This is a genomic window from Pseudomyxococcus flavus (assembly GCF_050038885.1).
Taxonomy (GTDB): Bacteria; Myxococcota; Myxococcia; order Myxococcales; family Myxococcaceae; genus Myxococcus; species Myxococcus flavus.
Map to the genome: position 1 here is coordinate 2,119,963 of NZ_CP143624.1, position 114,913 is coordinate 2,234,875.

Genomic DNA, 114,913 nt, shown 5'->3' on the forward strand with positions numbered 1-114,913 from the left:
CCGTAGTAGATGCGCCCGTCCGGCGCCATGGCCTCCTTCACCGCGGCCAGCAGCGCCTCCACCGCGTCCAGGTTCACTGACTCGTCGGCGGTGCCGTAGGACATGGAGGTGGGCGTGATGAAGCGGATGTCCCGCCGGCCCGAGCGCCGCAGCTCCCGCGCCCAGTGCGCCACGTTGGCCACGGAGCGGTGGCGGAAGCGCGCCTTGCTCATGAACGGCGTCTGGCAGAAGCGGCACGCATAGATGCAGCCCCGCGTAATCTCGATGGCGCCGTACTGCCCGTTGCGCGCCGCGAAGGGCGGGAAGTCGTCGAGCTGCACGCCCTCGCCCCGGCCGTGCTGCACCAGCTTCCCGTCCTTCAGGTACGCGACGCCGTGCGTGTCCCGCGGCTCCTCGCCGCGCAGCACGCGTCCCAGCAGCGCCCGCAGCGTGACCTCGCCCTCCCCCACCGCCACCAGGTCGAAGCCGGCCTGGAGCGTCTGGAGCGTCTCCGCCGTGGCATGCACGCCGCCGGCGATGCACAGCACGCTCCGGCCCTCCAGCCGCTCACGCACCCACGCCAGCTCCTCCGCCGCGGGCGCGAAGCTGGCCGAATAGAAGGACCACGCCGCCACCACCGTGTCCCCGGCGTCCGCGCGCTCGCGGAGGGTGTCCAGGAGCGTCTCGCGGCTGCGCGGGAAGTGGAGCGTCACGTCCGCCAGGGCCGGGTCCGACTCCACGGCGCCCGCCAGCACGGTGAAGGCATACTTGCCCGGGTACTGGTAGCTCAGGACGAGCGAAACGCGGCGAGATGGCTGCATGCAGGACGGGCTTTATGCCACAGGCCCGCCCGCGCAAGCACACGGGCGGGCAGGCGGACTCACCGCCCGGTCCTGAGCGTCAGGGGCGCTCACGGAGACGGCACCAGCGACAAGGCTCGCTCGTTGAAGGTGGGGAACTCCATGACCTCCGGAGGCACCCGCCCGTCGGGCACCGCCATGCGAACCACGACGAGGTCCTGCTCCGGCACCACCAGCAGCAGCTGACCGAACGAGCCGCGCGCGGAGTACGCCTTCGGAGCCCCTTCCACCTGCGTGCGCAGCGGGATGCGAGCGCTCTTCTGCATGAGCTCCATCACGCCCTTCATCCCGCCCAGCCGCTCGGAGAGGCGCTGCATGAATTCGCCCGAGGGAATCGGCTGCCCCACGAGGTCCTTCAGGCGCGCCAGCGACGCCTCCGGCATCCCGTTGCGGCGCGCCTCGTTCACCAGGTCCTGGCCAAGCACCCGGAACGACTTCTCGTAGACGAGCCACCACAGCAGCCCCGCCGCCGGATTGTGGGCCTGCGACGGCGCGGCGGTGCACTCGCGAATCCACGCTTCACTGAGGATGCGCTGTCCCTGCCATACGCCCCGCTGGAGCATCAACTGGCCCACCTTGGCGAAGTCCACGGGGTGCAGGCGCAGGCCGGACATGCCCAGCGGATTGCCGGACGGGTCCTTCTGCCAGAACACGTCGCGGATGCCGAGCGGCTCGAAGAGGCGGCGCATGAGATACGCGTCCAGCTTCTCGCCCGAGGCGCGCTCCACCACGCCCGCCAGCAGGTTGGTGGCCTTGTTGTTGTAGAAGAACTGGCTGCCCGGCACGTCCACCACATGGCTGTCCAGCGCGTAGCGGACGAAGTCCCGCGACTCATAGATGTCCATCGCGTGGGCGTTCGCGGCCAGCCCCGAGGTGTGGCTGAGCAGGTGCCGCAACGTGACCTTCCCCTTCAGGCCGTCCTTCCACTCCGGGAAGAAGGTGGAGACAGGCGCGTCGGCGGAGGCAATCTTCCCTTCATCGATGAGCAGGCCAATGGCCAGCGCCACCACGCCCTTGGTGGCGGACATGGACTCGATGCGCTGCGTCTCGCCGCCGAAGTACCACTCGCCCACCAGCTTGCCGTGGCGGAGCACCACCAGGGCCGACGAGCCCGCGTCCTCGGCCGCCTTCACGAAGGCCGCGAGCGCGGCCTCCGACAGCCCCGCCTCGGCGGGCGTCGTCTTCTCCAGCCCCGCCCCCACGTTGCCCTCGACGCGAGCCTTCAGGGCGTTCTCCCGTGTACGCGCCACCAGTGCGTCGAAGCCCTCCATCTGGCGCAGCGGCTCCAACGACTTGTCATGCAGCAGGTCGCCCAGTGAGTTCATCCCCCGCTCGACGGCACGCTCCAGCCAGTTGAAGGCCGCGGCATTGTCTCCCGTGCCCAGCGCGGCATAGGCCGCGTACCAGGCCACCTCGTCCGTCTGGCGGCCCCCGTCCCAAAGCCGCTGCATCTCCGCGAGCGCGGCGTCGAACTGCCCCGCATTCATCGCCCTTCCGGCTCGTTGAAGCGCCTCGCGGAGCTGGGACTCCGGGTCCGCGGGCGCCGGCTGCGCCGGAGGAACTGGAGGAGAAGCGGGAGCGGCCACCGGCTGCGCGTGGGCACAGGCCAGCAGGGTGCAGAGAGGGAGGAAGAGGGTATGTCGCATAGGCGCTCCACGGGGTGGACTCGTTTGGACAACGTCTCCGGAGCGCCGCTATTGCATACCCCACGCAACAGGGCGAGGCGTTATCGCCCGTGGCCCGGGCCCTGGCGCCGGGCCGGAGAGGGACGAGGCGGGCAGCGCCAATTCGAGCACCCGGCTCGCCCCTCTTCCGCCTGCGTCTCGATGCACGTCACCCAGGCATGCCCCGGCGCACGACGCCGCGCGGCGGGCTCCTTTCGAGCACCACCGCCGACATCCGCGCGGGGACAGCGGCTGCGCTACGAGGCCGTGTACGCGTCCGCGATGCGCAGCAGGTCCACGATGGTGAAGTCGCCGTTCGTGCCGTACGTGGGCTTCCAACCCTTGTTATGTAGGAAGGACGTGGGGTCGTTCAGCAGGACGCTGAAGAAGGTCTCCCCCACGATGCGGCCGCCCACGGGCCCCAGGAAGCGCCCGTTGTTGGCGAGCTTCGCCTCCTTGAGGATGTAGTACCAGAGCGGCGCCACGGTGCTGCCCCAGCTCGCCGGCAACCCCAGCTGCGTGTTGGTGTACTGCGTCGCGCCCAGCGCCTTGGCGACCGTCTGTCCCGCCGGCAGCGTGAACTCGTTCTGCCGCAGCAGGTTGCGGCCCGGCAGCGACAGGTACAGCGGGTCCGGCTTCCCATTGTACTGGGGGTTGTCGAAGCCAGGGACGAGGACCGGGGGCAGTTGCAGCAGCTCCGACGCCACGTAGGTGTCGAACAGCTTGGCGCCTTGAGGCGTGACGCTGGGGTCCGTGTTGAAGAAGTACTTCCAGTCCACCCGCTTGTTCGGGCTCAGGAAGGTCCCACTGTTGTGCAGGTCGAATATCTGCACCTTCGAGTAGGTCGCGTTCACCTGGTAGTACTCGCGAACCGTCGCGTGGCCCATGCGATAGGCCGCCGCGGAGAACTCGATGGGAATCTGCTGGAGGCCGGGCGGGAAGTACCGTGGGCCGTTGTCCACCAGCTTCTCGTACAGCTCGTCGCCAATGAAGCGGCGGACGAAGTCGTGGTAGACGAGCCACTGGTAGTGCCAGCGCACGCGGCGCGCCGCCTCGGTGAAGAGGTCGCCGCCCGAGAAGCTGCTCGACAGGTCCTTGACCACCTGGTTGTGGAACTTGATGAAGGCCAGCTGGAGCTGGTTGACGAACATGTTGTCGTCATTGCGCGGGTCCCCGATGATGGCCGTGCCCTGCGAGTTGCGGAGCACGTCCCCATCCGGGTTGTCGGGACGGCCGAACAGCAGCGTGGCGCCGTCCTTCTGGTCGAACAGGAAGGCGTCCTGGACCGGCCCCCGGCCGTACACGTTGCCCAGGTCGAGCGTGGGCGTAATCGCGTCGCGCGTCTGGTTGGGCTGGGTGTCCTTGCTGTTGATGTCCGAGAAGACGTCGAAGGTCAGGTCGTGGTCCAGGAACTGCCCCAGGAAGGTGTACCCCGCGGGGATGGTGGGGTTCTCCTGGGGCACGTCGGGAGCCAGGTTGGCCACGTCCATGGGGCCTCCCGGCACCGTGAGCGCCCGGAGGTCCTCGACGTTGAAGACGGAGGGGGTCAGGTCCGGGAACATCCGGAAGTAGTCGGCGAAGACCGGGCCATTGTCTCCGTTCAGGACATTGGCGGACTTGCTGGAGATGACCGGGCCCACGACGCCGTGGGGCCGCACCAGGTTGCCGGAGGGCGACCTGGACAGCATCGCGTTCCCAGCGCCGCGGTGAAAGGGGCAGCCACTGCCCACGGGCGCGGAGACGCCCGGCGTTCGGCTCTTGTCGCTCATGATGGGTCTCTCTGTTCTTGGCGTGCGCGGCCTAGGACGTGATGGTGATGAACGGGTCCCAGGAGTAGGTCCCCACCTTGTTGCCCTTGTTGTCCGTCACCTGGACGTAGAGCTGGTACGTCACCTTCTGGCCCGGCACCGTGGCGGTCGGCTGCAAGGCCGTGGCCTGGAAGTAGAAGTCCTTGTAGGGCTGCGTGTTGAAGCCACCGGGCTGTCCGCCCACCACCTCGGGGACCGGCACCATGACGCTGGACACCAGCGGCTGGGGCTGGGTGATGCAGTCCGGGTTCTCGGAGACGGTCATCTTGTAGAGCACGGCGCTGTACCGGGTGTTGAGCGTCAGCGAGACCAGGCGCCACCGGAGGATGTCGTTGGTGCTCACGTCGACCGTCAGCTCCGGTATCGCCTCCGCTCCATCGGCATCGCTTCGCCGGACGATCATGTAGACACAGTCCGCGATCGCCACCCCTGGGTCATCCAGTGAGGCATTGGGGCCATACTCACTGATGACCTTGTCCACATCCACGACGGTGAGAATATCCACGTAGCCATTGTCCTGCGCCATGACGCACGAATCCTTTCAATAGAGAATCAAACCCAACCATCCCAGACGCACGGGCCGCTCAGGAGTTGATGGAGATCTGGGGGCCGCCCCACGAGAAGTACCCGAGGATGTCCCCGTCGTTGTCCGCCAGGGCGAACTCGAGCTTGTAGTAGACGGGGTCCGCCGAGGGATTCACCGCGGTCGCCTGGTAATAGGAGTCCGTGTACGTCTGCGTCTGGTTCACGTTCACCTGATAGCCATTCACCGACGGCACCGGGACGGTCACGATGGGCTCGATGAACGTGGGCTGGCTGAGGAGGTCGACGCCGCGGATGATGTCGCAGCCGCTGAGCGAGACGCTGAAGCGGGTGTTCCCGGTCAAGGAGGCGATTCGCCACCGGATGATGTTGTTGGTGTTGACCGTGAAGCTCAGGTTGTCCGCGGCCTGGCCGGAGAGCACGTCGTCCTGACGGACGAACATGTAGATGTAGGGCGTCTGGTCGCCCAGGTCGAGCGGCGAGTTGGAGTCCGTCGACAAGCTGCCCTGCTTGTCTTGGTAGAGGCTCTCGGCATCCACGATGACGAGGACATTGGCGGTTTTTTCCGTATCTGCCATGGAACGCTCCTTCGGGTGATGGGGGTGAAGCAGGCTCAGCGGGGCTTCAGGATTCCGGGCCGCTGGATGGAGAAGGGCTGGATGTTGAACTGGGTGACGCCGGTCAGCGCGAGCTCGGCGAGTATCTTCCCGAGCACCGGCGTGAACTTGAACGCCTGGCCGGTGTCGCCGGTGAACAGGAAGATGTCCTTGTGCCCCGGCAGGGCATCCAGGACGAAGTTCACGTCGGGCGTCATCGTATACAGACACCCCACGGCGTCATGCGCCAGGGATTGGAGTCCCTTGAAATGCGCGCGCATGAACGTGTTGAGCAGCGACACCATCTGCGGATCCGCCTGGGGCGGCGAGGTGGGTGGCGCGGAGGACTTCTTGAAGGTGAAGTCCGTTCCCACCTTGATGCGGCCGGGCGTCAGCAGCGGCGGCAGGCCGTAGTAGGTCGTGGTGTCGTCTCCGGGGAACTTGGGCGCGCCGAAGTAGAACCAGAGCGGATAGGAGTACTGCGACGACGCCACGGTGAAATAGGCGTACGTCATGGTCCAGATTTCCAGCGCGAGCTGGATGTTCAGGCTCTCGAGCACCTGGTTCGTCCACGCGGACGGCACCAGGATGAGCTTCTTCCCGGTGTAGCTCCCCTGCGCGGTCGTGACGGTGACTCCCGCTGGCGCCTCCTGGATGCGGCTCACGGTCCGGCGAGGGATGAACGTCACGCCCTGCTTCTGGCAAAGCTGGCGGAGGGCCAGGAGCGCCCGGTCCGCCGCGATGACGCCCGCCTGCGGCTGCTCCAGGCCCACGACGTCGTCGCTCAGTCCCTGGAGGACGGGGTAGCTGTCCGGGAAGTCCGCGGCGGTGAGGCGCCGGAAGGGCAGCCCCTGCTCCTCCAGAACGGTCTGGGCGCCCGCGAGGTTCCCCTCGGGCGTATTCACCCCGTTGGGGGGGCCGAAGAACAGGAGCGACGTGTCGTTGAGGATGCCCGTCAGCCCGCTGTCATCCTCCAGCTCCCGCCAGAGCGGGTACGCGGACTGCGCCAGCAAGGACAGGAGCGGGTCCGAGTACATCACCCGGAAGAAGCGCGACTCGCCCTTGGAGGAGAAGTAATCGTTGTCGATGTCGAACTGGTCCAGCAGCAGGACGTTCTTGCCCGCCTTCGAGCACCAGTAGGCAGCGGACAGACCAATGGCCCCCGCGCCCACGACCACCACGTCGTAGGTATCCATGTCGTGTTTGCCTTTGTTACCAGCCCAGGTAGTACTGGCTGTCCAGCCAGGAAGGCCACGCGAGGCCGAAGTGCGCCTGGAGCATCTTCTCCGCCTCGCAGAAGGCGCCCTCCACCCAGCCCTGCTGGTCCGAGTACGCCTCGCCGCAGATGTGGATGCTCTCGGCGGGGTCCGGGCGGCGCATGAAGGGCATCACGTCCCGCACGCTCACGCCGGCCCGCCATGCGTGGTAGCCGCCGCCGTAGGGGTCATCCGTCCAGTTGCGGAAGTAGGCGACGTACGGGTCGGGGATGGGGTTCTCGTTGCCGTGCAGCTCCTTGAGCTCGTTGAGCGCCTCCCGGACCATCACCGCCGGGGCCTGGAGGGGCTCCACCTCGGCCAGCGCCTCCGGCGACGCCAGGCGCGTGGCCCGGGGCTTGAAGCGCTCGAGGTTCTGATGGGGCGAATCCATCAGCGTGGACCAGAACGTCGTGGTCCGCATGTCGTTGTAGCTGGCCAGCAGGATGGAGTGGCTGTTCTGCGGGTCCGTGCCGAAGTAGTAGCACTGACGCATGGGCAGGTCGGTGATGGACTCGCCCGCGTGCGCGCCGAAGTCCGAGGTCCACCAGGGCGTCTCGAAGCCCATGAGCAGCTTGAACGCGGGCTCGGAGATGACGGAGTCGATGTTCTTCCGGACCTCCGCGCGCACCTCCGGGTTGGTGAAGAAGCGGTCCGCGCCAATCAACTCCAGGGAGCGGCGTGGCAGGGCGAGCACGACGGCATTGGCATACACCGTCCAGGACTTCCCGCTGAGACCGTTGCCGATGGTCAGGATGTACCGGTACCGGCTGCCGGGCGGTGCGGGGTCGAGCCGTTGAAGGCCGTTCTGCCCCCAGATGTGGGCGCGCTTGCCGCTGGGGTCCTGCGCCAGGTACTGCTGCGCAATGGTCTTGCCGAGCTGGTCATAGCCGCCCACCAGGGTCTGGTACTCCACCTCCGCGTTCGAGAAGTCCCCCACCATGTAGGGGAAGGCCTCCGCGGCGTTCCAGTTGATGGTGTTGGAATAGTAGCCCCCGGCCACCGCGAGGAACTCGTAGGCCTCCTGCCCCACCTGGTCCTTGATGAGATTCCAGAACCCCAGGTCGTTGACCTTCATGCCCTCGTAGGGCCCCGGCTTCAGGTAGGTGAGGTTGGGCTTGATGTCATCCCAGTCCCGGGCCGTCAGCTTGAAGGTGTAGTCATACGGCGGGGTGAACGTGACCTTGTCCGCGTAACGCTCCGTGAACCACGGGTCCGCGATGAGGACGTCGTAGATGACCTTGTTGAAGAGCTGGTCCGAGTCGAAGCCCACCACCTCGTCGGGTAGGAAGTAGCGCGTCTTGTACTGCCGGCGATTCTTCTGGGCCTCCGTCCACGCGTTGGCCTTGAAGCGCTGACCTCGCAGGTAGCGATAGTGATTGGCTTCGTCCCCCAGCGGGAAGTCCGTGGGTGTCAGCTCTTGCTTGAAGACCTTGGCGATGAGCGAATCGACAATCGCATGTGATTGCAAATATCGCATCCCACCAAGCTCCGCGGCCAGGGAGACTCCTGGCAGGAAGACAGACTCAATACGTCCTCCCAGCCGCTCGCCCAGCTCGAAGATGTGGACCGACCCGGGCCGGTTACCTCCGGGCGCGAGGTCGCCGGTGAGGAGCCTCCAGCCCGTATAGAGACCGGAGACGCCCGCTCCAATGATGGCCACGTCGAGCTGGAGCCCGTCGTCCATTCCCGTGTCCATGGGTGGGGGATTCACTCGCGACATGTCTGCCTCACAGGGAAAGCGTGGAGTGCGTTCTTGCGAACGTTCCCTGTGCAACCGCCACACCAAGGCTTCCAGCACGTCCCTTTTGTCTATCTTCAAGGACTTGCGCGCGGGGTGGTGCGTGGCATTGACGCGTCAAGCGTCAGGCTTTGCCCGGCCACCAAGAAGACAGACATCCGGAGCGCTGCTGACACGTCAGATGCTCCGCGGACGCGTCAGGAATTCTGGAGATGAAAGTCTCTCACTGCGGGGCGCCGTCATATGGAGACGGCGAAGCATGAGACGTATCACGTTGGGTCTTCAGCTCGAACGAGAGCGGCGCACCGCTTCGGAGCTGGACGGACCGTCCGTGTCGAGCCGACCTCGCCCGTGGGTACGAGCGCTCCGGATATGTGGAGCGCGCCGCGTCCCTCACGTTTTCCCACGAAGGCGCGCGAGCCTGGGGCCCACGCACCCCAGGAGGCTCAGCCCTTGCGGCGGCGGTAGCCGGCCAGGCCCATCAACCCCAGCAGCGCGAAGGCCGCCGCGGAGCCACCGGTGCTGCTGCACCCCGACTGCGCCGCGGTGCCATCTTCCGATGAGATGCCGCCGGGCGTGGGCACGTTCGGACCGGCGTCCGTGCCCGCGTCCACGGGCGACGTCGGCGTCCCCGCGTCGGCCTCGGGTTCGGGCTCCTGGGACGTGCCCGCATCCTCCGGGTCCGGGTCCACGGTGCCGGCGTCCTCCGGCGAGCCGGCATCCACCGGCGTCCCCGCGTCCACCGGCGTCCCCGCGTCCACGGGCGGCGGCTCCGGGTCCGGCTTCTGCTCGAGCACGTCCGCCAGCGCCGTCGCCTGCATGAAGCCGTCGTGGTAGACGACGCCCACCGGCCTCACCGTGTCGCTCCGGTAGAGGCCGACCTTCAGGTAGTTCCGCTGCCCCGAGTACATCGTCATCGCGCCGCGCTTGGGCAGCACCAGCTCCTTGTTGTGCCACAGCTCGACGAAGCCCACCTTCGGGTCGGGCGACCACTTCGCGTGCAGGATGAACTCGTGCCACACGCCCCGGGTGAGCTTCGTCCGCCACGGAATCTCGTTGGTGCCAGGGAGCGACAGGCGAATCTCCTCGCCCTTGACGTAGAACTCCACCGGCGGCGAGCCGCAGCACCCGTCGTGGTGCCACTGCGTGAAGAGCTGCCAGGTGTCCGCGCTGGGGAAGTCCTGCGCGAACATCACCTTCCAGCGGTAGTAGTACTCCGAGCCCACCGCCTCGTTGCTCATGTAGACCAGCTCGTTGCGGTTCCCGCTGGCGTTGATGGGGTCGTCGCCCTGGTACACCGTCGCCTTCAGCGCGTACTTGCCCTCGGCCACCGGGGACGTCACCACCTGCAGCCGGTTCGCGTTCACCATCTGCGTGCTGGAGTACTGCGAACGGTCACCCGTCTCGAAGTCTCCCCGCCACACGACGCCTGCCATCGCGAGCCCTGGGACACACCACATCACAAGCCAGCCGGGGACAAAGGCTTTCAAAAGACATCCTCGCAAAGGTTGGGAATGCGACGTCTGACACACCGTAGCGCAAACCATTCCCTGCTTCATTCCCGGGTCAAAACCTTCCCGCTGGCCTGGCAAGTGGACGGCCGGGCATGCAAGCCCTTGGATGTTTCAGTTGATGTTTCACGACGGGAGCGGGGCGGCTTGCACACTCCGACCGTCCTGGCAAGCCACCCACAACACGTCGCGTCATCAACAGGACGAGCAACCTTCAAGCTGACTGGCGGCAGGTGTGGGGTATGGTCACCCCTTTCCGGCGCTCCATCACAGGGGCGTCCCGAGTGTCCCCATGCTTGTCCTGCGTGACGTCCAGAAGACCGACCTGCCCGGGCTGAAGAGGCTCGCGGCTGTGCTGAACACGGTGAACCTGCCGAACAACGAGGAAACGCTCTCGGCCATCGTGGACACGTCGGTGAAGAGCTTCGCGGGCAAGGTGAAGAACCCCTTCGAGCGCGAGTACCTCTTCGTGCTCGAGGACGTGCGCAATAGCCTCATCATCGGAACGTCGATGATCATCGCGCAGCACGGTACCTTCGAGGCTCCGCACATCTACTATGAGGTGAGCGAGCGCGAGCACTACTCCGCGTCCCTCTCCCGTCACCTTCGCCACAAGGTCCTCTCCATCGCGTACAACTACGAAGGCCCCACGGAGGTGGGCGGCCTCGTCGTGGACCCGCCCTACCGCGCCACGCCGGACAAGCCCGGCAAGCAGCTGTCCTATGGGCGCTTCCTCTTCATCGCCATGCACCGGCGGCTGTTCCGGCCCCGCGTGCTGGCGGAGCTGCTCCCGCCGCTGCTGCCGGACGGCCGCAGCCTGCTATGGGAGGCCTGCGGGAAGAAGTTCACCGGCCTCACCTACCAGGAGGCGGACCGCCTCAGCCGGCAGAACAAGGAGTTCATCAAGGAGCTCTTCCCCGCCTCGGACATCTACGCGTCGCTCTTCCCGGCGCGCGTGCAGAAGGTGCTGGGCGAGGTGGGCCCGCAGACGCGCGGCGTGCAGCGCATGCTGGAGCGCATCGGCTTCAAGTACATGGAGCGCATCGACCCGTTCGACGGCGGCCCGCACTTCGAGGCCGACACCGCCGACATCACCCTGGTGCGCAAGTACCGCACGCTCAAGGTGGCGGAGGGGGACTTCGACCTGGAGGGCGATGACGTGCTCGTCGCGACGGAGAGCGACTCCGGCCGCAACCGCTTCCGCGCCGTGCGCTGCCAGGCCCGCCTGGAGAACACCCAGGCCTATCTGCCCGCGCGCGCCAAGGAGGTGCTGGGCGTCGAGGCCGGCGCGAAGGTGTCCATCATCCCCTTCGAGTAGCGCCCCACCTCACGGCTGGCGCACCACCCGGTGCGCCCCGCGCAGCAGCGACAGCCACCGCGCCCCCGCCTCCAGCGCCGGGCCCTGCGCATCCGCCAGGGCCACGGGCAGGTGGGTGGCAGGCGTCACCGCGTCCAGGGACGTCGGGTCCAGGTCCAGCGTGCCTCCGGACTGCAAGGCCACGCGCACCCAGGCGTGGGGCCGCGCGGGGCCGCCGTCCACGGCCAGGAGCCCGTGGACCAGCGCCACGCGGATGCCCTGGGCGCGGGCCCTCGCGGCGAAGCGCAGCGCATGCGCCAGGCACCCGCCCGCCTCGCCCTCCCCGTCCTCGTGCCAGTCCGCCGCGCCCGGCCCCTTCTCCGGGAAGGCCGCGTGGACCTCCGCCGCCAGGGCCCGGGCCGCCCCCGCCGTCCACGGCGTCATTCCCTCCAGGCGCGCCGGCACCGCGAGCGGGGGCTCCAGCGCGAGCGCCCCTCGCGTGCCCTCCACCGGCAGCCCGTCCGAGAAGAGCTCGGGCGGCGCGCGCAGCCGCTCCCCGGGCGCGGCCACGGTGAAGCGCGAGTCCCCCACCTCCAGCGCCTCCATCCGCCCGTCATCGCCGTAGCGTGCCCGGAAGGCTGCCCCCAGGAGCGTGCCCTCCACACGGCGTCCGTCCACGGCGGTGACGCAGTGCGGGCCCTCGCGGCCCGTCAGCTCCTCTCGCCCCACGACGCAGCCCACGGGGGGGATGCCCCGCCAGAGCCACAGCGCCTGCGGGACGGCCTGGGAGCCGCGCACCCGGCCCTGGGCGTCCACCGCCAGCGTCTGCTCCCGGCGGCGCTCCCCCGCCCTGCCGGCGCGCGTGTGCAGGTGCTGGCTGACGTAGGTGAAGCGGCCGGGCGCCTGCGTCAGCGTCACCATGCCCACCGGCACGCCCCTCCAGGCGAAGACGTAGCGCGTCGAGGCGCTCGGGGCCGCTGTTGGTCCGGGATTTTCGGACTTCACGGGGAGCGTCAGGAGCAGCAGGGTGAGCAGGGGGGCCACGGCCGCAGTGTGCGGCGTTTTGAGGACCGGCGCGAGAAGGCGGAGTAGCGTTCCAGTCCTTCATGGGCGCCAAACGGTACCTGTTCACGTTCGGCCTGGCGGCAGGGCTGGTCTCCGCGCTCCTCCTGGGGGGGCTGCTGCGAGCCGTATCGGGGGAGCCGCTGCCAGACGCCACCTGGGCGGTGGTGCTGCTCGCCACGCCCGCGCTCTACCTGCTGGGCGGCTACGTCGCGTGGTTCCGCTGGGCGGCCCAGCGGCGCCGGGTGCGCCGGAACGTCATGGCGCGGCTGGCGGAGGGCGACCTCACCACCACCGTGGGCCCGCGCTACGAGGGCCACGAGGACGTGCGCCGGCTCATCCTGTCCCTGCGCCGCGCGCTGTCCCAGGTGCAGCGGGTGACGGCCAACCTGCACCGCACCAGCACGGACGTGAGCGGGCAGGCCCGGATGCTGCTGGAGGCCGCGCGGCGGCAGGGCGGCGCCGTGGAGCGCACGCTGGAGGCCGTCAGCGGCATGGGCGGCAGCCTCCAGGTGGCGGGCAAGCGCGTGCACCAGCTGGAGGTCTTCGCCGTCGACACCACCGGCGCGCTGCTGGAGATGACCGAGCGGCTGGAGCAGGTCGTGGACTCGCTCGCGCAGGTCAACACGTTCGCCCACAACACCACGTCGCTGATGCAGGCCATGGCCGAGCGCATGGCCAACATCGCCGCGTCCGGTGACGAGCTGGGCCGCTTCGCCAGCGAGGCCGAGGACTTCGTGGCCGCGGTGGAGGGCGGCATCGACTCGGTGCGCCGCCGCGCCAACGAGACGAACCAGCTGGCCATCGCCGTGACGGCCACCGCCGAGCGCGGCGAGGTGCTGGTGGGCGACAGCGTCAAGGGCATGTACCGGGTCGAGGAGACGGTCCGGAAGGCCGCCGAGCTGATGGAGATGCTGGGCACGCGCTCGATGGAAATCGGGCGCATCGTCGACGTCATCCAGGAGATTGCGGACCAGACCAACCTGCTGGCCCTCAACGCCGCCATCATCGCCGCGCAGGCCGGCGTGCACGGGCGCCCCTTCGGCGTGGTGGCCAACGAGATTCGCAACCTGGCCGAGCGCACCACGCGCTCCACGCGCGAAATCGGCGCCATGGTCGCGGGCGTGCGCGACGCGGTGCAGACGGCCGTGACGCTGGTGCAGGAGGGCCGCGAGCAGGCCACCGCCGGCGTCGCGCTGGGCGACCGCGCCGCCGAGGCCCTGGTGGAGATTCGCACCATCACCCAGCGCACCTTCACCGCCGTGGAGGCCACGGTGGCGGAGACGCAGCGGCTGGAGGCCCAGGGCGCCACGGTGGTGGAGGCCAGCCGCCGCGTGGCCCTGCGGGTGGAGGACGTCACGCGCATGGCCATCGAGCAGTCCGGCCACGCGCGCGAGCTGCTGCGCCAGACGCAGGAGATGGCCCGCGTGGGCCAGGGCGCGTCGCAGAAGGCGGAGGCCCAGGCGCGCACGGGGCGGGACTTGTCCGAGTCGGTGGTGCGGCTGAGCGCGGCCATCGAGGAGCTGCGCTCCGCCAACGCGGTGCTCACCAAGGCCGACGCCGCCATCCGCGAGGAGGTCGCCCAGGTGCGCGAGGACGCGCGCCGGGTCATCCGCATCGGCGACGGGCTGACGCGCACCGTGGACCAGCTCGGCCACGAGGCCGAGGGCCTGGAAGCGGAGGTGTACCACTTCAAGCTCCCCACGCCCCGCGCCGGCGGCACGCTGCGCGTGGGCCTGCACCAGGCGGCCTCGCTGCGCCACCGCCAGGCGGTGGACCCGCTCTTCAGCGTCGAGAACCAGGTCTCCGAGCTCACCGCGTGCGTGTTCTCCACGCTCGTGCGGCGGGAGGACGGCGGGCTGGAGCCCGACCTGGCCGAGCGCTGGGAGGCCGACCCCTCCGCTCGCCGCTACCGCTTCTACCTGCGCCGCGGCGTCACCTTCCACGACGGGACGCTGCTGACGGCCCACGACGTGAAGCGGCACCTGGAGCGGCTGCTGGACCCGGCGCTCCGCTCGCCCGACCGCAGCCTGCTGGAGGACGTGGAGGGCGCTCCCGAGTACGCCGCCGGATTGGCGCGTGACGTATCCGGCCTGGAGGTGCTGGACGACCACACGCTGGAAATCCGCCTGCGCGAGCCCAAGGCGTTCTTCCTCCAGCTGATGGCGCTCACCGCCACGGCGGTGGCGCGGACGGACGCCAACGGGCGGCTGGTGGGCACCGGGCCCTTCCGGCTCATCTCCCTGGAGCCGGAGCGCGTGGTGCTGGAGCGCAACCCGTCCTACTGGCGCACGGGCGGGACGATGGTGGACCGGCTGGAGTTCCTGCACGCGGGCTCGCGGAAGGAAGCGGTGTCACTGCTGCGGCAGGGCGCGGTGGACCTGGTGTCGTTCCTGGACACCGAGCACGTGGAGCTGCCGGGGCTGGAGGCCTTCCAGGTCGCGGCCAGCACCACGCCGTCCACCGCCTTCCTGGTGCTCAACCAACGGCAGGCGCCCTTCGATGACGTGCGCGTGCGGCGCGCGCTGCGCGCGGGCATGGACATCCAGGCCATGGTGGCCCAGTTCCATCCGGGCGCCCGCGTGGCGCGCTCGCTGACGCCGCCGGAGCTGCTGGACGACGCGGACGTGGGGCCCGCGCCCTTGCCGGACGTGCCGCTGGCGGAGCAGCTCCTGCGCGAGGTGGGCCTGCGCAGGCTGCGGCTAACGCTGCACCGGCCCAGCGGGCACGACACCTCCGCGGAGGACGCAGTGCTCTTCCGGCCGCTGCTCCAGGCGGGGCTCCTGGAGCTGCGCTACGTGGAGATGTCGCGCGAGGAGTACACGGCCCAGGTGACGGAGGGGAAGCTCCCGGCCTTCCGCAACCGCTGGCTGGCCGACTACCCGGACCCGGACACGTTCCTCTACACCCTGCTCAACTCCAGCGCGCAGACGGTGTTCCCCATGGGCTACCGGAACCCGGAGCTGGACCGGCTCACCGCCGAGGCCCGCGTGTCCATCGACCCGGAGCTGCGGCGCCAGCTCTACCTGCGCGCGGAGCAGCTGTTCCAGGAGGACTGCCCGCTCATCCCGCTGTACCACGACCGCACCCACGCGGCCGCGACCCCGGCGGTGCAGAGCCTGCGGCTGCACCAGACACCGCCGCAGGTGCGCTTCGATGACCTCTGGGTGGACCCGAGCGTCACCACGTGAGGGCACTGCGGGTCCGGTTCCCCTGGCTACCGTGAGCATGGCCACCTGGACGTGGTGAGTCAGGGAGATTCACGACGTGCCCCCGCCGAGCCACCATGACGCTGCGGCCAGCCGCTCGCTTCTGCCTCCATGTCTGGCCCCAAGCCGTACGACTCCAGCATCCAGGCTCCGTCACGCACCAGGACGACGTACATGCGAGGGCCCACGAAGGCCGCGCCTGCCACGCGCGGATGCTCCGGCAACGGGCACATGCCTACGCGGGCCCCTCGTGCGAAGAACTGGAGCCAGGTCCGGTGGTCCCCGGGTGACTCCGCGTCCGCGAGCACACCCACCGTGTCCCCCTGGAGCACGGCGGCCTCGTACACCGTGCCCGGTAGTGATTCGTCTGGAAGGGCGTCTACCTCCCATGCCGTGTGCCCCGTGCCCGATTCCACCGCACGGAGCACCACGCGCTCCTCGGCGGGCGTACAGGGCAGGCCGTCCGTGCGCTCGCACGCGCGTGCGAAGAGGTACGCGACCGTTCCACTGGGGGACAGCAACGCGGGCTCCGCCAGGGGCACTCGCGTACCGGGGCCACTGTTCCAATCCACGACCGTCTGTACGCTTGCATCGGCTTGAACGAAGGCGCGCCCTCCCACCAGGAGCGTCTCCTCCGTGATGGCCAGTGATGCGCCGCCGTCCGGGACTCCGGCGTCAAGCAGCGGCGTCAACGACAGCTCGACAAGGGCACCTCCGTCCTGCCCCGCCCCGCCGTCCACAGCCTCCACGCGCCTCAGCCGGCCATCCACCGTGTAGAGATACGCGGTGCCCTCCGCGTCGATGCCCAGCCGAGCCTCACCGCTCCAGTCCTCCACCGGTGACGCCCCCATCACGGTGCCCGCGTCCTCCCGGCCCGCCAGCCACACCAGCCGCGCGGACTCTGGCACGCCGCCCCCTCCATCCGAGGCTCCTGCATCTTGCGCGGCGCCCCACGACACGTAGGCGAGCACGTCGCCCGACTCCGTCAGCGCCACGTGGCCCGTCCCTGAGCCACCCCGCCACGTTCCCGCATCCGCGCCGAGCGACGACCAGGAAGCCTGCCAGAGCCGCTCCCCCACGCCTCGTGGCGCATAGCCCTCCAATCCCTCCTCCGCGCGCACCACCACGCCCGCATCCGACGCCGCGATCAACGTCCGCGCGCCGCCCTCGGGATACGCCGACGCGTACCGCAGCAGCCCCGAGCCCGTGTACGCGACCAACTGGCAGCCTGCGTCCCCACCACACACGGAGGTAAACACGGCATCCCCATCGACGAGCAGCACCGGACCTCCCGCCTCGCTCACTGGCGCTCCCTCCAGCTCGAGCCGGAGCTCCGGCTCAAGCTCCGCGGGCTCCGGCCGCTCGCACACGCCGCCCTGACACGCGCCCTCCCCCTGGCACGCCGTGGCCGGCGCGCAGACGAAGCCCTCCGGCGGAGTCACCTGCCGGCACGTTCCGCTGACGCACAGGTGCGCCAGCTGGCAATCCACCGGCCCACACGGAACGAAGTCGTCCACGTCCACCGCCGTGCAGCCCTCGTCGCGGTCGCACACCCCTACCTGGCAGGGGTTCTCCGGCGTGGGACACGACACGCGCGTCGTCACGCACCCGCGCGTCGGCGAGCACGCATCCACCGTGCACGGGTTGTCGTCATCACACGTCCGGGGCGAGCCGACACACACGCCCGACTGACACCGCCCCTCCACCTCGCACCGGTTCTCCGACGTGCACGCGGCGCCCTCCTCCAGCGGCGTCTCCACGCACGCACCGGACACCACGTCGAAGTGGAACGTGAAGCAGGGCCGCTCCGGACACGGCGTGGGCCGGACGCCCGTCCCCGTCAGGCGCACGGATGCCGTCACCCCCGCGCCCACCAGCGCCAGCGTGCCCTCCGCCGGCCCATGGCCCGCGCTGAACACCACCTCCACCTCGGCCGCACCGCTCCCGGGCACGCGCACCTCTGGCGTCACCACGGCGAACGGCCCGTCCACGGAAGACGCCACCGTCACACCCGCGCGCCCCGTGGCCAGCACCGTCACCGCGCGACGCACCTGCGTGCCCTCCAGCACGCGGCCGAAGTCCACCACCGAATCCCGGGGCCGAAAGCCCTGACGCGAGCCGCCCGTGCCCGCGCCATCCGGCCCGCACGCCGCCACGGCGAGCACGAACATCACGAGCCAAGGCTTCCAGGTCCGCGCATGCGAAAGCATGGCGGCGACTCAACCGTGGGCACGCCAAGCATCACAATGCGACGCCAAGGCGCCGTCCTGCGACGAACTCAGGGCCCCGGCGCGGGGGCACGGCGGCGCGCCAGCATCCGGATGCCCACGCCGATGATGGCGATGACGACCAGCCCCACCACCGCGTACTGGTACCGCGCCACCAGCGTCGACAGGCGCTCCAGGTTGCCGCCCACCGCCGCGCCCAGTCCCAGCACCAGCCCGGTATGTGCCATGGCGGACACCGCGCCCAGCGCCAGCGCGTTGATGCGCGGCATGTGCGAGGCCCCCGCGGCGACGAAGATGAGCCCCCGGATGCCGGGCAGGAAGCGATTCACCAGCAGCAGCCACGGCCCGTTGACGCGCATGCGCGCCTGCACCTGCTCCAGCCGCGCGTGGGTGATGCCGAAGAAGGCCCGCTCGGGCTGGGCCTCGAAGCGCTTCGCCAGCCAGTGCCCCACCGCGTAGTTGATGGCCGCCCCCGCCACGCTGCCCGCCGTGACGATGAGGAAGACGAGCAGCCACGGCTGCGAGCCGCGCACCGCGTACACGCCCCCCAGCAGGGTGATGGTGTCCCCCGGAAAGGGCGGCACGACGTACTCCAGCATCGCGGCCACCCCGAGCACCAGCAGGCCCAAGGGCCCCAGGGCCATGATGAGCTGGTCGATGTATTCCACCATGCACCGTCTGATTTAGGGCGGACGCCTCCACGGGGAAAGCGGCTTCATCCCGGCCCTGCCAGCGGTGAACATCCCCTGGGCGCGCATCCAACGCGCCCCCGGCCATGCCCCGAGGCATGCCACCGAGTGAACGCCGCCTTACGCGGCCCAGGCAAGCGCGACGGCCAGCGGCCCGGGCCCGGGCGGGGCGCGCCCGCCATGACCAACGTTTGAAGAGCGCCCCTCAATGATGCGGGCCCACTCCCTCACCAAGGTCTCTCGACATGTCCTATCGCGTCACCATCGTCCCCGAGCTCGCGGAGGCGTACGAACGGCTCCCCCCTTCTGAACGGCTCCCCATCCAGGAACGGCTGGAAATGCTCGCCGAAGCCGCCGAGGACGCGGCCCGCACCCCGCCCAGGGTCCGGCGTCCCCATGCGAAGGAGCTCGCGGTCGTCTCGCCAGGAACGTACCGGGTATTCCTGGGCGACCAGTGGATTGCCTACCGCGTCCGTGCGGAAGACCGCACCCTCCAGTTGCTGGACTTCGGCAGCTGGAGCGTGAGCCCGCTGGCACGTCAGGCGCCCCCCGCGTCGGAATGGCACAGCTCGGGACACCGGGAGGACAGCTGGGACAACGAGGGCGGCGGGAGCCCGCCCTACACCCCCTGAGACCTCTCCACTCGGCCAGCCCTGGCCCGCCTTACGGCGTCGTCGAAGCGGGCGCCTCGGGAGGCCGCGGCAGCACCGTGCCGCCGTACTGCGTGGCCGCCAGCGTGCCACACGCCGCGCCAATCTCCTTGCCGCCCGAGTACCGGCGCGCCACGGGCGACTTGAGAATCTGGAGGTGGTCGCGGAACGCGCTCAGCTCCTCGGGCGTGGGCGGCAGGTACTTCCCGGTGGGGTCCGTCACGTCGATGAGGTCCACCTTGATGCGGATGCCCTCGAACGCCGCCTTCAGCGCCTCGGCGTCCTCGCGGCCCATGTTGAAGCCGCTGATGGCGACGTAGGCGATCATCGCTCGCTCGCGCCGCACCTCGCTGTACTCGCGGATGGCGGCGATGAGCTCCGGCAGCGGGTGCGTCTTCTCGATGGGCAGCACCTTCGCGCGCTTCTCCGCGATGGCGCTCGTCACCGAGAAGGCCAGCCGGTACGGATGCCCCTCGCGCACGTAGCGGCGGATGGCCGGCACGTGCCCGGCGGTGGAGAACGTAATCGCCTCCCCCGCGATGGAGAACCCCGCCGGGTGCCGCAGGATGTCCGCCGCGCGCAGCGTCTCCTTGTAGTTGAGGAGCGGCTCCCCCATCCCCATGAAGACGACGCCGCGCACCGGCCGGTCCGCCTCCGCGCGCACCTGGAGCACTTGGTCCAGGATTTCCCACGTCTGGAGATTCCTTTTGAAGCCCAACTTCCCCGTCATGCAGAAGTCGCACGCCAGCGCACAGCCGACCTGGCTGGACACACAGACGACGTACTTCTCGTCGAAGATGGGGATGCGGACCGCCTCGATGCGCCCGCCCAGCGGGGAGTCGAAGAGGTACTTCACGAAGCCGTCATCCGCGCGGCGGCGCTCGACGATGTCCAGCTTCGGCATCTGCGCGTGCGCGCGGAGGTGGTCTCCCACCCGGCGCGGCACCTGGCGGGCCGAGGCCACGTCTTCCACGGTCTGCGCACCGTGGGCGAACACGGCCGCGAACACCTTGCGGACGGCGGTGGGCGACGGGGAGAGCGGCGCGAGCGCGGCCTCCAGCTCCGGCAGCGACAGTGACTTCAGGTTCACGAGGCGGACTTGATTTTGGAGCGAAGGAATTCAGTGAGCTTGTCAGCGACTTCCTTCGGCATCTTCGCCGCCAGCGCCTTCTTGCACAGCCCGGGCGTGGCCCGGTAGGTGCGCAGGAACTCCACACAGGGGCTGCACCCTCGCAGGTGCTCCTTGAGATGCTGTGTGTCCTCCGGGGACATCTCCCCGTCGAGGTATTCCAGCAGGAGGTTGATGGAGTCTTTGCAGTTGTACATCCGAACCTCGGCTGGCTGCGGCGCGCCCTCGTTCCTCTCGATGATGCCGAGCGCTTCGTCGCGTTTCACAGCGCGCGACTGTCCCGGTTGTAGAAAGCGTCGATGGCTTCACGGAGCGCGAGCCGTGCCCGGTGCAACCGGCTCTTGATGGCGGGGACGGAGTCCCCCGTTACCTCTGCAATCTGTTCGTAACTGAGGCCCTCCACGTCTTTCAAGAGGAAGACCTCCCGGTACCCCTCGGGCAGGCGATCCGACGCCTGCTGGATGGCGGCCCCCAGCTCGGCGTCCAGGGCCTTCTCCTCGGCGTCCCGGCTCCAATCCGTCTGGGGATACTCCGCCAGGGAGCCCCGCTCGGTAAACTCCGGCCCCTGGAGCTCCTGCTCGGCCGCCTGGGCGACGCGGCGGTGGCGCAGGCGCATGAGCGCATGGTTGGCCGCGATGCGGTGCACCCAGGAGCCAAAGGCCGCATCCCCCCGGAAGTCCTTCAGATGTTGATAGGCGGACAGGAAGGTATCCTGGGTGATTTCAGCCGCGTCGGCCTCCGAACGGGTCATCCGGAGCGCCAGGCCGTACACCTTGTCCCGGTGGGCATCCACCAGGGCCTCGAAGGCGGAAACATCCCCATCCTGTGCGCGGGCGAGGAGCTGACGGTCCTCTTCCCTGACGGCCTCGTCGGACATGGCGGGGCGCACCCAACCAGCCAGAAAGCCCGGCGTCAAGCGGGCTTGCGGCGCCCGGGTGACGGCCCCTTGCTGACGTGTTGACTGTCCCTGACCCATAACCGGAAGGGTTCGGCGGCCCACGACCCGGCGTAGTCCACGCCAATCCGGGGGCCCCGGGACACCCTTGACTCGGGAACAGGCGTGCCGGGCCGCAGGTGCAGCGCGGGCGAGCAGAGGGCCCGACGGTTGTGGGCCCGGGTGAGGCCCAGGGCCTTGCACAGGCGCCCCGGTCCGTCCGTGCGCGTCCCCGGCGGCAGCCCCTCCACCGGCTCCACCGCCCGCACCAGCACCGCCGCCCCCACGCCGGCGGCATCTGTCACCACGTTGAAGCAATGGTGCATGCCGTAAATCAGATAGACGTACGCCACGCCGGCCGGTCCGAACATCACCTCGGTCCGGGGCGTCAGCCCCTTGGCCGCGTGGCACGCCAGGTCGTGCGCACCGATATAGGCCTCCGTCTCGACGATGCGGCCCACCCGGCGCTGCCCGGCCTCCTCCACCACCAGCAGGGTGCCGAGCAGCTCGCGGGCGACCACCAGCGCGGGACGGGCGTAGAAGGACTCCGGCAACCAGTTCACGCCTGGATGTTAACGGCCCTTCCGTCCGGAAGGCGAAGGACTGCACCACATTCGGAGAGCGACGGCAGTTCCCACCGGCGCGGGGCTGGGGCAGATTGCATCGCACCATGTCCACACCCGGCCGGCTCTCCGGTCTTCTGCTCCCGCTTTTCTCCCTCCGCTCGCAGTCGGACTTCGGCATCGGCGACTTCGGTGCCATGGAGGGCCTGTTCTCCTGGATGAAGGCCGCCCGCCAGCGGATGCTGATGGTGCTGCCGCTGCTGCCCACGGCGCCTGGCGACCCGAGCCCGTACGCCACGCGCTCGGCCTTCGGCCTCAATCCGCTGTTCATCGACCTGCAGCGGGTGCCGGAGTTCGCGGCGTCCGGCGGCGAGGCGGCCCTGTCCGACGCGCAGCGCGCCCAGCTCGCCGAGGCCCGCGGCGCCCCCCGCGTCCGCTACGACCTGGTCTTCCCCCTCAAGGACGCGGCCTTCGCGCGCGCCTTCGACGTCTTCGAAGCCCAGCACTGGGCACCCCAGTCCGAGCGCGCCCAGGCCTTCCGCCAGTGGCGCGACGCCCAGGGCGAGTGGCTGGAGAGCTACGCCCTGTTCACCGCCATCAGCGAGCAGGAGAACCGCCGCGCCTGGTGGGAGTGGCCCGAAGGGCTGCGCACCCGTCAGCCGGAGGCGCTGGCCAGCAAGTCCCGCGAGCTGGAGCGGCGCGTGCGCTACCACGCCTGGCTCCAGTGGGTGGCCGAGCAGCAGTGGAACGAGGTGCGGGCGCAGGCCCGCGCGCACGACGTGCTCCTGTGCGGCGACGAGCCCTTCATCATCGGCCAGGACAGCGCGGACGTCTGGGCCCACCCGGACATCCTGCGGCGCGACGCCCGCCTGGGCGTGCCCCCGGACGACTTCTCCGCCACGGGCCAGGACTGGGGGCTGCCCTACTTCGACTTCGCAGCCATGGAGAAGGACGACTTCGCCTGGCTGAAGATGCGCGCGAAGAAGGCGGCCAGCTACTACGACCTGCGCCGCGTGGACCACGCGGTGGGCTACTTCCGCCAGTGGATTCGCGACGAGCAGACGCCCACCGGGCGCTTCATCCCGCCAGACGAGGCGAGCCACCGCCGCCTGGGCGAGAAGACCTTCCGCCTGCTGTCGGAGGGCGCGGGAATCGTCGCCGAGGACCTGGGCGTGATTCCGCCCTTCGTGCGCCACATCCTCGCGGAGCTGCGGCTGCCCGGCTACCGGGTGATGCGCTGGGAGCGCGACGACAACCACTACCGCGACCCGCGCCAGTTCCCCACGGTGTCCCTGGTCACCACCGGCACCCATGACACGGACACGGTGGCCGAGTGGTGGGAGGGCGCGGGCGACCACGAGCGCCACGCGGCGGCCCGCTCGTGGCAGGAGCTGCACGGCGTGCACATCACCCGCGAGTTCACCCCGGACGTCCACCGCGCCATGCTGGCCTCGGCGCTCAACGCCGCCAGTGATTTGTGCGTGCTGCCCTGGCAGGACGTGCTCGGCACCCGGGACCGCATCAACCTGCCCGGCTCCATGAGCGACTCCAACTGGGCCTACCGCATCGAGCAGAACGTGAGCGACCTGCTGACGGATTCGCGCACGCGCGAGGCCGCCGAGCGGCTGGCCTGGCTCACCGCCTCCGCGCGGCGCTGAGGCGTGGGCCAGCGCGCCTGGGGGCCGCGAGGTCCCCGGGCGCGCGTGGCCGCCTCAGTCGATGCACTTCACCTGGGCCGGGAAGCCGTCGAACAGCGCGCAGGTCCGGTTGGACTTGACGCACTCCAGCCGCTCGCAGACATCGTCGAAGACGCAGATGGGCGGCGAGCGGCCGAACTCCAGGAAGACCTCCGTGCAGAACTGGTACGGGTTCACGCAGCCGAACGAGCCGCAATAGGGCGCGTCGGAGAAGCTCTCGCCTTCCCTGAGGCGCACCGCCTCGTCCTCGTCGACGCCACAGGAAGACACGCACACCGCGAGCACGGAGAACACCAGGCTTCTCATTCGCCGGGACAGGGCCATGATGCCCCATCTTGGGCCAGGTGGGGCCGGCTTGCACGTCCTCGCGCGAATGCAGCCCGGGCCGGCGGACACTGCGCGGCCACCGGAGAACCCGGTATGCGACAAAGCCGTGCGCTCCCGGCTGGAAGAAGTGTTGGGGCCCAGGCCTTCCGGCTATGAAACACCCCGTGGCCGCCGCCCCGCTCAGACATCTCTGCCTCGCCACCTTCGCCGCGCTCCTGCTCACCGCGGGCTGCGCCACCACCAACGCGCCGCCGCCTTCGGGGCCCAAGGTCACCTCCCTGGATATCCAGGGAACGGACCAGGTGAGCGAGGGCGCCATCAAGGACCGCATCCTCACCACCGAGACGCCCTGGTGGGGCTTCTGGCCCTTTGGGGGCCCCAGCTACTTCGACGCCAACGCGTGGCAGGCGGACCTGCGCCGCATCGAGCGGTACTACCAGGCCCAGGGCTACTACCAGGCGCAGGTCGTCAACGCCGAGGTGAAGCCGGACGGCAGTGACAAGGTGGCCATCGACATCCAGGTGCAGGAGGGCGAGCCCACCCGCATCAGCGACATCCAGGTGACGGGCCTGGACACCCTGCCGGAGGACGTGCGCGAGGAGCACCGCCAGTACGTGCTGGACGAGCTGCCCCTGCGCGAGGGCGACATCTTCCGGGAAGAGGCCTGGGAGGAGACGAAGACGCGGGTCCAGGAGCGCCTGCGCGAGCTGTCCTACGCCGAGGCGGAGGTCGACGGCGAGGTCCGGGTGGACGTGGACACGCGGCAGGCCGTGGTGGAGCTGCGCACCCGGCCGGGCATCCGCTACCGCTTCGGCAACACCTTCGTCGCCACGGACGCCAATCCCCAGGTGCCCCCGCGCCGCATCATCGAGCAGGTGAGCGGCGCGCTGAAGAAGGGGGACTGGTACAGCGAGACGGCGCTGGCCAACGCGCAGGCGCGCGTCTTCCGCATGGGCGTGTTCGGCGCGGTGAAGGTGAACCGCGGCGCGCCGGACCGCGAGACGGGCACGGTGCCGGTGGTGGTGGACGTGCGCGAGGCGCCCTTCCGCTCGGTGCGACTGGGCGGCGGTCTGGGTGTGGACGCGGCCCGGCAGGAGGTCCGCGCGGTGGGCGAGTGGACCCACCGCAACTTCGGCGGCGGCCTGCGCCGCTTCACCGTCCGCGGCCGACTGGGCTACGCCTTCATCCCCAACGTCCTCAACTTCAACAAGGAAGGCCCGGTCTTCGACATCACCGCCGAGTACGAGCAGCCCCGCTTCCTCTTCCGGGACCTGCGGGCGCAGAACTCGCTCACGGTGGAGAAGGGCCTGGAGCAGGCCTACGACTTCTGGGGCGGCAGGCTCCAGACGGGCGTCATCTGGCAGCCGCACCCCGACTTCTCCATCTTCCCGTCGTACAACCTCCAGATATACCGGCTCACCGGCCGCGTCAGCGCCGACGCCCGCGTGCCCCCCATCGTCCTGGGTTGCGGCGAGAGCCAGGGGCAGTGCAACACGGCCCTCAGCTTCCTGGAGCTGGCCTTCACCTGGGACCGGCGCGACGACGTCATCGAGCCCCGCGACGGCTACTATCTCTCCCTCTCCGTCCAGAAGGGCGGCGGTCTCCTCCAGGGCGACTTCGACTACGTCCGCCTGCTGCCCGACCTGCGCTTCTACCGCTCGTTCGGCGAGGACAAGCGGTTCGTCCTGGCGGCGAAGCTGCGCCTGGGCACGCTGAACCCCGCGGGCGGCTCGCAGAGCTCCATCGTCACCCGCTTCTTCTCCGGTGGCGGCACGTCCATGCGCGGCTTCAACGGCCAGCGGCTGTCCCCCCTGGCCGCCTTGCAGCGCACGGCGGACGTGGACGGCGACGGCACCCCGGACGTCGTCCAGGACGAGGAATGGGACACCGTGCCGGTGGGCGGCAACAGCCTCTTCGAGAGCTCGGTGGAGATGCGCTACCAGTTCACCGAGAGCCTGATGGTGGCGGCCTTCTATGACACGGGCATGGTGGGCATCGAGGACTTCACCCACGCGAACCGGCCCAAGCTCTTTGGCCCCGAGCACTACCATGCCGTGGGCCTGGGACTGCGCTATCTGACGGTCGTGGGCCCCATCCGGCTGGACATCGCGCGGCGGCTGAACATCGGCAGGGGATTGCCGGTCACCACCCCGGGATACATCTATCCCGAATCGGGAGGCTGCTTCGGCATCGGGAGCCGGTGGCGGCCCACCGGACCGACCACGCCCAGCGGCGCGTTCGCGGGTGCGCCGGACGGGCTGTGCGCGCTGCACCTGTCGATTGGAGAGGCGTTTTGACGGAATCCACTTCGACCGCGCCGCCTCCTTCGCCCCGCCGGCCCGCGCGGTGGGGGCGCCGCGTGCTGTGGGGCCTGCTGGGGCTGGTGGGCCTCGTCGTGCTGCTCGTCGCGGGCGTGCTCGTCTTCGCCACCACGCCGAGCGGAGAGGCCTGGCTCGTCGAGAAGGGGCTGGCCATCGCCAACGAGCAGTTCTCCGGCCGCCTGGAGCTGGGGCGCCTGGACCTGTCGCTGGGCGGCGTCGTCCTGGAGGACGTGAAGCTGTACGACCCCGAGGGCGAGCTGGTGGCGGAAATCGCCCGGGTGGACGTGCGCGCGCGGCTGGTGGGGCTGGCGCGCCAGCACGTGGACCTGCCGTCCGCGCGAATCGAGCGCCCGCGCCTGTACCTCGCGCAGGACGAGCGTGGCCTCAACCTGGCCCGCGCGCTGGAGCCCCGCAAGCCCAACCCCGAGCAACCGTCCTCGGGCCGCGGCGCGCTGGTGCTGGACCTGCGCGAGCTCGTCCTGGAGGACGGCCACGTCGACTTCCGCCAGGAGCTGCCCGAAGGGGGCGAGCGGCAGGTACGGCTGGAGGACCTGGACGCGCGGGGCTCGGCCCGCTACGCCGCCGCGACGCTGGGCGTGAGCGCGAACCTGGACGCCACCGCCCGCCTCGCCCTGCCCGTGGCGGGCCCGGTGAAGCTGAACGTGAAGGCGAGCGGTGAGGAGGGCGCGTTCCAGGGCGACGTGGGCCTGGAGGCCGCCGGCCTCGTGCTGGACGCGAGCGGCAGCGCGAAGCTGCCCCCGGAGACGCCTCCCGGCACGCCGGCAGGGCCGCTGCACGCCTCGCTGGAGCTGCGCCGCCTGTCCGCGCCGCCCGAGCTGCTGCGCGCCTTCGTGCCCACCTGGCCCCTGGTGGTGCCGGTGTCCGCGGAGGGCACCGCGGGACTGGACGGCGACGAGGCCCGCGTGGACCTCACCGCGAAGGCCGCCAGCGCCACGCTGACGGCGAAGGGCGACCTGAACCTGGAGCGGATGCAGACCCGCGGCCTCTCCGTGAAGGCGCGCGACGTGGACCTGTCGCAGCTGATGGCGCAGGGCCCCACGACGCGCATCTCCGCGGACCTGGACGCGAAGGGCGGCGGCACGAGCCTCGAGTCCCTCGAGGGCGAGGTGAAGCTCACGGTGTCCCCTTCCGAGTACCTGGGCCAGCCGCTGGGGCCGGTGGAGCTGGAGGCCAGCGCAAAGGAGGGCCGGTACTCGCTGATGCGGCTGCGCATGCTCGCGCCGGGCGTGGCGTTGCAGGCCCGGGGAGAAGGCACTTCCGAGTCCGTGCAGCTGGAAGGCGGGCTCACCGCCGGCAACCTCGCGCTGCTGTCGCAGATGCTCGCGAAGCTGCTGCCGGGCACGGTGGCGCCCATGGCGGGCAACGGCACGCTGGACTTCGCCGTGAAGGGCCCGCTGCGCACGCCCGCCGTGACGGTCGACGGCGGCTTCGCCACGCTTCGCTACGGCGACGTGGCCGCGCAGGACCTCACGGTGAAGCTGGAGATGCCCGACGTCACCCAGCCTCTCACCACCGACGCCACGCTGGTGGTGTCCCGGCTGCGCGCGGGCGGGCGCGACCTGCGCGACGTCGCCGTCACGCTGGCCACGCACGAGCGCGCGCTGGACGCCAGCGTACGCGTCCAGGGCGACGCCGAGCTGGCGCTCACGCTGCAAGGTGAAGTGGACGCCAACGGCCAGGGGCTGGGCATCCAGCAACTGGCGCTGTCCTGGCCGGAGGCGACCTGGACGCTCCAGCGCCCCACCCACGTGGCCTTCGGCGGGGGGAACGTCGAGGTGACGCCCCCGCTGGTGCTCGCGTCGCAGGGACAGACGCTGTCGCTGCAAGGCGCCCTGCGCGGCCAGCGGGTGACGGCGCGCGTGGAGCTGGGCGCGTTCGACCTGTCGCGGCTGCCGGCCGCCTTCGTCCCCCAGTCCCTGGGCCTGGGCGGCACGCTGACGGGCCACGTCGCCGCCAGCGGGAGGAGGTCCCGGCCCGACGCGGAGGCCGACCTCCGGCTGGAGGACGGCCGTGCGCGGGGATACGAGGGGCTCCAGGCGGAGCTGAAGGCGCGCTACGTGAAGGACCGCGCCACCGGCACGCTGACGGCCGGCCTGCCCGTGGCGCGGCTCGCCGCCGAGTTCGACGTGCCGGTGCAGGGCGTCCTCAAGCGCCGGCGCGACGCGATGTCCCTGCGGGTGAATCTGGAAGACCTGGACGTGGCCGGGACGATGAAGCTCGCGGGGCGGCCCGAGGGCGCCAGCGGCCGGCTGACAGGGACGCTGTCCGTGGAGGGCCCCGCGCGCGAGCCCCTGCTGGACTTCACCCTGCGCGGCCAGGACGTGCGCTACCAGACGCCGCCGCCGGGCTTCTCACTCGCGCAGGCCCTGGCCTTCGAGCTGCGTGCCGCCTCCAACCGCGAGGACCAGTCGCTGGCCGCGCGCCTGGACGTGCAGGGCCTGGGCCCGCGGACCTACGTGGCCCTGAAGACGCCCTTCACACTGGGCGGGCTGCTGGCGAAGCCCCCCACGCCCGACGAAATCTTCGCCACGACGCTCGGGGTGGAGGCGCGTGTGACGGAGCTGCCCCTCACGCTGCTGCAAGGCATGAGCGGGGTGCAGCAGCCGGGCGGCACGGTAACGGCGCAGCTCGACTTCGAGGGCTCCGTGCTGGTGCCGCAGGCGACGCTTCGCGTGAAGGCCAACGCGGTGACGGTGAATGACCTGCCGCCCATGAACGGGCAGCTCGACGTCGTGGGCGGCGAGCGCGACGTGAAGCTGACGCTGGCCGCGCAGCGCCAGAACGGCCCCCTGGCCCAGCTGACGGCCACGCTGGACGCACCGCTGGGCGCGCTTCAGGACCAGGAGGTGTACGGCCACATCCCGTTCGACATCACCGGCCGCGTGGGCCCGGTGCCGCTGCAGGAGCTGCCCGGCGTGGCCCCCCCGCCTTCGCCCGTGGCCCAGGGCACGCCGCCACCGCAAGGCGGTCGGCCCAAGGGCATCCAGGGCGTGCTGGCGATGGAGCTGGGCGCGCGGGGCACGCTGGACACGCCGCAGGTGGAGCTCACCGCGGGCGTGCAGGGCCTCGGCATGGGGAGCACCGGGCTGGGCCAGGTGCGCTTGAACTACGCGTACAAGGACACCCGCTCCCGCTTCGACCTGCTGCTCACCGAGCCCGGCGGCGGCACCCTGCTGGTGAACGGCGGCCTGGGCCTGGACGTGTCGCTGCCCGCCATCACCCGGGGCCTCCAGACGGACAACGCCCCGGTGGAGGTGGCGCTCAAGGCGCGCAACTTCAACCCGTCCTTCCTGTCGGGCACGGTGGAGATGCTGCGCAGCATCGGCGGCGTGCTCCAGGCGGACGCCAGCCTCGCCGGCACCCTGGGCGCCCCCAGCTTCAACGGGAGCCTGGAGTGGAAGGACGGAAACCTGGGGCTGATGGGCCTGGGCGAGTACCGCGACATCCAGCTCGCCCTGAAGGCCAGCCAGGAGTCCATCGCCCTCACCACGCTGGCCGCGAAGGCGGGCAACGGCTCGCTGAAGCTCGACTCGCCGCTGACCGCCGTCCGCAACCCCCGCGGCGAGTACGAGCTGTCCAGCCCGGGCTCATCGGCCCCGCCGCTGGTGATGCGCAACTTCCCCATCATCGTCGACGACCAGCTCATGGCGCTGGTGAGCCTGCGCGGCAAGGTGGAGGGAACGGTTTCCCAGCGGCTCATCAACCTGCGCAACATCGCCATCCCCGAGGCCACCATCGAGCTGCCGGAGGCCAAGCGCAAGGACCTGCAGGCGCTGGAGCGGCCCGGTGACGTGGTGCTGGTGCGCAATGGCGAGCCGCTGGACCGCAAGAAGCGCAAGGAAGCCCAGACGCCGCCCACGCCCAACCCCGATGCCGCGCCAGCGGACGGTGCGCCCCCCGCGGAAGGCGTGGCAGACGTGGGGAGCGAAGCGGAAACGCAGCCGCTCGTCGTCTGGATGAACGTGAACGCGCCGCGAAACCTCTGGGTGAAGGGCTCGGACATCAACGCGGAGCTGGGGCTGTCCGAGGACTTCCGCGTCGAGTACACCGACGTGGCGCGCCTGTTCGGCGAGGTGCGCGTGCTGCGCGGCCGCGTGGACGTGCTGGGCCGCCGCTTCGACATCCAGCGTGACAGCCAGGTGCGCTTCACGGGTCCGCCGATGACGCCGTACATCAACGTCACCGCCGAGCACCGCAACGAAAGCGCCAAGGTCACCGTGTTCGTCACCATCCGGGGACAGGGGCGTGAAATCACGCTCAAGCCCACCAGTGACCCGCCGCTGCCGGAGTCTGAAATCTACACGCTGCTGGCCACCGGTCGGCGCACGCTGGACCGGGGCTCGGGCGCGTCCATGAACGCCAGCGCCCAGGCGGCGTCCGTGGTGGGCTCGCTGGTGGCCAACGAGGCCCGCAAGGCCCTGGCGGCGAAGCTGCCGCTGGACGTCGTCTCCATCGAGGCCGGCGAGTCCGGCATCGCCGGCACCAAGCTGGAGGTCGGCACCTACGTGACGGACAAAATCTACGTCGGCTACACCGGCCGCGTGGGCGCCAACCTCCAGCAGGGCGAGAACGCCAACGCGGTGCGCTTCGAGTACCAGCTCGGCACGCGCTGGAGCCTGGAAGGCCAGTACGGCGACGCGCGCTCGGGCGGCCTGGACCTCATCTGGACCAACCAGTACTGAGCCGCGTCCCTGGCACGGCGGGCTCCCGTCCTTCGGGCGGGAGCCGCCGCTCGGACGCTCAGAGCCCGTACATCGCGAAGCAGGAACCCGCGGGGCCCGCGCCGGAGATGGGCGCGGACGGCGCGCTCAGCCACGCGCTGCTGGAGCCGCACTGGTGCCACTGCCCGTCCCCGGTGGACTGCACGCAGGTGCGCGGCGGCACCGAGCGGCCCAGCGTGGCCGAGGAGCACCAGCCGTAGGACACGGTGCAGTTGGTGGGCTTCGTGGTGCTGCCGGACGTGAAGGCCCCGGACTGGCACTGCCGCCACATGGCGTCCGACGAGCTCTGCACGCAGCCCAGCTCCGGCACGTCCCTGTCCGCCGTCTCGGAGTAGCAGCTGGAGGCCGCGCCCCAGTTATAGGCCGACTCGTAGCGGTGGTAGACGACGGCCACCAGCGACGAGCCACCCACGTTGGTGCGGCCGCACTGGAGGGCATACGCCCCCACCCAGGGCGTGTACGTGTAGAGCGCCGCCGTGGCCTTGTTCGCGGGCCGCACCGAGCACGGGTCCGACGTCGACTTCGTCACGCCCACGCGCCAGCCGGAGATGGTGGGCCGCCCCGCGTCCAGGTCCGTCAGGTAGCCCCGCAGCTTCTTCGCCGAGCACTCAATCTGCTTGCCGAAGCCCACGTATTGCGCGTCACAGCCGCTGGTGTCCGGGCAGCCACAGCCGGTGGCCTTGGCCAGGTTGTTGGACGTACCGCTCTGGATGAGGCTGGACTCCACCTGGATGCGGCTCAGCATGTACAGCGGGCTGATGCCGTAGGCCTTGGAGCGCTCGACGATGAGCGCCGCGGCCGTCTTGTTGCTGAAGGCCGGGTCCCGGTAGTTCGCCAGATACGAGCCATTCTGCTGGAGGAAGGCCTGCACCTGCGCGGTGGTAATCCACTGGCCGCCGGTGATGTCCGTGTCCTCCAGCAGCCGGTGCATGTCGTACTTCGTGGTGGCCTCGAGCAGCACCTGGCCGGTCAGCTCGTCGATGACGGGCTCTTCCTGCGCATCGATGGGACCACAGCCGGCCGCCACCAGCGCGGGCACCAGGAGCAACCACAATCGCGTCTTCATCGCGTCCTCGGGGGGATGGGCCGCGCCCCCGTGAAGCGGCCCGAGCCGCCCACCGGACGCGACCAGGGGGAAGCCGAGGCTCCAGCCGCGTGAAACATTATTCAAGATTTTCTTATATTAAATGTTTGGCGGATTATTGGTGTCCGGCTGCACCCGTTGCCTGGCCCACACAGACGGTGCGCGGGCCGGGGAGTAGCGTAGCGGCCCATGAGGCACATCCACGCTCCAATGAGGCCGAGGCGACTTCTTTCCCTGACGCTGGGACTGCTGCTGGTGACGGGTTGCTCCAGCTCCAGTTCGGACGATGACGGCCCTGGGCCCTCGGACGACGCGGGCACGAACAGGCCGGACGGGGGTGGCGCGGGGCCATCGGACTGTCTCAGCGAGTCCTTCCTGTCGTCGCTGGGGAAGGACCGGCTGCTCGTGGGCGCGCAGATGGCGGACGGCACCGCGGCCAGCGCGCCGTTCGACATCCACTACCTCTACATCGCGGGTGGCCTGTTCGACTCGCCCAACGCCTGCACGTCCTGCACGTCGGGGTGCAGCGCGTCGGGCACGTCGTGCCAGGGTGGCGGCTGCGCCTGGTGGGGCTGCTGGCAGGATGTGTCGCAGCCACCGGGCGACTACGTGCGAGGCTTCGTGTCCCGGACCCGGTCGCGCGGCCAGTTTCCGCTCATCACCTACTACCAGCAGTTGCTGGGCAGCGGGCGCGCGGAGGGCGAGCAGCAGCTCGAAGCGCTCAACGAGCTGTCCTTCATGCGGCGCTATCTGGCGGACTGGCGCTTCGTGGTGCAGCAGGTGGGCGACGCGCAGGCGATGCTCCACATCGAGCCGGACCTGTGGGGCTACCTCCAGTTCTTCCATGGCACCGCCAGCAGCGTGCCCGCGCAGGTGGCCAGCGCGAACCCGACGGACTGCGGAGGCATGGAGAACAATGCCGCGGGCCTGGGGCGCTGCATGATTGCCATGGCGCGCAAGTACGCGCCCAACGCGAAGGTGGGCCTGCACGCCAGCCCGTGGGCGACGCGCATCGACGTGTACCTCAACACGGACGCCTCCTTCGACGTGGCCGGCGAGGCGCGCAAGGTGGCCGACTTCCTCTCGCAGGTGGGCGCGAGCGAAACGGACTTCGTCGTGGTGGAGGCCTCGGACCGCGACGCGGGCTTCTACCAGTCGCAGGGCGAGGACGTGTGGTGGGACGCCACCAACGCCACCCGCCCGAACTTCCACCAGGCCTTCGCCTGGGCCAAGGCCGTCTCCGAGCAGCTGAACCTCCCGAACCTGTGGTGGCAGCTGCCCGTGGGCCACATGGCGCTGCCCAACACGGACATGCGCTGGCGGGACAACCGCGTGGACTACTTCTTCTCGCACCTGGATGAAGTCGCCGCGGCCCACTCGCTGGGCTTCTCGTTCGGCGCGGGCGAGGGCCGGCAGACGACGCCGGAGACGGACAATGGCAATCTGGTCAGCCGGGTGCGGGCCTACGCGAGCTCCGGCGGACAGGCTCCGTGCGTCCCCACGCTGGCGCCGTGAGCGGTTGGGCGCATGCGTCCATTTCCGCCACGTGAAGCCCTACGCGTGGACGTTCCCGGCACACCTTGGCGAAAGCGCACGGTAGGCAGGGCGAGCAGAGGGACCGCATCGCGGGCATCCGCGCCTGTGACAAGCGCTCAGGCGCGGCGCCCCGCCGGCTCTACCTGACCATGGAGCGCGTTCACGGGCGCATGAGGCGCCCGTGGGTGAAGGCGGAGAACTTCAGCAGCCATAATGCGGCAGGTGTTGCGTTGACCAGCCAGTGTGCCTCTTTGTCTGACCTCGACAGGTTCTGGTGGTGTCATGAGTACGTCCAGGTGGTTCCGGTTGTCGGATGTGTCCGCCCCTCATTCCCAGGTGTTCAGCCAGACGCAATCGCTTCGCGACGCTCACCGGTTCGCCCACAAGGAAATAGCGCGCCTCTATAGGGGAGATGCATCAGCCCCCCTTCGTGTCCTGGAAGAAAGTGTGCTGGACCTCCAAAGAGGGAGGGCGCCCCTGGACATCTCGGAGGGATGGGACGGCTTCGCGGTGTGCTACTTCGCCCGGAGCATCAAGGCCTTCGTCTATCTGCATTTCTGGCGGTTGGAGGAAGGCACGGGGGTGGGGCTGGAGATCGATGACCAGGTTCCCTATGTGGAGCCAGGAGGGATGGCCGAGGGCGAGTGGCTGGAGCGGTTCCTTTGTGCCTATGTGGCGGCATGCGGCTCGAGCGGCTGCATCAATGAGTCGAGCCGCCCCTACTCCCTTGGACCTTTCGATATGACGACCGTCATCGCCGCATGGCGGGAGCACGGCGCGCCCAGGGAACCGGCCCGCGGCTTCTTCATGTTCTCGAAGGACCTCGTGAGCGCCGACGAGGCGCACTCCTGGGCCATGAACCGGAGCGTGGGAGACCAGGAGTGGCTTCGGTACTTCCAGGTGCCTGGTTACCACGTGTTTTCGACCTTGAGCCGGCGCTGCTGGTGGGAGATGTAATCAAGAGCCCGAAGCTCCTGGTGCCCATCAGCATGCCGGACAGGCGCCGTGCGTCCCCACGCTGGCGCCGTGAGCGGTTAGGCTCGCGGCGTGCCCGCGAGCCCCCCTCTTCTGGATGACATGCTCCTCTTCACCGAAGTGGTGGCGGCGGGAGGCATCACCGCCGCGGCGGAGCGGCTGGGGCTGCGCAAGTCCACGGTGAGCCGCCGGCTCTCCGCGCTGGAGGAGCGGCTCGGCGTCCGGCTCCTGGAGCGCAACACGCGCCGGCTCCGGCTCACGGAGGTGGGCCGCGACTACCACGCCCAATGCGCGCGGCTCGTCGCGGAGGCCCGCGAGGTGAATCGCGCGCTCGGAGCGTCTCGCGTCACGCCGCAGGGCACGCTGCGCATCGCCACCCTCTCCCTGCTGGGCGAGCTGCTGACGCCCCTCATCGCGGAGCTGCTGTTGCGCCATCCCCTCCTCCGCGTGGAGGTCTCCCTCGCGGAGGCGCACGTGGACCTCATCGCCGAGGAGTACGACCTGGCGCTGCGCACCGGCCCGCTCGCGGACTCCTCCATGGTGGCCCGCAAGCTCGGGCGCCTCCGCACGGGCTACTACGCCAGCCCCGCCTACCTTTCGAGGCATGGGACGCCTCGGAGCGCCTCGGAGCTGCACGGCCACGCCTGCATCGTGCTCGCCGCGCCCGGCACCGACGAGGTCTGGTTCTTCGGCGAGGGCCGCGGCGCGAAGAGCCTTCCTGTCTCGGGACGGCTGCGCGTTCCCAGCGTGCGCGCGGGACAGGCCGCCGCACGCGCGGGCCTGGGCATCGTGCGGCTGCCCGCCTCGCTTGTCGCCGAGGACGTCCGAGGTGGACTGCTCGTCCCGGTGCTGCAGGCCGAGACGCCGCCGGGCATCCCCGTCTTCGCCGTCTACCCCAGCAGCCGTCAGCTTCCGCCCAAGGTGCGGGCCTTCCTGTCCCTGCTGGGAGAACGCGGCGCCGCGCTCCCCTGGGAGGACGCCACCGCGCCTGCGCTCCCACGGAGCCGTTAGGGGCGCTTCGCGCAACACTGCGTTCCCTCGCGGGCTCTCGTCCGCGCCCGCCCTGGCCACTACATCTGTGTCCGAACCCAGGCCCGGCCCCCGCGCCCCGCCGCATCACGAGGACACACCATGGCAACAGACGTCATCGCGCTGGACGACGCACGCTTCCAACAGGAGGTGCTGGAATCACCCGAGCCCGTGCTGGTGGACTTCACGGCGACGTGGTGCCCACCCTGCCGCGCCCTCGCGCCCGTCCTCGACGCGCTCGCCACCGACTACCGGGGACGGCTGAAGGTGACGAGCCTCGACGTGGATGCCAACCCGGAGACGGCGCAGCACTACGGCATCCGCTCCGTGCCGGCGCTGCTCCTCTTCAAGGAGGGAAAGGTCGTCCGGCAACTCCTGGGCGCCAGGCCCCGGGCGAAGCTGGAGCAGGAGCTGCTCACGCACCTCTGAGCTGCCGAGCCACGCAAGGCGGGCCCCTCCGTTGAATCGAGGCGCCATCGGGCCCCTGCCTCTCCCGAGTCAGGAGTCCGATGGCTTCGTCGTTCCCGGTCCGCGCTCAGCGCTTCGCGGCGACCCGCCACAGCGTGTTGCTGGCATCGTCGGCGACGAGCAGCGAGCCATCCGGCAGGACCGTGACCCCCACCGGCCGCCCGTGGACACGCGCCGAGGACGCGTCGGCGATGAAGCCCGTGAGGAAGTCCTCCGGCGGGCCGCTGGGCCGGCCGTCCTTGAACGGCACGAAGACGACCTTGTAGCCAGACAGCACCTGCCGGTTCCACGAGCCGTGCTGCCCGATGAAGGCGCCGCCGTGGTAACGGCTCGGGAACGCCTGGCCCTCGTAGAACGCCAGTCCCAGCGAGGCCGTATGCGCGCCCAGGGCCACATCTGGGACGCGCGTCTTCTTCACCAGGTCCGGCCGCTGGCCTGCCATGCGCGGGTCCTCGTTGGCCCCGAAGTAGGCGTAGGGCCAGCCGTAGAAGGCACCCTCCTCCACGTGCGTGAGGTAGTCCGGCACCAGGTCCTCGCCCAGGTTGTCGCGCTCGTTGACCACCGTCCACAGCGCTTGCGTTCCCGGCGCCCAGGCCATGCCCACCGGGTTGCGAAGGCCGCTGGCGTAGATGCGCTCACCGCTGCCGTCGGGATTGATTTCGAGGATGTTCGCGCGGCGCTCCTCTTCCTTCAGGCCGTACTCGGCGTTGTTGCTCGCCGAGCCCACGGACACGTACAGCTTCGAGCCATCCGCGTTGGCCAGCAGGTTGCGCGTCCAGTGGTTGTTGTAGCCACCGGCGGGCAGGTCGAGCACCTTCTGGCCCTGCGCACGCAGCACCGTGGCGCCCGCCTCATAAGGGAAGCGCCAGACGCCATCGGTGTTCGCCACGTAGAGCTGGTCGCCCAGCAGCGCCATGCCCAGAGGCTGGTTCAGGCCCTCCAGGAAGACTTCGCGCACCTCGGGGCGGCCGTCACCGTCCGCGTCCCGGAGCAAGGTGATGCGATTGGCGCTGTTGCCGATGTTCTGCGAGCGGACCTTCCCCGTCTCGATGGCCTTGGCACGGTCCTCCTCGCTCTTGAACAGCGAGCTGGCCTCCGCCACCAGCACGTCGCCGTTGGGCAGCACGTACATCCATCGGGGATTGCTCAGGCCGTCCGCGTACCGCGTCACCTCGAAGCCTTCGGGGGCCACCGGGGTGGTGCCCTCCGGCCAGCCGATGACGTGGCTGTAGCGCTTCACGTCGAAGCTCGGGTCTGGAGGAGGCAGCGCCAGGGCGGGCACAGACGGCTCCGGCGAAGACGACGGAGACCGGTGCGCACAGTCCACCAGGAACAGCATTGCCACCGCGCTGAAAGAGACTCGGGAGAGAACGTTCATGCGCTCTCTTTACGGAAGCCTCCGACAGGCGGCGGGACGCACGTTCCCCCGGGTACGTCCTGGATGTTGAGTGGTGAGAGACTCGAACGACGGCTGCTCGGTGCCCGACACTGCAGGGCCGCGCAGGGCCTGCGCCGTCACCCACATTTCATCCAGAGGTAATTTTAGACCTATGTTGCAAAGGATACACTCCTCGTGTATCCACTGCATCGCCCTGTGAGCTTCACGGGGCGCGGGTCGCCCCACATCTCAGATCCCCCCTTCCCGTTCGGGGCGGCTCGTCCCTTTCGCAGACAGCCGCCCGCACCGCGCCTGTCCCTTCCTGTCCGGGGGCGGCCCGCACTTCCCACCACGCCACGGCCGTCTCAATGCTCCGGTTGGCGACGGGCTCGTGCGCATGCGGTGCGGCGTCCATTTCACGTTCGAACCCGCGATAGCCCGGGCTCGCTCAGCGTCCGGTGCGGCCCCTCTGCCTGCGACGGGCAGGCACGCGCGGCCTCCAGCTTAAAGCCAATTCAGTTGGCCAACCGGCGAGGGACCCGCGCACGTACCGTTTCAGCGCGGAGTCCATTCAGCGGTCCAGCCGGAGATGGAACCGCGCACGTATCATTTCCAGCGCGGAGTCCATTCAACGGTCCAATCGGAGAAGAGCTCGCGCACGTACCGTTTCCAGCGCGGAGTCCATTCCAGCGGTTCAACCGGAGAGGGACCCGCGCACTTACCGTTTCCAGCGCGGAGTCCATTCAGCGGTCCAACCGGAGAGGAGCTCGCGCACGTACCGTTTCCAGCGCGGAGTCCATTCAGCGGTCCAACCGGCGACGAGCCCGGGCTCGGGCGGCTTCCAGCGCGGAGTCCATCCCTCCCTCGGCGGGCTTCGCCGCAGTCGTTTCCGCTCCTTCCGGCTGAGCGGGGCGCTCAGTGATTGGTGGTGCCCCTTGGGGCGACGACGCGGCTGAGGCGGCTCCCGTGTCCACGACAGTGGCCCCGGGCCGCGCACGAACCTGCGACGGACGCGCGCTCTTCAGCCGCGGCGCGGAGAGGAAGCGACGCACCGCCACTTCGGCCAGCAGCACCGCCAAAGCCAGGGCCACCAGCCACGGCGCCAGGGCCACGCGCCCCAGCGACTCGGGAGCCTCCATGAAGAGGCCCGTCATGGACAGCCGCTCCACGCCGCCGCCCACGGCCGCGATGGCTTGCAGCAACGCCTGCCCTTCCTTCGCGGAGCCGGGCTCGAACTCCGGCGCGTACGGAAGCGTGACGGGCGGCGCGCGCAACACCTTCGAGCCCAGGCGCACCACCGGGTGCCACGTACCACTGCCGTCCAGCGGGTACTCGGCGACGAGCCGATCCTCGTCCTCCCAGCGCATCGGGCGCTCCACGGGCGAACCGCGTCCATCACCGGGCAACAGCACCACCGTGGGCGCCGCGCCGGCGAGCGCCTCTCCCGGAGGCAGGTCCAGCGTCACGCGCAGCAGATGCCCGCGTCGCTCGGTGCGCACCACCGCGTCGCCGACGGGCGCAGCACCGGCCAGCGTCCAGCGCACCATGCCCTCCAAGGCCGCGCGCAGCGAGTTCCAGGTCCGCAGCCCCCCGGTGTACGGCCCATCCACCTCCGCGGTGAAGGCCACCGTGCGGCCCGCGCCACGCGGCCACATCGCCAGCACGGGCGCGCCGTTGGAGTCCAGGGTGCGGAGCGCCACGTTGGCGCGGGGCTTGAGGTACGTGAGGTTGTAGCCGCCTACCTGGGGCAGCCCCTCCGAGGACAACCGGCCGAGCAGTGGAAGGTCGGGCGCGCCTTCCAGCGACGCGGGCTCGTCCACGAAGGTGGCGCGCGCCACGGTGAGCGTCTCCTGGCTGAAGATGCGCGGCAGGCTCATCGCATCCTCCGCGAAGTAGACGCGCCCACCGCCTCTCGCGGCCACCTCGCGCAGCAGCTCCGCATCCGGGTCCGAGGGCAAGCCGAGCCCGATGACGGACACCGTCACGCCCTCCGCACGCAGTGTGGACAGCGTGCGCTGGTAGTCCTCGGGCTGCTCGGAGTCCGCCGCGTCGGAGAACAGGAGGACGTGCCGCGTGGGCTTCTGGCTTTGGAGGATTTCACCGCGCCCCGTGCGGAGCGCCTCCCCCACGTAGATGCCACCGCCTCCGCTGAAGCCTCGCGCGACGGCATCCAGCGGCAGCCCATCCTCCACCGGGCTGAGCGGAAAGACCTCATGGGCCTCCGTGTCCACCATGTGCACGGAGACCTCGTCCTTGGGATTGAGCAGCGTCAGCGCGGCCACCACGCCCTCGGCGGCCAGCTCCATCTTCGTGCGTCCGTCGGGAACGGTGACGCCCATGGAGCACGAGGCGTCCATCAGGACGCTGAGGGCCAGGGAAGCGCGGCGCTGCTCCTCGCGCATCTCCAGGGACACCGGCAGCAACGCCTCCACGGGCGAGCGACGGTAGCCGCCCTCGCCGAAGCTGCTGCGCCCGCCTGTCATCACCAGGCCGCCACCGGCCTCCTCGACGTATGCCGCCAGCGCATTGAGCCCTGGCTCGCCGAGCGCATTGGCGTCCACGTTCTCCAGCACCACGGAGCCCACGCCGTCCAGGTCGTCCAGCGTGAGCCGGAAGGGCTCGCGCACCTCGAGCTGCAACCCCGCGTCCGCGAGCGACTGCGCGAGCGTGCCCCGGGACTGGTTCGTGAGCAGCAGCACGCGCGGCGGGCCCTCCACGCGCAGCACCGCGACGCCTCGGTCGTTCTCCACCACGCCATCGCCGGGCGCGGCCACGGAGAGCTGATAGCGAACGAGGCCGGGTTCCTCGACCAGGTCGCGCAGCGGCAGCACGTTTGGGCCGGGCTGGAAGTCGAAAGGCCCCTGGAGCAGCACGCGGCCGTTGCGCTCCAGCCGGACGGTGCCGGTGACAGAGGCGCTGGCGTGCACCACGGCGGAGAACTGGAAGGGCTCGCGCACGGACACGGCGGCGGGCACGTCTACTGAGACGACGGCCACGTCGAGCGGCGGCTCGGGACGGGCCAGGTGCCTCCAGTCGACGGCGAGGCCGCGAGCCGCCAGACGCCGTGCCACACCGCGTGCATCCGCGCCCGTGGCGCGGCCATCGGACAGCACCAGCACACGGCCGGTGCGCTCGTCGGGGATGAGCGCGCCCGCGGCATCCAGCGCGGCGGACAGGTCGGAGGCCTCCGCGTCCACGGGATGCGTGAAGCCGCCGAAGCCGGCGCTGCCAGACAGGGGCTTCTCGACACGTGCCTCGCGGCCAAAGGTGACGACGCCCACCCGGTCCCCCGGACGGCGCTGAGCCTCCAGCAAGGTGATGAGCTCCTGGGCCGTGCGGTCCACGTCACGCGGCATGGACGCGGAGCGGTCCACGACCACGACCACGTCACTCCCGGCGCCAGTCAGCCGCAGCTCCGGGCCAGAGAGCGCGCCCACGATGAGCACCAGCAGCGCGGCGCGCAGCCACATGGGCAGGCCGGGACGCCGGCCATACTTCCAGAGGAAGAGGCCCAGCGGCAGCAGCAGCACCCATGCGTGGGGAAGGGTGAAGGTCATCGGCGGCCTCCACTTTCGTCAGCGACACCCATCACATGCGCAGAGGCAGTCCGCAGCTGCGCCACCCGCGCGCTCCGTGCATTGAAGCCTCGCACCGCCGTCATTCCCCTTCCGCGAGGATGCGGCCTTTCCCGTCGATGGCATAGACGGCACCACCATCGAGAAGGACGAGCCCAGGACCGCATGCACTCAGGTTGGGAGAGAACGTCACGTAGAACAGGTCGTCATTCGCCTGAACCACTCGCGCCTCGATGTACCTCCAGTCCGCGAGACACTTCTCCTCCACGGTGTCTTGAGCCTCCGGCTTCATCCAGGGCGGCCGGAAATCGTCCATCGCCACCTTGAGCGCCGCCATCATGGGCCCGGTGAGCTTCACGCCACCTTCAAGCTGGCTCGGAATCTCCACGGCCTCACCGGCGGGCGCCCGCTCCGGCTTGTCGAACCGATAGATGCCCAGTGTGGAGCAGCCGCAGAGCCCCAGAAGCGGTGCGCATGCCCACAGCCGCCACATCGAGGAATGTCTATCGAGAGAGCACTTCATGGCAGCCATCCCATTCCGTCGAGCATTTCGACGTTCCCCTCGTCATCGTAGACACGACCGATGGGCACCCATGCGCCGTCGCGAAGCGCGAATACACCCTTGGACGGAAGCTCATAGCGATAGACGCGACATTCCCCCGTCTTCTCTCGGAAAAGAAGCAGGATGGACTTCGCGAAGACCCTGCCCATGCCCTTCTCAGCCACGCGAGTCGGAAGCCAGCGCAAGTGGACCTGGAGGTCCACTCTCGAAAACTCCCGGTTGTGGGGATGCGTATGGGGTGCCCAGAAGACCACCGCGTCGCCATGCACCTCGTCTTCGAGCGCCGTTGGAATCAGACAACTCTTCCGCCCTGTATCCAGTCGTGCCTTCAGCTCGGACAGATAGCTCAGGAAGTATCCCTGCCCCTGGCTCGAGTAGTACCCAAGGGCGCAATCCTCGGTGCCATGCATCCCCGCGGATGCGCCGGGCTGACGGGTCATGATTTCACAAGCGTTCTGAGCCAACACCTCTTCGGTGGCGAATGGACCCGCGAGAGGCCCCTCCACCGCGATTCCGCCCGATGGCAGCCGATGCGCACGCACGTTCGGATTCGGGCTGGAGCACGCCACGGCCCCAGTACATCCTGTGAGCAGCACCAATGCCCAGAAGCAGGTTGCGTAGCCTCTTCCGGCGCCAAGCCGCGCCATCGACGCACGCATGACCGTCACCGTCCCGCCGGGTTCGCCGCGGGCGTGCCAGCCGGCTCCCGCCGCGTGAGGTAGAAGTCCGCTACCAGCGCGGCCAGCAGCAGGACCAGGGGCCAACGTGCCCGGCCCGGCCCTTCGCTCCGCGAGCCCTCCGCCCCTGTCTCCCGCGCCGGGACGTCCGCGCTCCCGCGTCCCCGCAGGTCCGACTCCCGGGCATCCAGCGCCAGCACCTGCGCCGTGTCCACCGCGTCGCCATCCCGCTCCAGCACATAGGTTCCAGGCGCGGAGGGCGGCGGCAGGTTCACCGCTCCCGCTCCGAACACGGGCCGACTTCCGCCCGGTCCCGCGAGCGTGTAGCGAGCCCCCGCCGAGGTCACCACCGGCAACGGCTCGCCCAGCAACACCTGCTGCCGGGGGAAGCCCTCACGCGCGCGCCGTGCCTGGCGCACCAGGTTGCTCAGCAACACCGGCCACGCGGACACGCGCTGCACATTCGAGCGCGACAGGTCCACGTTGAGGTGCACCCGTCCGCCCTCTTCCTCGGACACCAGCACCGCGTCACCCGCGGTCACCAGCGCCCGCCCAGGCGGATTGTCCCCCGCCGTCCACCGCACGCCCGCGAGCTGCACGTCGTCCAGCAGCGGATGCCCCTTCTCCGTGAAGAACGGCCCCAGGAACGTGCGCGGCTTGCCGCCCGCCCCTACCGTCACCCGTGCATCCGTTCCCGGCGGTCCCACGAGCAACTCCGCCTCCGCCGCGCCGTGCGCCACCTCCGGCGACACCGCGAGGAAGCGCTCCAGCGCGGCCCGCTCGGGCGCCCCCAGTCCCTCCGCCAGGGCCACCGGAATCGGCCGCGACGGCGCGGGAGGCAGCCGCACCCGGCCGTCTTCAGGCAGCGCGTCCTCCGGCAACGCCACCTCCACGTCCCCCGCGCCCTGGAAGGTCAGGCGGACCGTTGCCGTGCCCTCCTCCGGAAGCCGCACCCGCTCCACGCGCTCGGTGCCGTCCTTCGCGCCGGGTCCAGGGAGCGCGCGCACGCGGACGTCCACGTCCCGCGGCGCATCACCGAAGCGCGCCACCCGGAGCGTCACCGTGGCCGCCGCGCCCTCATCGCGCCGCTGCGCGGAGACGAACGCCACGTTGGGCCGCGCCGTCCCGAGCGCCGTCCACCGCACCGAGGCGGGCACCAGGGCCGCGTTCTCCGGCGGGACATCCGTGAAGAAGGCCACGCGGCGCTCCGCCCCTGCCAGCTCCTGCGCCCAGATGAGCGTGGGCATCGGGTCATGGTCCGCTCCCAGCGCCTGGAACGACTCCAGCGCTGCCAGGGCCCGCGAAGGCTCCGCCTCGGGCCCCGCGAGCATGCGCGGAGTCCCCCCGCTGGCCAGCACCGTCACCCGCGTGGCGTCCTCCGACTCCACGCGCTTCGCCGCCTCGCGCCGCACCTGCTCCAGCACCGTCACCCCATCCGGCCCGCGCGCGGACATGGACAGGCTGCCGTCCACCACCAGCACCAGGTGCCGCGACCGTGCCGCATCCCCACAGCGGACATCCGCCAGGAAGAGCGCGGCGGCCACCACCGCCAGCGCCTCCAGCAACAGCGACGCCTCGCGCGTGAAGCGCTCCCAGCGCGGCCCTGCCTCGGCGCGAGGGCTCGGCCGGCGCCACAGGAACAGCGCGCTCACCACCACCGGCTTCTGCCGTCGTCGCAGGAAGTAGGCCGCGACCAGGGGGACCAGCGCGCCCAGGGCCAGCAACCCCCACGGGAAGCCGAAGCTCACGCGTCACCTCCGGGAGTGTGAGCCCCGCGCGACGCCGCGCCTGCCACCTGGCCGCCCATCATGAGCTCCCCGCCGCGACGAAGAGCGGCCGAAGTGGCCCCGCGACCAGCGCGGCCAGGGACTCCTGCGCCGGAGCGACGAGCAGCGCTCCCCGCGCACGATGGGCCGCGCCCCTCAAGGCCCGCTGGTGCTCCGCGAACCTCCGCGCATACGCGGCCAGCACGTCGTCCGTCAGCAATTCCTCCAGCGCCGCGCCGCTCTCCGAGTCCACCAGCCGCGCGCCCTCACCACCGGAGGGGTCCAGGTCCTCCGCGTCCAGCACCTGCGCCAGGAACAGCCCGGACGCGCCACGCGCCAGCCGCGCACAGAGGGCCGGCAGGTCCGCCTCGAAGAGGAAGTCACTCACCACGACCCGCAGCCCACAAGGCCGCAGCGGCGGCAGGCGCCCCAGTGCCTCCACCAGGCCGTCCCGCGCATCGAAGCCCGTGGCCTCCAGCGCGGTCCTGCACGCGGGCCCCTGGACACGCTCCGGCCGGGCACCGGCCACCAGCAACGCCGGCGTCAGCCCCTGCCGCGCCGCCACCTCCGCCGTCAGGAGCGCCACCTCCCGCGCACACGCGGCCTTGCGCGGGGACAACGCCATGGAGCGCGAGCCATCCAGCACCACCTCCACGCGCGGAGACACCTCGTCCTGCCGGATGCGGAGGACGAGCTCCCCCGTGCGCGCCACCGCGTTCCAGTCCACCTGCCGCAGGTCGTCCCCGGGCTGGTACGCCCGGAAGTCATGCAGCTCCATCGCGCTGCCCGCGGACGTGGCCCGCACCTCGCCCACGCGCCCCCGGTGAGGCACCCGGGGCAGCGCCAGGGCCAACCCGGGCACCAGCCTCGCGACGGCGGCCTCGTCCATCCGCTCGCTCACGATGCGTGGGCCCGCTGCTCACGCTCCGCGAGCATCCGGTCCGTCCCGAGGGCGGCCAGCAGCGCCACGCCCACCACGAAGGCCAACAACTCCCAGGCCATCTTCGGCTCCGATGCCCCGTAGTCGTACGTCGAGAAGTTCGCGATGCCCACCACGGGGTTGAAGAGGTTGAGGATGGGGTCATCGCCATCGAACCCCATCAACACCGCCGCCAGGGGAGGCAACGCCGAAGCCAGGGCCACGCTGACCACGAACAACAGGCGCACCGCGACCGGGGTCGCCAGCCGGTCGGGACGAACCATCCGGCTCAGCACCACCGCCAACGACAGGAAGAGGATGCCGTAGGCGGGCATCGCCAGGGTCGCCATCCGCAGGGACATCATCTTCAGCGGCGAGTCCGCCGACGCGTACTCCAGACCCCAGAACAGCGCGCCCCAGGCCCCCAGCAGGAACACCATCCAGCGGAAGCCCCGCAGCGCGCCGGGCCGCAGCACGGACCAGGGCCGGGTCGCCGCGCGCAGCGAGCGCGCCTGTCCGTCCACGTCCGCCACCACGAACATGCCCACGACGATGAGATGGAACCCGCCCAGGAGCCCGAACATCTCCGCCACCTGGTGCTGGCGCCCCTCGAGCCACCAGACAACGACGCCCAGGAGCATTCCGCACAGCACCTGCACCCCCACCGCGAGGCGCGGCCCCCGCGTATAGTCCTCCGTGGGCAATGCCAACCTCGACGCGGCCGCCTCGAACAGCAGCCACCCGTCCATGAGCATCAACATCAGGACGGTGCCCACGAAGTAGTGGACGTCCTCGTCCCGCAGGACGCGGTCGCCCATTTCCGTCATCATGTAGACGCCGCCCAGCCCCTGGAGGAGCGACAGGAGCAGCGCCGCCAGCAGGCCGAAGTGGACGAAGGCCCGCCCCAGACGGCCGTCCGCCAGCGTCGCCGCGCACACGCTGGCCACCGTGAGGAACACGAGCCAGGCGCCGCCCAGCGCCAGCACAACGAGAATCGTGGGCAGGGCAATGCCATTGAGGAAGTAACTGAAGAGGAGGAAGGGCCCCGCCGCGGAGGCATACAGAGCGGCCTGGACCAGGAACGAGACCACCTTCCCGCGGAGGATGCGCCGCGGCCCCAGGCCGGTCAGCACCAGCAGCACCCACGTCTCGTCCTCACGCTCACGCGCCAGCGAACGGTAGGCGCTGTACGGAATGACGAAGAAGTGCGCCAGGCCCAGGCAGACGAAGAAGGCGAAGAAGTAGCCCTGGCCATGACGCGCGTAGGCGGACTCCCGCGTGTCCACGTAGGCGACCAGCGACACCAGCAGGCAGGCCAGCAGCATCAGCCCGAAGCACACCCAGAAGACGCGCGTGCGCAGCCCCTGGCGGACCTCCTTCACCACCAGCGGGTTGAGCCGGTCGCCCCACCGCTCGGACCAGGACTCGGCCCCGACGGCGCGGCGGCTTCCTGACGCCGCCGGCTCCGGGGCCGGCGGGCTCACGGCCGTATCCACGGGCGCGCTCACGCCACCCTCCCCTTTGTCACCGTCATGAAGGCATCCTCGAGGTTCCGCTCCCGCGCGCTGAAGGCACACACGGGAAGCCCCGCGCCCACCAGCGTCGCCAGCAGCGCCGCCGCCGCCTGGTCCACCTGCGCGGGGCCAGCGCCCGCCTCCAGCTCCAGCCGCACGCGCAACGACTCGCCTTCTCGCGCCACGCGCGTCACGCGAGGCTGCTCCAACAGCAGCCGCTCCGCGCGCTCCCAGGCAGCCCCTTCGGCGCCCACGGCCAGCCGCACCGTCAGCTCCGGCGTCACCGCCTCGCCCGACGCCTGCTGCTGGAGCAGGTCCTCCACCTTGCCGGTGGCCAGCAGGCGCCCCTGCTCGATGATGGCGCAGGTGTCGCAAATCTCCGCCAACTCCGTGAGGATGTGGCTGGAGATGATGACCGCCTTGCCCTGGTCCGCCAGGGCGCGCAGCAGCTCGCGCAGCTCGATGCGGGCGCGCGGGTCCAACCCGTCCGCGGGCTCGTCCAGCAGCAGCAGCCGGGGGTCGTGAAGGAGCGTCCGTCCCAGCGCCACGCGCTGCCGCATGCCCTTGGACAGCGCGGTGGTGAGCCGGGTCGCCAGCGACGTGAGGCCGGTGAACGCCATCACCGACTCCACGCGCTGCCGGCGCGCCGCGCCCTTCAGGCCATAGGCACGCGCGAAGAAGTCCAGGAACTCGAAGACGGTGACGTCGTCGTAGGTGCCGTAGCGGTCCGGCATGTAGCCGATGAGCGGACGCGCCCGGTCCGGTGCGTCCACCAGCGAGTGCCCGTCCAGCAGCACGTCACCCGAGGTGGGCACGTCCAGCGTGGCCAGGATGCGCAGCGTGGTGCTCTTGCCCGCGCCGTTGGGACCGATGAAGCCCAGGATGCTCCCGGCCTCCAGGGAGAACGACACGTCGTCCACCGCGCGCAGCGTGCCGTAGTCGCGCCGCAGTCCCTTCACCTCCAGCAAGCTCATGGCCGCACCTCTTCCGACTGGCCCCGGACCAGGTGGATGCCCGCTTCCAGCTCCACCTCCATGGCGGACGACGGCGCCGGGCCCACGCCCCCCAGGTGCGCGATGAAGCCTCCTTCCGGGAGCGGTGCACCGAAGTGCGCCTTGCCCGCCGACAGGCGTACCGCGGAGGCTTCTTCCAAATCCGACAACATCCGGCTCACGGGCGTCGCGCCCTCTGGCAGCGGCTCGCCCAGCGTCCCTTCCGCGCCGTCCTCCAGCACCGGCAGCGCGTAGCGCTGGCCACCTACCAGGATGAAGCCTTCCTCCAGCCGCGCCCCGAGCGCGTTCTGCACACGGACCTTCCCGCCATCGTGGCGGAGGACCAGCCTCGCGCGGGAGGGCAGCACGGACACCTCGCCCCACTCGCGATAGGTCCTGGGCGGCAGGAAGCCGTGCGTCACCGTCATCCCGCCCGTCCAGTCAATGTCCATGGGCGTCTCGTCGGGGCCATCTGGCGAGAGCAGCGCGCTCGTGACGGGAAAGCGCACCGTCTCCGTGGACACGTTGGCGTACCAGGCCGCCACACCGAGCGTCACCGCGCGCGAGCGTCCCGCGTCCAGCCAGGTGAGGCTGTAGCGCGCGGAGTGCACGGAGAAGCCATCCACGAGCACCGACCAGACGACGAGCGCCACGCAGGTGATGACCGACACCACGGGCACCCCCACCAGCACCGCCGCCGGCCCCTGACGCCTTGCCAGCATCAGGCTGCCGGGCCCCACCGCCAGCACGAAGACGAAGATGAGCAGCAGGAAGCGCCCCACGGGCGCCTTCGCGCTCTCGAGCAGCGGCGCGATACCGCCGGCGAGCACATTGCCTCGCTCCCACCGAGGCGCCGGTCCCACGGGCATCACCGGCCCCGGGATGAGCTCCCCCAGCATCGAGTTCAGCACCTGACTGCACTCGAGCGCGGCACCGCACACCCGCACCAGTCCGAAGCCATACGGCACACCCGCGTCGATGCTGCCCGCGGTGAGCAGAGGCAAGCGCTCGGACAGGTCGCTCGACGGCTGGGTCAGCACGAGCCGTCCTCCCGTGACGGTATACGCCTCCAGCGCGGCCCAGACGTCCGCGGGCACGGCGGCGGTGTTCCCCGGCACCACCACCGCGGAGTAGCCCACGTAGGCGGCCAGCTCACGCGGCGCGTCCCGCGGGTCGATGGTGCGCACGGAGAAGAGCGGGCTTCCGGTCGCCTCCACCCGATGCACGCCGGAGGTGTCGTCGAAGTCCTTGAGCGTCCCGACCACCAGCACCGTCCCACCAGAGGCCCCCTCCAGGTAGACGGAGCTCAGCAGCGGCTCCATCCCGGGAACCTCCACCCGGAGCTGGCCCGCGTGCAGCGCCGCTGGCACCGGCAGCCAGGCGACGAGCCGCTGTCGCGGCGCCACCTCCACGGTTCGCCCGGAGACGCGCATCCCCGACCCCGACTGTCCCTGGAAGCCCAGACGAACCTCGAGGGGCACGGGTCCCATGTTCTGGAGGGTGACGTCCAGCGGCGTGTAGCCGCGAACGGGCTTCAGCACGCTGGTCCGGATGGAGACACGCAGGTCACCATGCGTGCGCGCCTCGCTGTTCCCAGAGGCATCGCGGTAACCGTAGCCCGAGGGCGGGCCCTCTCCGGCGAGCGACGTCGCGAAGCCGCGCGTGGCGCCCAGCGCGCACAGCAGGACCCCCAGGGTCAGCGCGGCACTACGCACGCGGCACCTCGGGGACCGCCTGGAGCAGCGCGCGCACCACGTCCGTGGCGCCGACCTTCTCCAACGAAGCCTCGTAGGCGAGCACCAGCCGGTGATTGAGGACGGACGGCGCGGCGGCCACCACATCGTCGAAGCCCACGTTGGGCCGGCCGCGAAGGAGGGCCAGCGCCCGCCCGGCGGCCGCGAGCGCGAGCGCCGCGCGAGGACTGGCGCCATACCGGACGAAGCGGCGCACGGCGTCGGGCGCCGAGGGCTGACGGGGGTCGGTGGCTTCCACCAGCCGGCCGATGAAGTCCGCCACGGGGCCGGGCAGGTGCACGCGGTCCGCGGCGGAGAAGAGCCGTCCCAGGCCCTCCGCGTCCAGTACGGGCGCCAGCTCCGGCGGCGCGCCGCGCACGCGCGTGGTGAGCAGCGTGCGCAGCGTCTTCGCTCCCACGGGCGGCACCTGGATGCGGAACAGGAAGCGGTCGAGCTGGGCCTCCGGCAGCGGGTAGGTGCCCTCCAGCTCGATGGGGTTCTGCGTGGCGAGCACGAAGAACGGGTCCGGCAACGGGCGCGTCTGCCCGAGCACGGTGACGCTGCGCTCCTGCATCGCCTCCAGCAGCGCGGACTGCGTCTTGGGACTGGAGCGGTTGATTTCGTCCGCCAGGACGAGGCTGGCGAAGAGCGGCCCCTCGCGGAAGACGAAGTCGCGGCGGCCCTCGCCCTCCAGCACATAGGTGCCGGTGATGTCGCCGGGCAGCAGGTCGGGCGTGAACTGGATGCGGCGGAAGGGCAGCGACAGCAGCCGCGCCAGGGCCTTGCACAGCTCCGTCTTGCCCAGGCCGGGCAGGCCCTCCAGCAGCACGTGCCCGCGCGCGAGCACGGCCACCACGACCTGCTCGACGACGGATTCCTGGTCCAGCATGACGGTGTTCAGCCCGTCCTTGAGCCGGGCCGCCACCTCCGCCGCTCCCTGTGCCTCGGCGGGACTGAGAAGCTCCGCTGCCACGTCATTGCCCCCTTCCAGACGACTCGCCACCAAAGTACCGCTTCACCATGTCCCGGTTGCGAGGAAGCAGCGGCGCCGCGCCGGGCCCCTCGGTCGCGGCGCCTCGCGCCTGCGTGCCCTGCGCGCCGCCCGCCCCCGCCGGCCCTGACTGGCGCCGTGGGTCCGCGGCCCGGAGCCCCCAGAGCTCCTCGCCCTCGTCCCCGCCCTGCCCCGGAGGCAGCGGCTCGAAGGCCAGCCGCTCCGGGTCCATCTCCGCCTCACCGCCGAAGACGAGCGGCTGGCTGCCGCCACCCCGCGACACGCCGGCGCCCTTCCGGACGCTCCGGCTCGCATGGGACTGGGTCCCCTCGCCGCTGCCTTCCTGGCCCTCGCCCTCGGAGCCACTTTCTCCGCTCCCGGATTGTCGCTGTCCGCCGCGCTGTCCCTGTCCCTGACTGTCGCGCCCGGAGCGCGAGCCGCGAGCCTGGGCCTCGGAGCGATTCCGGCCGTTCGGATCGAAGCGGTTCTCCAACGACTGACGCCGCCGCTCCAGCGCTTCCCTCAAGCTGGCAATCTGGTCCGGAGAGCCGGAGGCCCGTGCGCGGGCCCGCGACTGCGCATCCTGGGCCTGGGCGCCCTGCTGACCTTGCCGCGCCTGCGCGCCCTGCTGGCCTTGAGCGCCCTGTTGCGCCTGCTGGCCCTGAGCGCCCTGCTCGTCCTGCGCGGACGCACGCGCTCCTTCGGCGGGCGTCATCCCGTCACTCTCGGGTGTGGGCGAACCACTCCCCTCTTGTTCACCCTCCTCGGAGGAACGAGCCTCCGAGCCCTCCTCCAGGGCCATCAGCGCGCGCTCCAGCTCCTCACGTTCACGCGTTGCGGCCTCTGCACCGCCCGCGGCGCCCAGGGACTCCTCCAGGTCGCGCGCGGCGGCGGCGGCGTTGGCAAGCTGTGCCGCGGCGTCCGCGGCCTGCTCGGCCAGCCGCTTCTCCAGCGCATCGGCGGCCTCCCAGTCTCCGGAGTCGAAGCGGCCCTCGGCGACTTCCTCCGCCAGTCGGCGCAGCTCGTCCTCGATGGCCTCCTCCAGCACCTTCTCCTGGGCGAGCGCCTCCGCCTGCGCCTGCACCGCGGCCACCTTCGCCGCCGCCGCGGCATTCACGGGACGCCCGCGCGATGCGGGCAAGGGCAGCAGGAGCCCGACCCCCATGAACAACGCCGCGCCCGCGAGCGCGCCACCAGGCCGCCGCCAGTTCACCTCGGGCAGCTTCACCGCGCCCGCGAGCTGGTTGACGGCCAGCTCCCACTCGCCCACGGAGCGCTCCAGCCGGGTGAGCAGCAGTCCACCCGCGTTCGCCGAGCGGTCCGCGAGCACCGCCGCATGCTCCAGCGACACGCCCCGGGAGCGAGCCCGCCAGAACCACATGCCGCCCCCTGCTGCCAGCAAGGGCGGCAAGGCCCAGACGAAGGCGTCTCGAAGAAGGAGTCGGGCCAGGACGCAAGCCGTGGCGGTGGCCCACATCGGGACGATGCCTGCCTCCGCCCACGCCACCGCGTTCAGACGCCGCTGCACGCGCCGGATGGGCGCGAGCACCAGGGCCTGGAAGCGGCGTTCTTCACTGGCAGCCATGAAGCAGCGAGTGTCGGCTACCAGGCCCACTCTCCACAAGCGACGCGGCGCCCAGCCGTCGAAGCCCGGAGGTGAGCGGTCGTCGTCGGCCCATCATCGATGTCTTCCTCCCATGCATGCCATCCCCACCCCGCCCCGGAGCGGTGCCGCCCGCGACCCCACACCTCACAGGAGCCATCCTCGCGCCAGGAAGTGCCCACGACGGCACGACGACGCGAGACTGCCCCAGGTGCCGGAATGAGCGGCAAAGGCGGCCAGCACACCATCCCCTGGGGCCACCGCGACTGCCGCCCCAGCTCCGCGCACGGCCGCGGCTGCGTTCCTGACGGCACGTCACCCACCCGACGTGATACCCCATGGACGGCAGCCTGCTCCTGGATGCGCGGCCAGCGCCATCGTCATCGGGAACTGCTGATAGAACCCGTCACGGGAATGCTCCTCGCCCGTCCCCCAGAACTGGCGCCCCAGGCGCCATGGCCCGACATGCCGCTGGTGGTGTGGCCCACGGCGCTCGCGATGTGGGGCCCCGGTGATGCAACCACGCGTCACGCCCACCACGCGATGCATCTGGTGCTCTGCCGGCAAGGCCAGCTCTCCATCCGCGCGCCCGGCATGAAGGCGGCCGAGCAGGCAGCCGGTGTGCTCGTAGGTCCCGATGCCCCGCATGCGCTCGACGCGCGCGACACCGAGGTGGTCCTCCTCTTCGTCGAGCCCGAAAGCCACGACGGCGAACGGCTCCGGGCCTCGCTGGAAGGACCGGTGCGCCTGTTCGACAGCGCACGGCGCGACGCCCTCCTCGCCCCCCTTCCCGCGTCCGGCCCACTGGAACACGCAGCCGTCGGACCCTGGATGGAAGCCACGCTGGAGGCCCTCTCCGGAACGCCCCAGACGCCTCGCCGCATGCACCCGCGCGTGCGCAAGCTGCTGCGGTACCTGCGCGCGGAGCCCGCGCCGGAAGACACCTCGCTCGAAGCGCTGGCCCAGGTCGCCGGGCTGTCTCCAGGCAGGCTGATGCACGTCTTCAGCGAGTCGCTCGGCGTCCCCTTGCGGCCCTACCTCCTCTGGCTCCGGCTCCAGCGCGCCGCCAGCGCCATCGCCGCGGGCCGCACGTCGGGCGAAGCCGCGCACGCGGCCGGGTTCTCCGATGCGGCCCACCTGACGCGCACCTTCCGGAGGATGTTCGGCACGACGCCCTCAGCGCTCCAGCGCCGGGGTCCGCGCGTTCAAGCCCAGGGCCGCAACGGCACGGCACGCTGAACACCTCCGTTCTCGTCAGTCCTTGCGGAGCACCTCGGACAGCAGGTTCTTCCGGGAGGGCCGCGGCCACACCACCAGGGCGTGCGGGGCGGCGGTACATCGCAGCCAGTTCGTTCAAGCCCCCGGACACCCCGCGCTTCATTCTGAAGTCGACGGCGCTGGAGCCCGCCTCTCCAGCGCGCCCCACTCCAGAGGAGCGCCCCATGTCCTTCGCCATCCTGCTGCTCGCCTTCTTCCTCCTGCTCCACCTGCCGCCGCTGCGGCGGCTGTCCGCGCTGGCCACACCGCGGGACCGCGCCGCCGTGGCCGCGGGGCTCTTCTTCGTGGGCGCCGGCGTCATGCACTTCGTCATGCCCGCGCGCTACGAGGCCATGATTCCCCCGCAGCTGCCCTCCCCCGCCTTCTGGGTCTTCGTCTCCGGCGTGGCGGAGGTCGCGGGCGGCCTGGGGCTGCTGCTGCCACGCACCCGGCGCCTCGCGGCGATAGGGCTCATCGCCCTGCTGCTGGCCATCCTCCCCGCCAACATCCACGAGGCCCAGGCCAACACGGATGCCCACGTGCTGCCCTTCCCGGACTGGTACTTCTGGCTGCGCATCCCCTTCCAGCTCGTCTACGTCGCCTGGGTGGTCTGGGCCGGCGGCCTGTGGCGGGTACGAAGCCGTGCGCGCCTGGGGGCCCACGGTTAGGCTCGCGCCCCTATGAACTTCCGCAAGCTCGGCCGCAGCGGCCTCGTCGTCAGTGAGATTTCCTACGGCAACTGGCTCACCCACGGCTCCCAGGTGGAGGAGGAGGCCGCGCTCGCCTGCGTGCGCGCGGCGCTGGACGTGGGCATCACCACCTTCGACACCGCGGACGTGTACGCGGGCACCCGCGCGGAGGAGGTGCTCGGCCGCGCCCTGAAGGGCCAGCGCCGCGCTGGCTACGAGCTCTTCACCAAGGTGTACTTTCCCACCGGCCCCGGGAAGAACGACCGCGGCCTGTCGCGCAAGCACATCCTGGAGAGCATCGATGGCTCGCTGCGCCGGCTCCAGACGGACTACGTGGACCTGTACCAGGCCCACCGCTTCGACGTCGAAACCCCGCTGGAGGAGACGATGCTCGCGTTCGCGGACATCGTCCGCCAGGGCAAGGCGCTCTACATCGGCGTCTCCGAGTGGACGGCCGACCAGATTCGCCAGGGCGCCGCGCTGGCCCGCGAGCTGCGCGTGCCCTTCATCTCCAACCAGCCGCAGTACTCCATGCTCCACCGGGTCATCGAGTCCCAGGTCATCCCCGCCTCGGACGCGGTGGGCCTGGGGCAGATTGTGTGGTCGCCCATCGCCCAGGGCGTGCTCACTGGCAAGTACCTCCCAGGCCAGCAGCCGCCCGCCGGCAGCCGCGCCACTGACGCCAACGGCGCGCGCTACGGCATCGCCCGCTTCATGACGGACGACGTGCTCACCCGCGTGCAGCAGCTCATTCCCCTGGCGAAGGAGGCCGGCCTCACCATGGCCCAGCTCGCCGTCGCGTGGGTGCTCCAGAATCCCAGCGTGTCCTCCGCCATCGTCGGCGCCTCCCGCCCGGAGCAGGTGCATGACAACGCGAAGGCCACGGGGGTGAAGCTCGCGCCCGAGCTCCTGAGCCGCATCGACGCGGTGCTGGGCCCGGCCATCGAGCGCAACCCCGCCCTCACGGACGTCCCGGCCCGGCGGCCCTGAGGGCGCCCCGCCCGAGCGGGCGGGAGACCGTCCGCTTCCGGGAGTCCCCCGTGGGGACACTTCTGGGCCTGAACCGTAGGCGGAGAGTTGGCGGCAAGCCGAGCCGTTCCATTTGACTTTCTGCGCCAAGGGAACAAGACATGGGCCCGCGAGTTGGCAACTGGGTTGCGCGTAACCCGCAGCCCACCTTTACCCAGGCTTCCCTCCATGACGCCCTTCCTCTTCCTGGCCCAGACGAGTCACTCCGAGCTTGGCTGGCTCAGCAGCAAACTGCTCGGCGTGACGCTCACCTCCGCCGAGTGGGTGCTCTGGGTGCTCGTCATCCTCTCGGTGCTGTCCATCGCCATCATGCTGGAGCGCGCCGTCTACTTCGCCCGCCACCGGCTGCCGGACTCCGAGGCGCTGGCGGTGCGGTTGGCCCGCGGTGAGTACGACGTCGCGCGCAAGGCCATTGAAGGCAGGAGCGGCATGGAGGCCGCCATCATCCGCGAGGCCCTGGCCTCGGCCGACCAGGGCGCGGACACCGTGGAGCAGGTGATTGCCTCCACCCTGTCGCGCGAGCGTCCCCAGTACGAGCGCTTCCTGTCGTACCTGGGCACGCTGGGCAACAACGCCCCCTTCATCGGGCTGTTCGGCACGGTGCTCGGCATCATCAAGGCCTTCCACGACCTGGGGCAGATGAACGCCCAGGGCGGCGGCGGGGCCATGCAGCAGACCGTCATGGCCGGCATCTCCGAGGCGCTGGTGGCCACGGCCGTGGGCCTGGCGGTGGCGATTCCGGCGGTGGTGGCCTTCAACGTCTTCAACCGCCAGCTCAAGACGCTCACCAGCCGCGCCAACGCGCTGGGCTACGCGCTGGTGGGCAGCATGCGCGCCGAGCGCCCCGCGTCCAGTACGAGCGCTCGCGCCGCGGAGGCTCGTTAGCCCATGGCCGGCGGTGCGCAGGACAACGACGACGAAATCACTGGCATCAACGTCACCCCGCTGGTGGACGTGGTGCTGGTGCTGCTCATCATCTTCATGGTGACGGCCAACTTCATCGTCCGCGAGACGGTGGAGGTGGACCTGCCTCGCGCCGCCAACGGCGGTGAGACGGTGCAGGGCCTGGTCAACGTGGTGCTGGACAAGGAGGGCAAGCTCTACTTCGACGGCGCCGAGGTCAGCGAGAAGGAGCTGGAGGCGAAGGTCGTCGAGGCGCTGGCCAAGGACAAGGAGACGCGCGCCATCATCAGCGCCGACCAGTCCCTTCCTTATGGCCGCGTCATGCGCCTCATCGACGTGGTGAAGGGCAAGGGCATCGCGAAGTTCGCGCTCAACATCGAGAAGGACGCGGCCCCCGCGGCCGCGCCCACCACGCCCTGAGGCGAGGCGTCAGTCCATGAGTCAGGCGGCCCTCGACAACGCTCCGACACCCCGACGCGACCGCTCGCTGGCCGTGGTCGGCCTCTTCCTGCTCGTGTCGCTGGGGATTCACGTCGGCGGCTTCTGGGCGCTCGGCAACGTGGAGGACCGGCCGCGCCCCGTCGCCAACCGCCCGGTGGAGATGGTGATGGTGGAGGTGCAGAAGCCGCCCCCGCCGCCACCTCCTCCTCCCGAGGAGCCGAAGCCGGAGCCGCCCAAGCCGCCGCCGCCGAAGCCCAGGGCCGTGAAGCCGCCGCCGGTGAAGGTGGCCGAGGCCCCCAAGCCCGTGCCCCCGCCGCCCGTGGACGCGCCCCCGCCACCCAACGACACGCCGCCGCCCGAGCCGCAGGCCAAGCCGCCACCGCTCGTGGTGGGCATGACCATGTCCTCCACCACCAGCGCGGGCTCCTTCGCCGCGCCCGTGGGCAACACCGCCTACGGCAAGACGGGCAACACGGCCAGGGACCCCAAGGACGTGAAGGGGTACAGCGCGCCGAAGTACGCGCCCATCTACCAGGTGGACTCGGAGCCCACCGTGGCCTCCGAGGTGAAGATTCCCTACCCGGAGGAGGCGCGGCGCGCGGGCGTCGAGGGCACCGTGACGCTGTCCATCACCATCGACCACGAGGGCAAGGTGGTGGCGGTGAAGGTCCTCAAGGGCCCCGGCTACGGACTCAACGAGGCGGCGCGGGACGCCATCCGCCGCTTCCGCTTCAAGCCCGCCATCAAGGGCGGCGAGCCCGTCTCCACGGAGATGAAGTACTCGTACACCTTCCTGCTGGACTGAGGCCCGGCCCGCCTACTGCGAGCACAGCGCCCGGCGCATGATGTCGCGCAGCGCGCACAGGTCCTCGTCCGCCATGCCGGCGATGGCCTCCGGCGGCTCCGACATCCGCTGCAGCAGCCGCTCGCGCAGCGCAGCGCCTTCGTCCGTCAGCACCAGCCGCTTCACCCGCCGGTCCTGCTCGGAGCTGCGCCGCACCACCAGCCCGCGCGCCTCCAGCCGGTCCACCAGCCCCGTCACGTTCGATGCGTCGCATGACAGGTAGGCAGCCAGCGTGCTCATGGCCAGCGGCCCTTCGCCGAGCTGCCGCAGCACGTGGGCCTGCACTGGCGACAGGTCGAACTCCGCGGCCAGCGCGGGGAAGTTCCGCATGTGGGTGTGCATCAGCTCGAAGAGGAGCGTCCACGCCTGGCGTGGCAGGTCTCCCTCAGGCTCGGCCCGCCCGTGCCCGTCCGCCGGCTTCTTCCGCTCCAGGTGCTCGCTGCTCCCGTTCATATCCCCCATGGTAATTCACCTGAGCCACCTAAACAATTGACTTCATCAACTATTGAGGGTTACTACATTCCGGAGCTTCCAAATTCGGACGTCATGGACTATGGCTCCCGACCCGAGGCTCAACCCGTAGCAAGTCCATCCCGGACGCAGTGGCCCGCGCCGGCGCGGGCCTTGAGGAGGTAGAGGCGGTCATGAGTTCATTCCTGGCGCTGTCCCTGGCGGCCACCCTGGCCGCGGCACCGCCGCCCACGCTGACCCTGGAGGACGCGCTCGAGCGCGCCCGCAAGGAGAACCTGGACCTCAAGGCCGCGCAGGCCCGCCTCACCCAGGCGGATACCGCGTCGCGCAAGGCCTGGGCCAACTACCTGCCCCAGATCAGCGTCAACGGCGCCATCACCCGCAACTCCATCGAGGCCGTGATTCCGCCGGGTCCGCTCGCGCCGGTTGAGGTCGTCATCCAGCCGCGCGTGCAGCAGCAGGCCCAGGGTCAGATCCGGCAGGCCGTCATCGCCCCGCAGCTGTGGGCCGGCATCCAGGCCGCCTACAAGGCGGAGCGCGTCGCGGCCCTCAACGTGGAGCAGGCCCGGCGCGAAATCTTCTTCGGCGTGGCGCAGGCGTTCTACGGCACCGCGGCGCAGGCGCAGGCGGTGACGGTCCAGGAGCGGCTGGTGGAGCTCAACCGCGCACGCGCCAACGACACGAAGGTCCGCTTCGAGGCGGGCACGGTGACGCGCGTGGCGCTGCTGCGCGCCGAGCAGGACCTGGCCCGGGCGGAGCAGGACCTGATCCGCGCGCGCAACGCGGAGGCTTCCGCCAAGCTGGTGCTCGCCACCCTGCTGGCGTTCGACAACCCGAACTTCGACGTGGCCCCGCCCCCGGAGCCGCAGGTCCCGGAGAAGACGGACACCGAGGTGCTCGTCGAGCGCTCGCTCGAGCAGCGCGCGGACGTGGCCGCGGCGCGCGAGCAGGTGGAGCTGTCACGCATCAACAAGCGCGGCGTGTGGCTCAGCTACCTGCCCAACGTGCAGCTGAGCGGCACGTACAACATCTCCAACGCGGCGGGCCTCGTCGGCTCGAACCGCTTCTGGCTCATCACCCTGGGGGCCAGCTGGACGCTGTGGGACGGCGGCCTGCGTGAGGCCAACCTGAAGGAAGCCTCCGCCGTCATCGCGGAGAACATGGCCCTGCAGCGCAAGGCCGAGCTCACCGCGCGCCAGGAAGTGAATACCGCCCAGCTCAACCTCGAGAACGCCCTGGCCAACCGCTTCAAGGCCGAGCAGGCCGTGGAGCTGGCGCGTGAGTCCCAGCGCCTCACCGAGGCCTCCTTCAAGGCGGGTGTGGCCACCTACCTGGAAGTGGCGGACGCCAACACCGCGCTGACGCAGGCGGAGATTGGCCTCGTCGCGGAGCGGCTCCAGGCCTCGCTCGCCGGGCTGAGCCTGATGCGCGCCGTGGGCGCCTTCGGTGCCCGGCCGCTGTCGGCGGACCTGAAGGTGGAGGACTCGGAGGCGCCGTTCCTCCAGCCGCTGCCCGAGCAGTCCTCGCCGGCGCAGCCCGCCCAGGAAGGGCCGCAGGACGCGCCGCGGCAGCAGTAACACGCCGTGGCCATGACGGCGCCCGGCCGGCCTCCGGGCGCCGGGCCGGGCGCCGGTTGTGGACGCCTCACGCCAGCCGCACCCTCGTAGAGAGGCATTGCATGCCTCTCCGAGGAGAACGTCATGGCAGAAGGCAATTGGGGCAACTGCAAGGGCTGCCGTTACTTCGCCAACCAGCACCCCCAGAGCGCGAGCGACACGCACCGCTGCATGCAGCCGGAGCTGTCCGAGTTCGAGCTCGTGGTGTCCGGTGAGAGCGGCTGCAACGCCTTCGAGGCGCGCACCGGGCTGGGCACCCCCGTCTACGAGGAGCCCGCCCCCTCGCTGCACTGAAGACCGCGTGCGTGCCCCGGCGGGCCTCAGCGGCCCGGGGCCTCGCGCGTGAGCGGCACCACCGCGGCAGGCTTCGCCCCCGCGCCGTAGTAGATGCGCTCCAGGAGCCGCCGCTGGTGCACCAGCGGCGTGTCGAAGCGGTCCAGCCGCATGCCCTTGTGGCTGTACGGCGTGTCCGCCACGGTGGAGATGAAGCGCGCGTCGTCGCGCACCTCCCACCAGGTCAGCGCCATGGCCGCCCGCGCCGCCACGGGCAGCAGCGGGCGCAGCAGGGGCTCCTCGGTCCTCAGGAACGAGAAGACGTGCAGGCGCGTGGTGCGCGCCGTCTCCGGCACGAAGAAGATGTTGGCGCGGGTGATGAACGGGCGAGGACGGCCATCCGGAGACGCCCAGTGGATGGTGTACTGGCTGCGCACCGGGTCGAAGCGCGTCACCCAGTCGTTGTGGAAGAAGTCGCCGTCGCGCACGCCCAGCACCGCCATGATGGGCGCGGGCCGCTGCGGGGCGCGGTAGCGCACCTCGGTGCGGTCCTCCAGGTTGCGCGCCTCGAACTCCACCCGGCCCGCGTTCGGGTCGTCCCAGCCCAGCCGGGTGTGGACGTAGGGCGTGTGCTCGTCCTCGCTGAAGTTGTCGAGCGACACGTGCAGGGGCGCCGCGAAGTGCGTGGAGAACGCTCCCCCGAAGACGTAGCCCTCGTCACCCATGTCCGGCATGGCGGAGAGCGGCGTGTCGCGCTCGGCCAGCCAGAGGTAGCCGTAGCGCTCCACCACCTGGAAGCTGCGCGCGTCGCAGTGGCGCAGCTCCGGCTGGCTGGGGTTGCTGCCTCGCCCCTGCGCGTCGAAGCGCCAGCCGTGGTACGGGCACTGCAGCCGCCCATCCGCGCGAACCTTGCCCTTGGACAGGGGCGCGAAGCGGTGGGGACAGGCATCCGCGAGCGCCGCGGGCTGCCCCGAGCCGTCCCGGAACAGCGCGTAGGCGCGGCCCGCCAGCTCCACGCGAACGGGCTTGCTGCCCAGCGAGCGGGCGGGAAGCACCGGATGGAAGTGACGGATGACCTTGGGGGTAGGCTCCATGGAGGCCCAGTATAAGTCGGCGACTATCCTCGTTTGGAATGGCCTGCGCGTTACGCGGGATGAACGGGAGGGCCGGGCAGCCCCCTTCCCCCTGGGTTATGCTCCCCGCCCGTGGACACGCCCACCGCTCCTCGCCGCCGCCCCAGGGTGATCGCCGTGCTGCTCGTCATGGCCGCGCTCGTGGCCGCGGGAGGCGCGCTCCACGTCCAGGGCCTGATTCCCGCGCGGGTACCCTCCGCGTCGACGCCGTTCGACTACTACGGCTACGCGAAGGTGCTGAGGCACGTGCGCGCCAATGGCGACGTGGACTTCGCCTCCATGGGGCGCGAGCGCAAGGTGCTGGACGGCTTCGTCGACTCGCTGGCGTCTTTCTCCCCCCACAACCGGCCGGACGTCTTCCCCACGCCGGAGGACGCGCTGGCCTACTGGCTCAACGCCTACAACGCGCTGGTGCTCCAGCAGGTGGTGGATGGCTATCCGTATCTCGAGTCGGTGCGGCAGCCGTGGCTGGGGCGCTTCTTCTGGGGCCGCTCCTGGCCGGTGGGCGGCGAGCGGCTGACGCTGTGGGCGCTGGAGCACCGCGTGCTGCGCCGGGAGTTCGCCGACCCGCGCATCCACCTGGCGCTCTTCCAGGCCGCGCGCGGCGGTCCGCGGCTGGACGGCTCGCACTTCCAACCCGAGTTCCTCGACTCACAGCTCAACGAGGCCGGCCGCCGCTTCGTGGGGGACCGGCGCAACGTGCGGCTGGAGCGGGACACCGTCTACCTGGCCTCGCTCTTCGACGAATACCGCGAGGACTTCCTCGCCGCGCTGCCCGAGGGCCGCCGCGGCAACGTGCTCCAATTCGTCTGGGCCTTCCTGCCCGACACCTGCGAGGAGCGCCCGGGCTGTGACACCCGGAGCGACCTGGACCGCGCCTGCGGCCCCCGGCTGGACCAGTGCCGCATCGCCTTCATGGAGCGTGACTGGACGCTGCCGGACGCCGCAGCCCGGCCCGCGCGCCCCTGACGGCCCCTCACGCCGGCACACGCTCACGCAGCCCCGCGGCGCCCCGCCCGGACGAAGCGCCGGTGTCCTCCTTGCGCTGGCGCAGCCACTTCTCCAGGCCCACCACCGGCAGCACCACCGCGCCCACGAGGATGGACAGGCCCACGTCCTTCAGCCCCAGGGGCGCGGTGCCGAACACGCGCTGCATGAAGGGCAGATACATGAAGGCCACCTGGAGCAGCACCAGCGTGCCCATGCCCACGAACACCGTGCGGTTGCTGAAGAGGCCCACCTTGCGCACCGAGCCCATGAGGCTGCGGCACATGAACAGGTAGAACATCTGGAAGCTGATGACGGTATTCACCGCCATCGTCTGGGCCTCGGCCAGCGCGTGCTCGTGGCCGACGCGGGGCAAGTCCCGGCGGAACTCCCATAGGAAGAGGCCCATGGCGCCCGCGGCCATCAGCAGCGCCACCAGCCCGGTGCGCATCACCACGAAGCGGCTGAGCACCGGAGCCGAAGGGTCCCTGGGGAGCCGCCGCATGACGTCCGGCTCCCGGGCCTCGAAGGCCAGTGGCAGCGCCAGTGACACCGTGGCCACCAGGTTGATCCAGAGCAACTGCGTGGGCAGCATGGCCATCAGCGGCACCAGCCGTCCGTCCACCTCCTGGATGGGGAAGAGGGACACGCCGAACAACAGGATGAGCGCCAACCCCAGGTTGGTGGGCAGCACGAAGGCCAGCGACTTGATGAGGTTGTCGTAGACGCGCCGCCCCTCCTCCACCGCCGCGACGATGGAGGCGAAGTTGTCATCCGTCAGCACGATGTCCGCCGCGTCCTTCGCCACCGCCGTGCCGGTGATGCCCATGGCCACGCCGATGTTGGCCTGCTTGAGCGCGGGCGCGTCATTGACGCCGTCCCCCGTCATGGCCACCACGTGCTGCCGCCGCTGGAGCGCGCGCACCAGCCGCAGCTTGTGCTCGGGTGCCACGCGCGCGAAGACGTTGGAGCGACGGGCCACCTCCTCCAGCGCCGCGTCATCCGTGGCGGCCAGCCGCGCGCCGGTGACGCCCTCCTCCTCCGGCTTCAGCAGCCCCAGCTGGGCGCCAATGGCCGCCGCCGTCGAAGGGTGGTCGCCGGTAATCATCTTCACCGTGATTCCCGCCTCGTGACAGGCGCGCACCGCGGCCATGGCCTCCTCGCGAGGCGGGTCAATCATCCCCTCCAGGCCCAGCAGCCGCAGGCCGCCCTCGACGTCCTCCATGCGCAACGCGGTGTGGGAGACGGACACCTCCCGGTACGCCACCGCGAGCACCCGCATGCCCTGCCGCGCCATGCCGTCCACCTCCGCCAGCACCGTGGCGGACGAGATGCCGCCCTCCAGGATGCAGCGGCGCAGCACGACCTCCGGCGCCCCCTTGAGCAGGATGCGGCGGCCGCCCCTCCCGTCCTCGTGCAGGGTGGCCATGAACTGGTTCTCCGACTCGAAGGGGATGGCGTCCACGCGCCGGTGAGCCTGCCGGGCGTCGTCCACGCGCAGGCCCGCCTTCTCCGCCGCCACGAGCAGCGCGGCCTCGGTGGGGTCGCCCGTCATGTCCCACTGTCCGTCGCGGTGCTGGAGCGCGGCGTCGTTGCACAGCGCGCCCGCCCGCAGCAGCTCGCACACGTCCGGCGGCGGCACCTCCACGTGCTGGCCGTCCCGCGTCAGCGCTCCCCTGGGGGAGTAGCCCACGCCGCTGAGCGCGTAGCGTCCCGCGGGCGTCCACAACGCCTGCACCGTCATCTCATTGCGGGTGAGCGTGCCCGTCTTGTCCGTGCAGATGACGGTGGTGCTGCCCAGCGTCTCCACCGCAGGCAGCTTGCGGATGACGGCGCGCCGCGCGGCCATGCGCTGCACACCGATGGCCAGGGCGATGGTGACGATGGCCGGCAGGCCCTCCGGAATCGCGGCCACCGCCAGGGTGATGGCCACGATGATGGCCTCGCTCACCGCGTAGCCCCGCACCAGGCCCACCCCCAGCAGCGCGGCGGAAATCACCAGGATGCCCACGGTGATGTACTTGCCGATGACAGCCAGCGCCTTCGTGAGCGGCGTCTGGAGGTCGGCGGCCTCGCGGAGCAGCGTGGAGATGCGGCCCAGCTCGGTGGCCTGCCCCGTGGCCACCACCACCGCGGTGGCGGAGCCGGACGTCACCAGCGTTCCGCCGAAGAGCAGGCTGGCGCGGTCGCCCAGCTCGGCGTCCTCCGGCACCGGCGCCACCGCCTTCTGCGCCGGCACGGACTCACCGGTGAGCGCGGCCTCCTCCACCGTGAGGTTGCGCGCGGTGAGCAGCCGCATGTCCGCGGGCACCTTGTCGCCCGGCGCCAGCTCCATGACGTCGCCAGGGACGCCCTGCGCCGCGGGCATACGCAGCTTGCGGCCGGCGCGAATCACCGTGGCGTTCTCCGGCACCATGCGGCTGAGCGACTCGATGGCCTTCCCCGCGCGGTACTCCTGCACGAAGCCGATGAGGGTGTTGAGCACCACCACCGCCGCCACCACCAGCCCGTCCGTCACCTTCCCCATGATGACGGCCAGCACCGCGGACGCGATGAGCACCCAGATGAAGGGGCTGTTCACCTGCCGCCACAGCAGCTTCAGCGGGCCGTCCCCCTTCGCGCGCTCCAGCACGTTGGGCCCGTGCCGCGACAGGCGCGCTCGCGCCTCCTCGTCCGTCAGCCCTTCCGACGTGCTGCCGAGCTCCATCAGCACCCGGTCCGGAGGCAGGGCATGCCACGGCCGGGATGAGTCGGCAGGCGGCCTGACAGGCGCTGGTGCATCCGGCTGCGGTGGCGGAGAGGGCTGGTCTTTCATCCGGTGGCTCCTTCCTCCGCAATCTGGCCACGGTCCCGCGCATCTCCACCTGGGCGGAGCGCGGGTGGACAGCGCATTGCCTTCCAGGGCCATTGTTCCGGCACGACAGGGAACCCCAGGCGCCCGCGAGGACATGGGCGTGATGACGCCGGCGTGTTTTCTCGCACCCGGAGGACGCCTGCCATTGGCACCGCGAGTGCAATCAATTTGCAACGGACAATGGGTCCGGGAGGCGCAAGTGATTGTGAAGCAGTGGAGAATGGGCTGGGGCCTGCTCCCCATCCTCGGGTGCGCGGTGGGCTGTGGTGGCGCGGTGACAGAAGGGATGCTGGAGGAGCCCCAGGCCGCATCGGCAGAGGTGGAGGCAGCGGCGCTGCCGCCGGGCTGCGAGGACCTGGGTATCGAGTACGACAGCAGGGGACGCAACGCAGGTGACACGTATGTCGTGCAGGACGCGCCCGACACGCCCCACAACACCTCCCAGGTGCTCATCTCCGATGGCAACCCCAGACAAGAAGCCTATCTGCGCTTCCGGGTCGAGGCCTCCTCCGCCGCCGTCGTCCAGGCGACGCTGAGACTCTACGCCCAGGATGGCTCGAGAGACGGCCCCGCCGTGTACGCCACCCGCGCGGACTGGGACCCCTACACCCTCACGTGGAACAACCGCCCCGCGACCACCGGGGCGCCGCTGGCGAACGTGGGGGCCATCGCCTCCGGCACCTTCGTGGAGTACGACGTCACCGCTCACGTGACGGGCAGCGGACTGTACAGCTTCGCCCTGATACCGGAGGTGGGGGACGGCACGGACTTCGCTTCCACCCGGACGCTCTCCTATGGCCGTGGCCCCGAGCTGCGGCTGCGGCTCCGGGAGACACGGCCGCGGTGCCAGCACTGGGGAACGGGCGGCGCCGTCAACGCCGCCTACCGGGAGAGCGCTCTCCCCCGCGCCCTGGCCACGGACAGCAGCGGCGGCTTCGCCACGCTGAGCAGCTACGAGAACCCCAACATCCCCTCCATGGAGGGGATGCGGCTGACGCGCTACGCCGCGAGCGGCATCCCGATGTGGACGGCGGATTACTCGCAGGGCAACGCCTCGCTGAGGCTCGGGGGCCTCGTGCTCACCCCGCTGGGCAACCACCTGATGTACGGGGACTTCCACGGGACGCTGGACTTCGGGGCCGGGCCCGTGCCCGGAACGGGCCCCGGCGCCAACGGCCTCTTCATCGCCAAGTTCTCTCCCAACGGAGGGTTCGTCTGGGCCAGGGCCTTCCGTGCGTTCATGGACGTGCAAGGCACTCCGATGTCAGCGGCGCTCTGGGCCAATGACATCGCCACCGATGCCAATGGCAGCCTCATCGTCACGGGGATGTTCCGGGGCCGCACGGACCTGGGAGGCGGTCCACTGGACGCGGGCCCATCCAGTCATGCCCTGGATGGCCGCATGGGGATGTTCCTCGCGAAGTTCTCCTGGGAAGGAACGCACCTGTGGTCCCACGCGTTTTCGGGTGACAGCGATGGCGATACGCAGGGCCTCACCGTCGCGACCGACAGCCTGGGCCACGTCCTGGTGGGTGGCACCACGAGCGGCACCAACGCCCTGGGCACTGCCGCCCCCCAGACACCCTTCGCCGCCCGGTTCTCGCCCGCGGGCATGCTCCAGTGGGTGCGCCGCCTCGACGGAGCCTATGGGGGCGTGCGGGGCGTCACGGCGATGCCGGGTGATGCCGTGGCCTTCAGCGGCCAGTTCAGCGGCACGTTCACCTTCGCGGGGACGCCGCTGACGAGCATGACCGAGCGGCAGGACATGGTGCTGGGGGTGCTGGAGCCCACGGGGACGGACCGCTGGGCACGCCGGTACGGTGGCGGCGAAGGTGAATACAACCGCGGCCTCGTCTCGGACGCGCAGGGCAACCTGCTGACCATGGGCATCTTCAACTACGAGACGAACCTGGGCGGCGGTGCCTTGAACCCCTATGGCGCCAGCGAGGTGAATGCCTTCGTGGCCAGCTACGGGCCCGATGGCACCCACCGCTGGTCCCGAGGCATCGGAGAGGGGCTGGTCCCGACACTGCTGGGTATGACGCCCTCCGGCGAGGTGCTCTTCGGGGGCTACCTCGAGAGCCAGGAGGTCATCCGCGTGGACCAGACGATGTACACCGAAGATGACGGACCGGGCCTCATCCTGAAGCTGTCGCCCTGAGCATGGCCGCCCCTCCGGGGCTTGGCGGCCTCACGCCCCGGTGAAGGGTTGAACCCACCGGCGCTCCCCATGCGAGCGCCGCGCCGCGTCCAGCACCTGCTGGTTGCGCCAGCCGTCCTCCAGCGTGGCCGCGCCCTCCACGGTGGTGCGGCCTTCGCGCAGGGCCTGGGTGAACGCGCGGGCCAGCAGCAGGAAGCCCCGCGCCCATTCATTGTCCGGCAGTCCGCGCGGAAGCTGCGGCTCCGTCGGCAGCTCCACCCGCTCCCAGGCGCGGGCCCCCACGGTGGAGCGCCACAGCTCACCGCCCTCCACGCGCAGCCCTCCGCGCGCGCAAGACACCTCGATGCCGTGCACGGGCTTGCCGGGAGACACCATCGACAACTCGATGGCGGCGGTCGCCGCGCCGAAGCGGAGCAGCAGCCGCGCCTCGTCATCGCTCGTCACCGGCCGTGGCCGCCCCGTGAGCGCATCCGGCCGATGGGCGGTGTGCGTGGTCAGCTCGCCCAGCACCTCGTCGGGCTCGGCGCCCAGCACGAAGCGCAGGGTGTCCACCGCGTGCGAGCCGATGGCGCCCAGAAGGCCTCCGCCCTGGGACGCGTCCGACCACCAGTCCCACGGCCGCTCCGGCGAGGCGCGGTTGTCGTTGCGGTAGTAGACGTGCGCGCTGCGCACCGCGCCCAGCTCGCCGGAGCGCACCAGGGCCCGCAGCCGCTGCCGCGCGGGCAGGAAGCGCAGCTCGTGGTCCAGCAGCGCCAGGACGCGCCGCTCGCGAGCCGCGTGCCACATGGCCCGGGCCTCCTCCGCATCCAACGCGGTGGGCTTCTCGCACAGCACCGCCTTGCCGGCCTCCAGCGCCGCCAGGGTGATGGGCCGGTGCAGCGCGGGCGGCGTGGAGACGCACACCCACTCCACGTCGGGCCGTGACACCACCTCGCGCCAGTCTGTCGTCACGTGGGGCACGCCGAGCTGCCGGCCCGCGGCCTCCGCTGTCTCCCGCCGCGCGCTGGCCAGGCTCACCACCTCCACGCCGGGCAACGTGCGCAGCACGGGCACCTGCGTGGTGCGCGCGAAGCCCGCGCCAATGACGCCCATCCGAATCGTGCGTGCCGTGGCCATCTCAGCCTCCATGGAATGAAGCGATGACTCGACGCGCAGGCTGCGTCCAAGGCGCTCCCCTGCCAATGACCTCGGGCCCCAAGCCTTCAAGAGCTTGCAGGAGTCACAGGCTGGCCGCCGCTCCCTGATGAATTCCTGAAACGCGCATTGGACCGTGAGCACAGGCCCCTGCCAGTCGCGACAGCCGCCGAGGCACGGATGTGGCCCCAGGACGCCCTCCTCCGGGTGGCAACGCCTCGTTCCGCTCCAACACCATGCGCCCACCGGCTGCGCGCCCACGACTGAACACCCGCCTGTCCCGCGGGGCAGCCGGATTGACGGCACACGGAGCCCGGCCGCACCGTGGACCGGCTCAGCCGTCGGCGTTTCCCCCATCCCAGGAGCGTGCGCCATGCCCTCTGCCTCCCCTGTCCGCGGCATCGACCATGTCGGCATCACCGTGCCCGACCTCGAAGCGGCAACGGCCTTCTTCGTCGAGGCGCTCGGCGCGCAGGTGCTCTACGACTCGCTCGCCAAGGGAGACCCGCCGCAGGAAGGCGAAGACCTGGAGCGCCGCCTGCGCTTCCTCCGAGGCTCCAGCATCCACGCGATGCGGCTGCTCCGCCTCGGCAATGGCCCCAGCCTGGAGCTGTTCGAGTACGCGGCCCCCGAGCAGCGCCCGCCCGCGCGCCCCAATGACCTGGGCCTGCAGCACATCGCCGTCTACGTGGAGGACATGGACGCGGCGCTCGCGCGCTTCCAGGCGGCCGGGGGCGAGGTCTTCTCCCGCCCACACGCGCTGCCAGCACCGGAGGAGGGCCCCGGCAATGCCTTCTGCTACGCCCGGGCCCCCTGGGGCACCGTCATCGAGCTCATCAGCTACCCGTCACCCCAGCCCTACGAGCAGCAGACCGCGCTGCGGCGATGGAGACCGCCGCCGGAGCGCGGCTGACGACGCGTCACAGCGACTCGCGGACCGCCTTCAGCGCGGCGTCGTAGTCCGGCTCGTGCGTCATCTCCGGGACGATTTCCCGGAACACGACCTTGCCCTCACGGTCCAGCACGAAGGTGCTGCGCGCCAGCAGGCCCAGCTCCTTCATGAACACGCCGTACTTCTCACCGAACTCGCGGTCCTTGTAGTCCGACACCACGGTGACGTTCTGGATGCCCTCGGCGCCCACGAAGCGCCCCAGCGCGAAGGGCAAATCCAACGTGACGAACCACACCTTCACGTCCGGGCCCAGCGCGGTGGCTTCCTTGTTGAAGGCCCGAAGCTGCGCCGCGCACACGCGCGTGTCGATGCTGGGCGCCACGCTCAGCACCACCACGCTGCCCTTCGTGTCCGACAGCTTCAGCGTGTCGTTGAGCCCCTTGTAGGCGGTGAAGTCCGGGGCGGCGTCGCCCACCTTCACCTCGTTCCCCACCAGCGTCAGCGGCTGTCCCTTGAACGTGACGATGCCCTTGTGCTCGGCCATGGAGTGTTTCTCCTCTACGGGTTGGGACGCGGCCTACTTCACCAGCAGCGCCGCGCCAATCAGACCGCTGTCGTCTCCCAGCTCCGCGTCGGCGATGAGCAGGCCCTCGCGCGACGTCATGGAGGACCATTCGCGCACGCCCTCCTCCACGCGGCGCCGCAGGCCCGGGCAGTGCGTGAGCACCCCGCCCCCCAGCACCAGCCGCGCCGGGTTGAGCATCGTCACCATGTTGGCCACCGACAGCGCCAGGAAGCGCGCCGCGCGCTCGTAGACCTCGGCCGCCGCCACGTCACCGGCCTCCGCGGCCTTCTCCAGCGTCACCGGGGTGATGCGCGACGGGTCACCGCCCGTCAGGCGCTGCACCTCCGGCGCGTTGCCGCTGGCGAGCAGCTCGCGCGTCTGCGCGATGAGGTTGTGGCCGCCGACGTAGGCCTCCAGGCACCCCAGCTCGCCGCAGCCGCAGCGGCGCCCGCCGGGGACCATCTTGATGTGGCCCAGCTCTCCCGCCACGCCGCCGCCACCGTCCACGAGCCTGCCGCTCGCGACGATGGCGCTCCCCACGCCCGAGCCCACGAACACCACCAGCATGTCCTGGGCGCCGCGGCCCGCGCCCGCGTGCAGCTCACCCCACGCCGCCGCGGCCAGGTCGTTCACCACGCGCACCGGCTGGCCCAGCCGGTCCGTGAGCAGGGCTCCCAGCGGCACGTTGCGCCAGCCGAGGTTGGGGGCGACGGACAGCACGCCCGAGTCCTTGTGAATCTGCCCGGCGGCCGCGACGCCGCACGCCGCCAGGGGCACGCCCGCGGCCTTCACGGCGTCCGCGGCGGCCTGGGCGATGGTCTCCACGACTCCCGCGGGGCTGCGCTCGACCAGGGCCACCTTCGCGGCGGCAATCAGCTTGCCCACCCCGTCCACCACGGCGGCGCGGGCAAAGGTCCCACCCAGGTCGATTCCGAGCGTTGGCATGGCGCGTCCTCTCTCAGGCCTTCAGCTTGGAAACCAACGCGGCCGCCAGCGCTTCCACGTCCTTCTGGCGCGCCGCGTCCTTGAGCTTCCCGTCCGGCGTGAAGGCGTCCCCCACCCGGGCCATGTGCACCTGCGTGGGCAGCACGTGCGCCCCCACGGAGGCCATCACCTGCCGCAGGTGCGGCTGCATGCGCGCGGTGCCGAAGACACCGGGCGTGGCGCCCATCATCGCCACCCACTTCTCCTGGAAGAGCTTCCCGGGCGGGCGGGACACCCAGTCGATGGCGTTCTTCAGGCCACCGGGGATGGACGAGTTGTACTCCGGGCTGGCGATGAGCAGGCCCTGGGCCTTGCCCAGGCGCTCACGCAGCTCCTCCACCGGCGCCGGCAGGGCCTTGGCCTCCACGTCACCATCGTAGATGGGCAACTCCAGCGTCTTCAGGTCCACCACGTCCACCTCCGCACCCAGCGCGCGGGCGTGGGCGACGGCGATGTCCAGGAGCTTGCGGTTGAAGCTCCCGCTCCGGAGGCTGCCACTGATGGCGAGAATCCGCGGCGTCGTCATGTCAGCCCCCGACCTCGACCTTGACCTTCTCCACCGTGCCCTCGATGAGGGCCTGAATCTCCTTGAGGCGCTCGGGGGTGTTCGCCTCGAAACGCAGGACGAGGATGGGCTGCGTGTTGGAGGCGCGGATGAGGCCCCAGCCATCCGGGAACGTCACGCGCACGCCGTCCACGTCGATGATGTCATGGCCCGCCTCGCGCAGCGTCTCGGTGGCCCGCTTCACCATCTCGAACTTCTTCTCCTCCTTCGTGTCGAAGCGCAGCTCCGGGCTGGCGTACGTCTTGGGCACGTCGGACAGGAGCTGCGACATGGGCGCCTGCTCGTGCGTGAGAATCTCCAGCAGGCGCGCGGTGGAGTAGATGGCGTCGTCGAAGCCGAAGTAGCGGTTCTTGAAGAAGATGTGGCCGCTCATCTCCCCGGCCAGCTCCGCCTGCGTCTCCTTCATCTTCGACTTGATGAGCGAGTGCCCGGCCTTCCACATGACGGGCTTGCCGCCGCGCTTCGCGATGTCGTCGTACAGCGTGTAGCTGCACTTCACCTCCCCGACGATGGCCGCTCCCGGGCTCTCCTTCAGCACGTAGCGGCTGAAGAGGACCATCAGCTGGTCACCCCAGAGGATGTTGCCCTGGTCGTCGATGACGCCGATGCGGTCGCTGTCGCCGTCGTAGGCGATGCCCACCTCGGCCTTCTCGCGCTTCACCGCCGCGATGAGGTCCTCGAGGTTCTCCACCACCGTCGGGTCCGGGTGGTGGTTGGGGAACGTCGCGTCCATCTCGCAGAACAGGGGCACCACGTCGAAGCCCATGCTCTGGAACAGCGGCACCGCGATGGCGCCGCCCGTGCCGTTGCCGGCGTCGATGACGATGCGCATGCCCTTGCGGCCCACCTTCACCGTCTGCCGGACGAAGTGGTTGTAGGGCGTGATGATGTCGTAGGGCGTCACCGTGCCCGGCTTGTTCCCCACCTCGAAGTCCCTGGCCTCGATGAGCTTGCGCAGGGCCTGGATTTCGTGGCTGTGGAAGGTCGTCTTCCCCGCGCCAATCTTGAAGCCGTTGTACTCGGGCGGGTTGTGGCTGCCGGTAATCATCGCCAGGCCGTCCACCGGCAGGGTGTTGGCGGCGAAGTACGTCAGCGGCGTGGGGACCACGCCCACGTCGAACACGTTGAGGCCCGTGGAGGTGAGGCCCGCGCAGAGCGCGTCCCGGAAGCGGGTGGAGGACTCGCGGCAGTCGCGGCCCACCACGATGGAGCGCCCGCCCTGGCGCCGGACGATGGTGCCCAGGCCCTTGCCCAGCAACTCCACCACGTCGGTGGTGAGGTCCTTATCGACCAGGCCTCGGATGTCGTATTCGCGGAAGATGTGCGCGTTCATGAAGGTGTCCCCGCCCCCGTGAAGCCGGAGGGCATGGCAGAGGGCGGCGGACTCTACACGAGCGCGGGCCAGGGGGGCACCCGGCCACAGGGTGCTCCCGGCCTGTTGGAGGGCCAAGGGGCCTGGAGGTGCCCGGCCTCGCTACGAGAGCGGGGACGGGTCGGCCCGAGGGCTCGAGTGCAGCACAGGGGGCATGGAGGGGACCAGCCCCTGCGTCCGCTGGCGCAGCTCCTGGTAGTGCCGCAGCCAGGCGACGTTGAGCGGGTCCAGGGCGAGCGCGTCGGCGTAGCGGGAGAGCGCCGCCCGCAGGGCCCGCTGCACCTCCAGCGCGTGGCCCTGGGTGAAGAGCGCCCGTGCCCGGGCCTCCGAGCCGGGACGCGCCGACAGGAAGGCGTGGCGCAGGGGCTCCACCTCCTCGTCCGGCAGCCCCGCCGCCACGCAGCGGGCCAGGCCGGAGAGGTTGCCCCGCACGGCATCGAAGCCCGCACGGCTGAGCGGCTCGCCCAGGGTGCACCGCGCGGACTCCACGCGACCCCGCAAGGACTCCAGGGCCCGGCGCTGCGAGGACGGCAGTGCGCGCGCCCGGAAGCCCTCCAGTCGGCGCAGGGCGGCGCTGGCGCGGCGGCGAATCTCCTCGAAGTCGGCGTCCGGCCGCGCGCCCAGCAAGGCATAGGGGTCCTGGGCGGACTCGGCGGCCCGGGCGAGCAGCCGCGCCAGCTCTCCATCCGGCCGCGGCTCGGGCCTCTGCGCCTGGGTGCTCTCCTCCAGCATCCACGCCACCCACTGGCGCAGCGCCGCCTCGGGCTCGGCGAAGTGGATGAACGCCCCCGCGGCCACACCCCACGTCCGCGCCTCATCGCCCGTGACGTGGCGGACCACGTCGCCCTCGCACGTCACGGTGCGTCCTTCATAGGACAGCTCCACGCCCAGGCGCGCGGCCAGCGGTGGCAGCGTGCCCTCCCAGGCGGCGAAGAAGCCGTCCACCGAGACATCACTGGCCGCCACGGGCACCCAGCCACCGTCGACCCGCAGCCGGACCTCCAGCCCCGCGGGCGCGGCGACGCGGGGCGCGGGCGCCTCCAGCACCGGCTCCGCGTGGGCCACCGCGCGCAACGCCTGGTGCAGCGGCGTGGCGCCGTCCGCCGGAATGGACTGGCCGAAGATGGTGACGTTGCCCTCCGGCACCCGCATCTCCGGCAGCAACAGGATGGGCTGCTGATGCGTGGGCGCTTCGTCCTCGTCCAGCACGATGTCGATGTCCACCAGCAGCTCCACGTCGTCCACCAGGGCCGATGCGCGCTCGGCCGCCCGGGTCCGCGGGTCCATGCAGTGCACCAGCGCTTCGCGGAACGTGCGGGCATCCGGGAAGCGCTCGCCGGGACGCGAAGCCAGGGCCCGCAGCAGCACCGTGGACAGCACCGGGGGCACGCAAGGGTTGAGCACGTGGGGCTCGGGCGGTGCCAGCTCCCCCGCCCGGCCAATGCCGAAAGGCAGCCGTCCCGTGAGCAGCAGGTAGCCCACCACGCCCAGCGCGTACACGTCCGCGCGGCCGTCCACCGTCTCACCAGACCACTGCTCGGGGGCGATGAAGGCCGGAGAGCCCACCACCATGCCGCGGGCGCGCTCCTCGGGAGACAGGCTCGCGCTGAGGATGGCGCTGGCGCCGAAGTCGAGCACCTTCACCCGCCGCGCCCCCTGCGCGTCCCGGGTGAGGACGAGGTTGTCCGCGGACAAATCCCAGTGCATCAACCCCCGCGCGTGCGCGGCCTCGACGGCCTCCAGCGCCTGGGTCAGCAGCTCCACCGCCTCCACCGGCGCCAGCGGCATGGGCAGGCGCGAGAAGGACTCGCCGTCGGCGTACTCCATCAACAGGCAGGGCAGGCCGCCGGGCCCCGGCCGTGCGTCCAGGACGCGCGCCACGTGCGGGTGCGCCAGCTCGCGCAGCGCCAGCGCCTCCGAATAGAAGCGCTGCCGCACATCGGGCCGCGCGGCCAGGTGCGGGTGCAGCACCTTCACCGCGAAGCGGTGGCCCGTGGGCGGGTACTCGGCGAGGTACACCGTGCCCAGCGCCCCCGCGCCCAGCCAGCGGCGGAAGACGAGCGGCCCGTGCCGGTGGCCCTCCAGACAGCTCGCCGACACCGCGGCACCGCTGGCAGTGGCCGGGCAAGGCGCCCCGACCGGATGGTCCACGTCACACTGCGTGCACGCCATACCCCACCACCCTTTGTCGCCCCGAAGCGGGGCAGGCGGTGGGGCCCTTGCAACCTGCGTGCAGAGGACCCTTGTCCAGTCGCGGACAGAGCAAGCCCCCAGGCGACCGAGCGCCCCCGCGAATCAGGGGCTGGCGGCCGGTAATTCTTCCAGGGCCGGAGTCGGGCGTTTCTCCAGCGCACCCGGCCCCACCTGGGCGCCTACAGGTACTTCGTCAGCTTGCGAGCCTTGAGCGCCTCCACCACCTTGCGCACGTCCTGGCTCTTGTCCTTGGGCACCACGAGCACCGCGTCGCCGGAGTCCACCACCACCATGTCGGTGAGGCCCACCACGGACAGCGGGCGCTTGTCGGCCAGCACCACGCAGTTGTGGCAGTCCACCACCACGGCCTGGTTGCCGGACACCACGTTGCCGTTGGCGTCGGCGGGGCGCACCTCGGGAATCGCCGCGAACGAGCCCACGTCGGACCAGCCGAAGTCCCCGGGCAGCACCGCGATGTTGGAGGCCTTCTCCATGACGCCGTAGTCGATGGAGATGGAGGGCAGCTTGGGGAACACCTTCTTCAGCACCCCGCCGAAGGTCCGCTTGCCCACGGCCTTGCGCAGGGCATCCAGGCCCTTCTGCATCTCCGGCATGTGCTTCGCGAACGCCTCCAGGATGACGTCCGCGCGGAAGACGAAGATGCCGCCGTTCCACAGATAGTCCCCGGACGACACGTAGCCGCGCGCCGTCTCCAGGTCCGGCTTCTCCTTGAAGGCCTGCACCTTGCGGCCGCCGCCCTCCAGCGCCTCGCCCAGCTGGATGTAGCCGTAGCCCGTCTCCGGGCGCGAGGGCTTGATGCCCAGCGTGACGATGTGCCCCGACTCCGCCAGGTCCGCCGCGTCCGCGAGGGTGCGCTTGAAGCCGGGCACGTCCGCCACGTGGTGGTCGGAAGGCAGCACCACCATGACACCCTTCGGATTGCGCGCGGCCACCTGCACCGCCGCCAGGGCGATGGCGGGCGCGGTGTTGCGGGCGACCGGCTCCACCAGCAGGTTCGCCTTGGGCAGCCCCTTCACCAGCTTCGCCGCGGTCCTGGCGTGCTGCGGGCCACAGACGATGAAGGTGTCCTTCACCGAGGCGAGCCCCTTGAGGCGCGAGGCCGTGTCGGTGATGAGCGGCTGCTTGGACGCCAGCGGCAGGAACTGCTTGGGCCGCGCCTGACGGGACAGCGGCCAGAAGCGGGTGCCGGAACCACCGGCCATGATGACGGGGTAAAGGGCCATTGCGGGTGTTGCACTCCTGAAGGCCCCGGACCGAGCCGGCGGCCGTGGCGGCGCACCATACCGTTTCGGCCTCGCCGGGAAAGGGGGACTCGCCCGCCCGCCCACCAGACGACAGGGCCAGGAAGGGCGGTGAGAGTTTTGACCCGCCACCAAAAAGCCAGTCTCATGCCGCGCTGTTGGACTTCCTCAAGGCCAGATCCACCGGGCTGACGCTCATCCTCACCGTCGCGCTGGCGTTGGGGCTCTCGCTTGCCCCGGTCCCCCAAGCCCTGCGCCCGCTCCCGAGCCTCCAAGGAGGCCCCCTAGGCGAGAAGCTGGTGGCGCTCGTCCTGCCCACGTCGGTGTCGGGAGGCCGCGCCGCGCGTCCGCCCGGCGAGGTGATGACGGCGGGTGCGGGCGCGGCCACACGCCCGCCGGAAGAGACGGAGGAGGTGGAGGACGAAGCCGACGCCGGAGCGCTGCTGGCGGAGCCCCTGCCCGCCGTCCCCACGACGCCGGGCATCGGCCTGGAGGAGCTGAGTGCCCCCACCCTGGCCCGCGCGAAGGACCTGGAGGCCCTGCGCGAGCGCATGGGCGCCCAGCACGTGGACCTCGAGCTGAACTGCCGCAAGGCGGGGCCGGACGGCGGCTGCCTGGAGGATGGGCTCGCCCCCTTCACCCGGGCGCTGGCCGAGCTGCGCGCGGACGCCCGGCGCACGCCGGTGCGCGTGGTGCACCTGGGCGACTCGCTGGTCGCCTCCGACCACATCACCGACCTGGTGCGGGACCGGCTCCAGGAGCGCTTCGGCACGGGCGGCAAGGGTTTCCTCTTCATCACCCGCCCCGCCAGCGCGGGCCGCTGGACGCGCTCCGGACGGGGCTCGGACGGCTGGGAAATCGAGCGGCTGGTGGACACCAGGTGGCCCCGCGACCGCGTGGGCTGGACGGGCGTGGCCTTCAGCACCGACAAGGCCTCCCAGAGCACGCGCTATGACGTGGAGGGCTCGCGCGTGGCGGAGCTCTTCTTCCTGGCGCAGCCCGCGAGCGGCTCGGTGCAGTTCTCCGTGGACGGCAAGCCACTCCAGCGCATCCACACGCGAGGCTTCTCCAAGAGCAAGTCGGAGGCGGCCTTCGCCCGCCTGACGCTGCCGCAGGGCGCGAAGACGCTGACGCTCACCACCGCCGGCAAGGTGGAGCTGCACGGCATGACGCTGGAGACGGGCACGCCGGGCGTCGTCTACGACACCGTGGGCCTGCTGGGCGGCATGGCGGAGGTGTACCTGCGCGCCCAGCCCGCCGCCTTCCGCGCGCAGCTCCGTCAGCGCAAACCATCCCTCGTCGTGCTGATGGTGGGCGGCAACGAGGCCTTCTTCTACTCGCGCAACCGCACCACGCTGGACGAGGTGCGCGCGCAGATAAAGGAGCTGATGGCCCGCGTCCGCTCCAACGTGCCCAACGCCGCGTGCCTGCTGATGTCCCCCATCGACGCGGGCGTGCGCACCATGAGCGGCGAGGTGGTGCCGCGCCGGGGCACCAGGGAGATTGGCGACATCTATCGTGAGGAGGCCCGCGCGGCCGGCTGCGCCTTCTGGGACGCCTACGCCGCCATGGGTGGCGAGGGCGCCGCGGCGCGCTGGTTCGAGGAAGGGCTGATGCTGGACGACCTCGTCCATCCGCGTGCCCGGGGCTCCGACCTGCTGGGCCACCTCTTCGACCTGTCCCTCCAGCGCGCGTTCGCGAAGAGCCGGGCGCCGCTGGTCGCCGTGGCGGACCCGACCGGCCTCCAGGACGCGGACACCGCGCTCGTCCGGACCTTCGACAAGCTGAAGCGCCGCGAGTCCGGCGAGGCCCTGCGCGTGGGCATCACGCAGCTGGGCGGCTCGCACACGGCCTCGCACTACTTCACGGACGCGGTGCGCGAGGTGCTGACCAAGCGCTTCGGCGACGCGGGCCGGGGCTTCATCGCCGCGGGCAAGCCGTCTGCGCGCCTGGAGCCCGCGGGCGTGACGCGAGCGCTGGAAGGCGCGTGGACCGTCGAGGACGCGAAGGATGCGCCCCCGGGTGGCCTGTGGGGCCTCACGGGCATCCGCGCCGTGGGCGGCCCCGGGGCGAAGCTGCGCATCCAGTTCTGCAAGGACTGCCCGGACGCGAAGGCGCCCTCGGGCCGGCTGGACCTGTACGCGCTGGACGTGCCGGACACGCGCGCGCCGGACATCACCGTGGACGGCGAGGCCATGCCGCCGGAGGCCCCGCCGCCAGAGCCGCTCACCGCGCCCACGGTGCGCATCCGCTCCTTCCCCGTCACCGGCCCCTCGCACACCGTGGAGGTGGCCGCGCCGCCGGACGGCAGCGTCACGGTGCTGGGCGCGTCACTGGAGTACGACACACCGGGCCTCGTGTACGACGCGCTGGGCCTGCCCGGCGCCACGTCCTTCACCCTGCGGGACATGGACGCGGCGGCGGTGGACGCGCAGCTCGTGTCGCGGCGGCCAGACCTGCTCGTGTTCTGGTACGGCACCAACGAGGCGGGCCGGGCGGACCTGGACGCCGTGGCCCTGCGCCGCGACTACACGGCGCTGCTGAGGCGGCTGCGCAAGGCCACCAACGCGGAGTGCCTGCTGCTGGGCCCGACGGACCGGCTGGAGCAGGACGCGAGCGGTCGGTGGAAGGAAGCGCCCGCGCTGGCGTCGGTGCTGAACACGCTGCCGCAGGTGGCGAAGGATGCGGGCTGCGCCTACTGGTCGCCTCGCGCGGCCATGGGCGGCGAGCGCTCCATGCTGCGCTGGCAGCGGGCACAGCCGGCGCTGGGCCATGCGGACGGCATCCACCTGACGCCGGAAGGCTACGCACGGCTGGCGGGCGCCTTCGCCCGGGAGCTGCTCACCGCGTACGAGGCCCACCGGAAGGTGGGCCCCACCTCGCGCGTGGAGGACAACTGACGTGATGTCGCACAGCGTCCAGTACCTCGTCTTCGTCATCGAGGTGTTCGTCCTGTACTGGGCGGTGCACCGGCACTACGCGGCCCGCATCGGCGTGCTGCTGGTGGCCAGCCTCGGCTTCTACGCGGTCTTCACGCCCTTCCCCGTCTTCATCTTCCTGGCGGGCGTCACGGTGGACCACCTGTGCGTGAAGGGCATGGCCCGCGCGCAGTCGCAGGGGAGGCGCAAGGCGCTCGTCACCGTGTCCGTCGTCTCCAACCTGGGCCTGCTCGCGGGCTTCAAGTACCTGGAGATGCTGCGGCAGACGGCGCTGTCCCTGCTGGCGCCGTGGGGCATCGAGGTCCGCTCCGAGCCCTTCAACCTGCTGATGCCGTTGGGCCTGTCCTTCTTCGTGTTCCAGGCCATCAGCTACACGGTGGACGTATACCGGGGGAAGGCGAGCGCGGAGCACTCGTTCATCGAGCACCTGCTGTACCTGATGTTCTTCCCGCGCGTGGTGAGCGGGCCCATCGTCCGGGCGTCGGAGCTGATGGCGCAGTTCCGCGAGACGCCGAGCCTCACGCCCGAGGCCGGCGGCCACGCGCTGTTCCGCATCGCGGTGGGCCTGGTGAAGAAGCTGGTCATCGCGGACGTGCTGGGCGCGGGGCTGGTGGACCCTGTCTTCGCCGCGCCGGAGAAGTACGCCTCGGCCGAGTGCATCGTCGCGGCGGTCGCCTACACCTTCGAGCTCTACTACGACTTCTCGGGGTACTCGGACATCGCCATTGGCGTGGCGGCGCTGTTCGGCTTCAAGTTCCCGGAGAACTTCAACCGGCCGTACCTGGCGAAGAACATCGGCGAGTTCTGGAACCGGTGGCACCTGAGCCTGTCCACGTGGCTGCGCGACTACCTGTACCGGCCGCTGGGTGGCAACCGCGTGTCGAAGCCGCGCGTGCTGTTCAACCTGATGACGGTGATGGTGCTGGGCGGCCTGTGGCACGGCGCGGACTGGCGCTTCGCCGTCTGGGGCGCGGTGCATGGCATCGCCCTGTGCGTGTCGCGCTGCTGGGAGTGGACGGTGGGCAAGCCCGAGTCCCCGGGCATTCCGCGCGTGGCGCTGGGGATGCTGACCACCTTCACCATCGTGGTGCTGACGCGCGTGGTGTTCCGGGCGCCGGACATGACGCACGCGGGTGAGTTCTACGAGCGGATGATGGCGGGCGTGCCGGGCATCGCCAACGTCAGCCCGCTGGTGTGGGGCATGCTGGCGGCGGCCGTGTTCTTCCATGCGGTGCCGATGAAGCTCTACACGGTGAGCTCGGACCTCTTCGTCCGCATGCCCGTGCCGGTGCGCGCCGTGGTGCTGGTCGTGCTCGGCCTGGGCATCCGCCACCTCTCCGCCGTGGAGACGCGGCCGTACGTGTACCTCCAGTTCTGAACGGGCGCTCGCACCGGGGGTGCCCGCCACGCTCGCGAATTTCGCCGGGATTTTCGCCGACGCGAGGCGCACCCGTGGCTTCAACCTCCTGAAATCACGGCCGATTTCAATGCGGGTCGCCTTCAGGAGCCGCCTTTTTCGGTGACGTGTCGATCCGCTCCGGGCCCATTCGTCGCGCTTTTTGAAAGGGGACGCAGGCGGTCATCTCGGCCGGCGCGCACGCCCCTCCTGAAAGGAAGCTGCGATGCGAGTCATGGTGATTGTGAAGGCGACGAAGGAGTCCGAGGCCGGTGTGATGCCCAGCGAGAAGCTGCTCGCGGAGATGGGCAAGTACAACGAGGAGCTGGTGAAGGCCGGCATCATGCTCGGGGGTGAAGGCCTCCACCCGAGCAAGCGCGCCAAGCGCGTGCTGTTCTCGGGCGGCAAGACGCGGGTCATCGACGGTCCGTTCGCGGAGACGAAGGAGGTCATCGCCGGCTATTGGATCTGGCAGGTGAAGTCGATGGAGGAGGCCGTGGAGTGGGCGCGCCGCTGCCCGGGCTCGCAGCCCGATGAGGAGTCGGAGCTGGAGATTCGCCCCATCTTCTCGCCCGAGGACTTCGGCGCCGAGTACACGCCGGAGCTGCAGGCCCAGGACGAGCGGCTGCGCGTCGAGATTGAGAAGAAGCAGCAGAAGTCGTGACGCGCAGCCGATGATTCGCGCGCGGGGTGGCGGCTCGCCCAACCAACAAGGCAGCCCGGCGCATCACATCGGCCAGGCTGCCCTGCGGCCACGTGCGACCAGCTCGGAGTGGCGGCTCCCCGCGTTCCATGGGCTGCGGCCGTACGGAACGACCGGCGCCGTCAGAGCCGAATGCTACTCCCTGACGTGTGCTCCTCCAGGTTCGGAGGGCACGTCAGGAGGGCGGCATGTCAGTGCGCTGCGCGGGAGCATTGCTCCTTGGAGTTCTCCTCATGGGCTGTGCAACGCCCCGCGTTGTGCGCCTGGATACAGGACAGGGCGAGCCCATCGTCTACGCCCCTCCGAAGAACGCGAAGCCGGTCGAGATTGACGACGACGCGTTCCGGAAGGTGATGACCCGGCTCGTGCTGGACATGCGCTTCGCCGTCCACGCCCCGGAAGCAGAACGCCCACGCGTCCGGCTCGCCTCGTGGGGCTCTGAGTCCCAGAAGGCCGAGCAAGGCTACGGCGCCTGGTGCTCCCGCCAGAACAGTCCTGGCGAGTGCCTCACGCTCCTGGAGGGTGGCTTCTCCTTTCTCGATGCCAAGGCCCGGCGACAGATGGCGCTCGCCTTCGCCTGGGATGGCGTGTGGGAGGGTGTACAAGACGCAGTGACGGAGGTCGTCAACCCGCTCGCGCTCAAGGCCATGCTGACGTCGGCGATGGCCGCGTACATGTTCCTCGTCGTCGCGCCGGAGCCCGTCACCAAGGTTGTCGCCGTCGCACTGACGACCTTCGTCCTCGCCTACATCGGCGTGGATGCCTTCATGAGCCTCGTGGAGGGCTGGCAGCGCTTGTCGGCTGATACCGAACGCGCGGTGTCGTTCCGGGAGTTGGAGGACGCGGGGCATCGCTTCGGCCGAGTCATGGGGGAGAACGGAGCGCGCGTCCTCATCCTGGCGCTGACGGCTGCGTTAAGCGGAGGGGCCGCGAGCATGGCCTCCAAGGGGCCAACGCTGCCCGGCTTCGCCAGCGCGGCCCTGGCCGCGGAGACGCAAGCGGGATTCCGGCTGTCCGCGGCGATGGCAGGGGGCGTGCGCTCCATCTCCGTAGCGGAGGGCGTCATGACCGTGGGCCTCGCGCCCCACGCGGTCGCAATGACGGCCCGCGGTCCAGGCGATACAGACGCGCCTCCATCCCTCGGTGACGGCTCCACAAAACTCCTTGAGAATCAACGCCCCCACTGGTTGGAAAGGGAGCAGAAGATCGCGCGGCTGGTAGGCGTTCGCCCCGTTCGAGTCACAGACCCCGACTTTCTACGGTATGTGAACAACGGTTCGATCAAGTGGGTGGTGACTGCGGAGGGGGAGTTGCTGATTGTCCCGCACACATGGCGCGCAACCGAGATTTCACACGCGGTCGCCAGCGGAGGACGCCCAGTACTTGCAGCGGGCGAAGCTGAAATCGCCGCCCATGGCACGCAACGCATGGGGATGGCGATAAATCCGTACAGTGGCCACTACCTCTTCGAGGCCCCTGCAGCTACGAGTGCCAGAGCGCTGGAAATCGGCAGGCGGGCCTTCTCTCAAGCCGGTATCGTGTTCCCATAGAGACCTGCCCAATGAAGCCGACTCGTGACCTTTTTGATGAGGCCCTGGAGTGGCCCCCCTCGAAAATGAATCCATGGCTCGACCGGCTCACCATTGGTGGGGCCGTCGAGGGCGAGCCCTTCAACTGGGATGTCTTCGCGTTCACCATCGCAGCAAGAGCGCGCGAAGAAAGAAGCCCTGAATGGGCTCACATTGCTCTTCGCATCTACGAGGCCCTCGTGAAGCGGCCTCCTATAGGTGCCGATGCCCACACATTCTTGATATCGGCAATGAGCCTCCGTGCATGGATGATCGCCGAGCTTGGCGAGCGCGAAGGCGACCCGGTCCTCGACTCGGAGCCCATTGTCGCGTGGGCCCGGAGTCTGACGACGTTCTCCCTGGAGGAAGCTTCCCAGTGGATGGCGCGGGAAGACCTCCGCGCCGTCCCCATCGAGAAGCTCCTCGCCATGCGCAGGCTCAAGCACGCGCTCAACACGCTGGCGCACGCCCTGCACAAAACGCAGGTGGAGCAGAAGCACCCCGAGCTCGTCCCCTGGCTCCAGTTCAGGGACCGCCTGCCGTGACGCGGCGGCGCCCTACCCCGCTCCGCCAGGCACCTGCGTCACGTGGTTCAGGAAGTCGCGCAGGATGCGCGCCGTGGCGCCCCAGATGACGTGCGTCCCGTACGTGTAGAAGTACAGGTCCCGCTCCGCTCCCAGGATTTCCTTCCGCTCCACGCGGAGGATGGACGGGTCCAGCAGGCCCTTGAGCGGCACCTCCAGGATGAAGGCCACCTCCTCCGCGCTCGGCCGGTACTTGCCATCGCCCGGAATCACGCCCACGAAGGGCCGCACCCGGTACTGTGAAATCGTGGGCACCTCGTCCAGCATGCCCAGCACCCGCACGCCGCGCCGGTCGATGCCCAGCTCCTCTTCCGTCTCGCGCAGCGCCGTGTGCAGCGGCGTCGCGTCCTCGGGCTCCCGGCCGCCACCGGGGAAGCTGTACTGGTCCGCGTGGGTGCGCAGCGTCGCGGGCCGGCGCGTGAAGAGCACGTGGGGCACACCGTTCCGCTCGAACACCGGCACCAGCACCGAGGCCTCTCGCAGGGTCCACCCCGGCAGGTCCACCTCACGCGCCGGCCGCGATGACAGCCGCGACTCCAGTGCCTCGAACAGCGCCTCCACGCTCACGTCCCGTGCCCTCCCTCGCTAGTCGGTAATCTGCTTTTCCACCGGCGGCGTCCCCGGCTCGCCCGGAACCTCCACGTTCTCCGTCCCCGACAGCGGGCTGAGCTTCCCCGTCTGGAGCAGCACCAGCAGCAGCAGGCCCAGCGCCACGCGGTACACCACGAACACCAGCGTGGTCCGCGTGCGAAGGAACCGGAGCAGCCACGCGATGGCCACCATGCCCGACGCGAACGCCACCAGCGTCCCCACCCACAGCGACACCGCGGAGGGCCGCGACTCGGCCTCCAGCAGGTGCTTCAGCTCGAAGACGCCCGCCAGCGTGGTGGCCGGGATGGACAGCAGGAACGAATAACGTGCCGCGTCCTCACGCTTGAGCCCCAGCGACAGCCCCCCGGTCAGCGTGGTGCCCGAACGCGACGCGCCCGGAATCAGCGCCAGCGCCTGCCACAGGCCAATGAAGATGCCGTCCCTCCAACGCATGTCCGCCAGCGTCCGCTGGTGCGAGGCCCGCTTCTCCACGATGAAGAGGATGGCGGCCAGCACGATGAGGCTGCCGGAGATGACGTAGAGCGAGCGGAACTCGTTCTCGATGAACTTCTTCAGCGTCAGCCCGCAGATGCCGATGGGCAGCGTGCCCACCAGGACGAACCAGGCCAGCCGGGCCTCCAGCGTGCCGAACGGCTCGCGCCGCGCCAGCCCCTGGAAGAAGGCCCTCAGGAGCGCGACGATGTCCTTGCGGAAGTAGATGAGCACCGCGGCCACCGTGCCCAACTGGATGACCGCCGAGTACGCCGCGCCCGGGTCCTTCCAGCCGAACAGCTCCGGCGCGATGCGCAGGTGCGCCGTGGAGCTGATGGGCAGGAACTCCGTGAGACCCTGGACCAGGCCCAGGACGATGGCTTCGAGGAGGCTCATAGGGTGCGGCCCCCGGATGTATGCCTGCTCTCCCCAGCCAGCAAGGGCGTTCCGCCGACTCTGTGCGCATGAACACCCACGGTCCACGCGAGCCGGGTAGGCTCGGACCGCACCATGCCCCCTGCCCCCCTCTGTCCCTGCTCCTCCGGCCTGCGCTACCGCGAATGCTGCGCGCCCTTCCATCGCGGCGAGGCCGAGCCCCCCGATGCCGAGCGCCTCATGCGCAGCCGCTACAGCGCCTTCGCCCTGCGCGACGTGGCCTGGCTCTGGAAGACGTTGCACCCCGACCACCCGGACCGCGCGCGCCCCCAGGACGAGGTGCTGCGCGAGCTGCGCGCCTTCGCCCAGGCCCACCAGTACCCGAAGCTGGTGGTGATGGACCGCAGCCCTCCGGATGAGAGCGGGCTGGCGCGGGTGCTCTTCTTCGCCAAGGTGTTCGAGAAGGGAAAGGACCGCTCCTTCGTGGAGCGCTCCGACTTCCGGCACGACGGCACCGGCTGGCGCTACCTGTCCGGCGTGGCCCTGTCCCCCAAGGAACTGTCCGGCCCGCCCGAGTCGCTCACGCTCGCCACGTTCCCCCGCTAGGTGGGCGTCTGGAAGTGGATGAAGCAGGCTGTCCGCCTGCCCCGGGGGGCGGCAGTCTCCCGTTGAAATGAAGGGGCCCTTCTCGTAGGTTCCCCCGTGACTTCGAGGAGCGCTGCGAGGCCGGAGACGGCCCCAGGCTCGAAGCGGAATCACCCAACGGCGCTCACCTGTACGCGTCTCTTGCGAGGGTGAGTCGTCGCCGCATCCCAATCAAGCGAACCTCCCCGCGCCCGGACGCCGCGCCCGCTGGACCAGGAGCCATTGCCATGACCGCTGCAACCAAGTCCCAGAAGCAGGATTACGCCATCGCCGACCTGTCGCTCGCCGACTGGGGTCGTAAGGAAATCCGCATCGCGGAGAGCGAGATGCCCGCGCTCATGGCCATCCGCGAGGAGTACGCCAAGACGCAGCCCCTCAAGGGCGCGCGCGTGGCGGGCTCGCTGCACATGACCATCCAGACGGCCGTGCTGGTGGAGACGCTCCAGGCGCTGGGCGCCGAGGTCCGCTGGGCCTCGTGCAACATCTTCTCCACGCAGGACCACGCCGCCGCCGCGCTGGTGCAGGCCGGCACGCCCGTGTTCGCCCACAAGGGCGAGTCCCTCAAGGAGTACTGGGACTTCACCCACCGCATCTTCGAGTTCGGCCCCGCCGGCAGCGACCACGAGGGCCCGAACATGATTCTGGACGACGGCGGTGACGCCACGCTGCTCATGCACCTGGGCAAGCGCGCGGAGAAGGACGCCAGCGTCATCTCCAACCCCCAGAGCGAGGAAGAGCGCGAGCTGTTCGCCGCCATCAAGGCGAAGCTGGCCCAGGACGCGACCTGGTACACCCGCAAGAGCGCGAAGATTCTCGGCGTCACCGAGGAGACCACCACGGGCGTCCACCGCCTCCAGGAGATGTCCGCCAAGGGCACGCTCCTGTTCCGCGCCATCAACGTCAACGACAGCGTGACGAAGAGCAAGTTCGACAACCTGTACGGCTGCCGCGAGTCGCTGGTGGACGGCATCAAGCGCGCCACCGACGTGATGGTCGCCGGCAAGATTGCCGTCGTCGCGGGCTACGGCGACGTGGGCAAGGGCTCGGCGCAGGCGCTCCGCGCCCTGTCCGCCCAGGTGTGGGTGACGGAGATCGACCCCATCTGCGCGCTCCAGGCGGCCATGGAGGGCTACCGCGTCGTCACCATGGAGTACGCCGCGGACAAGGCGGACATCTTCGTCACCGCCACCGGCAACAAGAGCGTCATCACCCATGACCACATGGCGCGGATGAAGGACCAGGCCATCGTCTGCAACATCGGCCACTTCGACAACGAAATCGAGGTCGCCTCCCTGGAGAAGTACCAGTGGGAGGAGATCAAGCCGCAGGTCGACCACGTCATCTTCCCGGACGGCAAGCGCATCATCCTGCTGGCCAAGGGCCGGCTGGTGAACCTGGGCTGCGCCACCGGCCACCCCAGCTACGTGATGTCCAGCTCGTTCGCCAACCAGACCATCGCGCAGATCGAGCTGTACTCGAACAGCGCCAACTACGAGGTCGGCAAGGTGTACGTGCTGCCCAAGCACCTCGACGAGAAGGTCGCGCGGCTGCAGCTCAAGAAGCTCAACGCGCAGCTCACCGAGCTGACGCCCGAGCAGGCCGCCTACATCGGCGTGAAGGTCTCCGGCCCGTACAAGACGGACACCTACCGCTACTAGGCGGGTGCCTCCGCCCTCGCCCGCATGACGTGGGGCGAGGGCGCGCCGCCTCGTACGGCCGCGGCACAGCGGGCCGACTCGCAAGCAGGGTCCACGCCGCTGCGTACGCCCTGACGAAGTGCTCTGCGCAACCAACAAGGGCCGCCTCCATGCATGGGAGACGGCCCTTCTTCTTTGCGGGGCCTCATGCTCTGTCGAAGCGCCCCGGTTGAAACACGACGGGCCGCCTCCATGCATGGGAGACGGCCCGAGTGCTATGCGGCCCCTCACGCGCCGGCGAGGCGGCGCAGGGAGCCCTGCCTCAGACGGCCTTCAGACGGCGGCCACCACCCGCGGGCGCCGCGCTCTTGGCGGCGTCGCGCAGCGCGTCCTTCTTCTCGTCGACGCGCTCCCAGGTGAACTCCTTCTCCGTGCGGCCGAAGTGACCGTAGGCAGCGGTCTTCTGGTAGATGGGCCGCAGCAGGTCCAGGTACTCGGTGATTTCACGCGGACGCAGGCCGAACGTCTTGCGGACGGCCATGGCGATGCGCTCTTCCGGAACCGTGGCGGTGCCGAAGGTCTCCACCATGACGCTGACGGGCTCGGCCACGCCGATGGCGTAGGACACCTGCACCTCGCAGCGCCGGGCCAGGCCCGCGGCCACCACCGTCTTCGCGATGTGACGGCCCATGTACGCCGCCGAGCGGTCCACCTTGGACGGGTCCTTGCCGCTGAACGCGCCGCCGCCGTGACGGCCCATGCCGCCGTAGGTGTCCACGATGATCTTCCGGCCCGTCAGGCCGGAGTCACCCATGGGGCCACCCACCACGAAGCGGCCGGTGGGGTTGATGAAGAACTTGGTCTTGTTGTCGATGAGCTTCTTGGGCAGCGCCTTCGCGATGACGTCCTCGCGGATGGCCTCCTGGATCTTCTTGTTGGAGACCTCGTCGGAGTGCTGCGTGGACACCACCACCGCGTCGATGCGGGCGGGGCGACCGTCGCGGTACTCCACAGTCACCTGGCTCTTGCCGTCCGGGCGAATCCACGGGTGCTGCTTGCGCCGAGCGTCCGCCAGGCGGCGGGTGATGGCGTGCGCGTAGTGGATGGGCGCGGGCATCAGCTCCGGCGTCTCGTCGCACGCGAAGCCGAACATCATTCCCTGGTCGCCGGCGCCCTGGTCCTTCTTGTTGTCGACGCCCCGGGCGATGTCCTGGCTCTGGCCCTCGATGGCCACCATGACGCCGCAGGTGTTGCCGTCGTAGCCCATGGAGCTGTCGGTGTAGCCGATGCGGCAGATGGTGCTACGGACGATCTTCGGGATGTCCACGTAGCAGTTCGTCGTCACCTCACCCGCGACGATGGCGAGGCCCGTCTTGACGAGCGTCTCCACGGCGACGCGCGCCTGAGGGTCCTTGGCGATGATGGCATCCAGCACACCGTCGGAGATCTGATCGGCGATCTTGTCCGGGTGGCCTTCAGTGACGGATTCGGACGTGAACAGGAAATCGGTAGGCATGTCGTCTCAGAGGTTGCGCTGAGAGTGCGCGCAGGGGGCGGACACTAGACGTGGGGTCCTAGAGGAGTCAAACGCGCAAGAGGGCTCCACCATTCATCTTTTCGGAATTGCCCAGCGCCCGGCGACCAGGCGGCTTCGGCCGCATGCCCGCCTCCCACCTGGGCGTGAATTTCGCGAGGCGCCAGACGTTCCCTTGGGCTAACAGACGTCCGCGCATCCGCACTGGAGGAGCCCCTGACATGAACGCCCGCTTCCGTACCCTCACCTTCCTGGCCGCCTTCGCCTTCGCCCTGCCCGCGCTCGCCGCGAAGGAAGACCCCGTCGCCAAGCCGGTGAAGACCGTGGTGCAGTCCGTGCGCTACGAGCGTGACGCGCTGGCCCTCAAGCACTTCGGCAGCGAGGAGCAGGGCAAGTTCCTCCTGGGTGAGGAATGGGCGAAGGGCACCGATGCCCAGCGCAAGGAGTTCATCGCGCTGTTCAAGGACCTGTTCGCGAACATCGCCTTCCCCCGCGTGCGCGAGAACTTCAAGAACCTGGACTCCATCACCTACGAACCCTCGCAGGTGCAGGGGAACGAGGCCACGGTGGCCTCCACCGTCTTCATCAAGCACCCCATGAAGACGCAGGAGATGAAGCTCAAGTACCGGCTGGTGAAGGAGGCCGCCGCCTGGAAGGTCGTGGACGTGACGGTGCTGGGCTCGTCCATGCTGACGGACATCCGCGACTCGCAGGTGAAGCCGCTGCTGGCCAAGGGCGGCTGGGACCTGCTGCTGGAGCGCATGCGCACGGAGCTGGCGAAGGTGAAGAAGAAGTAGCCGCTCCTGCCCGGCGGCCGGGCCACCAGGCTTCCCCGGCCGCTCACGGTTTCCGCGACAACAGCGCATCGCGTAGAGTCGCGATCCCCCTCACGCCTGGCCGATGACCGACTCCGCCCCCGCTCAGCCCACGATGTCCCGGCCGCAGCCCTCCGCCCGCGAGGTGGATGCCTTCTGCGTGCAATACGCCCCCCGGGCCCCGGGCCACGCCGCCGTGCGCGACCTGTACCGGCTGCTGTGCGACGTACCCGAAGGCAGCCTGGAGCAGCGGCTGCACTGGGTGGAGCGGTGGATGCAGTGGCTGCGCGAGCGCATCCCTGCCCATGGACTGGTGGACGCTTCCGAACCGGAGGCCTCCCCGGCCGACAGCCGGCTGGCGCTGCTGATACGGGTACTCGAAGGCGAGCCCGCCATGCGCGCCGCCCTCACGCGGCTGGTGGCCGCCGTCTGCGAGGGCTGCCGGGGCCTCAAGCTCTTCGCCCAGGTGGGCCTGCCCGCGGGCCAGGGCTTCTTCGCCGAGGCGTCGGACCGGCTCGCCCGCGCGCTGCTGCCCTCGGCGCCCGAGCCCGGCAAGCTGTCCGAGCTGCTGCTGCGCCTGTGCCCGGATCCGGATGACGCGGACTGGCTGGCGCGGCTGTCACCCGCGCGCCTGGCGCAGCTCGCCGCCCTGGTGGGCGAGCCGAGGCCGCCAGAGCCCTCGCCCGCGGCCCGCGTGCGCGCGGACCTGATGGACGCGCTGCTGCTGCTCGCGGTGCAGCTGGCGGCATTGGGCATGGCGGAGGACGTGCGCGACCGCAGCCCGGAGACGGCCTTCCGCGCTTCGCCCTTCCTGCGGATGCGGCTGATTTGCGACGCGGTGCTGGCGCGCGATGCCGCAGCGGACACGCTGAGGGACCTGTCCACGTGCGTGGCGGACTGCCGGCAGGTGGTGGCCAACGTGTCACGCCACCTGGAGGAGACGGGCGTCAGCGTGGACCTGGTGTACCGGCTGGAGCGCATCCGCCGGGGGCTGGAGCGCATGGAGGCCATTGCCCGCGTGCTGGGCGCTCCCCGCGGCGAGGTGCGCTGGCGCGAGGCGATGGCGCTCGTGTCGGACCTGCTGCGGCGCGCGCACGCGGACCGCTCCGTGGTGGAGCTGGTGAAGCGCAACATGCGGATGCTGGCGCGCAAGATCATCGAGCGCGCGGGTCACTCCGGCGAGCACTACATCACCAGCACCCGCCAGGGCTTCCACGCCATGGTGCACTCCGCGGCGGGCGGCGGCCTGGTGACGGCGCTGGCGGTGGCCAACAAGACGTTGCTGTCGGGCCTGATTCTGGCGCCCTTCTTCTCCTTCCTGGCCGTGGGGCTGAACTACGCCGCGGCCTTCGTCCTCATCCAGGTGCTGGGCTTCACGCTGGCCACCAAGCAGCCCTCGGTGACGGCCGCCACGCTGGCGGGCGCGGTGGGCGAAGGCGCCCGGGGCGAGCGGCTGGCCAGCCTGGTGGAGCTCATCCCGCGCATCACCCGCTCCCAGCTGGCGGCCTTCGCGGGCAACCTGGGCGTGGTGGCGCCCGCGGCCGTCCTCTTCGCGCTGGGGTACCAGCTCCTCACCGGCCAGGGCTTCATGAGTCCGGCCAAGGCGCAGGCCACGGTGGCCTCGCTCCATCCCTGGAAGAGCGGCACCCTCATCTACGCGGCCATGACGGGCGTCATGCTGTGGATGAGCAGCGTGGCGGGGGGCTGGCTGGAGAACTTCGTCGTGTACCGGCGGCTGCCGGAGGCGCTCGCCCACCACCCCTTGCTGATACGGCTCCTGGGAGAAGCCCGCGCGCGCCGGCTGGCGGATGGGTTCCAGCACGCGGCTTCCGGCTTCGGCGCCAACGTGGCCCTGGGCTTCCTGCTGGCCCTGGCGCCGGTGGTGGGCCGCTTCTTCGGGGTGACGCTGGACGTGCGCCACGTCACCTTCGTGCTCGGCTCGCTCGCGCTGTCCGGCACGGCCCTTGGCCCCGACGCGGTGCTCCAGCCCGAGTTCCTGGCCGCGCTGGCCGGCACGGCCCTCACCGGCATCATCAACTTCGCGGTGTCCTTCTCGCTGGCGCTCGGGGTGGCCGTGCGCGCCCGCGACGTGCCCAGCCGCGAGGCCCTGCCCTTCCTGCGCGCCGTCCTCACGCACCTGGTGAGAGACCCCCGCTCGTTCGTTTTGCCTCCCAAGGAGTCAGAAAACGACGTGCTGCGGGTGTCCGCGCCGCCCACGAACTGAGCCTTGTCCCGCCGGGACGCCCTCCCGCCCACATGGGCCCGTGGCAGGACAGCGGCCGGGCGGCCGGGCTTTGCCTTTCGGGCCAGGGCGTTTGCCGGTAGGGTCGCCGCCGCATGAGCGGCGACAGAAATCCGAACTCCCACTCCCGTTTCGCCCACGCCTTCGCCGGACTGCTGGTCCGCAGGCCCGGGGCGGTCCTCCTCGTGATGCTGGCGCTGCTGGCCGCCTCGCTGTGGGGTACGTCGAAGCTGCGCATCAACTCCAACCAGCTCGACCTCATCTCCCAGGACCTGGAGGAGGTGAAGGACGTCAAGCAGGTCATCGACATGGTGGGTGGCAGCGGCTTCCTCATGGTCGCCCTGCGCTCGTCGGACGAGGCCGCGCTCAAGCGCACCGCCGACGACCTCGCGAAAATCATGCAGGAGGACAAGGAGAACGTCCGCAACGTCTCCTACAAGCTGCCCGTCGAGTTCATCCAGCAGAACATGGTCCTCTTCGTGAACACGGAGGACCTCATCGAGGGCAAGCGCCGCATCATGGAGTTCCTGCGCGACAAGCTGAAGCGCAGCAACCCGTTCTTCATCGACCTGGGCGGCTCCAAGCCCGTCGAGCTGAACATGCAGGACCTCGTGGACAAGTACTCGTCCATTGGCAAGAAGAGCATCCGCGACGACTACAACATCTCCAACGACAAGAAGATGTTGCTCCTGCTCGTCAAGCCGATGTGGGACAACACCGAGATCGGCAAGACGAAGGACTACCTCGAGCGGCTCAAGGGCCAGATTGACGCGTACTCCGCGCAGCCCGGCAAGGTGAAGCTGGTCGAGGACTACCAGCTGATGGGCGATGACAAGACCATCGCCTATGGCTTCACCGGCTCCTACAAGACGACGGTGGATGACTCCTACGCCATCGAGGAGTCGCTGGAGCCGGTGACGCTCATCGCGCTGGGCGCCATCTTCCTCATCACCGTGCTCTTCTTCCGCAAGCTGGCGCCCACCTTCCTCGTCGTGATTGGCACGGTGGTGGGCACCATCTACACGCTCGGCTTCACCTACGCGACGGTGGGCGAGCTGAACATGATTACGTCCATCCTGGGCGGCATCCTGCTGGGCTTCGGTATCGACTACGGCATCCACTTCATCTTCCGCACCCGGCTGGAGCTGGGCGCGGGCAAGCCGTACGACGTGGCCATCCGCGACGCGGTGATGAACGCGGGCCGCCCGGCGGCGGTGGCCGCGGTGGTGACGGCCGGCTCCTTCTTCGTGCTGATGGTCAGCGAGTTCCGCGGCTTCAGCCAGTTCGGCTTCCTGGCCGGCGCGGGCACGCTCATCCTGGGCCTGACGCTGTTCTGCTGGAGCGCGTCGATTCTCGCGCTGGCCGGCCGCCTCAACCCGGAGCTGCCCCAGAAGCTCATCGGCGTGATGAAGCCGCCGCCCACCAACTCCGCCACCACCGGCAAGGAGCTGCGCATCCCCAGGCCGAAGATGGTGCTGGGCATCAGCACCGCCATCGTCGCGCTCATCTGCGCCGCGGCGGTGCCCTGGGCCGGCTCCGAGGAGCCGCCCAAGGGCGTGGAGCTGGGCTTCTTCGAGCGCCTCAAGTACGGCGTCAGCTTCAACTACAACACCCGCGCGCTCATCCCCGACGGCATGTCGTCCGTGCTGCTCCAGGACGAAATCAACGAGCGCTTCAACATCTCCAGCGACCCGATGGCCATCTACACCAAGGACCTGGACGAGGCCGAGGGTGTGTACCGGGAGCTGACGCAGAACGCGCACAAGTACCCGTCCATCGACCAGGTGGTGAGCATCTTCACCTTCGTCCCGCCGCCGGCGACGGCCGCCGCCAACGCCAAGGTGCTGGAGGAGTGGAAGGCGGAGATGAAGCAGCTTGAGGACGAGGGCTTCACCATCGCCGCCCTGCCGCCGGAGATGCAGGCCAACGCGGATTTCTTCAAGAAGGTGCTGGACGCCAAGCCCTTCGACGTCCACGGCGTCCCCGCCAACTACACCGCCCAGTTCCGCAACCTGCCGTCCGCGAAGCCGGAGAACCATGGCTACCTGACGTTCATCTACGCCAGCGTGGACCTGATGGACGGCCAGAAGATGCTGAAGTTCTCCGACGAGACGCGGGTCATCAAGGCCACGTACTCGCCGGGCAAGTACGACCAGGATGCGTGGGACCCCAAGGCCCCCACGGTGGAGAAGGAGTTCCGCGCCGCCGGTGCCACCCAGCTCTACGCGCGGCTGGCGCGCATCGTCCTCTGGGACGGCAAGGTGACGGTGGTGCTCACCGCGCTGTGGATTCTGGCCATGCACTTCCTGGACTTCCGCAACGTGAAGCTGGCGCTGGCCTCGGTGATTCCGCTCGGGGTGGGCCTGGCGATGATGCTGGGCATCATGGCGCTGACGGGCCTGCGCCTGAACTTCATGAACATCATCATCCTGCCCATCCTCCTGGGCTTCGGCGTGAGTCACGGCCTCTACTTGTTGCACCGCTTCCTGGAGGGCACCTCGCCCCTGGTGGCGCTGCGCAGCGTGGGCGCGGCCGTCGCGTCCTCCACGCTGACGGCGGTGGTGGCCTTCGCGGCGCTCCTGGCCGCGGCCCACAACGGCCTGCGCTCCATGGGTCTGGTCGCGTGCATTGGCCTCATCACCACGCTGGTGGTCTCCTTCACCGTGCTGGCCGCGGTGATGCAGCTCATGTACGACCGGCGTCAGCGTGAGTCGGGCGCGGCCTCGGGTGGTGAGGGCGGCGCGGCTGGCGCTGGCAAGGACTCCGAGCCGAAGGCGGCCTGAGCGGTCCGCTCCGGCCCACACATGAAGGAGGCCCCCTTCGCGCGCGGAGGGGGCCGGGAGAGGGACATCATGAGAAAGCAACTGTGGCCCGTGCTGGGGCTGGGCCTGCTGTCCGCATGTTCCGCGGTGAAGAGCCAGCGGCTGCGCAGCGACTACGACACGGTGGACAAGCACCAGGTGAAGCGGCTGGTGGTGGTGACGCAGCCGCTGCCCGACGGCAAGGTCTCCGTGGGCGAGCTGTGGAGCCTCGTCGCCCGCCAGTGGGTGAACCAGAACCGGGACTTCCTGGTGAAGGAGAGCGTGGCGCTCCCCGACGTGCCGACGGACACCACCTTCAAGGCGTTGTGCGTGGAGGGCCTGGAGGGCGTGCTCTGGCTGTCGCCGCAGATGGCGCTCAAGGGCAGCGGCGCCGAGGCCGCCGTCCAGGCGAAGCTGGTGCGCTGCCGCGACGGCGAAGAGGTCTGGGCCGCCGAGTCCGCCGGGAGCTGGGACTCCCAGGACGAGGACTACGCGCAGCGCATCGGCCAGTACGTCCAGGAGCTCGGTGAGGAGGTGGCCCCCTACGTCGTCCCCACCGCCAAGTTGCTGAGGGCCACGCTGGACACCTTGCCCAATCCCGAACTCACCGACGCGGACAAGGACGAGAAAATCGAGCTGGGTGAGTAGGCTCATCCCTCGTGGATGAGCGGACCGTTGCCCTGAGATTGGCCCTGGCCGCCCTGCTGGGGGGCGTGCTGGGCCTGGAGCGCGAGGTGCGCGGCCAGGCGGCCGGGCTGCGCACCCACATCCTCGTCTCCCTGGGCTCCTGCTGCTTCACGCTGGCCAGCGTCTTCATCGAAGTGGCGCTCGGCCCGGATACCCCCGAGGGCACCCGGGGTGACATCAGCCGCATCGCCAGCCAGGTGGTGGTGGGCATCGGCTTCCTGGGCGCGGGCGTCATCCTGCGCCACAACGGCCGGGTGAAGGGCCTGACCACGGCGGCCAACCTCTGGCTCACCGCCTCCGTGGGCCTGGCGGCCGGCCTGGGCTTCCACTTCGCCGCCCTCACCACCACGGCCATTGCCCTGCTGTGCCTGGCGGGGCTGCGCCCCCTGGAGCGCGGAATCACCCGCTACCGGAAGCGGCGGAACGCGACTCGCGAACAGGACGAAGACGCCGAGGCCTAGCGACGCCCGCTTTCTGGACGTCCGGCCCGCGCAGCTGCTTGCGCAGATAACGCAACTCAGTTACATCAACACCTCGGAAACCACATCCTCGAATCCAGCGCGTCACCCCGGCGGCCTCCATGCCGTCGCGTGCCCTGGCGCGCCCGCGCGGTCTCCACCGCGTGGCCCCCGTCTGTCCGGAGCCTTCCATGGCCAAGGGAAACCGCACCATCATCCATCTCGTGTCGTCGGCGGGGACTGGCTACGTCTACACGACGACGAAGAACAAGAAGAAGTCGCAGGAGAAGCTCCAGCTCAAGAAGTACGACCCGCGCGTGCGCAAGCACGTGCTCTTCGTGGAGGGCAAGCCGTGACGGCGGCCAGGCTGCCTGTCACGGTGCTCTCCGGCTTCCTCGGCGCGGGCAAGACGACGCTGCTCAACCACGTCCTCCAGAACCGCGAGGGGCTGCGGGTGGCGGTCATCGTCAACGACATGAGCGAGGTGAACATCGACGCCCGGCTGGTGAAGGCGGGCGGAGGCGCCTTGAGCCGCGTGGACGAGAAGCTGGTGGAGCTGTCCAACGGCTGCATCTGCTGCACGCTGCGCGAGGACCTGCTCATGGAGGTCTCCCGGCTCGCCCGGGAAGGCCGCTTCGACTACCTGCTCATCGAGTCCACGGGCATCTCCGAGCCGCTGCCCGTCGCGGAGACCTTCACCTTCGCGGACGAAGCCGGTCAGAGCCTGTCGGACGTGGCGCGGCTGGACACCCTGGTGACGGTGGTGGACGCCTTCAACTTCCTGCGGGACTGGAACGCCGCGGATGACCTCGCCGCGCGCGGGCTGGCCGCCGCGGAGGAGGACGAGCGCACCGTGGTGGACCTGCTCGTGGAGCAGGTGGAGTTCGCCGACGTGCTCGTGCTCAACAAGACGGACCTCGTCCCGGCCGAGGAGCTCGCACGGCTCCAGGACATCCTGCGCAAGCTCAACCCCGTGGCGGCGCTCGTCGCGGCGGAGCGGGGGCGCGTCCCGCTCTCCAGCGTGCTCAACACCGGCCGCTTCGACTTCGACCGGGCCCGCCGCTCCCCCGGCTGGCTCCGCGAGCTGCGGGGCGAGCACACGCCGGAGACGGAGACCTACGGCATCCGGAGCTTCGTCTTCCGCAGCCGCGTGCCCTTCCACCCCGCGCGGCTGTGGGACTTCATCCACGGAAGCTGGAGAGGTGTCCTGCGCTCCAAGGGCTTCTTCTGGCTCGCCACGCGGATGGACATCGCCGGCGTGTGGGCCCAGGCGGGCGGCGCGTGCAGCTTCGAGCCCTGCGGCATGTGGTGGGACGCGCTGCCCCGCACCGAGTGGCCAGAGGACGCCCCGTCCCGCGCCGACATCGAGCGCGAGTGCGTGGGCCCTCACGGCGACCGGCGGCAGGAGATCGTCTTCATCACCCAGGACGCCGACCATGAGGAGATGGCCCGGCTGCTGGAGACCTGCCTGCTGACGCCCGAGGAGCTCGCGCAGGGCCCGCGACGGTGGGCGCGGTTCGAAGACCCGTTCCCCGAATGGACGGTGGTGCGGACCGAGGACGGCGCGCCCGCCGGGGAAGCGAGGAGCGACTGATGCGGCCCGCGCCTGCCCTCGCCGAGCCCCATGCCCTCGTCGACGCATCCCACGCCTTCGTGTGGACACCGGAGGAGCTCGCGGACATCTACCGCGACGGCCTCAATCTGTGCGTCTGGCGCCGGGGGCTCGACGCGCCGCTGTCGCACTGGCTCAGCGACGTGACGGCCACCCGCGAGCTGGACGTCATTGCCCGCGTGCGGAGCGAGGCACCCGACCTGCGGCTGCGGCTCGGCGGCCTGCCCCAGGGCCCCCTGTTCGAGGCATGGCTCGCGGACGTGCACTTCCTCGTCCGGCTCTACTCGGACCTGCTTGGCGCCACGGAGCTGGGCGTGCGCATCCACATCCTCGACCGGGACATGTGCCCGCGCTTCCACGTGGACCGAGTGGGCGTCCGGCTGCTGTGCACCTACGCGGGACCGGCCACCGAGTGGCTGGAGAATGCCCATGTCGTGCGAAGCGCGCTGGGCGCCACGGGCGATGTCACGCGGCCGGGCGCCTCCGTCCACGCGCTGGAGCGCTTCGACGTGGCGCTCCTCAAGGGCGAGTCCTGGCCCGGCAATCAGGGCAACGGCGCCGTGCACCGCTCTCCCGCCATCTCCGGCAGCGGCCGGCGGCGGCTCTTTCTCTCCATCGAAGCCCTCTAGAGGAACCCACCATGTCGAAGGTCTGCCAGGTCACCGGGAAGCGGCCGCTCGTCGGAAACACCGTCTCCCACGCCAACAACCGGCACAAGCGGCGCTCGCTGCCGAACCTCCAGTGGCACCGCTTCTGGGTGCCGAGCCTGAACCGCTTCGTGAAGCTGCGGGTGAGCGCGCACGGCATCCGCATCATCAACCAGCGCGGCATCGAGCGCGTCGTGAAGGCGCTGCTCGCGGAGGGAGTGAAGCTCTGATGCGCCGCCGCGATGGAACCTCCACCCGAGCAGCGGTCCGTCGGCGCGCCGCCGCGCGCCACCGGCCGCACGGACGCGAGCTCGCTCCGCCGCTGCTGGTGGGCGTCGCCGAGGACGACGCGGCCGAAGCGCCGGTGCCTCCGTCCCACCTGAACGTCGTGCCCGCCCCCGCCCCCCTGAACGAATCCGCGCCTTGAAGCGCGGCCCGCAACGAGAAGGACACCGTCATGGCGAAGAAGAGCAAGCTTGCGCGCAATGAACAGCGCAAGGCGCTGGTCGCGAGGTACGCGAAGCGCCGCGCGGAGCTGAAGGCGCGCATCCGCGACGTCTCCCTGTCCTACGAGGAGCGCCGAGCGGCCCAGGACGCGCTGGCGTCCCTGCCCCGCGACTCGAACCCCAATCGCGTGACGAACCGCTGCGCGCTCACCGGCCGGCCCCGTGGGAACCTGCGTCGCTTCGGCCTCTCGCGCATCGCGTTCCGGGAGAAGGCCCTCCGGGGAGAGATTCCCGGCGTCATCAAGTCAAGCTGGTGAGCCCGGCGAAGCCTCCGCTCAGTGGCGGGTGTGCCGCCGCGCGTCCGAGGGCGCGTCGCGACGGGGCGCCGCATCGTCCTCCCCGCTGGCCCACTGCCGCGCCATGCCGGACGACGGCTGGGCCGGGGGCACCCTGCGCTCGTCGTCGGCGTCCTCGTGCGCCCAGCCGAGGCCGCCCGTCAAATCATGCTGGAGCGGCAGGCCCGCGGTGGTGGCCATCCGCCGCGCGGGCGCCAGTGCCTCCGGCCGGAGGTCCGGCAGTTGCGCCAGCTCCTCGCGCAGGTAGACGTCGTCTCCGTCGATGTCCGTCACATCCGAGAAGGACAGGCGGCAGTCACGAGTGAAGAGGCGCCCCCGTCCGACGAAGAACCCCGCCGCATCCGCGGCGATGATGGTGCCTACCTTCTCACCATCCCGGTCTCTCGCTGTCATACCCATCTGGATGTTCGCGGGATTGAACATGCTTGCTCCTGGGGCGAGCCAAATGCTCGTCCCAGCAAGTTGCACATGACGACCCGGCACCGGAATCCCCTCCCGGTCCGGTAGGCATGTTGGCAAGCCACCGCCGTTCACCCCGCCTTCGACAGCGCGGGGGTTCAGGCGGTGTTGCGCCCGGAGGGCGGCGCCCCGTGCTCCTGGGGCTCGTGGTCGGTGGGCTCCACCTTCCCTACCCCCGGCGCGGCCGGCTCCATGGACTCGCTGAAGCGGCGGTCCATCTCCGTGCGCACGAAGCGCTCGATTTCCTCCGCGGTGGTCAGCTCCATGGCGCTCTGCAGCAGCTCCATGGCATCCGCGCGGCTGACGCGGCGGAGCAGCCGCTTCACCACCGGAATCTGCCCCGACGTCATGGACAGCTCGTCGAAGCCCAGCGCCAGCAGCACCAGCGTGTAGAGCGGGTCTCCCGCCATTTCCCCACACATGGCCACGGGGATGTTCGCCACCCGGGCCGCGTCGATGATGCCGCGCAGCTGCCGGAGCACCGACAGGTGGAGGGGCCGGTACAGATAGGCCACCTCGCGATTCTGGCGGTCGATGGCCATCGAGTACTGGATGAGGTCGTTGGTCCCCACCGAGAAGAAGTCGGCCTCCTGGGCCAGCCGGTCGGCGATGGTGGCCGCGCTGGGCGTCTCCACCATGATGCCCACCGGGAAGCGCTTGCCCACGGGCACCCCGGCGCGGCCCAGCTCCGTGCGGCAGGCCTCCAGCTCGGCGCGGGCCTCGCGCAGCTCGCTCACCCCGCAGATGAGGGGGAACATCAGCCGCAGGTTGCCGTGCACGCTGGCGCGCAGCAGGGCGCGCAGCTGGGTGCGGAACAGCTCCCGGTTGGACAGGCAGTACCGGATGGCCCGCAGGCCCATGGCCGGGTTGGGCTCCTTCTCGTGCTTCGTCTTGCCCGGCACCTTGTCGCCGCCCAAATCGAGCGTGCGGATGGTGACGGGGCGCCCGCCCATGGCCTCCAGCACCTGGCGATAGGCGCGGTAGTGCTCCTCCTCGGTGGGCGCCGTCTTCCGGTCCAGGAACATGAACTCGGTGCGGTACAGGCCAATGCCCTCCGCGCCGTGCGCCAGCAGCGAGGGGATTTCCTCCAGGAACTCGATGTTGCCGTTGAGGCGAATCTGGAAGCCATCGGTGCTGATGGCCGGCAGGTCCTTGGTGGCCAGCGCCAGCCGCTCGCTCTCCTGATGGCGGCGCTGCTCCTCGCGGAAGACGGCGAGCTGCTCCTCCGAGGGGTTCACCAGCACCACGCCCCGGATGCCGTCCATGGCCACCAGGTCGCCCGGCGAAATCTGCTCGCTGGCCCGACCGGCGCCCACCACCGCGGGCGTCTCCCGCGCGCGGGCGACGATGGCGGTGTGGCTCGTCTGGCCGCCCAGGTCCGTCACGAAGCCCGCCACCCGGCCGCTGCGCGCCATCAGCGCCGCGTCCGCGGGGGACAAATCATGCGCGACGACGATGGCCTCCGCGGGGACCTCCACCTCCTCGTCCACCACCTGGCCCATCAGGTTGCGGATGATGCGGTCGGCGACGTAGTCCACGTCCGAGCGGCGCTCGCGGAAGTACTCGTCCGGGATGTTGTCGAACAGGTGTTTGATTTTGCGCGCCACCCGCCGGACGGCCCACTCCGCGTTGATGCGGTCCTCGATGATGAGCCGGTTGACCTCGTCCACGAGCATCGGGTCGTGGAGCATCAGCCGGTGCGCCTCGAGGATGAGGGCGTGGTCGCTGCCCTCGGTGCGCGTAATCTGGTCCTTCAGCTCCGCGAGCTGACGGTCGGACAGGTCGATGGCGGTCTTCATCCGCATCCGCTCGGGCTCGACCTCCGCCTCCGCCAGTCGCAGCTTGGGCGTGCGGATGCGTTTGCGGTCCAGGATGAAGGCGTGACCCACCGCCACGCCGGGTGAGGCGCCGATGCCCGATAACCTCAGAGTGGGGGTGGCCTGGCTGCTCACGGTTCCTTCCGCTCCTGTCCCTCTACCGCGTTATCCGACCTGCCCGTCACTGCGCCTCGCCGAAACGGTCGCCAATGAGCTTCGCCAGCTCCTGGAGACAGGCATCCGCGTCGTCGCCCTTGCAGATGAGCTTCACCTGGGTGCCCTGGGCGGCGGCGAGCATCAGCACGCCCATGATGGATTTGGCATTGGCCCGCTGTCCCTGGGCTTCGATGGTGACCTCGCTCTTGAACCGGTTGGCCACCTTGACCATCTGCGCCGCGGCCCGGGCGTGCAGCCCCAGCGCGTTGATGATCTCGTACGTCCCTTCGACCACGCTTGCCATCGCGACTCCCACTTCTCCTTAGAGGAATGCTCCCGCCACGCAGGCCAGGCCCGCCGCGACATAGAGCACCACGTAGTTCGGCACCCGACGACTCACCAGTACGTAAGACGCCACCCCCAGGGCCAGGCACCCGACCGCCAGCAGGGGCGCATACAGGCCGCCCGCGTTGGCCCCGAACTCTACCGCCAGCCAGGCGGCCACCCCGCCCGCGCTCGTCGCCGCCACCGCCCGCAGCCGCGCGCCTCTTGCGGGAAGATTCGCGCGGGCCACCGCTTCCACCAGCCTGTCCCCCAGCGTCAGGCCGAGCCAGTACAGGCGCACCCGCAGCAGCACGTGCACCAGGTTGTAGAGCACCAGGAACAGCGGCACCGCCCACACGCCCAGCAGCGGCACGAGCGCGGCGCTCACCGCCCCCGTCGCCGGCTTGAGGGACAGCCAGAAGAAGCCGTCCCCCAGCGCGGCCAGCGGCCCCATGAGCGCGGCCTTGAAGGCCACCACCTTGTCCGGCGTCTCCTCGCCCCGGGCAATGCGCTGCTCATGGTTGATGACGCCACCGACGATGGCCGCCGCGACGTAGGGGTGCGTGTTGAAGAAGACGAGGTGCCGGCGCACCGCCTCCTCGCGCGCGGGGCCCGGCGGGTACAGCGCGGCCAGCGCGGGGTAGACGGCATAGGCCAGCCCCAGGTTCTGCATGCCCTTGGGGTTCCACGACGCCTGAAGGAAGAGTGAACGCAGGAAGACGCGCAGCAACACCCCGAAGCTCAACGCCGCCGGGGCCGTGCTCATCGGTCCTCCAGGAGGAGGACGCAGACGACGGACGCCGCCACCATCGCCGCCCCCAGCCCCGCGTAGAGCGGCGCGCGCCGGGCGTGGCTGCCCTGCGCCGCGATGGCCGCCGCCACCGACGCCATGGCCGGCCAGGCCCACGCCAGTCCGCGCACCACCTTGGGGGGCAGCTCCTGGAGCAGCGGCTCGATGTAGAAGCCCAGGAAGGCGCACAGGGCGGTGAGCGCCCCGTACACCCCGAAGTGGGGCCACATCCCCCACAGGTTCTGGCGCATCGCCCGGGTGAGGTTTCCCGCCTCCGCGGAGGCCAGCGCCACCCGGGCCAGCCGCGCCGTGTAGCCCTCCAGCAGCCGGTCTCCCCTGCGACCCACGCGCCCCAGGCCGATGAAGAGCAGCACGGCGAGCGACCAGATGGCCGGCGTGGAGCCGGCACCCGAGGCCGCGGACAGCGTGGCCGCGGCGGCGCTGGTGCCCGTGGCCGCCAGGGTGTCGTTCTCCGGCAGGGCCGCGCCCAGGTTGGCGGTGCCCAGGAAGAACAGCTCCAGCAGCATGCCAATGGCGAGCCCCGACGCGACGTCGTTGAGCAGCGCCCCCATGACGGTGGCGGCGACGAGGGGCCGGGACATCATGGCCTGGAGGAACGCCTTGCGCTCCAGCGCCACCAGTCCGCCCCACAGCCCCGCGAGCGCCACCTGGGTCCAGACGACGCTCACGCGCTCACCCGGCCTTTGCCCACCGCTCGTGGAGGTCGGGCAGGTCCACCGGTTTCTCGCCGGGCACCGCGCGGGCCGCCACGCGCACGCCCTGGTCGGCCAGCTGCTGGAGCGTCTTCAGCTCCGCCTCCGCCAGGAAGACGGACGGAGAGACCTGCCTGCGGCCGGTGCCGAAGTGCACGTTGCCCAGATTCAGCTCATCCATGGCCAGCCCGTGCGCGTGCGCGAAGGGCACCGAGGCCACGTCCCGCAGCAGCACCAGGGTGCGCACGCCGTCCTTGGACAGGGCGGCGAAGTCCACCTGGGACAAGGGCAGAATCTGCACCTCGATGGCGCTCTGGACGGCCAGCGCCATGGCCGCTCGGATGAGGGGGCTGGAAGCCGCCTCGTCATCCGCGACGACCACCCGGGAGACCTTGAGGAACGGGAGCCAGGCCTCGACGACCTGACCATGGATGAGGCGGTTGTCGACGCGGACCAGGGTGATCACGGCAGTCTCGAATCGCCGACCCGCGCGGGTCCGTCAAGTTCGCGGCTGCTGCTGGGCCTCGCGAAGCAGGGCGGATGCGCAGGTGATGTTGCGCTGGCCATGGGAAGCCAGCTGGTTGGCCATCTCCGGTAGCGACAACTGCTCCGAACGGAGCGAGTTCGCCTTCAGCAGCATGGGCAGGTTGACGCCAGCAAGGACCTCCACATTCATTCGCTGACACATCATCAGCGATTCCTTACAGGGCGTACCTCCGAAGAGGTCGGCCAGAATGATGACACCGGAGCCCTCATCCACGCGGGCAACCGCCTGCTTCATCTTCGCCCGGAGGTCCTCGACGGGAGTCCCAGGCTCGATGTTGCAGGTTGCCACCGCGGGAAGCTCTCCCACGATCTGCTCCGCGGTGGAGACCAGCTCCTCCGCCAGACGTCCGTGCGCTGCGACGACGAGGCCGACCATGTCCGCTCCTGACCAACCCCCCGAAGCTGCGTCCTACGCCTGAACGCCGCGCAGCGCAACTCCGGCGAAAGTTTCCGCCCTGACCTCTGACCTAAGCTGCCTCTCTCCACCTCGAAAGCTAAGGTGACCACAGCGGTGGTGCCCGAAATTTCGGGTCCGGCCGCGCCCAGGGCTGTCGCCTGCCGGACGGGGGAGCGACACCGCATCCCCCACACTCTAGAGATGCATTACGCGCCCGGCCGATGCGACGTGGCGAACATCAAATATTAGGCGCCGTATCAACCGGAGTTGATGCACCGTTCAGGCGCGTGGGCAGGCGTCCTGATGGGTGGTCTGCCCGGAAGGCAGGCAAGCGTTCCCGGGTCGACGATGACGTCACGCCGCGGTGCAACCGGCCCTCCCGTTTCTTCCCGGCGCGCGCGGCCTGTGGCGTCCGGGCCGGCGGATTACTTGTGGGAGCGCGGCGGGGCAGATGGGATGTGCCCGGCGTTGAACGCACCGGCCGACCCCGGGGCGACGCGAGGACGTCATGGCCAAGACGAAGCTGCTGAAGCAAGGCGATGCACTACCGGACATCACCCTCACGGGCGTGGACCGCCAGCCGGTGCGGCTGCGCGAGCTGGTGGGCCAGAAGGTGCTCGTCGTCTACTTCTACCCGAAGGATGACTCCCCTGGGTGCACCGCGCAGGCGTGCAGCCTGCGGGACCAGTACGAGGACTTCGTCGCGGCCGGGGCGGACGTGGTGGGCATCAGCGGCGACTCCACGGAGTCGCACGCCGGCTTCGCGTCCAAGCACCGACTGCCCTTCAAGCTGCTCAGCGACACGCGCGGCGAGGCGCGCGACGCGTTCGGCGTGTCCACGTCGTTCCTGGGCCTGCTCCCCGGCCGCGTCACCTTCGTGGTGGACCGCTCGGGCATCATCCGCGACAGCTTCGAGTCGCAGATTCGCGTCGGTGAGCACGTGCGGCGTGCGCTCGAGCTGGTGCGCACGCTGGCGCAGGAAGGCGCTGCCCCGGCCGCCGCGAAGTAGCCGGCGGCCCTGGCTCCGGGCGCGCGGGGCCGGAGCCTCGAATGGCTACTGCTCGAGGACCTTCGGAATCTCCGCGAGCGGCGGGAAGCCCCAGCGCGCGCGCTCCTCATCCGTCACGCTCGGGTCCACCGGGTGGAGCGTCATCTTCTTCGCCTCCTTGTCGAACTGGTACTGGGTGCCGAAGCGCTGCGGACGGTTCGCGTTCATCAACCACCGGTCCCACGCCGCGGCGGTCAGCCACAGCCCCATGGGGTGGCCCCGCTTCGCGGCCTCCGCGCCCATCTGCCGCGCCATGGCATAGTCCGCCTGCGTATTGCCATGCTGGAAGATGAAGCCCGCGGCCAGGAAGTCCGCGCCCTCCTTCAAGGCGCCCTCGGCCATCAGGGCCTTCACCCGCTGGCGGCGCTGCGCATCCCGCTCGGCGACCTTCTTCCAGGCGTCCGGTCCGTCGAGCGGCCCCTGGCGGTCCGCCTGGTCTTCCTCGAACAGGCGCTTCAGCTCCGCATGGGCCCTGGGGTAACGCTCCGGAAGCGTGGGCATCCGCTCCACCAACGCGAGGAACGCCGGGTCTTCCCGCAACGACACCAGGTCCGTGTCCTGCTTCATCCACGCCACGTCGCGGTAGCCCCAGTCCACCGCCTTGGACAGCAGGCGCAGCGCGTCCGCCTTCTGTCCGAGCAGGGCCGCCGCACATGCCGCGGAGTAGGCGGCGTAGGGGCTCTCGTTCCCCGCCGCCAGGGCCTCCTCGTAGAGGGCCAGCGCCTCGGCGCGCTGCGTCCCGCTCCGTAGCATGTCATTCGCCTTGCGCACCTGCTGCCACCCGGGCATCGGCGACGCGGGCGGCTCCATGTGCGGCAGGTCGGTGGCTTCTACGGAAGGAGCGGCTTGCGACGAAGCGGCGGCGGACGGCTCGGGCGTGGATGCCGGTGCATGCGCGCAGGCGGAGACGGCCAGGCAGACAAGAGAGGGAATCAGGGCTCGCATGAGGCCCATCCTAGAGGCCCGCGAGGGTCCAATGACACGGCTCCGTCAATGTCAGTACCGCACGTGGCCGTCCCATGCGCGAACGCTCCGCAAGGCTCACTGCGCCGCGTGCCCGGGGGACTCCAGATGGGACGTGGCCACATCGCCCGTGCGCTCGCGCTGGCCCGCGCCTTGCTCAATCCCTTTCCGACTCGCGCTGCACGCGAGGCGAAAGGAGCGACGTCATGAGGTTCCCTGCCGAGAGCCTGTTCGATGAAGTGGCCTTCAACCTGGGGCCGCTGATGGCGATGAAGGTGGTGGGCGTGGTGTTGCTGCTCGCCACCTACGTCCACCCGATGTGATTCGCCCTCACGCCCACGGCGCAGGAAATGCGCGCACGGGAGCGGCCGACGCATCGTCCCGGAAAACGCCGCCGTGCGCGCACGACGTGCGCGTTAACATGAGGCGGACCAGGACGGTGGCCAGGTGGCCCCGCGTCCGATTCCGGGAAGGGAGCCCATGGTCTTCTCACGTGGTAGGCGGTTTGGCGTTGCGGTGCTGTGCCTGGGCATGATGGGCGCTGGCTGTGCGGCGCGACAGGAAGCGGCATCCACCTCCAACGGAGCGCAGGAGACGGCTGCGATGGCGACGGCCTTGACGTGCACGATGAGCGGCCCCGCCCAGGTCCGTGCCGGAGAGCCTGTGGAGGTGGTGTTCCAGCTGAGCAACCCCACGGCGGGGACCGTGCGCGTGCTCGACTGGCACACGCCGCTGGAGGGCGTGCTCAACACAATCTTCGACGTGTCCCGCGACGGCACCTCGCTGGACTACCGGGGGCCCATGGCGAAGCGCGCGCCGCCCACGGCCGACAGCTACCGCACCCTCTCGCCCGGTATGTCGGTGGAAGGCAAGGTGGACGTCGCCCGCTTCTATGACCTTCAGGCGCCGGGCACGTACCACATCGCGTTCCGGGGCCCGCTGATGGACGTCGCCCGGGACGGCGAGCCGGTCCCCGCGCCCAGTGGCCAGTACCGCCCGGTGGAGGTGCAGTGCCCCGTGGTGGAGGTCACCGTCACGCCCTGACGGCAACGCCCTCGCCCCGCGCGGCGCCCCTTGCCGCGCGGTGTGGCCCCCTCAGCCCGCCACCAGCCTGGCGCGCTGCCGCGCGGGGCGGATGCGCGCCGTGGCCCCCGCGCCGAAGCGGAGGAAGTCCTCCTCGACGCCGTCGCTGAAGATGACGCCCTCGGACGCCATCCGCGACTCCAGCACCAGCTCCCGCTGCGCCGTCACCTCGCCCATCACCAGCGCGGCGCCGGAGTGCCGGCTGGCGAAGGGCTCGCGCACCACGAAAATCAGTCGCGGGTCCTCCCAGCCCAGCGACATGGGCGTCCCCGGCACGCCTCCCGCGTGGAGCGTCACACCGCGCGCCAGGTTGAGGATGGAGGACAGCCAACCCGTGGCGCCCGCGCCCGTGGACACCACCACCCCGCTGGAGGACTGGGACTCCTCCTGGTCGCCGGTGCGCAGCCGGTAGCGCGCCGACACGTGGGAGCGGGCACCGATGAACAAGTCGTTGAAGGCCAGGAGCCGCTGCCCGTCGTCGAGCTGCGCCTCCGCCAGCGTCACCCGCCTGAAGGCCGCCTTGCCCTCCAGCACCCGCCGCACCGCCGCGCGCGCGCCCGCCACCGGGTATGGCAGCAGCACCCCGTCGAAGCGCTCCGGGTCCGGATTCACGCCCACCAGCGGCTGCTCCCCCACGTACTTCGCCACGTTGGCCACCAGCCCGTCCTGCCCCGCGACGACGACGACCTCCTTGCCGGTGAACAGGAAGGTGGGCACCAGGCTCCGGTCCACCTGCTGCACCGGGAGCCCGAAGGCCAGGGCCTCACGCAGGGTGTCCACGTTGCGGTGGTACGCCTCGTCCTCGCGGACGAACTCGTCGAAGTCCTGGCCGGCGTGCTCCACGTAGAACTTCGCCTGCTTCCTGGTGTTGAAGCGCTCCACCAGGCCCGCCATGCGCGTGCGCCGGGTGACGAGCACGACCTTTTCGTACATGGCCCCCTCCCCCGCTCAGCGCTCGCGGCCCCTGGCGCCGTGGGCGTTCGCGGCCGGCGTGTGGCCCCCCATCAGCGACCGCAGGAGGTCTGGCGACATGTTCAGCTCGCCGATGCGCTGCGCGTTCTCCGCCATCTCCCGGAAGGCCAGCGCGATGTTGAGGGCCGGGTCGCCCCCGCCCGCCGACGTGGCCATCAGCGTCTTCCAGTCCACCCCGCGCACGGGCGCCAGCGTCTTCTCCAGCGCGTAGGCCCGGGCGTCCGCGGCCTGTCGCTCGTTCTCGCTCCAGCGCGTCATCAGCGCGGCGCGCTGCTCCTCCACGGCGATGTCCGCCGCCATCTTCGCCTCGCGAATCTGGCGCTGCCGCTCCTCCACCGCCAGCTCCGTGGCCAGCTCGCTCTCCTTGATGCGGCGCTCCTGCTCCACCGCGGCGTTGCGGCGGGCGTAGATGGCCTCGTCCGCGCTGCGCTGGAGCGCCTCCCGTGCCTCGGCCTCCAGGGCTCGCGCCATCTCCGGCGCCGGCTTCACCGAGAGCAGCGCGAAGGCCATGACCTCCACCCCCAATGCCTTCACGGGCTCCGCCGCCGCCAGGGCCGCGAGCACCTGCGCTTCGATGGCATCCGAGCGCACCAGCACCTCGCGCAGCGTCAGGCCCTGCACCACCGTGCGGGCGCGCACCTGCGCCACCTGCACCAGCCGCTCCTCGAGCTTCTCCGGGTCGTCCGAGCGGTAACGCCCCGTGGCCCCCAGCGAGTAGTCCAGCAGCGAGGCCAGCCGCCGGGGGTCCGTCACCCGCCAGGTGAGCTGTCCCTGCAGCGTCACCGCCTGGAAGTCCCGCGTCACCTCGTTGAAGGCGAAGGGCACGTCCGCGCTCGACAGCGGCACCGACACCAGCGTCGCCGAGGGCTTCCAGTAGAAGAACGAGAGCCCCGCCCCCTCCCGGACGACCTTTCCCCCCTCGAACTGCATCACGTACGTCGTCGGTGCCGCCTTCATGTAGCCGATGACCATGGGTCTCGCCTCCCGCTTCGTGTCTTCGCAACACTTACTTAGTGTCATTTCGACACCAATTCAAACCCTCGTGCGAGCGCCGCCGCGCGGGGCGCGAGATGTCCAGTAGCGAATCGGGATTCATCCGCGTTGCGACACGGGGCACGCAGGTCGCATGGACGAATTCCGCCACCGTGCGCAGCGTGACAACAGCCCCGGATCTGACAACAGCGATGCCGGGCCACGGGGAGGTGTGCACGGTGGCGACACAGGAATGGCATCGGGATGCAGCGAATTTTTCGCGCGCCGACCATTCATCCGCCGCGCGCCATCCCTACCTTCCCCTCGGACTTCGGGAGAGCGCATGCGGATCGCGGTGATTTCGGACCTCCATCTCGGACGGCGGGATGCTGCCGACCACTTCGGGCACGACGACTCCGCCTTCCTGCGGTTCCTCCGCTTCCTCGAGGGAAACTTCGAGCGGATCGTCCTGCTGGGTGACATCTTCGAGACGCTCACGCCCCGCACGCCCGGGCGGAAGGTGGCCGAGCTCGACGCGGCCCGCGCGGCGCATCCGGACATCGTCCGGCGCTTCGAGCTGCCCCGCTACCACTACATCCACGGCAACCACGACCTGGTGGCCGGCACCATGTTGGGTGCCCCCGAGCAGCTGATTCTGGAGGCGGACGGCGTGCGGATGCTGTTCACCCACGGACACCACCACGACTGGATGATTCGCAAGGCGCGCCTCCTGTCCGAGGCGGCGGTGTGGGCCGGCGCGTGGCTGCGGCGCATGCGGATGCGGGCGATGTTCCGCTGGTTCCAGGCGCTGGACCTGAAAATCACCAACGCCCTGCCAGACCCGGCGCGCTGCACCTTCCAGCGCTGGGCGATGGCGCGGGCCAACGCGCACGGCGCGGACATCGTCGTCACGGGCCACACCCACCTGGGCCTGCGCGTGGAGCACGGCAGCAAGCTGTTCCTCAACAGTGGGACCTGCTCGGAGGGGCAATTCTCCTTCCTCAGCCTGGACACGCGCGCCGGGAACTACTCGCTGCACACCACCTGGTAGCGCAGGGCCCGGGGCTGCGGGCGGCCAGAAAGGCGGCAGGGAGCCCGGTCCGATGCTTCTTCCTCGCCCCTACCCGGGGGTGGGGACATAACATCGGCGGATGTTCAGGCGGCTCACCGAGGCGCTCCGCGTCCTGACGCGACGCTCCCCGAGAAGCGGCTCCGGCCCCAGGCCGGATGCCCCCCGGCAGATGCTCCTCTCCGATGTGCCCGTGGAGGCGCAGTCCCGGACGAAGCCGGCCGCACGCAGGGCCTCGCCGCGCACGGCCCGGACCGCGCGCTACTTCGACCTCCACGATGACTTCCGCATCCCCGGACGCCCGGAGCTGAGCGACCCGGTCGCCGTGAATGCCCGGGAGAAGCTGGACTCCGTCTGGCTCTTCACCTCCGGTGCCCGGGTCCGGAGTGTGGGAAAGCTGCGCCTGTCGGTGAAGCCACCCGGACTGCCGCTCGACTTCTCGCTGGCCGGCGCCGGGCTCACCCCCGTCGTCTCCGCGCGCGTGGCCTCCGTCTTCCGGGAGCTGGCGCCGCACGACGTCCAGCTGCTGCCGGTGGAGGTGGAGGACCGCAGCGAGCCGTTCTTCATCGTCGTCGCCACCCGGCTGGTGCGCTGCATCGACGAGCGGGCCTGCGCCGAGGTGGTCCACTACACCGCCGACGACAGCCCGCCCGAGCGCGTGGGCCACTACCGCAGCGTGCGCGGGCTGCGCGTCGACCCGACGAAGACGAACGGCGCCCGGGTGCTCCGGGCGTGGGGCTGGCCGGTGAGCCTCATCGTGTCCGAGGGCATCAAGGAAGCCCTGGAGCACGCCGGCATCACCGGTGCGCGCTTCGCCGAGGTGACCGAGCCGCCCCGGCAGCCTCGCCGGAAGAAGACCGCCGCGAGGAAGTCCCGGCCGAAGCGGCGCTGAGCCCGGCGCCAGTGCGCATGACGGCACGGCTCCGCGGACCGTCCGCAGGGGCCGTGCTGGTGCTGCCACCGCTCCGCCCTCCCTGTCCTGCCAGGCAACTGGCCGCGGGGGCCTGGCCTGTCATGACCTGACGGTGCGGCACTGCCTCGAATGGCCTGTCATCGCCGGGCTGTCTGTCCATGACTTCACGCGGCGACACCGCCTCGGCGCCCGTGACGCAAGTCATTGAAGCAATGCGTCACACGGAATGGACAGCCACAGACTTGCAATCCCCGGAAAATCGCTGGTACTTTCTTCGCCACTCGAAAGAACTTCAAGTCGTTCATGGCCACGCCATTCGAACGAGGACTCTCGAAGCACCCTGGTTCCTTCGCCGTAAGAACGAAGTTTTCCAGCTGTGGAGGGGAGCACATGCATCCAAACAAGCGTTTCGCGTGGGGATGGGTGGCGGCGGGCGTTTTCGCGGTGTCGGGGCTGGTGGCGGCCTGTGATCCGGAGGACGATCCCACCCCGACGCCTGACGCGGGGCAGCGGCCGGACTCGGGCACGACGCCCGACTCAGGGACGACGCCCGACTCAGGGACGACACCCGACTCGGGCACCGAGCCCGACGCGGGCACCGAGGAGGACGCGGGGACCGAACCCGACGCGGGGACCGAGGAGGATGCGGGCACCGTCCCCACGCTGCCCCTGGCGGTGGACACCGCCTGGATTCCCAGCGGCTACATGGGTGACGGCTCGAGCGGCGGCGTGACGTACAGCGGCACGGAGTGCACTGCGCGGGCCGGCTCGGCCCGGGGTGCCTGCCACAGGTTCACCTGGACGCCCGGCGCGGACGGCTGGGCGGGCGTCTTCTGGCAGTACCCCGAGGGCAACTGGGGTGACCTGGACGGCTTCGCGGTCCCGGCTGGCGCCAACTCCGTGTCCTTCTACGCCTGGGGCGCCGAGGGCGGAGAGGCCGTCTCCTTCATGGCAGGAATGAACGCTGCTGACGGATTCGAGCAGGGAACGGGCAGGCTGACGCTCACGACCACCCCGACCCAGTACACAATCGACATCAGCCGCGTCCGGTATGGACTGGTGGTGGGTGGCTTCGGATGGACCGCGAATGAGAGGACGACTCCGCTCGTCTTCTTCGTCGACGACATCCACTGGCACTGACGCCCACCTCCATCCTCGCGGCGGAACGGAGCGAGAGGACGATGCGAGTGGGAACGGCGGTGACGACGGTCGATGCGGCGGGCATGCGCGCGCAGAACAGCAGCCTGCTGCTCAACATGATCTGGCGCGAGCGCCAGATTTCCCGGGCGGAGATCGCCCGGCGGACGGAGCTGAGTCCGTCGACCGTCTCCGCCATCGTGGCGGACCTGGAGCGCTCTGGCCTGGTGCGCAGCATTGGCGCCGGGGTGTCCCGGGGCGGGCGCCGTCCCACCCTCATCGGCTTCTGCGATGACGCCTTCAGCATCATCGGCGTGGAGCTGGGCGCCACCCACGTGACGGCGGTGCTCACCGACCTGCGCGGCCGGGTGCGCGCGCACCGGCACGCCAGCCATGCCGTCCGCGAGGACCCCAAGGGCACGCTCCAGAAGGTGCGCGAGCTGGTGCAGGAGGTCCTGGACGCCGAGCGCGTGCCGCGCCGGTCCGTGGTGGGCATGGGCATCGCCGTGCCCAGCCCGGTCCACCCGGCCGCGCCTGGAAAGCTGTCGCCGCTGCTCGTCCCCGCGTGGCGCGACTACGACGTGCAGGAGTCCCTGCGGAGCGCCTTCGGCCTGCCGGTGCTGGTGGACAACGACGCGAACCTGGGCGCGCTGTCGGAGTGCTACTGGGGCGCGGGCGTCAACGGCGAGGACCTCGCCTACATCAAGCTGGCCACGGGCATCGGCTCCGGCCACATCATCCACGGCGACGTCTACCGTGGCGCGGGCGGCACGGCGGGCGAAATCAGCCACATGGCGGTGGACTCCTCGGGGCCGCAGTGCGTGTGCGGCCTGCGCGGCTGCCTCGTCACGCTCATCGGGTCCGCGGCCCTGCTGGAGCGCGCGCGGCAGCTGATGGACCGCAAGGACAAGCGCGCCCTCACGGTGCGCGAGCTGGTGGAAGGCGCGCGGGCGGGCGAGCCGGCCGCGCGTCAGGTCATCGATGGGCTCGGGCACTACCTGGGCATCGCCGTGGCGGGCCTGCTGAACCTGCTCAACCCCGCCATCGTCGTCCTCGGCGGCGAAATCTCGTCGGTGGGAGACCTGCTGCTGGACCCGCTCCGCGCGTCGGTGCGCAAGCGGGCGCTGTCCACCTCCATGGCGGAGACGCGCATCGTCACCTCCGCGCTGGGAGACCGCGCCATCGCCGTGGGCGCGGCCACCCTCGTGCTCCAGGCCGCGCTGCGTGACCGAACCCTCTTCCCCCTTCAACACATAGGCAAATCTGCATGACCCTCCAGCGCCTCCTCCCCGTGGCACTGGCCCTGACGGGCCTCGCCTGTGACCCGGCCGCCAACCGGGTGAACCGCCCCAACCCGCCACCGCCCCACAGCACCCCGCAGCCCAGCACGGACTGGGAGCTGGTGTGGCAGGACGAGTTCGATGGCCCGGCGGGGACGCCCCCCTCTCCCGAGCGGTGGGTGCACGACGTGGGAGGACATGGCTGGGGGAACGAGCAGCTCGAGTTCAACACCGACCGGACGGAGAACGCCGCGCATGACGGCGCGGGGAACCTGGTCATCACCGCGCGCCGCGAGCGCTACGGCAACAACGACTACACCTCCGCGCGCATCCGGACGCAGGGCCGCTACGAGCCCACCTACGGCCGCATCGAGGCGCGCATCCAGCTCCCCGTGGGCCGCGGCATCTGGCCCGCCTTCTGGATGCTGGGGGCGAACATCGCCTCCGTCGACTGGCCGGAGTGCGGCGAAATCGACATCATGGAGTACCGGGGCCAGCTGCCCTCCATCATCCGGGGCTCGCTGCACGGCCCGGGGTACTCCGCCGGCAACAACATCGGCCAGGAGCACGTCGTCAGCGGCACGCGGCTGAACGAGGGCTTCCACGTCTACGCGGTGGAGTGGGAGCCGGACCGCATCCGCTGGTTCCTCGACGACACGATGTTCTTCGAGGCGACGCCCGCGCGGCTGCCCGAGGGCGCTCGCTGGGTCTTCGACAGCCCCCACTTCATCATCCTCAACGTCGCCGTGGGCGGCACCTTCGTGGGCCCCGTGGGCCGAGACACCGTGTTCCCCCAGGAGATGAAGGTGGACTACGTCCGCGTCTACGCGAGGCCCTCGTGAGGGCCGCGCTCTGGGCGCTGACACTCCTGCTGGTGGCCTGCAAGGTGGAGCCCCGCCCGAGGCCGCCCGGAGTGCTGTTCGTCTCCGTGGAGCAACAGAGCGCCTGGGTGCGCAACTTCAACCCGCTCTTCGCGGGCGCGGGCTCGCGCTGGCCCACGCGCGCGGGCGTCTACGAGTGCCTCGAAATCTTCAGCCCCGCGGTGGGCAGGTGGACGCCGTGGCTGGCCACCGGCCACGCGTGGTCCGAGGACCGCCGCACGCTGCGCTTCACCCTGCGCCCCGGCGTGCGCTGGTCCGACGGCCGCCCCTTCTCCGCGGACGACGTGGCCTTCACCTTCCAGCTCCTCAAGCAGCACGCGGCGCTGGACGCGGGCGGCGTGTGGCGCTTCGTGGAGGACGTGCGCGCGGAGGATGCGCACACGGTGGCCTTCCAGTTCTCCCGCGTCTACATCCCCGGCTTCGCGGAGCTGGCGCAGCAGCCCATCGTCCCCCGCCACGTCTGGGAGAAGGTGCCGGACCCGGTGACGTTCACCAACCCGGAGCCCGTGGGCACCGGGCCCTTCACCGAGGTCACGCTCTTCCGCAACCAGGTCTACGAGCTGGGCCGCAATCCGCACTACTGGCAGCCCGGCAAGCCCGCGGTGTCCGCGCTGCGCTTTTTGGCCTTCCCCACCAATGACCAGGCCAACCTGGCGCTGGTGGAGGGCGAGGTGGACTGGGCGGGCAACTTCGTCCCCGCGGTGGACCGCACCTTCGTGGCCCGGGACCCGGCGCACCACGGCCGCTGGTTCCCCCTCTACGGCAGCACCGTCTTCCTCTACCCCAACACCACCCTGCCGCCCCTGGACGACGTGCGCGTGCGCAAGGCGCTGAGCATGGCGCTGGACCGCGAGCGGCTGGTGGAGATTGCCATGTACGGCTACACGCGGCCGGCGGACGCCACCGCGCTCAACGACGCGTACACCGCGTGGCGTGACCCGGACGCGGCCCAGGGCGCCTGGGTGAAGCACGATCTGGAGGCGGCGAAGCGCCTCCTGGACGAGGCCGGCCTGAAGGAAGGGCCGGACGGGCTGCGGCGCAAGGCGGACGGGCAGTCGCTCACGCTCGACATCGAGGTCGTGGGTGGCTGGTCCGACTGGGTGCGCGCCGGGCAGGTGGTGGCGCGTGACTTGCGGAAGCTCGGCGTGCAGGCGCAGCTCCGCACCTACGAGTTCGGTGCCTGGTACGCGCGGCTCCAGAAGGGCGAGTTCCAGCTGGCCATCTCCTGGTCCCTGGACGGCCCCACGCCCTACACCTTCTACAAGTGGCAGCTGTCGCCGCGCACGGTGCGCCCGGTGGGCGAGGTGGCTGCGGCCAACTGGCACCGCTTCGGCGACGCGCAGGCCGATGAGCTGCTCATGCGCTTCGAGCGCGCGGACTCCGAGGAGGAGCAACTCGTCCTGATGGCGGCGGTGCAGCGGCGCTACTCCGAGCTGGCGCCGTCCATTCCCCTCTTCCCCAACCCCTCCTGGGGCGAGTCCAACACGCGGCGCTTCACCGGCTTCCCCACGGCGCAGAACCCCTACGCGCGCCTGTCCCCCCATGCCGAGCCCGACAGCCTGCTGGTGCTGACGACGCTCAAGCCACGGGAGCCCTGAGCCATGGCCTACGTCCTGCGGAGGTTGGGCTTCTACC

General features: G+C 70.4%; 99 protein-coding genes and 1 riboswitch (2 of these 100 running past the window's edge). Of the genes, 48 read left to right on the forward strand and 51 right to left on the reverse strand.

The genetic code is table 11. From position 1 onward, the window contains the following. From VZL07_RS08885 to VZL07_RS08920, 8 genes are all read right to left on the reverse strand, one after another. Positions 1-800: the 5' portion of a TIGR04013 family B12-binding domain/radical SAM domain-containing protein gene (locus tag VZL07_RS08885; RefSeq protein WP_426754923.1), read on the reverse strand. Its footprint begins 484 nt before the window's first position; 800 of the gene's 1,284 nt are visible here — the first part of the coding sequence; the start codon lies at positions 798-800; its stop codon lies off the left edge, out of view. 89 nt (positions 801-889) lie between these two features. Continuing rightward, positions 890-2,485, reverse strand: coding sequence for a serine hydrolase domain-containing protein (locus VZL07_RS08890; protein WP_426754924.1), 1,596 nt, complete (start codon positions 2,483-2,485; stop codon positions 890-892). Positions 2,486-2,760: 275 nt separating this feature from the next. Next, positions 2,761-4,272, reverse strand: coding sequence for a peroxidase family protein (locus VZL07_RS08895; protein WP_426754925.1), 1,512 nt, complete (start codon positions 4,270-4,272; stop codon positions 2,761-2,763). 31 nt (positions 4,273-4,303) lie between these two features. Further along, positions 4,304-4,837: an AidA/PixA family protein gene (locus tag VZL07_RS08900; protein WP_426754926.1), complete on the reverse strand. Its 534-nt coding sequence runs from the start codon at positions 4,835-4,837 to the stop codon at positions 4,304-4,306. A gap of 58 nt (positions 4,838-4,895) precedes the next feature. Further along, the gene (locus VZL07_RS08905; RefSeq protein ID WP_426754927.1) at positions 4,896-5,432 is read right to left on the reverse strand and encodes an AidA/PixA family protein; all 537 of its coding nucleotides are present in this window, start codon (positions 5,430-5,432) and stop codon (positions 4,896-4,898) included. A 35-nt stretch (positions 5,433-5,467) separates the two neighbouring features. Beyond that, positions 5,468-6,646 (reverse strand): FAD-dependent oxidoreductase, encoded by a 1,179-nt coding sequence (locus VZL07_RS08910; protein WP_426754928.1) that lies wholly within the window; start codon positions 6,644-6,646, stop codon positions 5,468-5,470. A gap of 16 nt (positions 6,647-6,662) precedes the next feature. Further along, positions 6,663-8,402, reverse strand: coding sequence for a flavin monoamine oxidase family protein (locus tag VZL07_RS08915; protein WP_426754929.1), 1,740 nt, complete (start codon positions 8,400-8,402; stop codon positions 6,663-6,665). Between the two features lie 488 nt (positions 8,403-8,890). Then, positions 8,891-9,991, reverse strand: coding sequence for a heparin lyase I family protein (locus tag VZL07_RS08920; RefSeq protein ID WP_426754930.1), 1,101 nt, complete (start codon positions 9,989-9,991; stop codon positions 8,891-8,893). Positions 9,992-10,247: 256 nt separating this feature from the next. Here VZL07_RS08920 and VZL07_RS08925 point away from each other — a divergent pair, with 256 nt between their 5' ends. Next, a complete protein-coding gene (locus tag VZL07_RS08925) occupies positions 10,248-11,273 on the forward strand; it encodes an arginine N-succinyltransferase (protein ID WP_426754931.1) in 1,026 nt (341 codons plus the stop codon). A gap of 9 nt (positions 11,274-11,282) precedes the next feature. Here VZL07_RS08925 and VZL07_RS08930 read toward each other — a convergent pair whose 3' ends face one another. Next, a complete protein-coding gene (locus VZL07_RS08930; protein WP_426754932.1) occupies positions 11,283-12,296 on the reverse strand; it encodes a lasso peptide biosynthesis protein in 1,014 nt (337 codons plus the stop codon). Between the two features lie 62 nt (positions 12,297-12,358). Here VZL07_RS08930 and VZL07_RS08935 point away from each other — a divergent pair, with 62 nt between their 5' ends. After that, positions 12,359-15,505 carry an ABC transporter substrate-binding protein gene (locus VZL07_RS08935; RefSeq protein WP_426754933.1) on the forward strand — a complete coding sequence of 1,049 codons (3,147 nt, stop codon included), beginning with the start codon at positions 12,359-12,361 and terminating at the stop codon, positions 15,503-15,505. Positions 15,506-15,564: 59 nt separating this feature from the next. Here VZL07_RS08935 and VZL07_RS08940 read toward each other — a convergent pair whose 3' ends face one another. Together VZL07_RS08940 and VZL07_RS08945 are read right to left on the reverse strand one after the other, a co-directional pair. Then, a complete protein-coding gene (locus VZL07_RS08940; protein WP_426757266.1) occupies positions 15,565-17,694 on the reverse strand; it encodes a hypothetical protein in 2,130 nt (709 codons plus the stop codon). 107 nt (positions 17,695-17,801) lie between these two features. After that, positions 17,802-18,422 carry a DedA family protein gene (locus VZL07_RS08945; protein ID WP_426754934.1) on the reverse strand — a complete coding sequence of 207 codons (621 nt, stop codon included), beginning with the start codon at positions 18,420-18,422 and terminating at the stop codon, positions 17,802-17,804. A gap of 263 nt (positions 18,423-18,685) precedes the next feature. Between VZL07_RS08945 and VZL07_RS08950 the strand changes: the two genes are divergently transcribed. Beyond that, positions 18,686-19,072 carry a type II toxin-antitoxin system RelE family toxin gene (locus VZL07_RS08950; RefSeq protein WP_426754935.1) on the forward strand — a complete coding sequence of 129 codons (387 nt, stop codon included), beginning with the start codon at positions 18,686-18,688 and terminating at the stop codon, positions 19,070-19,072. A 31-nt stretch (positions 19,073-19,103) separates the two neighbouring features. On the opposite strand, the gene VZL07_RS08955 is transcribed toward VZL07_RS08950, so the two are convergent. Genes VZL07_RS08955 through VZL07_RS08970 form a run of 4 tightly spaced genes read right to left on the reverse strand, consistent with a single transcriptional unit; the run spans position 19,104 to position 21,716 of the window. Then, positions 19,104-20,180: a radical SAM protein gene (locus tag VZL07_RS08955; protein ID WP_426754936.1), complete on the reverse strand. Its 1,077-nt coding sequence runs from the start codon at positions 20,178-20,180 to the stop codon at positions 19,104-19,106. Then, on the reverse strand, positions 20,177-20,485 hold the full coding sequence (locus tag VZL07_RS08960) for an anti-sigma factor family protein (RefSeq protein ID WP_426754937.1): 309 nt from the start codon (positions 20,483-20,485) through the stop codon (positions 20,177-20,179). The genes VZL07_RS08955 and VZL07_RS08960 overlap by 4 nt, the downstream gene beginning before the upstream one ends. After that, positions 20,482-21,096, reverse strand: coding sequence for an RNA polymerase sigma factor (locus tag VZL07_RS08965; RefSeq protein ID WP_426754939.1), 615 nt, complete (start codon positions 21,094-21,096; stop codon positions 20,482-20,484). Before VZL07_RS08965 ends, VZL07_RS08960 begins: the two co-directional genes overlap by 4 nt. A 35-nt stretch (positions 21,097-21,131) precedes the next feature. Next, positions 21,132-21,716 carry a DNA-3-methyladenine glycosylase gene (locus VZL07_RS08970; protein WP_426754940.1) on the reverse strand — a complete coding sequence of 195 codons (585 nt, stop codon included), beginning with the start codon at positions 21,714-21,716 and terminating at the stop codon, positions 21,132-21,134. A 107-nt stretch (positions 21,717-21,823) separates the two neighbouring features. Between VZL07_RS08970 and VZL07_RS08975 the strand changes: the two genes are divergently transcribed. Beyond that, on the forward strand, positions 21,824-23,374 hold the full coding sequence (locus VZL07_RS08975; protein WP_426754942.1) for a 4-alpha-glucanotransferase: 1,551 nt from the start codon (positions 21,824-21,826) through the stop codon (positions 23,372-23,374). Between the two features lie 54 nt (positions 23,375-23,428). Here VZL07_RS08975 and VZL07_RS08980 read toward each other — a convergent pair whose 3' ends face one another. Then, positions 23,429-23,737 carry a hypothetical protein gene (locus tag VZL07_RS08980; protein WP_426754943.1) on the reverse strand — a complete coding sequence of 103 codons (309 nt, stop codon included), beginning with the start codon at positions 23,735-23,737 and terminating at the stop codon, positions 23,429-23,431. Positions 23,738-23,892: 155 nt separating this feature from the next. Between VZL07_RS08980 and VZL07_RS08985 the strand changes: the two genes are divergently transcribed. Continuing rightward, a complete protein-coding gene (locus VZL07_RS08985; RefSeq protein WP_426754944.1) occupies positions 23,893-26,037 on the forward strand; it encodes a BamA/OMP85 family outer membrane protein in 2,145 nt (714 codons plus the stop codon). Next, positions 26,034-30,764 (forward strand): translocation/assembly module TamB domain-containing protein, encoded by a 4,731-nt coding sequence (locus tag VZL07_RS08990; RefSeq protein WP_426754945.1) that lies wholly within the window; start codon positions 26,034-26,036, stop codon positions 30,762-30,764. The genes VZL07_RS08985 and VZL07_RS08990 overlap by 4 nt, the downstream gene beginning before the upstream one ends. 58 nt (positions 30,765-30,822) lie before the next feature. Here VZL07_RS08990 and VZL07_RS08995 read toward each other — a convergent pair whose 3' ends face one another. Beyond that, positions 30,823-31,869 carry a hypothetical protein gene (locus VZL07_RS08995; protein ID WP_426754946.1) on the reverse strand — a complete coding sequence of 349 codons (1,047 nt, stop codon included), beginning with the start codon at positions 31,867-31,869 and terminating at the stop codon, positions 30,823-30,825. Positions 31,870-32,097: 228 nt separating this feature from the next. On the opposite strand from VZL07_RS08995, the gene VZL07_RS09000 reads away from it, so the two are divergent. From VZL07_RS09000 to trxA, 4 genes are all read left to right on the forward strand, one after another. Beyond that, a complete protein-coding gene (locus VZL07_RS09000) occupies positions 32,098-33,402 on the forward strand; it encodes a hypothetical protein (RefSeq protein WP_426754947.1) in 1,305 nt (434 codons plus the stop codon). Positions 33,403-33,870: 468 nt separating this feature from the next. After that, entirely contained in the window at positions 33,871-34,380 is a 510-nt protein-coding gene (locus VZL07_RS09005) for a hypothetical protein (protein WP_426754948.1), read from the forward strand. A 120-nt stretch (positions 34,381-34,500) separates the two neighbouring features. Then, positions 34,501-35,409: a LysR family transcriptional regulator gene (locus VZL07_RS09010; protein WP_426754949.1), complete on the forward strand. Its 909-nt coding sequence runs from the start codon at positions 34,501-34,503 to the stop codon at positions 35,407-35,409. Positions 35,410-35,529: 120 nt separating this feature from the next. Then, on the forward strand, positions 35,530-35,856 hold the full coding sequence (trxA, locus tag VZL07_RS09015) for a thioredoxin (protein WP_426754950.1): 327 nt from the start codon (positions 35,530-35,532) through the stop codon (positions 35,854-35,856). A 106-nt stretch (positions 35,857-35,962) separates the two neighbouring features. Here the strand turns inward: trxA and VZL07_RS09020 are convergent, their stop codons facing one another. From VZL07_RS09020 to VZL07_RS09070, 11 genes are all read right to left on the reverse strand, one after another. Continuing rightward, positions 35,963-37,273 carry a PQQ-dependent sugar dehydrogenase gene (locus tag VZL07_RS09020; protein ID WP_426754951.1) on the reverse strand — a complete coding sequence of 437 codons (1,311 nt, stop codon included), beginning with the start codon at positions 37,271-37,273 and terminating at the stop codon, positions 35,963-35,965. Positions 37,274-38,073: 800 nt separating this feature from the next. Continuing rightward, a complete protein-coding gene (locus VZL07_RS09025) occupies positions 38,074-40,830 on the reverse strand; it encodes a VWA domain-containing protein (protein ID WP_426754952.1) in 2,757 nt (918 codons plus the stop codon). Between the two features lie 100 nt (positions 40,831-40,930). Continuing rightward, positions 40,931-41,371, reverse strand: a complete 441-nt coding sequence (locus VZL07_RS09030) for a hypothetical protein (RefSeq protein WP_426754953.1) — start codon at positions 41,369-41,371, stop codon at positions 40,931-40,933. Continuing rightward, a complete protein-coding gene (locus VZL07_RS09035) occupies positions 41,368-42,069 on the reverse strand; it encodes a hypothetical protein (RefSeq protein WP_426754954.1) in 702 nt (233 codons plus the stop codon). The genes VZL07_RS09030 and VZL07_RS09035 overlap by 4 nt, the downstream gene beginning before the upstream one ends. A gap of 5 nt (positions 42,070-42,074) precedes the next feature. After that, on the reverse strand, positions 42,075-43,835 hold the full coding sequence (locus VZL07_RS09040) for a BatA domain-containing protein (RefSeq protein WP_426754956.1): 1,761 nt from the start codon (positions 43,833-43,835) through the stop codon (positions 42,075-42,077). 58 nt (positions 43,836-43,893) lie between these two features. Further along, positions 43,894-44,742 carry a DUF58 domain-containing protein gene (locus VZL07_RS09045; protein WP_426757267.1) on the reverse strand — a complete coding sequence of 283 codons (849 nt, stop codon included), beginning with the start codon at positions 44,740-44,742 and terminating at the stop codon, positions 43,894-43,896. Between the two features lie 8 nt (positions 44,743-44,750). After that, positions 44,751-46,280 carry an ABC transporter permease gene (locus VZL07_RS09050; protein WP_426754957.1) on the reverse strand — a complete coding sequence of 510 codons (1,530 nt, stop codon included), beginning with the start codon at positions 46,278-46,280 and terminating at the stop codon, positions 44,751-44,753. After that, positions 46,277-47,260, reverse strand: a complete 984-nt coding sequence (locus VZL07_RS09055; protein ID WP_426754958.1) for an ABC transporter ATP-binding protein — start codon at positions 47,258-47,260, stop codon at positions 46,277-46,279. The genes VZL07_RS09050 and VZL07_RS09055 overlap by 4 nt, the downstream gene beginning before the upstream one ends. Then, positions 47,257-48,993, reverse strand: a complete 1,737-nt coding sequence (locus VZL07_RS09060; protein ID WP_426754959.1) for a hypothetical protein — start codon at positions 48,991-48,993, stop codon at positions 47,257-47,259. Before VZL07_RS09060 ends, VZL07_RS09055 begins: the two co-directional genes overlap by 4 nt. Further along, the gene (locus VZL07_RS09065) at positions 48,986-49,984 is read right to left on the reverse strand and encodes an AAA family ATPase (RefSeq protein WP_426754960.1); all 999 of its coding nucleotides are present in this window, start codon (positions 49,982-49,984) and stop codon (positions 48,986-48,988) included. Before VZL07_RS09065 ends, VZL07_RS09060 begins: the two co-directional genes overlap by 8 nt. A gap of 1 nt (position 49,985) precedes the next feature. After that, on the reverse strand, positions 49,986-51,587 hold the full coding sequence (locus VZL07_RS09070) for a hypothetical protein (protein ID WP_426754961.1): 1,602 nt from the start codon (positions 51,585-51,587) through the stop codon (positions 49,986-49,988). Between the two features lie 432 nt (positions 51,588-52,019). Here VZL07_RS09070 and VZL07_RS09075 point away from each other — a divergent pair, with 432 nt between their 5' ends. From VZL07_RS09075 to VZL07_RS09100, 6 genes are all read left to right on the forward strand, one after another. Continuing rightward, positions 52,020-52,844 carry a helix-turn-helix transcriptional regulator gene (locus tag VZL07_RS09075; protein ID WP_426754962.1) on the forward strand — a complete coding sequence of 275 codons (825 nt, stop codon included), beginning with the start codon at positions 52,020-52,022 and terminating at the stop codon, positions 52,842-52,844. A gap of 203 nt (positions 52,845-53,047) precedes the next feature. Continuing rightward, a complete protein-coding gene (locus VZL07_RS09080; protein ID WP_426754963.1) occupies positions 53,048-53,530 on the forward strand; it encodes a DoxX family protein in 483 nt (160 codons plus the stop codon). A 12-nt stretch (positions 53,531-53,542) separates the two neighbouring features. After that, a complete protein-coding gene (locus VZL07_RS09085) occupies positions 53,543-54,541 on the forward strand; it encodes an aldo/keto reductase family protein (protein ID WP_426754964.1) in 999 nt (332 codons plus the stop codon). 207 nt (positions 54,542-54,748) lie between these two features. Next, on the forward strand, positions 54,749-55,465 hold the full coding sequence (locus VZL07_RS09090; RefSeq protein WP_426754965.1) for a MotA/TolQ/ExbB proton channel family protein: 717 nt from the start codon (positions 54,749-54,751) through the stop codon (positions 55,463-55,465). Between the two features lie 3 nt (positions 55,466-55,468). Further along, positions 55,469-55,903 (forward strand): ExbD/TolR family protein, encoded by a 435-nt coding sequence (locus VZL07_RS09095; protein WP_426754967.1) that lies wholly within the window; start codon positions 55,469-55,471, stop codon positions 55,901-55,903. A 16-nt stretch (positions 55,904-55,919) separates the two neighbouring features. Next, a complete protein-coding gene (locus VZL07_RS09100) occupies positions 55,920-56,729 on the forward strand; it encodes an energy transducer TonB (protein WP_426754968.1) in 810 nt (269 codons plus the stop codon). A gap of 12 nt (positions 56,730-56,741) precedes the next feature. On the opposite strand, the gene VZL07_RS09105 is transcribed toward VZL07_RS09100, so the two are convergent. Further along, the gene (locus VZL07_RS09105) at positions 56,742-57,230 is read right to left on the reverse strand and encodes a MarR family winged helix-turn-helix transcriptional regulator (protein WP_426754969.1); all 489 of its coding nucleotides are present in this window, start codon (positions 57,228-57,230) and stop codon (positions 56,742-56,744) included. 182 nt (positions 57,231-57,412) lie between these two features. Between VZL07_RS09105 and VZL07_RS09110 the strand changes: the two genes are divergently transcribed. Both VZL07_RS09110 and VZL07_RS09115 read left to right on the forward strand, forming a co-directional pair. Continuing rightward, entirely contained in the window at positions 57,413-58,816 is a 1,404-nt protein-coding gene (locus VZL07_RS09110; RefSeq protein ID WP_426754970.1) for a TolC family protein, read from the forward strand. A gap of 123 nt (positions 58,817-58,939) precedes the next feature. After that, positions 58,940-59,149 carry a hypothetical protein gene (locus VZL07_RS09115; protein WP_426754971.1) on the forward strand — a complete coding sequence of 70 codons (210 nt, stop codon included), beginning with the start codon at positions 58,940-58,942 and terminating at the stop codon, positions 59,147-59,149. Between the two features lie 26 nt (positions 59,150-59,175). Here the strand turns inward: VZL07_RS09115 and VZL07_RS09120 are convergent, their stop codons facing one another. After that, the gene (locus VZL07_RS09120) at positions 59,176-60,222 is read right to left on the reverse strand and encodes a Rieske 2Fe-2S domain-containing protein (RefSeq protein ID WP_426754972.1); all 1,047 of its coding nucleotides are present in this window, start codon (positions 60,220-60,222) and stop codon (positions 59,176-59,178) included. Between the two features lie 156 nt (positions 60,223-60,378). On the opposite strand from VZL07_RS09120, the gene VZL07_RS09125 reads away from it, so the two are divergent. Further along, a complete protein-coding gene (locus VZL07_RS09125) occupies positions 60,379-61,230 on the forward strand; it encodes a DUF547 domain-containing protein (protein ID WP_426754973.1) in 852 nt (283 codons plus the stop codon). 7 nt (positions 61,231-61,237) lie between these two features. On the opposite strand, the gene VZL07_RS09130 is transcribed toward VZL07_RS09125, so the two are convergent. Next, positions 61,238-64,063 carry a cation-translocating P-type ATPase gene (locus VZL07_RS09130; RefSeq protein ID WP_426754974.1) on the reverse strand — a complete coding sequence of 942 codons (2,826 nt, stop codon included), beginning with the start codon at positions 64,061-64,063 and terminating at the stop codon, positions 61,238-61,240. Between the two features lie 244 nt (positions 64,064-64,307). On the opposite strand from VZL07_RS09130, the gene VZL07_RS09135 reads away from it, so the two are divergent. Further along, positions 64,308-66,263 (forward strand): DUF7594 domain-containing protein, encoded by a 1,956-nt coding sequence (locus VZL07_RS09135; protein ID WP_426754975.1) that lies wholly within the window; start codon positions 64,308-64,310, stop codon positions 66,261-66,263. Between the two features lie 30 nt (positions 66,264-66,293). Here the strand turns inward: VZL07_RS09135 and VZL07_RS09140 are convergent, their stop codons facing one another. Further along, entirely contained in the window at positions 66,294-67,379 is a 1,086-nt protein-coding gene (locus tag VZL07_RS09140; protein WP_426754977.1) for a Gfo/Idh/MocA family protein, read from the reverse strand. Between the two features lie 391 nt (positions 67,380-67,770). Between VZL07_RS09140 and VZL07_RS09145 the strand changes: the two genes are divergently transcribed. Beyond that, a complete protein-coding gene (locus VZL07_RS09145; protein WP_426754978.1) occupies positions 67,771-68,310 on the forward strand; it encodes a VOC family protein in 540 nt (179 codons plus the stop codon). A 7-nt stretch (positions 68,311-68,317) separates the two neighbouring features. On the opposite strand, the gene tpx is transcribed toward VZL07_RS09145, so the two are convergent. From tpx to VZL07_RS09175, 6 genes are all read right to left on the reverse strand, one after another. Beyond that, complete coding sequence (tpx, locus tag VZL07_RS09150; protein WP_426754979.1) at positions 68,318-68,833, reverse strand: thiol peroxidase; 516 nt, start codon at positions 68,831-68,833, stop codon at positions 68,318-68,320. Between the two features lie 33 nt (positions 68,834-68,866). Next, the gene (locus tag VZL07_RS09155; RefSeq protein WP_426754980.1) at positions 68,867-69,799 is read right to left on the reverse strand and encodes an ROK family protein; all 933 of its coding nucleotides are present in this window, start codon (positions 69,797-69,799) and stop codon (positions 68,867-68,869) included. A 13-nt stretch (positions 69,800-69,812) separates the two neighbouring features. Continuing rightward, positions 69,813-70,364, reverse strand: coding sequence for an NADPH-dependent FMN reductase (locus tag VZL07_RS09160; RefSeq protein ID WP_426754981.1), 552 nt, complete (start codon positions 70,362-70,364; stop codon positions 69,813-69,815). A gap of 1 nt (position 70,365) precedes the next feature. Continuing rightward, positions 70,366-71,736, reverse strand: a complete 1,371-nt coding sequence (locus VZL07_RS09165; RefSeq protein WP_426754982.1) for a phosphomannomutase/phosphoglucomutase — start codon at positions 71,734-71,736, stop codon at positions 70,366-70,368. A 141-nt stretch (positions 71,737-71,877) separates the two neighbouring features. Further along, positions 71,878-73,875, reverse strand: a complete 1,998-nt coding sequence (locus VZL07_RS09170; protein WP_426754983.1) for a serine/threonine-protein kinase — start codon at positions 73,873-73,875, stop codon at positions 71,878-71,880. Positions 73,876-74,147: 272 nt separating this feature from the next. Next, a complete protein-coding gene (locus tag VZL07_RS09175) occupies positions 74,148-75,212 on the reverse strand; it encodes a mannose-1-phosphate guanylyltransferase (RefSeq protein ID WP_426754984.1) in 1,065 nt (354 codons plus the stop codon). Positions 75,213-75,256: 44 nt separating this feature from the next. On the opposite strand from VZL07_RS09175, the gene VZL07_RS09180 reads away from it, so the two are divergent. The 5 genes from VZL07_RS09180 to VZL07_RS09200 all read left to right on the forward strand — a co-directional run bounded on the left by VZL07_RS09180 (position 75,257) and on the right by VZL07_RS09200 (position 82,381). Beyond that, positions 75,257-78,130 (forward strand): GDSL-type esterase/lipase family protein, encoded by a 2,874-nt coding sequence (locus VZL07_RS09180; protein ID WP_426754986.1) that lies wholly within the window; start codon positions 75,257-75,259, stop codon positions 78,128-78,130. A gap of 1 nt (position 78,131) precedes the next feature. Beyond that, positions 78,132-79,547, forward strand: a complete 1,416-nt coding sequence (locus VZL07_RS09185; RefSeq protein ID WP_426754987.1) for an MBOAT family O-acyltransferase — start codon at positions 78,132-78,134, stop codon at positions 79,545-79,547. A 244-nt stretch (positions 79,548-79,791) separates the two neighbouring features. Then, positions 79,792-80,229, forward strand: a complete 438-nt coding sequence (locus tag VZL07_RS09190) for a YciI family protein (protein ID WP_426754989.1) — start codon at positions 79,792-79,794, stop codon at positions 80,227-80,229. A gap of 272 nt (positions 80,230-80,501) precedes the next feature. Continuing rightward, on the forward strand, positions 80,502-81,818 hold the full coding sequence (locus VZL07_RS09195) for a hypothetical protein (protein WP_426754990.1): 1,317 nt from the start codon (positions 80,502-80,504) through the stop codon (positions 81,816-81,818). A 269-nt stretch (positions 81,819-82,087) separates the two neighbouring features. Next, positions 82,088-82,381 (forward strand): hypothetical protein, encoded by a 294-nt coding sequence (locus VZL07_RS09200; RefSeq protein WP_426754991.1) that lies wholly within the window; start codon positions 82,088-82,090, stop codon positions 82,379-82,381. 12 nt (positions 82,382-82,393) lie between these two features. Here the strand turns inward: VZL07_RS09200 and VZL07_RS09205 are convergent, their stop codons facing one another. Both VZL07_RS09205 and VZL07_RS09210 read right to left on the reverse strand, forming a co-directional pair. Next, positions 82,394-82,987: a CoA pyrophosphatase gene (locus VZL07_RS09205; RefSeq protein ID WP_426754992.1), complete on the reverse strand. Its 594-nt coding sequence runs from the start codon at positions 82,985-82,987 to the stop codon at positions 82,394-82,396. 18 nt (positions 82,988-83,005) lie between these two features. After that, positions 83,006-83,899, reverse strand: coding sequence for an undecaprenyl-diphosphate phosphatase (locus VZL07_RS09210; protein ID WP_426754993.1), 894 nt, complete (start codon positions 83,897-83,899; stop codon positions 83,006-83,008). Between the two features lie 114 nt (positions 83,900-84,013). Between VZL07_RS09210 and VZL07_RS09215 the strand changes: the two genes are divergently transcribed. Both VZL07_RS09215 and ahcY read left to right on the forward strand, forming a co-directional pair. Further along, the gene (locus VZL07_RS09215) at positions 84,014-84,484 is read left to right on the forward strand and encodes a YchJ family protein (RefSeq protein WP_426754994.1); all 471 of its coding nucleotides are present in this window, start codon (positions 84,014-84,016) and stop codon (positions 84,482-84,484) included. 98 nt (positions 84,485-84,582) lie between these two features. After that, positions 84,583-84,656, forward strand: a riboswitch (S-adenosyl-L-homocysteine riboswitch). Positions 84,657-84,750: 94 nt separating this feature from the next. Beyond that, positions 84,751-86,181, forward strand: a complete 1,431-nt coding sequence (gene ahcY, locus VZL07_RS09220) for an adenosylhomocysteinase (RefSeq protein ID WP_426754996.1) — start codon at positions 84,751-84,753, stop codon at positions 86,179-86,181. Between the two features lie 301 nt (positions 86,182-86,482). On the opposite strand, the gene metK is transcribed toward ahcY, so the two are convergent. Beyond that, positions 86,483-87,676 (reverse strand): methionine adenosyltransferase, encoded by a 1,194-nt coding sequence (gene metK, locus VZL07_RS09225; RefSeq protein ID WP_426754998.1) that lies wholly within the window; start codon positions 87,674-87,676, stop codon positions 86,483-86,485. 239 nt (positions 87,677-87,915) lie between these two features. Here metK and VZL07_RS09230 point away from each other — a divergent pair, with 239 nt between their 5' ends. From VZL07_RS09230 to rpsN, 11 genes are all read left to right on the forward strand, one after another. Continuing rightward, entirely contained in the window at positions 87,916-88,491 is a 576-nt protein-coding gene (locus VZL07_RS09230) for an ABC transporter substrate-binding protein (RefSeq protein WP_426754999.1), read from the forward strand. 103 nt (positions 88,492-88,594) lie between these two features. After that, a complete protein-coding gene (locus VZL07_RS09235) occupies positions 88,595-90,733 on the forward strand; it encodes a site-specific recombinase (protein ID WP_426755000.1) in 2,139 nt (712 codons plus the stop codon). A 113-nt stretch (positions 90,734-90,846) separates the two neighbouring features. Continuing rightward, a complete protein-coding gene (locus VZL07_RS09240) occupies positions 90,847-93,534 on the forward strand; it encodes an efflux RND transporter permease subunit (RefSeq protein ID WP_426755001.1) in 2,688 nt (895 codons plus the stop codon). Positions 93,535-93,603: 69 nt separating this feature from the next. Next, positions 93,604-94,200: an MXAN_6521/LA_1396 family lipoprotein gene (locus VZL07_RS09245; protein ID WP_426755002.1), complete on the forward strand. Its 597-nt coding sequence runs from the start codon at positions 93,604-93,606 to the stop codon at positions 94,198-94,200. Between the two features lie 11 nt (positions 94,201-94,211). Beyond that, positions 94,212-94,700 carry an MgtC/SapB family protein gene (locus tag VZL07_RS09250; protein WP_426755004.1) on the forward strand — a complete coding sequence of 163 codons (489 nt, stop codon included), beginning with the start codon at positions 94,212-94,214 and terminating at the stop codon, positions 94,698-94,700. 188 nt (positions 94,701-94,888) lie between these two features. Further along, a complete protein-coding gene (rpmG, locus tag VZL07_RS09255) occupies positions 94,889-95,053 on the forward strand; it encodes a 50S ribosomal protein L33 (RefSeq protein ID WP_426755006.1) in 165 nt (54 codons plus the stop codon). Then, on the forward strand, positions 95,050-96,291 hold the full coding sequence (zigA, locus tag VZL07_RS09260; protein ID WP_426755008.1) for a zinc metallochaperone GTPase ZigA: 1,242 nt from the start codon (positions 95,050-95,052) through the stop codon (positions 96,289-96,291). The genes rpmG and zigA overlap by 4 nt, the downstream gene beginning before the upstream one ends. After that, positions 96,291-96,938, forward strand: coding sequence for a DUF1826 domain-containing protein (locus VZL07_RS09265; RefSeq protein ID WP_426755010.1), 648 nt, complete (start codon positions 96,291-96,293; stop codon positions 96,936-96,938). The genes zigA and VZL07_RS09265 overlap by 1 nt, the downstream gene beginning before the upstream one ends. Before the next feature lie 11 nt (positions 96,939-96,949). Further along, on the forward strand, positions 96,950-97,186 hold the full coding sequence (gene rpmB, locus VZL07_RS09270; protein WP_426755012.1) for a 50S ribosomal protein L28: 237 nt from the start codon (positions 96,950-96,952) through the stop codon (positions 97,184-97,186). Continuing rightward, complete coding sequence (locus tag VZL07_RS09275; RefSeq protein WP_426755013.1) at positions 97,186-97,383, forward strand: hypothetical protein; 198 nt, start codon at positions 97,186-97,188, stop codon at positions 97,381-97,383. Before rpmB ends, VZL07_RS09275 begins: the two co-directional genes overlap by 1 nt. A gap of 30 nt (positions 97,384-97,413) precedes the next feature. Continuing rightward, positions 97,414-97,719: a 30S ribosomal protein S14 gene (gene rpsN, locus VZL07_RS09280; protein ID WP_426755014.1), complete on the forward strand. Its 306-nt coding sequence runs from the start codon at positions 97,414-97,416 to the stop codon at positions 97,717-97,719. 18 nt (positions 97,720-97,737) lie between these two features. On the opposite strand, the gene VZL07_RS09285 is transcribed toward rpsN, so the two are convergent. The 7 genes from VZL07_RS09285 to VZL07_RS09315 form a co-directional block, all read right to left on the reverse strand. Further along, positions 97,738-98,181, reverse strand: a complete 444-nt coding sequence (locus tag VZL07_RS09285; protein WP_426755016.1) for a hypothetical protein — start codon at positions 98,179-98,181, stop codon at positions 97,738-97,740. Positions 98,182-98,315: 134 nt separating this feature from the next. After that, complete coding sequence (gene ptsP / locus VZL07_RS09290; protein WP_426755018.1) at positions 98,316-100,169, reverse strand: phosphoenolpyruvate--protein phosphotransferase; 1,854 nt, start codon at positions 100,167-100,169, stop codon at positions 98,316-98,318. Positions 100,170-100,215: 46 nt separating this feature from the next. Next, positions 100,216-100,494, reverse strand: coding sequence for an HPr family phosphocarrier protein (locus tag VZL07_RS09295; RefSeq protein ID WP_426755020.1), 279 nt, complete (start codon positions 100,492-100,494; stop codon positions 100,216-100,218). Between the two features lie 18 nt (positions 100,495-100,512). Next, positions 100,513-101,280: a PTS system mannose/fructose/sorbose family transporter subunit IID gene (locus tag VZL07_RS09300; protein ID WP_426755021.1), complete on the reverse strand. Its 768-nt coding sequence runs from the start codon at positions 101,278-101,280 to the stop codon at positions 100,513-100,515. Further along, on the reverse strand, positions 101,277-101,993 hold the full coding sequence (locus VZL07_RS09305; protein WP_426755023.1) for a PTS sugar transporter subunit IIC: 717 nt from the start codon (positions 101,991-101,993) through the stop codon (positions 101,277-101,279). The genes VZL07_RS09300 and VZL07_RS09305 overlap by 4 nt, the downstream gene beginning before the upstream one ends. A 4-nt stretch (positions 101,994-101,997) precedes the next feature. After that, the gene (locus VZL07_RS09310; RefSeq protein WP_426755024.1) at positions 101,998-102,483 is read right to left on the reverse strand and encodes a PTS sugar transporter subunit IIB; all 486 of its coding nucleotides are present in this window, start codon (positions 102,481-102,483) and stop codon (positions 101,998-102,000) included. A gap of 33 nt (positions 102,484-102,516) precedes the next feature. Next, entirely contained in the window at positions 102,517-102,939 is a 423-nt protein-coding gene (locus tag VZL07_RS09315) for a PTS sugar transporter subunit IIA (RefSeq protein WP_426755026.1), read from the reverse strand. Positions 102,940-103,468: 529 nt separating this feature from the next. Between VZL07_RS09315 and VZL07_RS09320 the strand changes: the two genes are divergently transcribed. Then, positions 103,469-103,969 carry a peroxiredoxin gene (locus tag VZL07_RS09320; RefSeq protein WP_426755028.1) on the forward strand — a complete coding sequence of 167 codons (501 nt, stop codon included), beginning with the start codon at positions 103,469-103,471 and terminating at the stop codon, positions 103,967-103,969. Positions 103,970-104,014: 45 nt separating this feature from the next. On the opposite strand, the gene VZL07_RS09325 is transcribed toward VZL07_RS09320, so the two are convergent. Beyond that, positions 104,015-104,953 (reverse strand): TPR end-of-group domain-containing protein, encoded by a 939-nt coding sequence (locus VZL07_RS09325; protein ID WP_426755030.1) that lies wholly within the window; start codon positions 104,951-104,953, stop codon positions 104,015-104,017. Positions 104,954-105,574: 621 nt separating this feature from the next. Between VZL07_RS09325 and VZL07_RS09330 the strand changes: the two genes are divergently transcribed. Beyond that, complete coding sequence (locus VZL07_RS09330) at positions 105,575-106,015, forward strand: protease (protein ID WP_426755031.1); 441 nt, start codon at positions 105,575-105,577, stop codon at positions 106,013-106,015. Positions 106,016-106,066: 51 nt separating this feature from the next. Here VZL07_RS09330 and VZL07_RS09335 read toward each other — a convergent pair whose 3' ends face one another. After that, the gene (locus tag VZL07_RS09335; protein ID WP_426755033.1) at positions 106,067-106,987 is read right to left on the reverse strand and encodes an NAD+ kinase; all 921 of its coding nucleotides are present in this window, start codon (positions 106,985-106,987) and stop codon (positions 106,067-106,069) included. A gap of 15 nt (positions 106,988-107,002) precedes the next feature. Further along, positions 107,003-107,998 (reverse strand): SPFH domain-containing protein, encoded by a 996-nt coding sequence (locus tag VZL07_RS09340; RefSeq protein ID WP_426755035.1) that lies wholly within the window; start codon positions 107,996-107,998, stop codon positions 107,003-107,005. Between the two features lie 343 nt (positions 107,999-108,341). On the opposite strand from VZL07_RS09340, the gene VZL07_RS09345 reads away from it, so the two are divergent. The 7 genes from VZL07_RS09345 to VZL07_RS09375 all read left to right on the forward strand — a co-directional run. Continuing rightward, positions 108,342-109,049 (forward strand): metallophosphoesterase family protein, encoded by a 708-nt coding sequence (locus tag VZL07_RS09345; RefSeq protein WP_426755037.1) that lies wholly within the window; start codon positions 108,342-108,344, stop codon positions 109,047-109,049. Between the two features lie 190 nt (positions 109,050-109,239). Continuing rightward, complete coding sequence (locus VZL07_RS09350) at positions 109,240-109,959, forward strand: imm11 family protein (RefSeq protein WP_426755039.1); 720 nt, start codon at positions 109,240-109,242, stop codon at positions 109,957-109,959. A gap of 411 nt (positions 109,960-110,370) precedes the next feature. Beyond that, on the forward strand, positions 110,371-111,120 hold the full coding sequence (locus tag VZL07_RS09355) for a hypothetical protein (protein ID WP_426755041.1): 750 nt from the start codon (positions 110,371-110,373) through the stop codon (positions 111,118-111,120). A 41-nt stretch (positions 111,121-111,161) separates the two neighbouring features. Continuing rightward, entirely contained in the window at positions 111,162-112,388 is a 1,227-nt protein-coding gene (locus VZL07_RS09360) for an ROK family transcriptional regulator (protein ID WP_426755043.1), read from the forward strand. Continuing rightward, positions 112,385-113,239 carry a glycoside hydrolase family 16 protein gene (locus tag VZL07_RS09365; RefSeq protein ID WP_426755045.1) on the forward strand — a complete coding sequence of 285 codons (855 nt, stop codon included), beginning with the start codon at positions 112,385-112,387 and terminating at the stop codon, positions 113,237-113,239. Before VZL07_RS09360 ends, VZL07_RS09365 begins: the two co-directional genes overlap by 4 nt. Next, the gene (locus VZL07_RS09370; protein WP_426755047.1) at positions 113,236-114,876 is read left to right on the forward strand and encodes an ABC transporter substrate-binding protein; all 1,641 of its coding nucleotides are present in this window, start codon (positions 113,236-113,238) and stop codon (positions 114,874-114,876) included. The genes VZL07_RS09365 and VZL07_RS09370 overlap by 4 nt, the downstream gene beginning before the upstream one ends. A 3-nt stretch (positions 114,877-114,879) precedes the next feature. After that, positions 114,880-114,913, forward strand: the 5' end (the start) of a protein-coding gene (locus VZL07_RS09375; RefSeq protein ID WP_426755049.1) for an ABC transporter permease. 947 nt of this gene lie beyond the right edge of the window; the window shows 34 of its 981 coding nt (coding positions 1-34); its start codon is at positions 114,880-114,882; its stop codon lies off the right edge, out of view.

Excerpts from the sequence above, each read along its gene's own strand:
- VZL07_RS08890 (WP_426754924.1), bottom strand. The coding sequence starts at position 2,485 with ATGCGACATACCCTCTTCCTCCCTCTCTGCACCCTGCTGGCCTGTGCC.
- VZL07_RS08895 (WP_426754925.1), bottom strand. The coding sequence starts at position 4,272 with ATGAGCGACAAGAGCCGAACGCCGGGCGTCTCCGCGCCCGTGGGCAGT.
- VZL07_RS08900 (WP_426754926.1), bottom strand. The coding sequence starts at position 4,837 with ATGGCGCAGGACAATGGCTACGTGGATATTCTCACCGTCGTGGATGTG.
- VZL07_RS08905 (WP_426754927.1), bottom strand. The coding sequence starts at position 5,432 with ATGGCAGATACGGAAAAAACCGCCAATGTCCTCGTCATCGTGGATGCC.
- VZL07_RS08910 (WP_426754928.1), bottom strand. The coding sequence starts at position 6,646 with ATGGATACCTACGACGTGGTGGTCGTGGGCGCGGGGGCCATTGGTCTG.
- VZL07_RS08915 (WP_426754929.1), bottom strand. The coding sequence starts at position 8,402 with ATGGACACGGGAATGGACGACGGGCTCCAGCTCGACGTGGCCATCATT.
- VZL07_RS08920 (WP_426754930.1), bottom strand. The coding sequence starts at position 9,991 with ATGGTTTGCGCTACGGTGTGTCAGACGTCGCATTCCCAACCTTTGCGA.
- VZL07_RS08925 (WP_426754931.1), top strand. The coding sequence starts at position 10,248 with ATGCTTGTCCTGCGTGACGTCCAGAAGACCGACCTGCCCGGGCTGAAG.
- VZL07_RS08935 (WP_426754933.1), top strand. The coding sequence starts at position 12,359 with ATGGGCGCCAAACGGTACCTGTTCACGTTCGGCCTGGCGGCAGGGCTG.
- VZL07_RS08940 (WP_426757266.1), bottom strand. The coding sequence starts at position 17,694 with ATGTTCGTGCTCGCCGTGGCGGCGTGCGGGCCGGATGGCGCGGGCACG.
- VZL07_RS08945 (WP_426754934.1), bottom strand. The coding sequence starts at position 18,422 with ATGGTGGAATACATCGACCAGCTCATCATGGCCCTGGGGCCCTTGGGC.
- VZL07_RS08950 (WP_426754935.1), top strand. The coding sequence starts at position 18,686 with ATGTCCTATCGCGTCACCATCGTCCCCGAGCTCGCGGAGGCGTACGAA.
- VZL07_RS08965 (WP_426754939.1), bottom strand. The coding sequence starts at position 21,096 with ATGTCCGACGAGGCCGTCAGGGAAGAGGACCGTCAGCTCCTCGCCCGC.
- VZL07_RS08975 (WP_426754942.1), top strand. The coding sequence starts at position 21,824 with ATGTCCACACCCGGCCGGCTCTCCGGTCTTCTGCTCCCGCTTTTCTCC.
- VZL07_RS08980 (WP_426754943.1), bottom strand. The coding sequence starts at position 23,737 with ATGGCCCTGTCCCGGCGAATGAGAAGCCTGGTGTTCTCCGTGCTCGCG.
- VZL07_RS08985 (WP_426754944.1), top strand. The coding sequence starts at position 23,893 with ATGAAACACCCCGTGGCCGCCGCCCCGCTCAGACATCTCTGCCTCGCC.
- VZL07_RS08995 (WP_426754946.1), bottom strand. The coding sequence starts at position 31,869 with ATGAAGACGCGATTGTGGTTGCTCCTGGTGCCCGCGCTGGTGGCGGCC.
- VZL07_RS09000 (WP_426754947.1), top strand. The coding sequence starts at position 32,098 with ATGAGGCCGAGGCGACTTCTTTCCCTGACGCTGGGACTGCTGCTGGTG.
- VZL07_RS09010 (WP_426754949.1), top strand. The coding sequence starts at position 34,501 with ATGCTCCTCTTCACCGAAGTGGTGGCGGCGGGAGGCATCACCGCCGCG.
- trxA (WP_426754950.1), top strand. The coding sequence starts at position 35,530 with ATGGCAACAGACGTCATCGCGCTGGACGACGCACGCTTCCAACAGGAG.
- VZL07_RS09020 (WP_426754951.1), bottom strand. The coding sequence starts at position 37,273 with ATGAACGTTCTCTCCCGAGTCTCTTTCAGCGCGGTGGCAATGCTGTTC.
- VZL07_RS09025 (WP_426754952.1), bottom strand. The coding sequence starts at position 40,830 with ATGACCTTCACCCTTCCCCACGCATGGGTGCTGCTGCTGCCGCTGGGC.
- VZL07_RS09030 (WP_426754953.1), bottom strand. The coding sequence starts at position 41,371 with ATGAAGTGCTCTCTCGATAGACATTCCTCGATGTGGCGGCTGTGGGCA.
- VZL07_RS09035 (WP_426754954.1), bottom strand. The coding sequence starts at position 42,069 with ATGCGTGCGTCGATGGCGCGGCTTGGCGCCGGAAGAGGCTACGCAACC.
- VZL07_RS09045 (WP_426757267.1), bottom strand. The coding sequence starts at position 44,742 with ATGGACGAGGCCGCCGTCGCGAGGCTGGTGCCCGGGTTGGCCCTGGCG.
- VZL07_RS09055 (WP_426754958.1), bottom strand. The coding sequence starts at position 47,260 with ATGAGCTTGCTGGAGGTGAAGGGACTGCGGCGCGACTACGGCACGCTG.
- VZL07_RS09070 (WP_426754961.1), bottom strand. The coding sequence starts at position 51,587 with ATGGCTGCCAGTGAAGAACGCCGCTTCCAGGCCCTGGTGCTCGCGCCC.
- VZL07_RS09075 (WP_426754962.1), top strand. The coding sequence starts at position 52,020 with ATGCTCCTCGCCCGTCCCCCAGAACTGGCGCCCCAGGCGCCATGGCCC.
- VZL07_RS09080 (WP_426754963.1), top strand. The coding sequence starts at position 53,048 with ATGTCCTTCGCCATCCTGCTGCTCGCCTTCTTCCTCCTGCTCCACCTG.
- VZL07_RS09085 (WP_426754964.1), top strand. The coding sequence starts at position 53,543 with ATGAACTTCCGCAAGCTCGGCCGCAGCGGCCTCGTCGTCAGTGAGATT.
- VZL07_RS09090 (WP_426754965.1), top strand. The coding sequence starts at position 54,749 with ATGACGCCCTTCCTCTTCCTGGCCCAGACGAGTCACTCCGAGCTTGGC.
- VZL07_RS09095 (WP_426754967.1), top strand. The coding sequence starts at position 55,469 with ATGGCCGGCGGTGCGCAGGACAACGACGACGAAATCACTGGCATCAAC.
- VZL07_RS09100 (WP_426754968.1), top strand. The coding sequence starts at position 55,920 with ATGAGTCAGGCGGCCCTCGACAACGCTCCGACACCCCGACGCGACCGC.
- VZL07_RS09105 (WP_426754969.1), bottom strand. The coding sequence starts at position 57,230 with ATGGGGGATATGAACGGGAGCAGCGAGCACCTGGAGCGGAAGAAGCCG.
- VZL07_RS09110 (WP_426754970.1), top strand. The coding sequence starts at position 57,413 with ATGAGTTCATTCCTGGCGCTGTCCCTGGCGGCCACCCTGGCCGCGGCA.
- VZL07_RS09115 (WP_426754971.1), top strand. The coding sequence starts at position 58,940 with ATGGCAGAAGGCAATTGGGGCAACTGCAAGGGCTGCCGTTACTTCGCC.
- VZL07_RS09120 (WP_426754972.1), bottom strand. The coding sequence starts at position 60,222 with ATGGAGCCTACCCCCAAGGTCATCCGTCACTTCCATCCGGTGCTTCCC.
- VZL07_RS09130 (WP_426754974.1), bottom strand. The coding sequence starts at position 64,063 with ATGAAAGACCAGCCCTCTCCGCCACCGCAGCCGGATGCACCAGCGCCT.
- VZL07_RS09140 (WP_426754977.1), bottom strand. The coding sequence starts at position 67,379 with ATGGCCACGGCACGCACGATTCGGATGGGCGTCATTGGCGCGGGCTTC.
- VZL07_RS09145 (WP_426754978.1), top strand. The coding sequence starts at position 67,771 with ATGCCCTCTGCCTCCCCTGTCCGCGGCATCGACCATGTCGGCATCACC.
- tpx (WP_426754979.1), bottom strand. The coding sequence starts at position 68,833 with ATGGCCGAGCACAAGGGCATCGTCACGTTCAAGGGACAGCCGCTGACG.
- VZL07_RS09155 (WP_426754980.1), bottom strand. The coding sequence starts at position 69,799 with ATGCCAACGCTCGGAATCGACCTGGGTGGGACCTTTGCCCGCGCCGCC.
- VZL07_RS09160 (WP_426754981.1), bottom strand. The coding sequence starts at position 70,364 with ATGACGACGCCGCGGATTCTCGCCATCAGTGGCAGCCTCCGGAGCGGG.
- VZL07_RS09165 (WP_426754982.1), bottom strand. The coding sequence starts at position 71,736 with ATGAACGCGCACATCTTCCGCGAATACGACATCCGAGGCCTGGTCGAT.
- VZL07_RS09175 (WP_426754984.1), bottom strand. The coding sequence starts at position 75,212 with ATGGCCCTTTACCCCGTCATCATGGCCGGTGGTTCCGGCACCCGCTTC.
- VZL07_RS09190 (WP_426754989.1), top strand. The coding sequence starts at position 79,792 with ATGCGAGTCATGGTGATTGTGAAGGCGACGAAGGAGTCCGAGGCCGGT.
- VZL07_RS09195 (WP_426754990.1), top strand. The coding sequence starts at position 80,502 with ATGGGCTGTGCAACGCCCCGCGTTGTGCGCCTGGATACAGGACAGGGC.
- VZL07_RS09200 (WP_426754991.1), top strand. The coding sequence starts at position 82,088 with ATGAGCCTCCGTGCATGGATGATCGCCGAGCTTGGCGAGCGCGAAGGC.
- VZL07_RS09210 (WP_426754993.1), bottom strand. The coding sequence starts at position 83,899 with ATGAGCCTCCTCGAAGCCATCGTCCTGGGCCTGGTCCAGGGTCTCACG.
- VZL07_RS09215 (WP_426754994.1), top strand. The coding sequence starts at position 84,014 with ATGCCCCCTGCCCCCCTCTGTCCCTGCTCCTCCGGCCTGCGCTACCGC.
- ahcY (WP_426754996.1), top strand. The coding sequence starts at position 84,751 with ATGACCGCTGCAACCAAGTCCCAGAAGCAGGATTACGCCATCGCCGAC.
- metK (WP_426754998.1), bottom strand. The coding sequence starts at position 87,676 with ATGCCTACCGATTTCCTGTTCACGTCCGAATCCGTCACTGAAGGCCAC.
- VZL07_RS09230 (WP_426754999.1), top strand. The coding sequence starts at position 87,916 with ATGAACGCCCGCTTCCGTACCCTCACCTTCCTGGCCGCCTTCGCCTTC.
- VZL07_RS09235 (WP_426755000.1), top strand. The coding sequence starts at position 88,595 with ATGACCGACTCCGCCCCCGCTCAGCCCACGATGTCCCGGCCGCAGCCC.
- VZL07_RS09240 (WP_426755001.1), top strand. The coding sequence starts at position 90,847 with ATGAGCGGCGACAGAAATCCGAACTCCCACTCCCGTTTCGCCCACGCC.
- VZL07_RS09245 (WP_426755002.1), top strand. The coding sequence starts at position 93,604 with ATGAGAAAGCAACTGTGGCCCGTGCTGGGGCTGGGCCTGCTGTCCGCA.
- rpmG (WP_426755006.1), top strand. The coding sequence starts at position 94,889 with ATGGCCAAGGGAAACCGCACCATCATCCATCTCGTGTCGTCGGCGGGG.
- VZL07_RS09265 (WP_426755010.1), top strand. The coding sequence starts at position 96,291 with ATGCGGCCCGCGCCTGCCCTCGCCGAGCCCCATGCCCTCGTCGACGCA.
- rpmB (WP_426755012.1), top strand. The coding sequence starts at position 96,950 with ATGTCGAAGGTCTGCCAGGTCACCGGGAAGCGGCCGCTCGTCGGAAAC.
- VZL07_RS09275 (WP_426755013.1), top strand. The coding sequence starts at position 97,186 with ATGCGCCGCCGCGATGGAACCTCCACCCGAGCAGCGGTCCGTCGGCGC.
- rpsN (WP_426755014.1), top strand. The coding sequence starts at position 97,414 with ATGGCGAAGAAGAGCAAGCTTGCGCGCAATGAACAGCGCAAGGCGCTG.
- VZL07_RS09285 (WP_426755016.1), bottom strand. The coding sequence starts at position 98,181 with ATGTTCAATCCCGCGAACATCCAGATGGGTATGACAGCGAGAGACCGG.
- VZL07_RS09295 (WP_426755020.1), bottom strand. The coding sequence starts at position 100,494 with ATGGCAAGCGTGGTCGAAGGGACGTACGAGATCATCAACGCGCTGGGG.
- VZL07_RS09300 (WP_426755021.1), bottom strand. The coding sequence starts at position 101,280 with ATGAGCACGGCCCCGGCGGCGTTGAGCTTCGGGGTGTTGCTGCGCGTC.
- VZL07_RS09315 (WP_426755026.1), bottom strand. The coding sequence starts at position 102,939 with ATGGTCGGCCTCGTCGTCGCAGCGCACGGACGTCTGGCGGAGGAGCTG.
- VZL07_RS09320 (WP_426755028.1), top strand. The coding sequence starts at position 103,469 with ATGGCCAAGACGAAGCTGCTGAAGCAAGGCGATGCACTACCGGACATC.
- VZL07_RS09325 (WP_426755030.1), bottom strand. The coding sequence starts at position 104,953 with ATGCGAGCCCTGATTCCCTCTCTTGTCTGCCTGGCCGTCTCCGCCTGC.
- VZL07_RS09330 (WP_426755031.1), top strand. The coding sequence starts at position 105,575 with ATGGCGACGGCCTTGACGTGCACGATGAGCGGCCCCGCCCAGGTCCGT.
- VZL07_RS09335 (WP_426755033.1), bottom strand. The coding sequence starts at position 106,987 with ATGTACGAAAAGGTCGTGCTCGTCACCCGGCGCACGCGCATGGCGGGC.
- VZL07_RS09340 (WP_426755035.1), bottom strand. The coding sequence starts at position 107,998 with ATGGTCATCGGCTACATGAAGGCGGCACCGACGACGTACGTGATGCAG.
- VZL07_RS09345 (WP_426755037.1), top strand. The coding sequence starts at position 108,342 with ATGCGGATCGCGGTGATTTCGGACCTCCATCTCGGACGGCGGGATGCT.
- VZL07_RS09350 (WP_426755039.1), top strand. The coding sequence starts at position 109,240 with ATGCTCCTCTCCGATGTGCCCGTGGAGGCGCAGTCCCGGACGAAGCCG.
- VZL07_RS09355 (WP_426755041.1), top strand. The coding sequence starts at position 110,371 with ATGCATCCAAACAAGCGTTTCGCGTGGGGATGGGTGGCGGCGGGCGTT.
- VZL07_RS09360 (WP_426755043.1), top strand. The coding sequence starts at position 111,162 with ATGCGAGTGGGAACGGCGGTGACGACGGTCGATGCGGCGGGCATGCGC.
- VZL07_RS09365 (WP_426755045.1), top strand. The coding sequence starts at position 112,385 with ATGACCCTCCAGCGCCTCCTCCCCGTGGCACTGGCCCTGACGGGCCTC.